Source organism: Microbacterium sp. R86528 (genome assembly GCF_044596335.1).
In the GTDB taxonomy this organism is placed as follows: domain Bacteria; phylum Actinomycetota; class Actinomycetes; order Actinomycetales; family Microbacteriaceae; genus Microbacterium; species Microbacterium marmarense.
The window spans coordinates 1,835,566-1,950,908 of record NZ_CP138996.1 but is presented as its reverse complement, the minus strand read 5'-3'; the positions used below and the strand labels follow the sequence as shown (position 1 = coordinate 1,950,908).

105 protein-coding genes, 3 tRNA genes and 2 pseudogenes (2 of these 110 only partly in view) are annotated in these 115,343 nt (G+C 62.3%); 67 read left to right on the top strand and 43 right to left on the bottom strand.

Translation table 11 applies throughout. From position 1 onward, the window contains the following. On the top strand, positions 1–1,169 hold the 3' portion of the coding sequence (locus SJY18_RS09100; RefSeq protein WP_396667313.1) for a hypothetical protein. Its footprint begins 109 nt before the window's first position; only the last 1,169 of its 1,278 coding nucleotides appear in the window; its start codon lies off the left edge, out of view; the stop codon is at positions 1,167–1,169. Beyond that, positions 1,166–3,262 carry a bifunctional lysylphosphatidylglycerol flippase/synthetase MprF gene (locus SJY18_RS09095; protein WP_396667312.1) on the top strand — a complete coding sequence of 699 codons (2,097 nt, stop codon included), beginning with the start codon at positions 1,166–1,168 and terminating at the stop codon, positions 3,260–3,262. Before SJY18_RS09100 ends, SJY18_RS09095 begins: the two co-directional genes overlap by 4 nt. Here the strand turns inward: SJY18_RS09095 and SJY18_RS09090 are convergent. The 5 genes from SJY18_RS09090 to SJY18_RS09070 are packed head-to-tail and all read right to left on the bottom strand — an operon-like array spanning position 3,239 to position 9,301. Continuing rightward, positions 3,239–5,320, bottom strand: coding sequence for a glycosyltransferase (locus tag SJY18_RS09090; protein WP_396667311.1), 2,082 nt, complete (start codon positions 5,318–5,320; stop codon positions 3,239–3,241). The genes SJY18_RS09095 and SJY18_RS09090 overlap by 24 nt on opposite strands. Then, positions 5,317–5,886 (bottom strand): acyltransferase, encoded by a 570-nt coding sequence (locus SJY18_RS09085; protein ID WP_337336723.1) that lies wholly within the window; start codon positions 5,884–5,886, stop codon positions 5,317–5,319. Before SJY18_RS09085 ends, SJY18_RS09090 begins: the two co-directional genes overlap by 4 nt. After that, positions 5,883–7,229: a wax ester/triacylglycerol synthase domain-containing protein gene (locus SJY18_RS09080; RefSeq protein ID WP_396667310.1), complete on the bottom strand. Its 1,347-nt coding sequence runs from the start codon at positions 7,227–7,229 to the stop codon at positions 5,883–5,885. The genes SJY18_RS09085 and SJY18_RS09080 overlap by 4 nt, the downstream gene beginning before the upstream one ends. Next, positions 7,222–8,145, bottom strand: a complete 924-nt coding sequence (locus tag SJY18_RS09075; RefSeq protein ID WP_337336721.1) for a glycosyltransferase — start codon at positions 8,143–8,145, stop codon at positions 7,222–7,224. Before SJY18_RS09075 ends, SJY18_RS09080 begins: the two co-directional genes overlap by 8 nt. Beyond that, positions 8,129–9,301, bottom strand: coding sequence for a glycosyltransferase family 4 protein (locus tag SJY18_RS09070; protein WP_396667309.1), 1,173 nt, complete (start codon positions 9,299–9,301; stop codon positions 8,129–8,131). The genes SJY18_RS09075 and SJY18_RS09070 overlap by 17 nt, the downstream gene beginning before the upstream one ends. A 241-nt stretch (positions 9,302–9,542) precedes the next feature. Here SJY18_RS09070 and SJY18_RS09065 point away from each other — a divergent pair, with 241 nt between their 5' ends. The 5 genes from SJY18_RS09065 to SJY18_RS09045 are packed head-to-tail and all read left to right on the top strand — an operon-like array spanning position 9,543 to position 15,395. Beyond that, positions 9,543–10,556: a hypothetical protein gene (locus tag SJY18_RS09065; protein WP_396667308.1), complete on the top strand. Its 1,014-nt coding sequence runs from the start codon at positions 9,543–9,545 to the stop codon at positions 10,554–10,556. A gap of 12 nt (positions 10,557–10,568) precedes the next feature. Then, the gene (locus SJY18_RS09060) at positions 10,569–12,131 is read left to right on the top strand and encodes an O-antigen ligase family protein (RefSeq protein WP_396667307.1); all 1,563 of its coding nucleotides are present in this window, start codon (positions 10,569–10,571) and stop codon (positions 12,129–12,131) included. Between the two features lie 38 nt (positions 12,132–12,169). Then, on the top strand, positions 12,170–13,012 hold the full coding sequence (locus tag SJY18_RS09055) for a glycosyltransferase (protein WP_396667306.1): 843 nt from the start codon (positions 12,170–12,172) through the stop codon (positions 13,010–13,012). After that, the gene (locus tag SJY18_RS09050) at positions 13,009–14,505 is read left to right on the top strand and encodes a lipopolysaccharide biosynthesis protein (RefSeq protein WP_396667305.1); all 1,497 of its coding nucleotides are present in this window, start codon (positions 13,009–13,011) and stop codon (positions 14,503–14,505) included. The genes SJY18_RS09055 and SJY18_RS09050 overlap by 4 nt, the downstream gene beginning before the upstream one ends. Further along, on the top strand, positions 14,502–15,395 hold the full coding sequence (locus tag SJY18_RS09045) for a GDSL-type esterase/lipase family protein (RefSeq protein WP_396667304.1): 894 nt from the start codon (positions 14,502–14,504) through the stop codon (positions 15,393–15,395). The genes SJY18_RS09050 and SJY18_RS09045 overlap by 4 nt, the downstream gene beginning before the upstream one ends. Here SJY18_RS09045 and SJY18_RS09040 read toward each other — a convergent pair. The 8 genes and pseudogenes from SJY18_RS09040 to SJY18_RS09005 all read right to left on the bottom strand — a co-directional run bounded on the left by SJY18_RS09040 (position 15,384) and on the right by SJY18_RS09005 (position 23,125). Further along, positions 15,384–16,334, bottom strand: a complete 951-nt coding sequence (locus SJY18_RS09040) for a glycosyltransferase (protein ID WP_396667303.1) — start codon at positions 16,332–16,334, stop codon at positions 15,384–15,386. The two genes, SJY18_RS09045 and SJY18_RS09040, sit on opposite strands and share 12 nt — an antisense overlap. Before the next feature lie 12 nt (positions 16,335–16,346). After that, on the bottom strand, positions 16,347–17,822 hold the full coding sequence (locus SJY18_RS09035) for a sugar transferase (RefSeq protein WP_396667302.1): 1,476 nt from the start codon (positions 17,820–17,822) through the stop codon (positions 16,347–16,349). Positions 17,823–18,009: 187 nt separating this feature from the next. Beyond that, the gene (locus SJY18_RS09030) at positions 18,010–19,194 is read right to left on the bottom strand and encodes a glycosyltransferase (RefSeq protein ID WP_396667301.1); all 1,185 of its coding nucleotides are present in this window, start codon (positions 19,192–19,194) and stop codon (positions 18,010–18,012) included. Beyond that, positions 19,191–19,364 (bottom strand): annotated as a pseudogene (locus SJY18_RS09025) (DapH/DapD/GlmU-related protein); the annotation flags it as partial. The gene SJY18_RS09030 and the pseudogene SJY18_RS09025, both read right to left, overlap by 4 nt. 383 nt (positions 19,365–19,747) lie before the next feature. Then, positions 19,748–20,998: a polysaccharide pyruvyl transferase family protein gene (locus SJY18_RS09020; protein ID WP_396667300.1), complete on the bottom strand. Its 1,251-nt coding sequence runs from the start codon at positions 20,996–20,998 to the stop codon at positions 19,748–19,750. Further along, positions 20,995–22,242 carry a hypothetical protein gene (locus SJY18_RS09015; RefSeq protein ID WP_337336709.1) on the bottom strand — a complete coding sequence of 416 codons (1,248 nt, stop codon included), beginning with the start codon at positions 22,240–22,242 and terminating at the stop codon, positions 20,995–20,997. The genes SJY18_RS09020 and SJY18_RS09015 overlap by 4 nt, the downstream gene beginning before the upstream one ends. Positions 22,243–22,454: 212 nt before the next feature. Then, a complete protein-coding gene (locus tag SJY18_RS09010; RefSeq protein WP_337336708.1) occupies positions 22,455–22,661 on the bottom strand; it encodes a cold-shock protein in 207 nt (68 codons plus the stop codon). Between the two features lie 380 nt (positions 22,662–23,041). Next, positions 23,042–23,125, bottom strand: a tRNA-Leu gene (locus SJY18_RS09005). A gap of 169 nt (positions 23,126–23,294) precedes the next feature. Between SJY18_RS09005 and SJY18_RS09000 the strand changes: the two genes are divergently transcribed. Genes SJY18_RS09000 through pknB form a run of 7 tightly spaced genes read left to right on the top strand, consistent with a single transcriptional unit; the run spans position 23,295 to position 32,107 of the window. Beyond that, entirely contained in the window at positions 23,295–24,038 is a 744-nt protein-coding gene (locus SJY18_RS09000; RefSeq protein ID WP_337336707.1) for a DUF3662 and FHA domain-containing protein, read from the top strand. Continuing rightward, positions 24,035–24,562: an FHA domain-containing protein gene (locus SJY18_RS08995; RefSeq protein WP_396667299.1), complete on the top strand. Its 528-nt coding sequence runs from the start codon at positions 24,035–24,037 to the stop codon at positions 24,560–24,562. Before SJY18_RS09000 ends, SJY18_RS08995 begins: the two co-directional genes overlap by 4 nt. An 18-nt stretch (positions 24,563–24,580) precedes the next feature. Then, a complete protein-coding gene (locus tag SJY18_RS08990) occupies positions 24,581–25,819 on the top strand; it encodes a PP2C family serine/threonine-protein phosphatase (protein ID WP_337336705.1) in 1,239 nt (412 codons plus the stop codon). Next, entirely contained in the window at positions 25,816–27,213 is a 1,398-nt protein-coding gene (locus tag SJY18_RS08985; protein WP_396667298.1) for an FtsW/RodA/SpoVE family cell cycle protein, read from the top strand. The genes SJY18_RS08990 and SJY18_RS08985 overlap by 4 nt, the downstream gene beginning before the upstream one ends. Beyond that, positions 27,214–28,671 carry a peptidoglycan D,D-transpeptidase FtsI family protein gene (locus tag SJY18_RS08980; protein WP_396667297.1) on the top strand — a complete coding sequence of 486 codons (1,458 nt, stop codon included), beginning with the start codon at positions 27,214–27,216 and terminating at the stop codon, positions 28,669–28,671. It begins immediately after the preceding gene. Then, on the top strand, positions 28,668–30,413 hold the full coding sequence (locus tag SJY18_RS08975) for a serine/threonine-protein kinase (protein WP_337336702.1): 1,746 nt from the start codon (positions 28,668–28,670) through the stop codon (positions 30,411–30,413). Before SJY18_RS08980 ends, SJY18_RS08975 begins: the two co-directional genes overlap by 4 nt. Beyond that, positions 30,410–32,107, top strand: coding sequence for a Stk1 family PASTA domain-containing Ser/Thr kinase (gene pknB, locus SJY18_RS08970; protein ID WP_396667296.1), 1,698 nt, complete (start codon positions 30,410–30,412; stop codon positions 32,105–32,107). Before SJY18_RS08975 ends, pknB begins: the two co-directional genes overlap by 4 nt. Here the strand turns inward: pknB and SJY18_RS08965 are convergent. From SJY18_RS08965 to SJY18_RS08955, 3 genes are read right to left on the bottom strand one after another with little or no spacing between them, the layout of a single operon-like run. Then, the gene (locus SJY18_RS08965; protein ID WP_396667295.1) at positions 32,089–32,757 is read right to left on the bottom strand and encodes an anthranilate synthase component II; all 669 of its coding nucleotides are present in this window, start codon (positions 32,755–32,757) and stop codon (positions 32,089–32,091) included. The genes pknB and SJY18_RS08965 overlap by 19 nt on opposite strands. Further along, positions 32,750–32,905 carry a hypothetical protein gene (locus SJY18_RS08960; RefSeq protein WP_396667294.1) on the bottom strand — a complete coding sequence of 52 codons (156 nt, stop codon included), beginning with the start codon at positions 32,903–32,905 and terminating at the stop codon, positions 32,750–32,752. The genes SJY18_RS08965 and SJY18_RS08960 overlap by 8 nt, the downstream gene beginning before the upstream one ends. Continuing rightward, positions 32,905–33,711 carry a class E sortase gene (locus SJY18_RS08955; RefSeq protein WP_396667293.1) on the bottom strand — a complete coding sequence of 269 codons (807 nt, stop codon included), beginning with the start codon at positions 33,709–33,711 and terminating at the stop codon, positions 32,905–32,907. Before SJY18_RS08955 ends, SJY18_RS08960 begins: the two co-directional genes overlap by 1 nt. 54 nt (positions 33,712–33,765) lie before the next feature. Between SJY18_RS08955 and SJY18_RS08950 the strand changes: the two genes are divergently transcribed. Next, a complete protein-coding gene (locus SJY18_RS08950; RefSeq protein ID WP_337336698.1) occupies positions 33,766–34,005 on the top strand; it encodes a cell division protein CrgA in 240 nt (79 codons plus the stop codon). 133 nt (positions 34,006–34,138) lie between these two features. On the opposite strand, the gene SJY18_RS08945 is transcribed toward SJY18_RS08950, so the two are convergent. Further along, on the bottom strand, positions 34,139–34,792 hold the full coding sequence (locus tag SJY18_RS08945) for a rhomboid family intramembrane serine protease (RefSeq protein WP_396667292.1): 654 nt from the start codon (positions 34,790–34,792) through the stop codon (positions 34,139–34,141). A 246-nt stretch (positions 34,793–35,038) separates the two neighbouring features. Beyond that, on the bottom strand, positions 35,039–35,611 hold the full coding sequence (locus SJY18_RS08940; protein WP_337336696.1) for a peptidylprolyl isomerase: 573 nt from the start codon (positions 35,609–35,611) through the stop codon (positions 35,039–35,041). Between the two features lie 95 nt (positions 35,612–35,706). Between SJY18_RS08940 and SJY18_RS08935 the strand changes: the two genes are divergently transcribed. Further along, entirely contained in the window at positions 35,707–36,267 is a 561-nt protein-coding gene (locus SJY18_RS08935) for a DNA helicase (protein WP_337336695.1), read from the top strand. Positions 36,268–36,502: 235 nt separating this feature from the next. On the opposite strand, the gene SJY18_RS08930 is transcribed toward SJY18_RS08935, so the two are convergent. The 10 genes from SJY18_RS08930 to dnaA all read right to left on the bottom strand — a co-directional run bounded on the left by SJY18_RS08930 (position 36,503) and on the right by dnaA (position 47,890). Then, a complete protein-coding gene (locus SJY18_RS08930; protein WP_337336694.1) occupies positions 36,503–37,582 on the bottom strand; it encodes a linear amide C-N hydrolase in 1,080 nt (359 codons plus the stop codon). Positions 37,583–37,890: 308 nt separating this feature from the next. Continuing rightward, a tRNA-Ala gene (locus SJY18_RS08925) sits at positions 37,891–37,963 on the bottom strand. Positions 37,964–37,979: 16 nt separating this feature from the next. Beyond that, positions 37,980–38,053 (bottom strand) — tRNA-Ile (locus tag SJY18_RS08920). An 87-nt stretch (positions 38,054–38,140) separates the two neighbouring features. After that, on the bottom strand, positions 38,141–38,545 hold the full coding sequence (locus tag SJY18_RS08915; protein ID WP_337336693.1) for a DUF3566 domain-containing protein: 405 nt from the start codon (positions 38,543–38,545) through the stop codon (positions 38,141–38,143). After that, positions 38,542–41,100, bottom strand: coding sequence for a DNA gyrase subunit A (gene gyrA / locus SJY18_RS08910; protein ID WP_396667291.1), 2,559 nt, complete (start codon positions 41,098–41,100; stop codon positions 38,542–38,544). The genes SJY18_RS08915 and gyrA overlap by 4 nt, the downstream gene beginning before the upstream one ends. 43 nt (positions 41,101–41,143) lie before the next feature. After that, on the bottom strand, positions 41,144–43,180 hold the full coding sequence (gene gyrB / locus SJY18_RS08905; protein ID WP_396667290.1) for a DNA topoisomerase (ATP-hydrolyzing) subunit B: 2,037 nt from the start codon (positions 43,178–43,180) through the stop codon (positions 41,144–41,146). 124 nt (positions 43,181–43,304) lie between these two features. Next, positions 43,305–43,796 (bottom strand): DUF721 domain-containing protein, encoded by a 492-nt coding sequence (locus SJY18_RS08900; RefSeq protein WP_396667289.1) that lies wholly within the window; start codon positions 43,794–43,796, stop codon positions 43,305–43,307. Next, positions 43,789–44,946, bottom strand: a complete 1,158-nt coding sequence (recF, locus tag SJY18_RS08895; protein ID WP_396667288.1) for a DNA replication/repair protein RecF — start codon at positions 44,944–44,946, stop codon at positions 43,789–43,791. Before recF ends, SJY18_RS08900 begins: the two co-directional genes overlap by 8 nt. A 50-nt stretch (positions 44,947–44,996) precedes the next feature. Then, on the bottom strand, positions 44,997–46,148 hold the full coding sequence (dnaN, locus tag SJY18_RS08890; protein WP_396667287.1) for a DNA polymerase III subunit beta: 1,152 nt from the start codon (positions 46,146–46,148) through the stop codon (positions 44,997–44,999). A gap of 428 nt (positions 46,149–46,576) precedes the next feature. Beyond that, the gene (gene dnaA, locus SJY18_RS08885) at positions 46,577–47,890 is read right to left on the bottom strand and encodes a chromosomal replication initiator protein DnaA (RefSeq protein WP_396668902.1); all 1,314 of its coding nucleotides are present in this window, start codon (positions 47,888–47,890) and stop codon (positions 46,577–46,579) included. Positions 47,891–48,317: 427 nt separating this feature from the next. Between dnaA and rpmH the strand changes: the two genes are divergently transcribed. The 9 genes from rpmH to SJY18_RS08840 all read left to right on the top strand — a co-directional run bounded on the left by rpmH (position 48,318) and on the right by SJY18_RS08840 (position 55,598). Continuing rightward, positions 48,318–48,455 carry a 50S ribosomal protein L34 gene (rpmH, locus tag SJY18_RS08880; protein ID WP_013584598.1) on the top strand — a complete coding sequence of 46 codons (138 nt, stop codon included), beginning with the start codon at positions 48,318–48,320 and terminating at the stop codon, positions 48,453–48,455. An 8-nt stretch (positions 48,456–48,463) separates the two neighbouring features. Continuing rightward, the gene (rnpA, locus tag SJY18_RS08875) at positions 48,464–48,799 is read left to right on the top strand and encodes a ribonuclease P protein component (RefSeq protein ID WP_337336686.1); all 336 of its coding nucleotides are present in this window, start codon (positions 48,464–48,466) and stop codon (positions 48,797–48,799) included. Further along, entirely contained in the window at positions 48,796–49,152 is a 357-nt protein-coding gene (gene yidD, locus SJY18_RS08870) for a membrane protein insertion efficiency factor YidD (RefSeq protein WP_337336685.1), read from the top strand. The genes rnpA and yidD overlap by 4 nt, the downstream gene beginning before the upstream one ends. 8 nt (positions 49,153–49,160) lie before the next feature. Further along, positions 49,161–50,312, top strand: a complete 1,152-nt coding sequence (yidC, locus tag SJY18_RS08865; protein ID WP_337336684.1) for a membrane protein insertase YidC — start codon at positions 49,161–49,163, stop codon at positions 50,310–50,312. 19 nt (positions 50,313–50,331) lie between these two features. Then, positions 50,332–50,841, top strand: a complete 510-nt coding sequence (locus SJY18_RS08860; RefSeq protein WP_337336683.1) for a R3H domain-containing nucleic acid-binding protein — start codon at positions 50,332–50,334, stop codon at positions 50,839–50,841. 30 nt (positions 50,842–50,871) lie between these two features. Then, positions 50,872–51,507 (top strand): 16S rRNA (guanine(527)-N(7))-methyltransferase RsmG, encoded by a 636-nt coding sequence (gene rsmG, locus SJY18_RS08855; RefSeq protein ID WP_396667286.1) that lies wholly within the window; start codon positions 50,872–50,874, stop codon positions 51,505–51,507. A gap of 1,795 nt (positions 51,508–53,302) precedes the next feature. Next, positions 53,303–54,235: a ParA family protein gene (locus SJY18_RS08850; protein WP_396667285.1), complete on the top strand. Its 933-nt coding sequence runs from the start codon at positions 53,303–53,305 to the stop codon at positions 54,233–54,235. Next, positions 54,235–55,221, top strand: coding sequence for a ParB/RepB/Spo0J family partition protein (locus SJY18_RS08845; RefSeq protein ID WP_396667284.1), 987 nt, complete (start codon positions 54,235–54,237; stop codon positions 55,219–55,221). Before SJY18_RS08850 ends, SJY18_RS08845 begins: the two co-directional genes overlap by 1 nt. 29 nt (positions 55,222–55,250) lie before the next feature. Next, positions 55,251–55,598, top strand: a complete 348-nt coding sequence (locus SJY18_RS08840) for a tryptophan synthase subunit alpha (RefSeq protein WP_337336679.1) — start codon at positions 55,251–55,253, stop codon at positions 55,596–55,598. Between the two features lie 79 nt (positions 55,599–55,677). Here SJY18_RS08840 and trxA read toward each other — a convergent pair whose 3' ends face one another. The 4 genes from trxA to SJY18_RS08820 form a co-directional block, all read right to left on the bottom strand. Continuing rightward, positions 55,678–56,001, bottom strand: coding sequence for a thioredoxin (trxA, locus tag SJY18_RS08835; RefSeq protein ID WP_396667283.1), 324 nt, complete (start codon positions 55,999–56,001; stop codon positions 55,678–55,680). Positions 56,002–56,079: 78 nt separating this feature from the next. Beyond that, positions 56,080–57,063 carry a thioredoxin-disulfide reductase gene (gene trxB / locus SJY18_RS08830; protein WP_337336678.1) on the bottom strand — a complete coding sequence of 328 codons (984 nt, stop codon included), beginning with the start codon at positions 57,061–57,063 and terminating at the stop codon, positions 56,080–56,082. 152 nt (positions 57,064–57,215) lie between these two features. Then, on the bottom strand, positions 57,216–58,829 hold the full coding sequence (gene murJ / locus SJY18_RS08825; protein ID WP_396667282.1) for a murein biosynthesis integral membrane protein MurJ: 1,614 nt from the start codon (positions 58,827–58,829) through the stop codon (positions 57,216–57,218). Further along, positions 58,826–61,042: a DUF6049 family protein gene (locus SJY18_RS08820; protein WP_396667281.1), complete on the bottom strand. Its 2,217-nt coding sequence runs from the start codon at positions 61,040–61,042 to the stop codon at positions 58,826–58,828. Before SJY18_RS08820 ends, murJ begins: the two co-directional genes overlap by 4 nt. A 111-nt stretch (positions 61,043–61,153) precedes the next feature. Here SJY18_RS08820 and SJY18_RS08815 point away from each other — a divergent pair, with 111 nt between their 5' ends. From SJY18_RS08815 to SJY18_RS08780, 8 genes are all read left to right on the top strand, one after another. Continuing rightward, a complete protein-coding gene (locus tag SJY18_RS08815) occupies positions 61,154–62,680 on the top strand; it encodes a methyltransferase (protein WP_396667280.1) in 1,527 nt (508 codons plus the stop codon). A gap of 20 nt (positions 62,681–62,700) precedes the next feature. Next, a complete protein-coding gene (locus SJY18_RS08810; protein ID WP_396667279.1) occupies positions 62,701–64,128 on the top strand; it encodes a CCA tRNA nucleotidyltransferase in 1,428 nt (475 codons plus the stop codon). 136 nt (positions 64,129–64,264) lie between these two features. Further along, positions 64,265–67,363: a M14 family zinc carboxypeptidase gene (locus SJY18_RS08805; RefSeq protein WP_396667278.1), complete on the top strand. Its 3,099-nt coding sequence runs from the start codon at positions 64,265–64,267 to the stop codon at positions 67,361–67,363. Between the two features lie 90 nt (positions 67,364–67,453). Next, positions 67,454–68,092, top strand: coding sequence for a hypothetical protein (locus SJY18_RS08800; protein ID WP_396667277.1), 639 nt, complete (start codon positions 67,454–67,456; stop codon positions 68,090–68,092). Between the two features lie 78 nt (positions 68,093–68,170). Further along, positions 68,171–69,523, top strand: coding sequence for a transcriptional regulator (locus SJY18_RS08795; protein WP_396667276.1), 1,353 nt, complete (start codon positions 68,171–68,173; stop codon positions 69,521–69,523). A 102-nt stretch (positions 69,524–69,625) separates the two neighbouring features. Next, a complete protein-coding gene (locus SJY18_RS08790; RefSeq protein WP_396667275.1) occupies positions 69,626–71,176 on the top strand; it encodes an aldehyde dehydrogenase family protein in 1,551 nt (516 codons plus the stop codon). 90 nt (positions 71,177–71,266) lie between these two features. Then, positions 71,267–71,653, top strand: a complete 387-nt coding sequence (locus SJY18_RS08785; protein ID WP_337336669.1) for a DUF779 domain-containing protein — start codon at positions 71,267–71,269, stop codon at positions 71,651–71,653. 107 nt (positions 71,654–71,760) lie between these two features. Then, positions 71,761–72,840 (top strand): mechanosensitive ion channel family protein, encoded by a 1,080-nt coding sequence (locus SJY18_RS08780; protein WP_396667274.1) that lies wholly within the window; start codon positions 71,761–71,763, stop codon positions 72,838–72,840. Positions 72,841–72,856: 16 nt separating this feature from the next. On the opposite strand, the gene SJY18_RS08775 is transcribed toward SJY18_RS08780, so the two are convergent. Beyond that, on the bottom strand, positions 72,857–74,053 hold the full coding sequence (locus SJY18_RS08775) for a hypothetical protein (protein ID WP_396667273.1): 1,197 nt from the start codon (positions 74,051–74,053) through the stop codon (positions 72,857–72,859). Beyond that, complete coding sequence (locus SJY18_RS08770; RefSeq protein WP_396667272.1) at positions 74,050–75,039, bottom strand: hypothetical protein; 990 nt, start codon at positions 75,037–75,039, stop codon at positions 74,050–74,052. The genes SJY18_RS08775 and SJY18_RS08770 overlap by 4 nt, the downstream gene beginning before the upstream one ends. A gap of 220 nt (positions 75,040–75,259) precedes the next feature. Between SJY18_RS08770 and SJY18_RS08765 the strand changes: the two genes are divergently transcribed. The 5 genes from SJY18_RS08765 to rplI all read left to right on the top strand — a co-directional run bounded on the left by SJY18_RS08765 (position 75,260) and on the right by rplI (position 78,265). Then, positions 75,260–76,462, top strand: coding sequence for an acyl-CoA dehydrogenase family protein (locus tag SJY18_RS08765; RefSeq protein ID WP_396667271.1), 1,203 nt, complete (start codon positions 75,260–75,262; stop codon positions 76,460–76,462). Between the two features lie 145 nt (positions 76,463–76,607). Further along, the gene (gene rpsF, locus SJY18_RS08760; protein ID WP_337336664.1) at positions 76,608–76,991 is read left to right on the top strand and encodes a 30S ribosomal protein S6; all 384 of its coding nucleotides are present in this window, start codon (positions 76,608–76,610) and stop codon (positions 76,989–76,991) included. A gap of 5 nt (positions 76,992–76,996) precedes the next feature. Beyond that, positions 76,997–77,515 carry a single-stranded DNA-binding protein gene (locus tag SJY18_RS08755; protein WP_337336663.1) on the top strand — a complete coding sequence of 173 codons (519 nt, stop codon included), beginning with the start codon at positions 76,997–76,999 and terminating at the stop codon, positions 77,513–77,515. 32 nt (positions 77,516–77,547) lie between these two features. Next, positions 77,548–77,802, top strand: a complete 255-nt coding sequence (gene rpsR / locus SJY18_RS08750) for a 30S ribosomal protein S18 (protein WP_337336662.1) — start codon at positions 77,548–77,550, stop codon at positions 77,800–77,802. A gap of 10 nt (positions 77,803–77,812) precedes the next feature. Then, on the top strand, positions 77,813–78,265 hold the full coding sequence (rplI, locus tag SJY18_RS08745; protein ID WP_337336661.1) for a 50S ribosomal protein L9: 453 nt from the start codon (positions 77,813–77,815) through the stop codon (positions 78,263–78,265). Between the two features lie 233 nt (positions 78,266–78,498). On the opposite strand, the gene SJY18_RS08740 is transcribed toward rplI, so the two are convergent. Together SJY18_RS08740 and SJY18_RS08735 are read right to left on the bottom strand one after the other, a co-directional pair. Then, on the bottom strand, positions 78,499–80,283 hold the full coding sequence (locus SJY18_RS08740) for a beta strand repeat-containing protein (protein ID WP_396667270.1): 1,785 nt from the start codon (positions 80,281–80,283) through the stop codon (positions 78,499–78,501). Between the two features lie 98 nt (positions 80,284–80,381). Next, on the bottom strand, positions 80,382–81,521 hold the full coding sequence (locus SJY18_RS08735; protein WP_396667269.1) for a hypothetical protein: 1,140 nt from the start codon (positions 81,519–81,521) through the stop codon (positions 80,382–80,384). A 477-nt stretch (positions 81,522–81,998) separates the two neighbouring features. On the opposite strand from SJY18_RS08735, the gene dnaB reads away from it, so the two are divergent. The 4 genes from dnaB (at position 81,999) to SJY18_RS08715 (ending at position 86,659) form a co-directional block, all read left to right on the top strand. Then, the gene (gene dnaB, locus SJY18_RS08730; protein ID WP_337336658.1) at positions 81,999–83,372 is read left to right on the top strand and encodes a replicative DNA helicase; all 1,374 of its coding nucleotides are present in this window, start codon (positions 81,999–82,001) and stop codon (positions 83,370–83,372) included. A gap of 96 nt (positions 83,373–83,468) precedes the next feature. After that, entirely contained in the window at positions 83,469–83,807 is a 339-nt protein-coding gene (locus SJY18_RS08725) for a TraR/DksA C4-type zinc finger protein (RefSeq protein ID WP_337336657.1), read from the top strand. 143 nt (positions 83,808–83,950) lie between these two features. Beyond that, positions 83,951–85,891, top strand: a complete 1,941-nt coding sequence (locus tag SJY18_RS08720) for a clostripain-related cysteine peptidase (protein ID WP_396667268.1) — start codon at positions 83,951–83,953, stop codon at positions 85,889–85,891. 78 nt (positions 85,892–85,969) lie between these two features. After that, a complete protein-coding gene (locus SJY18_RS08715; RefSeq protein WP_337336655.1) occupies positions 85,970–86,659 on the top strand; it encodes a FadR/GntR family transcriptional regulator in 690 nt (229 codons plus the stop codon). A gap of 72 nt (positions 86,660–86,731) precedes the next feature. Here SJY18_RS08715 and SJY18_RS08710 read toward each other — a convergent pair whose 3' ends face one another. Further along, a complete protein-coding gene (locus SJY18_RS08710; protein ID WP_396667267.1) occupies positions 86,732–88,027 on the bottom strand; it encodes an L-fuconate dehydratase in 1,296 nt (431 codons plus the stop codon). A gap of 210 nt (positions 88,028–88,237) precedes the next feature. Here SJY18_RS08710 and SJY18_RS08705 point away from each other — a divergent pair, with 210 nt between their 5' ends. The 5 genes and pseudogenes from SJY18_RS08705 (at position 88,238) to SJY18_RS08685 (ending at position 91,036) form a co-directional block, all read left to right on the top strand. Beyond that, positions 88,238–88,525, top strand: a complete 288-nt coding sequence (locus SJY18_RS08705; RefSeq protein WP_337337632.1) for a metal-sensitive transcriptional regulator — start codon at positions 88,238–88,240, stop codon at positions 88,523–88,525. 78 nt (positions 88,526–88,603) lie between these two features. Continuing rightward, positions 88,604–88,960, top strand: a pseudogene (locus SJY18_RS08700) (pyridoxamine 5'-phosphate oxidase family protein); the annotation flags it as partial. 177 nt (positions 88,961–89,137) lie between these two features. Beyond that, positions 89,138–89,881 carry an alpha/beta fold hydrolase gene (locus SJY18_RS08695; protein ID WP_396668901.1) on the top strand — a complete coding sequence of 248 codons (744 nt, stop codon included), beginning with the start codon at positions 89,138–89,140 and terminating at the stop codon, positions 89,879–89,881. A 91-nt stretch (positions 89,882–89,972) separates the two neighbouring features. Next, positions 89,973–90,710: an acyl-CoA synthetase gene (locus SJY18_RS08690; protein WP_396667266.1), complete on the top strand. Its 738-nt coding sequence runs from the start codon at positions 89,973–89,975 to the stop codon at positions 90,708–90,710. Continuing rightward, positions 90,707–91,036, top strand: a complete 330-nt coding sequence (locus SJY18_RS08685) for an amino acid transporter (RefSeq protein ID WP_396667265.1) — start codon at positions 90,707–90,709, stop codon at positions 91,034–91,036. The genes SJY18_RS08690 and SJY18_RS08685 overlap by 4 nt, the downstream gene beginning before the upstream one ends. A 10-nt stretch (positions 91,037–91,046) precedes the next feature. Here SJY18_RS08685 and purB read toward each other — a convergent pair whose 3' ends face one another. After that, positions 91,047–92,429, bottom strand: a complete 1,383-nt coding sequence (gene purB, locus SJY18_RS08680) for an adenylosuccinate lyase (RefSeq protein ID WP_396667264.1) — start codon at positions 92,427–92,429, stop codon at positions 91,047–91,049. Positions 92,430–92,467: 38 nt separating this feature from the next. Next, a complete protein-coding gene (locus SJY18_RS08675) occupies positions 92,468–92,974 on the bottom strand; it encodes a low molecular weight protein-tyrosine-phosphatase (protein ID WP_337336650.1) in 507 nt (168 codons plus the stop codon). A gap of 172 nt (positions 92,975–93,146) precedes the next feature. On the opposite strand from SJY18_RS08675, the gene SJY18_RS08670 reads away from it, so the two are divergent. Continuing rightward, complete coding sequence (locus SJY18_RS08670) at positions 93,147–93,434, top strand: hypothetical protein (RefSeq protein ID WP_337336649.1); 288 nt, start codon at positions 93,147–93,149, stop codon at positions 93,432–93,434. Next, the gene (locus SJY18_RS08665; RefSeq protein ID WP_396667263.1) at positions 93,431–94,813 is read left to right on the top strand and encodes a hypothetical protein; all 1,383 of its coding nucleotides are present in this window, start codon (positions 93,431–93,433) and stop codon (positions 94,811–94,813) included. The genes SJY18_RS08670 and SJY18_RS08665 overlap by 4 nt, the downstream gene beginning before the upstream one ends. On the opposite strand, the gene SJY18_RS08660 is transcribed toward SJY18_RS08665, so the two are convergent. Next, positions 94,785–95,177 (bottom strand): phage holin family protein, encoded by a 393-nt coding sequence (locus SJY18_RS08660; RefSeq protein WP_337336647.1) that lies wholly within the window; start codon positions 95,175–95,177, stop codon positions 94,785–94,787. The genes SJY18_RS08665 and SJY18_RS08660 overlap by 29 nt on opposite strands. Positions 95,178–95,221: 44 nt before the next feature. On the opposite strand from SJY18_RS08660, the gene SJY18_RS08655 reads away from it, so the two are divergent. The 11 genes from SJY18_RS08655 to SJY18_RS08605 all read left to right on the top strand — a co-directional run bounded on the left by SJY18_RS08655 (position 95,222) and on the right by SJY18_RS08605 (position 106,343). Then, the gene (locus tag SJY18_RS08655) at positions 95,222–96,328 is read left to right on the top strand and encodes a histidinol-phosphate transaminase (RefSeq protein WP_396667262.1); all 1,107 of its coding nucleotides are present in this window, start codon (positions 95,222–95,224) and stop codon (positions 96,326–96,328) included. 10 nt (positions 96,329–96,338) lie between these two features. After that, positions 96,339–97,502 (top strand): thiamine pyrophosphate-dependent enzyme, encoded by a 1,164-nt coding sequence (locus tag SJY18_RS08650; RefSeq protein ID WP_337336645.1) that lies wholly within the window; start codon positions 96,339–96,341, stop codon positions 97,500–97,502. A gap of 5 nt (positions 97,503–97,507) precedes the next feature. Beyond that, positions 97,508–98,482, top strand: a complete 975-nt coding sequence (locus SJY18_RS08645; protein WP_396668900.1) for an alpha-ketoacid dehydrogenase subunit beta — start codon at positions 97,508–97,510, stop codon at positions 98,480–98,482. 20 nt (positions 98,483–98,502) lie between these two features. Then, positions 98,503–99,885, top strand: coding sequence for a dihydrolipoamide acetyltransferase family protein (locus SJY18_RS08640; RefSeq protein ID WP_396667261.1), 1,383 nt, complete (start codon positions 98,503–98,505; stop codon positions 99,883–99,885). Positions 99,886–99,953: 68 nt separating this feature from the next. Then, positions 99,954–100,961 (top strand): metal ABC transporter solute-binding protein, Zn/Mn family, encoded by a 1,008-nt coding sequence (locus tag SJY18_RS08635; protein WP_396667260.1) that lies wholly within the window; start codon positions 99,954–99,956, stop codon positions 100,959–100,961. Further along, the gene (locus SJY18_RS08630) at positions 100,958–101,779 is read left to right on the top strand and encodes a metal ABC transporter ATP-binding protein (protein WP_337336641.1); all 822 of its coding nucleotides are present in this window, start codon (positions 100,958–100,960) and stop codon (positions 101,777–101,779) included. The genes SJY18_RS08635 and SJY18_RS08630 overlap by 4 nt, the downstream gene beginning before the upstream one ends. After that, positions 101,776–102,645, top strand: a complete 870-nt coding sequence (locus SJY18_RS08625; protein WP_396667259.1) for a metal ABC transporter permease — start codon at positions 101,776–101,778, stop codon at positions 102,643–102,645. Before SJY18_RS08630 ends, SJY18_RS08625 begins: the two co-directional genes overlap by 4 nt. A gap of 50 nt (positions 102,646–102,695) precedes the next feature. Then, positions 102,696–103,106, top strand: coding sequence for a Fur family transcriptional regulator (locus tag SJY18_RS08620; protein ID WP_396667258.1), 411 nt, complete (start codon positions 102,696–102,698; stop codon positions 103,104–103,106). A 28-nt stretch (positions 103,107–103,134) separates the two neighbouring features. After that, the gene (locus SJY18_RS08615) at positions 103,135–104,115 is read left to right on the top strand and encodes a permease (protein ID WP_396668899.1); all 981 of its coding nucleotides are present in this window, start codon (positions 103,135–103,137) and stop codon (positions 104,113–104,115) included. After that, positions 104,108–104,872, top strand: a complete 765-nt coding sequence (locus tag SJY18_RS08610; protein ID WP_396667257.1) for a TIGR03943 family putative permease subunit — start codon at positions 104,108–104,110, stop codon at positions 104,870–104,872. The genes SJY18_RS08615 and SJY18_RS08610 overlap by 8 nt, the downstream gene beginning before the upstream one ends. A 97-nt stretch (positions 104,873–104,969) precedes the next feature. After that, positions 104,970–106,343, top strand: a complete 1,374-nt coding sequence (locus tag SJY18_RS08605; RefSeq protein WP_396667256.1) for a hypothetical protein — start codon at positions 104,970–104,972, stop codon at positions 106,341–106,343. Here SJY18_RS08605 and SJY18_RS08600 read toward each other — a convergent pair. Further along, entirely contained in the window at positions 106,340–107,959 is a 1,620-nt protein-coding gene (locus SJY18_RS08600; protein WP_337336636.1) for an MFS transporter, read from the bottom strand. The genes SJY18_RS08605 and SJY18_RS08600 overlap by 4 nt on opposite strands. A 60-nt stretch (positions 107,960–108,019) precedes the next feature. Between SJY18_RS08600 and SJY18_RS08595 the strand changes: the two genes are divergently transcribed. From SJY18_RS08595 to SJY18_RS08570, 6 genes are all read left to right on the top strand, one after another. Further along, the gene (locus tag SJY18_RS08595; protein ID WP_396667255.1) at positions 108,020–108,700 is read left to right on the top strand and encodes a DNA-3-methyladenine glycosylase; all 681 of its coding nucleotides are present in this window, start codon (positions 108,020–108,022) and stop codon (positions 108,698–108,700) included. 170 nt (positions 108,701–108,870) lie between these two features. Further along, complete coding sequence (gene rpmB, locus SJY18_RS08590; protein ID WP_337336634.1) at positions 108,871–109,107, top strand: 50S ribosomal protein L28; 237 nt, start codon at positions 108,871–108,873, stop codon at positions 109,105–109,107. Next, positions 109,107–109,277, top strand: coding sequence for a 50S ribosomal protein L33 (rpmG, locus tag SJY18_RS08585; RefSeq protein WP_337336633.1), 171 nt, complete (start codon positions 109,107–109,109; stop codon positions 109,275–109,277). Before rpmB ends, rpmG begins: the two co-directional genes overlap by 1 nt. A 3-nt stretch (positions 109,278–109,280) precedes the next feature. Beyond that, positions 109,281–109,586, top strand: a complete 306-nt coding sequence (rpsN, locus tag SJY18_RS08580) for a 30S ribosomal protein S14 (RefSeq protein WP_337336632.1) — start codon at positions 109,281–109,283, stop codon at positions 109,584–109,586. Positions 109,587–109,849: 263 nt separating this feature from the next. Next, positions 109,850–110,137, top strand: coding sequence for an HU family DNA-binding protein (locus SJY18_RS08575; protein WP_056223309.1), 288 nt, complete (start codon positions 109,850–109,852; stop codon positions 110,135–110,137). Positions 110,138–110,206: 69 nt separating this feature from the next. Further along, positions 110,207–112,192 carry a cytochrome c oxidase assembly protein gene (locus SJY18_RS08570; protein ID WP_396667254.1) on the top strand — a complete coding sequence of 662 codons (1,986 nt, stop codon included), beginning with the start codon at positions 110,207–110,209 and terminating at the stop codon, positions 112,190–112,192. Between the two features lie 7 nt (positions 112,193–112,199). On the opposite strand, the gene SJY18_RS08565 is transcribed toward SJY18_RS08570, so the two are convergent. Next, positions 112,200–113,327 (bottom strand): hypothetical protein, encoded by a 1,128-nt coding sequence (locus tag SJY18_RS08565; protein ID WP_396667253.1) that lies wholly within the window; start codon positions 113,325–113,327, stop codon positions 112,200–112,202. An 88-nt stretch (positions 113,328–113,415) separates the two neighbouring features. On the opposite strand from SJY18_RS08565, the gene SJY18_RS08560 reads away from it, so the two are divergent. Then, positions 113,416–114,771: an ATP-dependent RecD-like DNA helicase gene (locus tag SJY18_RS08560; protein WP_396667252.1), complete on the top strand. Its 1,356-nt coding sequence runs from the start codon at positions 113,416–113,418 to the stop codon at positions 114,769–114,771. Here the strand turns inward: SJY18_RS08560 and SJY18_RS08555 are convergent, their stop codons facing one another. Next, on the bottom strand, positions 114,772–115,343 hold the 3' portion of the coding sequence (locus tag SJY18_RS08555; RefSeq protein ID WP_337336628.1) for a biliverdin-producing heme oxygenase. 82 nt of this gene lie beyond the right edge of the window; the window shows 572 of its 654 coding nt (coding positions 83–654); its start codon lies off the right edge, out of view; it ends in the stop codon at positions 114,772–114,774.

The window sequence follows — 115,343 nt, the reverse complement described above, 5'->3', positions numbered from 1 at the left end:
GTCGCTCGCCTCGCGCTCGAGCCGGAGCCGAGCAGGTGCGCTCCCGCGCGGGCATCACACTGGTGCGCCTGGACGATGCCGTCGATGAGCTTGAACTCGAGGTAGCACTCTCTGGTGCGCTCTACGGCGGCCACGCCCCCACGTCGCTGCGACGAGCAAGGCTGAGCGCGCAACGCGTTCGCGATGACGCCTTTGCTCGGTTCGAGGCGATCAGCGCAACGCACGTGCACCCGGCCGAGATCAGACGAGTGGCCAACCGCATCGAGGCGCAGGCGCAGGCCGCACTCGCCACAATCGCGAGCGCCCGTGCTGCGCACGCGGAGTGGATGGCGGCGAACGTGTCAGCGTCCGACCAGATCGCAGCCGCCGAACAGAGACTCCGCGAGCTTCGTGATTCGATGGGCGACCCCGAGGCGCTCGTATCGTCGATGGCGGCGCGCTACGACGCCGAAGAGTGGAAGCCCGCCGCGCGCGCGGCCCACGGCGCCCTTGCCGCCGTCGAAGATGCGGAGCGGCACCTCGCCGCAGCGATCGAACTAGCAGCGGATCCTTCGCGCGCTGCGCTGCCAGAACTCGCCGCAGCAGAGCGTAGCCTTCGCAGCGCACAGGTCGACGCTCGCGCGCTCGAGGAGGCGCACCGGCTCGCGGCGCAGGCCTCGGCTGCGCTCAGCGACGAACTCGCCGCAGCGCGCACCGCAGTGCGCCAAGCGATCGTGATCCGTGAGCATCTCGGCGCCGAAGCGAGCGACCTTTTGGGCAATGAGATTCGAACGTGCGATGCCGAGCTGAACAAGATCGAGGTGGATGCTGCCCGTCGCCCCACCGACGCCGTCAACCAGATCGCGCGAGTACGTGATCGCCTCGATTTGGCCGTGGGCGATGCCAACACTGCGCAGCAGCGCATCCGAGGCGCGCGCACCGCACTGCCCGGCACTCTGGCTGCCGCGCGCATCGCCATCGCGCACGCGGAAGCATCCCTCGGCCATTCCTCCACAAGCGCCGATGCGCGATCGCGCTTGATTGCAGCTCAAGCATCGCTGGCTGACGCTCGCCAAGCGAGCGACCCCGTGGCCGCTCTCGATGCCGCACGGCGAGCGCGATTGCACGCTGAAGATGCCAGCGCCCTGGCCGACTACGACTCCGAGCAGCAACGAAAGAAGATGCCATGACAGGCTCCCCTGCAGTGCCCGACGACGTGGCTCCGCGCCAGCGGCCCGGTTTCGTCGCGTTCGTCGCGCATATTCCGGCGACGATCTCGCTTATCGGCATCATCCTCGCCAGCGGCATCATCTGGGGTGGTCTCTGGTCGCCGTTCGAGCAGAGCCCGACCTTCGACGTCGTCGCCTACGGCCTTCCCGCTCTCGAGGCAGGTCGCTGGTGGACTCCCGTCACCGGCACCTTCTTTGTCGTATTGCCGTGGGTGTACGTTCCGACCATCCTCAGCTTCGCCGGAATGGCCTACCTCGAGTGGCGTCGTGGATGGCGTGTGGCGCTGGCATATTTCACGATCGGCCAGCTCTTCGCTGTACTGGCCTCGTCTCTGCTCTTCTTGGTGCTCGCCCGCCTGCCATGGAACTGGGCGATCACCGAAGCCGCCGCGCTGGATGTAGGAGCCTCGGGCGGAACGATGGCGTGCTTGGCGGCAGCGATCGGCTTGCTGAGACAGCCCTGGCGAGTGCGAGCGTGGCTTGTGCTGCTGGCGTTCGTGGGAATTGCGGTTCTCTACTGGGGCGAGCTCGCCGACGTCGAGCATCTGCTCGCCGTCGTACTCGTGCTCTCGGTAGACCGCTCGCTCAAGGTCCGCCGCACCACGGTGCGCGAACAGCGATTGCTCGCAGTGGTCGGAATCACCTTTCTCGTGGCGCTCGAGATCGTCACGCTGTTGGTGCCCACCGATGGCATGTTCGGACCGACCGAACCCGCCGATGGCGGCTTTGTCGACGTCGCGATCGACCTTCTCGTGCTCATCCTGATCGGGCGCGGACTACTGCGAGGACGCCGCTGGGCCTGGATCATCAGCCTCATTCTTGCGGCCATCAACCTGCTCTCGGGCATCGTCGTGGTGATCTTCATCGTGTTGGTATCGGAGTCTGTCGTCGAAGGCACCCTTGACAGCGAAACCGAACTGGCCGTGGCGAGTTCGGTGCTGTGGACAGCATTTGCCATCTATCTGCTTCGCGTGGGAGGAGCATTCCGTTCCCGACGCAAGTCTTCGCTCGGTGATCAGCCCACGCCGGCGCTGTCGGAAGTGAAAGAGGCTCTCCACTCGCACGGTGGCGGAACGCTCTCGTGGATGAGCACGTGGGACGGCAACGAATACGCTCGCGTCGGCGACAGCATCCTGACCTACCAACGGCGCAACGGTGTCGCCCTGGTTCTCGCTGATCCGATTGGCCCGGCAGGGTCTCGAGCCAAGGCAGTCACTGATTTCATCAGCATGGCTGAGGACGCCGGCCTCGTGCCGTGTTTCTTCAGTTCAGACGAAGAGACCAAGAAGGCGGTGCCCCCAACCTGGCGCAGCATTGTCGTCGCCGATGACACCATCGTCGATCTGGAAGGACTCGCCTTCACGGGAAAGCGCTGGAGCTCAGTGCGCACGTCGCTCAACCGCGCTGGACGCGAGAACATGACCTTTCGCATGACGACGCTTGGTGAAGAGACATGGGGCGTTCGTCAACAGCTGCGGGCGATTTCAGAGATGTGGGTCGGCGACAAGGGTCTTCCCGAGATGGGATTCACCCTCGGCACGCTCGACGAGGCAGCCGATCCGGAGGTGCGCCTCGCTCTTGCGCTTTCACCCGAGGGAGATGTCGACGGATTTCTCTCTTGGTTGCCGGTCTACGGGGCAGATGGACAGGCGCGCGGCTGGACGCTCGACCTGATGCGGCGGCGTGATGGTGGCTTCGCACCGGTGATGGAGTTTCTCATCGGCTCTTCTGCAAAGCTGTTCTCTGAAGAGGGAGCCCAGATCATGTCGCTGTCTGGTGCACCGCTCGCCCATGACTACCCCGCAGACGCCGGCATGATTGCCGCACTGAGCAAAAAGCTCGCTGACGCTCTTGAACCGGTCTACGGCTTTGCATCACTGCACCGCTTCAAGCAGAAGTTCCACCCCCGCTACGAAACGATGTATCTGCTCTTCCGCGATGAAGCCGACCTCACCCGTGTCGGCGGGGCCCTCACGCGTGCGTTCCTGCCCGACGCGACCGTGCGCCAGTTCGCGGGGGCAGGATTCGAGCTACTGCGGGGAGAGAAGGACTGAGCCGGTACCGCTCGCGCGCCACGGCTGTGACAAGCGCCGCCGGTTTCTTTGCCTTGTTGCCCGAAACAGTCGGTACGCATCAAGAGTGTGCTCACCGATAACATCCCACTCCAACGGCGCGAGGTTGGGGCGCGCATCCTGACGAGAGGTCGTCGCCCATTCGATCGCGGCCTTGAGATCTTCGGCGGTGAGTTCACCGTCGAAGAGCTGAACCCATTCCTCGCCGAGTTGAGTTTGCAGCTCACGCATTGCACCAAGGTCGGGCACGAGTACCGGCCGGTCTGCCGACGCGGCGAGAATGGCTGAACCGGAGTTCTGGATGCGACTGTAGGGCAACACCACCAGATCGCTCGCCGCCAACACGACGGGAATATCCTCGTCTGGCACGAACCGCAGATCGAGAACAACGCGCGGGTCGTCGCCCGCGGCCTCGCGGATCTGCTGCTCGAGTTCTATGGGCGACGGCTTGCCTGCAATCAACAGGGTCGCGTCGGAGTCCAGCGAACGGAACACCTCAATCAAATGCGGGATGTTCTTGTATGGGCGAAGTTGACCGATGGCGACTATGACGGGGCCGTCAGCGGGCAGGTTGAGAGACTTCCGCGCTTCGTCGGGCCGCACTGCGAAGTCATACTCGTTCCGATAATGGCCATGTGCAGTCACCGCCGCGGGCACGTCGACGAGCTGCGGATACGCTTGCCGCGCAGCGTCGATCCCTTGCTCTGACAGCGCGATGATGCCGTCAACGTTGCGAATAAGCAGCCCTTGCGCCACTCGGCGAATGTGCGGCGAAGATCGCTCTTCGTGCGACGTGACGTTGTGCACCGTCCACACGAGCACCGTGCCGCGAAGCCGCGCAAAAGCCAACGCTGAATAGAACAACGCCAGCCGAACAATATGCAGACTGCAGCGCGAACCTGACAAGAATGACAACTCGGGCCAGTGCAGATGCACGACATCGGTGCGGTGGGTGACCAGTCGCCAGTATTGGAGATCACGCACGTGCGCGCCGTGAACTTGGATCGAGCGATACAAGCTGCCGTTGTAGGGATTTGCCCCCTCCGTGCGAAATGCGGGTTCGGCCTGCACCCGAAGCTGCCGCGACACCAGACGCGGCTGGCGTCCGAAGAGAGTTCGCTCCGCGCTCGGGTAACCCTTGCGCCACGCCCGGCGGTTCGCCCAGACGTCTCGCCATGTACGTTTTGCGCTTCGAGTGGCCACTTCGAGACCGGCCCGCAAGCCTGCCCCGGCTTGCAGCAAGAGCACTCCAGCGAGCGCTGCTGGTGCAGTCCACACACACCAGAGATACGTCACCTTGCCCGCCATCACCATCGCCATCTTTCGACCGGTCGAGCCCGTCGAGCCGCCGACATCGTGCTGGATCACGGCCTCTGGGACGATGACGGGTCGATACCCCGCGGCGCGGGCTCGAGCCGAAAACTCGGCGTCTTCTCCGTAGAGGAAGAAGCGCTCGTCCATACCGCCGATTCTCTGCCAATCGGCCCGGCCGACCAGAAGCAGGCATCCGGTAACGACGGGGACCTCGCGGACCGTGTCGCGCGCCCATCCCCCCAACGACTCGGGGTCTAGCGCAGCAGACTGCTTGAACGCGGTGCTTGCCCCTGTCGCGAAGCACGCAAGGGACCAGAGCGTGGGAGCGCCCCAACACGACGAAGGATCGAGTGAGCCATCCTCGGTGACCGTGCGCCCACCGTAGATGCCGTACTCCGGGTTGAGTTCTGCAAAAGCGACCAGCGCTTCCAACGAACCTGAAAGAACAGTCGTGTCGGGATTCAACAGCAGCACGTACACCGCATCGGACTCCGCAACTCCGCGATTGACCCCGCGCGCGAATCCTATGTTCTCGCCGACATCGATGATCTTCACGTCAGGACACGCTGCGCCGATCCGTTCGACGCTGCCATCACTGGAGCCGTTGTCCACCAAGATCACTCGAAAGGCAGAATTCGCGCCACGCGGCACCGACTCGATGCACTCGATCGTGCGCTCGCAAGTGTTGTAGTTGACGATGATGACGTCAACTCGTGGAGCGCTCACGGTTCTGTCCGAGAGGTAAGGGAGTCGACGGTCTTGGCTGGCAGCGCATCGGGGCGCCAGCCAAGCACCCGTGCCGGAACTCCACCCGCGATGGCGTTGGCGGGAACGTCCTTGGTCACGACCGCGCCAGCAGCGACGATCGCGTCGTCTCCGACGGTCACTCCGGCCAGAACTACCACGTTCGCGCCCAGCCAGGTGCGTGCACCGATCACAATGTCTTGTTCGAGCTTTTCTTGGTCCATCGGTGCCGTGCCCCTCACGATCGCGTAGTTAGAGGCGGTGAGCGTCACGCGCGGTGCTAGAAGTGCCTTTTCTCCCACAAAGATCTGTCCGCTCGAGTTTCCGGCCCAGAGGGTCGAGTGCTCTCCGATGTGGGTTCCGCTGCCGAGGTGGATTCGCTCAGCATTTCGAAACGACACGTTCGGCGCGAACGAGACGTTGTCGCCGCGATCGAGCTTGCGGACCTGGCTCACGTAGGAGTAGCCGTAGAAGTGCAGAACTCGCAGCCCGTGCAGATATGTGCGCGGGTCAAGCACCGAGGCGATAGCGCGCAGGATTCGGGTCATGCTTGTGAAGTCCTGTCTGCTTGGTTGCCACCCGGCATCACGCTCGTGGCTCCTGCCTCAGCAGAAGCAGGTGCCAATGCGTCGCGAACACGATCTGCCATCGCGTCGACGTCGAGCTCAAGACGCGAAACCACTGTGACAGAGAGCGTGTCGCCGTAGACGGTGCCGAACACCGAGACCTCGCTGCGCGGATCACCTGCCGGAAGAATGACGACGCGATCGACCTTTGCCTCACCAAACCACACCGGCTGCTCTGCCAACGGCATCAGCGTGGCGTAGCCAACCAACCGGCCTGGAGCTATGTCGTCGTCGCTCTCGCCGCGGACGATCTTGCGCACGATCGAGCGCACCGCGGCGACGCGCGTCTTGAGATCGGATTCGGGTTCTGCGTGAGCCCTCACCATCGACACGTGGTTGCGTGCATCGACGCCCGCGTTGCCGCGCCGATGCGACACCGGCACGAGAACATCCACACCGCGGTCGTCATCATCGACGGCGCCCATCGCTGCGGCGACCAGCAAGTCGGTCAACGATCCGCGCAGCTTTGCGGCGCGGCGCACGGTCGACGACACTTCGACGTCGAACAGCGCGAGGTGAGTTCGCGGCAGCATGCGTGCGCGAAGGCCGGTGCGACGGATCCAATACTCCTTGGCGAATCGGGCATTGCGAGCGGCCAGCCGCTTGACGCGCTTGCGCATCGGCTTGCGCCAGTATTCATGCCACACACCGCGTACCGAGTCGCGGGACTTGACCAGTTCACGTGCGGCGTGCACTGGAATGGCAAACGAGCTTGCGGGGGCCCGGCCGAGCGTCAACACTTCGCGCTCTGCGTCAGCGGGCTCCGCCTGCACTGTCGTGAACCGACGGATCACGCTGAAGCCCCACTCGCCGTCGCCGACGGCGTGGTGCATGCGCGACCCGAGCGCAATCTGACCCGTGGTCAACACGGTGAAGCGCACATCCCACAACGGACGATCGTCGGGCAACACTGCCTCACCGAAACCCGCCACCTGAGCGACAGTGGCTGCCGAGAGGTCGATCGGGGTGTCGTCGAAGGTCACATGAGACTCAAGTGCGAAGTTCGCATCTGGTACCCACGCGGGTGTGGTGAGCCCCAGCGGTGAAGACATGAGCTTCAGGTGAAACTCCGGCACACGATCAATCGCGCGTGCCAGCTGCTCAAGAACCTTGGGACGATCGATGCCGCCATCCGCCCTCAGGTATGGCGCGCCGTCCATCACAAGCACCGCTCCGGTATGCATTGCCTCGAACGCGATGCTGGAATTGATGTTCTGCTCATCGAGCGTGCGCATCAAGTCGATCTGTACTGGCGGCTTACTCATCGGAAACTCCGTCTGCTCTCAGAGTCGGCAGCCCATCAGGCGACCATGCGGGCACGAAACGCTCTCCCAGCAGTGGAATCGCACGCGCCTCCCGGATGCCTTCAAACACGCCCGTGATGAGCGCTCGATCTTGCGGCGAGGCACGACCGCCGCGCTTGGCGCGCGCGATCCGCGCCAGTGACCTGCGCAAAAGAGTCCAAAACACGCGCACCCCGAACAGAAAGTCGAGCCGAAGCCACTTTCCGACCAGCGCGCCGAGTCCGAGTCCGTAGCCGTGATGCAAGTGGACATATGCCTCACCCACGCGCGTGTTTGCGTGGGTGACGACACACGCGCCGTCATGCACGATCGTTGCCCCCGCGCGCAGGATTCTTATGAAGATATCGAGGTCCTCGGCGCCGGCCAGTCGCTGTCCGGCCCCCATCACATCGTCAAACCCGCCGAGTCGCAACAGAACCTCACGACGAAACGCCATCACCGCCCCGTGGCCGGCGTCGAGTCCACTGAGTGGCGCGTCGTACCGCCGAGGCCGAGCGTATGGTGTGTCAGCACTCACCGTGTGATCCAGCATCCGCCCGGTCACCGCGGCAACTGATTCGGAGTCGAATCCCGAGAGCAGATGCTCTATCCACCCCGGGGAAGGCAAGCAGTCGTCGTCGGTGAAGACCACAATCGGACGCGCCGCCGTGGTGATGCCGACATTGCGGGCGATGCTCAGTCCTTTTCCTGATCGCGCGTAGTGAGCGTTGCGTTCCAGTGCGACCTGGCGCGTGTCGTCGGTGTCGCTTGCGCTGTCGACCACCAAGACTTCGATCTCTGGCGGTGACGTCGTACTGATCGCGGCGAGCGCGTCGGCGAGCATGTCGGCGCGGTTACGCGAGCAGACGATCACAGTCGTGTCACTGGCCGACGGCATCGGATCTCCCCGCCATCTGAACGGCAACCTGATAGGCCGCCAGCAACTCGATGGCGGCCGCGTCCCACGTCAAGTGCGACGCGTGCTCAAGCGCTGCTTTGCTGAGGCGCGCAAGTACAGCGCGATCGCTGGCAAGCAGATCGAATTGACTGGTGAGCGTTGCCACATCACCCGGCGTGTGGAGCAACCCTTGCACGCCATCTTCGATCACCGCCCCCGCGGCGGTCGAGACAAGCGGAACGCAACCCATCGCCTGGGCTTCATACGTCACGAGAGCGCTGCCTTCTTCGACTGTCGGCAAGACCAGCGCATCGGCCGAAGCGAGAGCGGCTTCGACGTCGTCGCTGAAACCGACAACGCGGACGCTCGGCTGGGCGAGATCACTAGCGATCGCGCGGGAGTACGCGGGAAGCATGCGTCCGATGACCGTGAACGTGCCATCCACGCTGGCGCGCGATGCGCGCCACGCCTGCAGCGCATGGTGAAGCCCTTTTCTGGGCTCTCCGAGACCCACATAGACCACGCGAAGTGGTCTCGGATCCGCTGAACGAACACGCGGCCGTCGCGTTCCCGGGCGGTATCCGTAGCGGTGACGCAACACCCTCTCAGGCGAAAAACCTTCGGCAACGAACGAATCCCGCACGGCTTGTGAAGGGGCGAGGATGGCTGTGGATGCAGCCCATTCAGCGCGCTCCATCCGGAGGTGGCTGGCAGAGGGGGTGTGCGCGGTGGGCTCGGCCACGATGCCGAGCCGGTGCGTCTCAGCACCGACAGTTCGCCATGCTCGCTCGGTGTGTGTATTCGGCGCTTCTCGCACCACCGCGACCCCCGATGCCCGAGCAGCGGCTGCCGTCAGTCCCTCGCCCAGCGGCCACAGGTGCACAACGTCGACCGGGGTGCGCGCCAAGGTGCGGCGAGCCTGCAGGTCGTGCCAGCGAAATGCGCGCTCTCGACCGATTGCACGATGCGGCACACGCAAACGACGAGCCGACAGCGTCGTGGTGACAGATGCCGCGCCAACGATCGGACGCCCGACACTCGCCGCCACCACGTGGACTTCGTGTCCTGCTCTGATCAGTGAGTCCGCCTGATTCCAGGCAGACCAGCCAATCCCCGTCGCGCCGAGCGAGTGCGGGAAAGAAATCAGTATCCGCATCCGCGACCCCCCAAAAGTCGTCAATCCGGGTAAGAGCTAAGGTCGCCTGCACTCAGGCCACGCCCAGTCCCCGCCACCACTTTGCGGCTTCAGACAGTGTAGGGGCAAGCAGTCGATGGCCCTCGCACCGAATCGTCGCGCACCATTAACATCCTGGCAACATGCGAACGACCTTCCGCGCCCACTATGGTCATTGGGTGCCGACTTCGCGTTCAGCGGATTTCGTTCCGAAGAGCGGCGCATGCAATCGATCATTGCCTGCTGGGGTGGGCTGGGGGAGCGAACGATGGATGTACCTAGGTATCTGCAGGTGCTGTGGGAGAGCAAGTGGCTGCTGATTGTGGGAGCCGTGGTCGCAGCGGTCGTGGCATTTTTCGCCGGTTTCACAATCACCGATGGAGAGGTGAAGTCCCGCGCGACTGTTGAGTACTCCGCAGAAACAACGCTCCTGCTCTCTAATCCGACCGCCGATATGTTCCAAGCGGTCATTCCGGGCCAGCAGCTTGTTGAGGGACAAACACAACCTGAACAAGTCGACCTGCCCTCCAAAGCGATTCTGTTCGCATACATTCTCAGCAGCTCGCCGGTGCAGAGCGAAGTAGAGAGCCAGATAGGCGAGTTCTCTGACACCGAGAGCCTTCGCGCGGTGAGGCGCACGACGCAGCCAGGCGGAAGCGAAGCGTTTCCCGGTCAGTATTCACTGCCCCTCATCGGCGTCATCGGTCTAGCCACCTCTGAAGAACGAGCCGAAGAGATCTCGGCGACAGCTGCCAACGTCTTCATCGACGACATGATCACGCAGCAGGATGAGGCCAACATCCCGGATTCTGATCGTGTGGTCGTGAGCGTGCTCGACACCCCCGTCGCAACAGAGCTCGAGGGAAGCAACCCTGCAATCCCCGTAGCCGTCGCATTCTTGGGCGTTTTCCTGCTCTTCGTCGTAGCCGCCTTCATCATTGGCGGCGTGCGATCATCACGCTTGCAGAACAGGGATGCCGACGATGAGGCAACGTCGAACGAGTCGCACGGCGATCACCCCGCGGCGCCCGCCGACACGAACGAGGCCATCGATGACGCGCCAGAAGAGACCATCGATGACGCGCCAGAAGAGACCGTCGATGACGCAGATGAATCTGTCGACAGCGAGGTTCATTCAGGCTCTGTGAAGGGCCGGCGCGCGCGACGGCCGAAGCGCGCCACAACCCACGCACCAACCGCGGAAGATCCGTCGCTCGCCAGCGAACCTGCACCCTAAGGTGCGGGCCGCATGAGCATTTCATTGCCACCGCAGCGGAGTAGTCCCGATATCGAGCGGGATGAATCAGACACGCGCGCGCCGATTCCGGTGCGTCGCCAGATTGTCGCGGCATTGATCGTCGCGGCGATCGGGTTCGCGGCAATCTTGCTGCTGCCCCCGCTGGCGGCGGCCGGAATGCTGGTCTTCGTGTCGATCCTGTACCTCGCCCGGAGGCTGGTCTTCACCTGGGTCGCCGGCCTCACCATGCTCGTCGCGGTCATCATGTTCATACCCGTGCGGCGATACGCAGTTCCGATTCCGCTGCCGTTCGAGCTCGAGCCGTATCGCATCATGCTCGTGTTGCTCGTGCTCGCGTTGGTTGCCGCGCTGTTGCTCGATCGCAATCGGGTCTGGCAACCCGTAGCATTCGGTTGGCCGATTGGCATCTTTGTAGCGTCGCTCGTCATTTCCATCGTGGCCAACGGCACAAGCCTTGTCGAAGACGGCCTCGCCTCATCGGCTGTCGGCGCGCTCATCAACGTGTTGCTGCTGCTTTCGACGTTCTATATCGTGCGTCAGCTGCTCACTACCGAACGCATCGTCACAGGACTGCTGCTCGGACTGGTGTGGAGCGGTGTGGCAGTCGCCGTCATGGCCATGTTCGAGCGCGCCACGAGAGTCAACCTCTTTTGGCGGTTGAACACGATTCTTCCGCTCGAACTGCTCACCGACGAAAGCGAATCATTTCGCGCAGGTGGCTATCGCGCATACGCATCGTCGCAGCATCCCATCGCCCTGTCTGTGATGTTCTGCATGCTGATTCCGCTCGCCATCTACTTGGCGCGCTACGGCAAGCGGCCGATGAACGAGATATCTCGACGAATCGTCTACGGAGCCGCCGTGCTGGTGTTGCTTGGCGGCGTGCTTTCTGCTGTCTCGCGCACCGCCGTGATCGTGCTCGGGGTCATGCTCTTGCTCACGATCGTGCTGCGCCCCAACCTGGGTATCGCGCTCTTACTGCTGGCGGTTCCCGGCCTTCTCGTCGGCCTGGTCGCATTGCCTAAGGTGTTCGACACGCTCGTGCTTTCATTTCTCGATATTGACGGCCTCATTGCTTCCCAGCAGACGTCGCCAGGGTGGGGTGGAGCCGGGCGACTTGCCGACCTCGGGCCGGCGATGGCCGAAGCGCAGATGAGCCCATTCTTCGGAACGGGCATCGGAAGCAGAATCGTCGTCGGTGACGACAGCAATGCATTCATCTTGGACAACCAGGTGCTCGGCACTCTTCTTGAAACCGGTGCGGTGGGGGTGCTCGGCCTTGCTGTATTCACGCTGGCACCGGCGAGCATGCTGCTTCGCTTTGCATTCACCACATCGAAGGACGACACCCGATTCGCTCTCCTGGCGTTCGCGGTCGCAGTGTCGATGAGTGGCTACATCGCCGCCCTGTTCTTCTACGACGCCTTCGGGTTCTATCAAACGTTCTTCATCTGGTGCCTGCTCCTGGCGATCGGAGCATGGCTGCTGACCGCTAGTCCTCCCGCTCTGACCGCACGAAGCGCCGTTTCGCGCAGCCGATCCGTGAACGTATGAGTGCCGACAAGCTGCATTTCTCGCCGACGCGCCCGACGATGAGCATTGTCGTCCCCGCGCACAACGAGGGCGCGCTCGTCGCGAAGACGCTGCGTTCCTTCCTGAACGATGCATACGCGGGAGAGTTCGAAGTGATCGTGGTGGCCAACGGCTGCAGCGATGACACCGCAGCTCAGGCGCGAGCAGTGCCGGGGGTTCGGGTGATCGAGATCGCAACTGCCTCGAAGATCGCGGCGCTCAACGCGGGAGACCTCGTCGCCACGAGCTTTCCACGCGCGTACATCGACAGTGACGTGAGCGTGTCTGTATCGGCGGTGCGCGATCTTCGGCACGCCCTCGCGTCAGAAGATCGTGCCCGCGTTGCATCCCCCCAGATGGTCATCGACTCGACGAAGAGCAGCTGGCCAGTGCGCGCTTACTATCGCGTCTGGGAACAGTCCGACTACCTCACTGACGGCCACATCGGCTCAGGAATCTATGCGGTGAACGCCAGCGGCCGTTCCCGATGGGACGAGTTTCCTGACCTGATTGCAGACGATCGATTCGTTCAGCAGCGATTCACCGCTGAAGAGCGAATCATGCTCGACGACGTCTTCGTCGTGACCGCCTCGCGCAGCATGAGTGCCCACATCCGCCGCGGAGTGCGAATTGAACGCGGCAACCAGCAACTTCCTTCCCATGTGCAGCGTGCGTCGCAGAAACCCGCTGCAAGCCGCTACCTGAGCCTGCTGCGCAAAGTGGGTGCCCGACCCGCACTCTGGCCCAGCCTGCCCGTGTATCTGTTCGGATTCGCCTCGGTGAAGCTGCGCGCGCGACGCGACCGCCAGCGACCAATCACCTGGGCTCGCGATTCGTCGTCGAGGGAAGCCGTGACCCGATGAGCGACAGCTCGACCAACAACCTCAGTCACAAGGCGTCCCGCGGGGCCGCGGTGACGGCGGGCGGACTCTGGCTCAAGACCTTGATCCAGCTTGGGTCGACGATGCTTCTCGCACGCCTGCTTGATCCAGCAGACTTCGGGCTCGTCGCGATGATCATGGCGATCGTCGGAATCGCCGACCTCGTTCGTGATTTCGGGTTGACAGGGGCGATCATTCAGGCACGCGATCTCACGAGCAAGCAGTGGTCGGGCCTGCTGTGGTTTTCGACGTTGTTGGGCGCCGTGCTTATGGTCGCCGTTGCGGCGTCGGCTCCGCTGATCGCAGCTCTCTACGATGAGCAGCAACTGATCGTGCTCACGCTCGCGATCGCGCCGACACTGCTCGCCAACGGCGTGGCCATGCCCATGCAGGCGGCGGTGCAACGACGCATGCAGTTCGGCACGCTTGCACAGATTGATGTGATGGCGATGGCGATCGGCGTGGGGCTGTCGGTGCTTGCCGCACTCGCTGGCTGGGGGGTGTGGTCACTGATCGTTCTCGCTGGCGCCGGCCAGGTGTACCGACTCATCGCTCTCTGGGTCGCGGCCAAGCCCAAGTTCGGGCGCCCGTATGTCGGTCGAGACATCCACCCCTTCGTGAGCACCGGCGGAAGCATCTTCGGCGTTCAACTGCTCAACTATGCGGTGCGCAACCTCGACAACGTCATAATCGGTCAGCAACTCGGCCCGGCCGCGCTCGGGCAGTACACACGCGCCTACGCCCTATTTCTCCTCCCCCAGCAGCAATTGACCGCACCCCTCGGGCGTGTGGCCTTGCCCGTCCTATCTCGACTGCAAGACGATGCCGAGCGATATCGCCGTTATGTGCGTAGTGCGCTCACCGTCATCGGCTACCTGGCACTGCCCACCTACGCCATCGCCGCCGCCGTGGCGGAACCCCTCATGCTGGTGCTGCTTGGTCCAGGGTGGGATGCTGCGGCGACGATATTCGCGCTGCTCGCGATCGCGGGCGTGGCGCAGGCCGTGGGCAACGTTCAAGGGTGGCTGTACATCAGCCTCGGGCGAGCGCACCGGCAACTCGTCTACTACATCGTCACCCGGCCGTTCGTCATCGCGGCATTCTTCGTCGGAATCTGGTGGAACGGAATGGACGGACTGGCGCTGCTCTATGGGCTGGTCACGATGGTGTTGTTGGTGCCCGGATTCGCCGTTGCGATTCATGGGACATTCCTTCGCGGATGGCACGATATCGCGGCGCCGCTCGTGCGCCCAGTCCTGCTGGCGATTCTCATCTTTGGCGTGGCGCACACCACCGCGTCTCTCGTCACCGCCTGGCCGGCAATCTTGCAGATCGTCACCGCAACGCTCGCCGCCGGCGCCGTCGCAGCTGCTGCCGCGGCTGTTCCCGCTGTTCGCCGCGACTACGCGATGATGATTGACTTCGTCAAGCGGGCCCGCAAGCCTCGAACCGCCCCAACCCCGGAGCAACAATGATGAGCTATCCTCGCACCCTCGTCGGCGCCATGACCGGCTTTATGATTCTCGTGCTTTCGGCGTGCTCAACGCCTGAGCCCACGCCTACAGCTGAGCCGGTCGTGACCGAGACCGTAGAGACGCCGAAAGCAGAAGTAGCGGACTCTCTGGCAGTCATCGGCGACTCGATGTCGCTGGCAGTTGCCGCATGCGACACCGCCAAGGCATGCGTAGAGGCCTCGTGGGCGGTCGGCACCGACCCAGAGGTGAATTCGATCGCGGAGCGCCTCTCGGCGGTGACCGGCAAGCAGCCGCAGACGACCGCGGTCGCCCGCATCGGAGCTGGAGTCGCTTACGCCGAACAGGCGGTGCTGTCGATCCGCGCCACGAAGGCCGACATCGTGCTCGTTCTGCTCGGTGCCAACGATGCGTGCGCCGCATCCACCGATGATGTCACCACGCCAGAGGAGTTCGACGCCTCATACAGCGAACTGCTCTCAGGCGTTCACAACGAGCTTCCCGATGCAGAACTGGTCGCATACTCGGTGCCCGACCTGTTGTGGCTGTGGCAGCTTGGCCGCGATGACCCCGAGACGGTCTCACTGTGGGGCCAGAGCCCTTCGTGCCGATCCCTGCTGGCCGACGCCGATTCGGACGAACCCGAAGACGTAGAGCGACGTGACGCAATCGACGCGGTGATTGACGAGTACAACGCATCAATTCAGGAGGCCTGCTCACTTATCGAGCAGTGCACGTTCGACGACTACGCGGTTCACAACGTCGAGTTCACCGCGGAGGATGTGTCGCCGCTCGATCACTTCCATGCGTCGTTGTCAGGGCAGGCAACGTTGGCGGAAGCTGCCTGGCCGGCCGCCGAAGTCGCTCTGGAGAAATGGGACTCACGCCGATAGCTCCATGGGTGAGGGATGGACAGTGCTCACCGCACGGTTTGCCGCATTCAGCAGCGTTCGCGGCGTGATTGATTCAGGTGTGCGCATGAACGCGAGCTTGCGTCTTTGCATCTCGCGAGCGATCTGCACCTGGTGATCGTCGACGTGTTCGCGGTAGCGGGCTAGCCGCGGAACAAGAATCGGGCACTTTCCCTGCTCGAAGGCGGTAAGCGCCGAGCCCGTGCCAGCGTGGGAGATCACCACATCGGCTTCACGCATCGCGACGCAAAGCTCCTCGTGGGGCACCCGGTTTCGTCCCTCGATTCCCCAGCGCGACGTGTCTTGAGGTCCTACCTGCCAGAGCACTTCGTCGACGTCATGGAGCAGCGGAACAAGTGCATCAAACAGCCGGTCGAACCCGTAGCCCTCTTGAGTGCCCACGGTGACGACCGCTCTGCTCACCCGGCTCGACGGCACCGCTGCGGGCGCGCTCGGCACAAACTCATCGAAGATGGAGCCCGCATACGACCAGCGTTTGCTCTGCCAGGCCGGATACTGCGTGTAGGTCTGCACGGCGGGTAGCTGCTGCAGGATTCGGCCAGTCATGCTGGGACCGTCCGCGCGCGCGGCGCTCTCTATGTAATAGGTGCGGGCGCCGCTGCTTGCGGCCATGGGAAGCACCGCGACCGCTGGGCTTGAACCGGTGCTAAATGCCCTGTCATAGGTGTGTGCTTTCATCACCTTTCTGGCCACGGAGTACAGTTTTGCGAGATTGACGAGGTCGCGTGGTGCGACAAAAGGCGCATAGTGCACCTCCCGATCGGCCAGCAACGAAGACGACAAACCATTCTCGAACGTCACCCAGACTTGATCCGCTGGGTCGACTCCCAGTCGACTCGACAGTGTATAGAGCTGCTTGAGATGGCCGCCCCCAGAGCAGACCATAAGTGCTTTCGCCATTTCATTCCCCAATTAGTAGGCGCCATCGTGCTTGAACATTTGAACGAGCGTTCTGCCGATAATCAGCAGATCCCCCGTGAGTGACCAGTTCTCGACGTAGTACAGATCGAGTCGAATGCTCTCGTCCCAACTGAGATCACTGCGGCCACTCACCTGCCAGAGACCCGTGATACCGGGTTTGGATATCAGCCGTCGAGTCTCGTGACCCTCGTACTCCTCTACTTCGCTCGGCAGCGGCGGCCGCGGGCCGACCAAGCTCATCTCGCCGCGAAGCACATTCCATAGCTGAGGCAGCTCATCGAGCGAGTAACGCCGAAGAACTCGCCCCACGGCAGTCACGCGCGGATCATCCTTGACCTTGAAGAGCACGTCGTTGCCCAGGCGCTTGCTCTCAAGGAGTTCTCGTTGCGCTTCGGCATCGACGACCATGGAGCGAAACTTCAGCATGGTGAAGGTCTTGCCGCCTACGCCAATTCGTTGCTGCCGAAACAGCACCGGGCCGTCGTCGCCAGCGCGGATCAGGATCGCGATTATCGCGAGAATAGGGGTGATGAGCAGGAGGCCGCCGAGAGTGGCGACAACATCGAAGAGCCTCTTGACCGAGTGTGCAAAGCCGGAGTACTGGGGCAGCTGCACATGGACCATCGGCAAACCCGCTACCGGACGCAGATGGATTCTCGGGCCGGCCACATCGGTCAGTCGTGAGACCAAGATGAGTTCAGCGCGGGAGTTCTCCATCGCCCACCCGAGCTTGCGGATCTGGTCGCGCCCGCCGGGAAGTTCGCCGGCGATCATCACCGCTCTGATCCGTGAAATGCGTGCGGTTGACACAGCGCTTTCGTACGACACGCGCGGAAGCGAGTCGAGGATCGCTTGGTCGGACGGCGAGGCCCTGTGAAGGGGCGAACTCAGCGAGACCGCCACCGGCCGATAACCTGCCGCGAGATTGCGCCGCAGCTCGACAACCGTGCGGGCAACGTCGTCAGGTGCGCCAACCACCATGACTCCGGTGGCACATCGACCGCTGCGTCGAAGCAGAATCAGCACCCTGCGCCACGCCAGCCGGCCCACAAGGAGCAACACGATCCCCACGGGGAGCGCGACCGCGACGTAGCCGCGAGCGAAGTCGATCTGCGCCACGTAGCAGACCACCGCCACCGAGCCGAACGCGACAAGGGTGCCGTTGATCACGCGGGCGTACTCGGTGAGGCCCTCACCGAACAAGCGCTTGGCGCGACTTCTCACGGCCCACAGCGCGATCAGCCACACCAATCCGATCGCAGCCGCCGCGATCGCGAAATACGCGTCGATTGGTTCACGCCAAGTCGGAATCACCCCGAAGCGCACGGTGCTCGCCAGCGCCAGAGAAGCCATGATCGCCAGTACGTCGCCAATCAGCACGCCCGCGGCGACGCGCTGATACCACCCGGGTGAACGCGGCTGGCGCGGAACCACGTCGAAGTCCGCAGAGACCGTTCTCGGTTCCACGAACTCAGCTTGGTTCAACATGCTCACAGTGCCCCCAGGCACAGCAGTCGGACGAATGGTGCGGCCTGATTGCCAGGCCGCTGGATTCCCAGTTTCACAGCGGATGAAGCGATACTTCTATGCCTTGGCTCTAAAGCAACCCCCCAGGCAACACCAAAGGTAGGGGGCGCGGGTCACATCTGTAAAGTCAGCGCCGAAACACTTCACTTCGATGTAACAATGGCGATCGCATCAACAGATCGAGAATCACGCGATGGCGCGACTCCCAACTGTGTTCGCTCACGAAATCCCGTCGCTCGCCCTCGCTCATGGGCCCGATCTCAAGCGCCCGGTCAATCAGCGGTCCCATTCCCGCGGCAGTGGGTGCCACGAGAACCCGGTCGTTGATTCCGCGCACGGGCGGCAGGTCGATCGATACGACGGGAAGGCCTGCTGCAAGATACTCGTAGATCTTCAGAGGGCTCATTGCCTCGGTGAGCGCTGTACGGCGATGGGCGAGCAGCGACAGCTGGCAATTGCGCAGTGTTGCCACGAGCTCATCGCGACCGACTCCCCCGTGGACATGCACGTTAGCAAGTTCGCGCAGCTGACTGACGTAGTCAGGGTCAGGAGACGGGCCGAGCAAAATGAAGTGCATGTCTGGCCGGCTGTGCGCGAGCGCCGCGACCGCGTCGGTGTCGAGCCGCTGATCAATCGTGCCCGCATAGACCGCTCTTGGTTTTGGAAGCGCTGCCAGCCACTCCGGTTCCGGCGGCAGCGGCGCAAGCCATTCCGCGGGCGAAACACCGTTAGGAACAACCATCGACGGGCCCAACGGCCTGATGCGATCGATGATCTGCTGAGACACCGCGGCAACGGCTACCTCGGACTCTCGTATCTGCCGGTAGGCCATTTGGTATGCCGGCCAGTACTCCTGCCGGCTGGTCGAGCTGAGCCAGTCATCACGCCCGAAGTAGAGCACACTCGATGCCCACGCGAACGGGCAGAAAGCAGCCACGAGAGGGTTTGCTGTCACGATGACGGGAACGCGCAGACCCAGTTGCTCAGAGCGTCGTTTGAGAACGGAATCGTATCGGCGGTATTCACCGACGATCGCGCCGAGCTTCGTAGGATCAGCACGACGCATTCGAGCTGGGGTGATCAGCGCTCCCCGTTTGCTGGCGGCAAATCTCGGGCCGGTCTCTGGCGAGAATCCAGCGCGCAGCACGCTAGGAATAGATCGGTACGGGTTCGCGACCAACAGACCCGCGACCTCGTCCGCATTGAGCAGCGTCTGAAGAATGCGATCCGGCGGGCGCATCATTCCGCGGGCTTCGGCGTCTGCGTACGTCTCGTAAGAGAACGTGAAGACAACGTCACGGCCCGTCGTCATTGCGGTAGCTCCCGGATCACACGCGCAGGCGCGCCGACCGCGATGGTGCGCGGCGGGACATCGCTAGTGACCACGCTGTTCGCACCAATAACGGCACCCGCACCGATCTCGACCCCTGGCATGACGACGACGTTCTGACCGAGCCACGCGCCGCGTCGAATGCGCACGGGTGCGATTCGGGTCAGCGCCTGGTCACGGATGGGAATGGTCGGATCGTCGAAGCCGTGCATGTGGTCGGCAATGTAGACCCCCCGCGCCATGGCTACCGCCTCTTCAATCACCACTTCCTGCACGGCCGCGATTGAGACCTGGTTCATCCGCACGCGGTCTCCGATGTGAATCACGGTGCCGGGCGTATCCAATCGAGGAACCATGAACCACGATGAAGGCCCCACGAGAACGTTGCGGCCGATGGAGACCTTGTGCGGGTTGCCCGCGCGAAATGGCAGCATGATTCGGCTGCCCCGACCAATATGCGCAAAGCCGCCTCTCACGAAGGCTGTGAAGGCGGCGTCACGCACACGCATCACATTCTGAATCAGCTTCATGCCGTTCATGCGGCGGCTCCGTGAGCGCCATCGCTCGAAGTGACTCTCGCGCCCGCGGGCAGCATCCCATCAAAGTTCTTGCTCGCGAGGCTGGTGACGGTCGGGAGCGCGGCCAGGATCGCACCTCGAAGCTCGGGTTCGTTCTCGATGAGCATCGACACCGCCTCTGGCAGGCGCTGTTCCAGTCCCGGTCCGGGTTCGAGGCAGAGCTGCGGGGTGCCCAACAGGTTCATGAGGCCTTCGACCTTCCCTTGCGTGGCCAGTGTGAGAGCGGGCGTGCCGCTCATCGTCGACATCACGGCGAGATGCATGCGGCCTGTGACCGCGATACTCGCTCGCGCACCCAATCCGCGAATCTCGGGCGGGGTGAGAAGAGCACGCAGCGCTCTCACGCCCTCGTCGTTCGAGAACCGCGCCGCGAGCTCATCACAGAAGGGCAGGTCGTCAGCGCCCGGTCGCGACACGTGCGGCACGATCAGCACCTTCATGCCGCTCGAGCGCAGGGTTTGAATCGTCGCGACATAGGGCTCGATGCCGGCTTCGACGAGACCGGAGGCATTGACGAGCGCAAGTCGATCGGAGTCGACAAGAGTCGGCCAGACGCGCGCCAAAACCAGCGAATCGCCGCCCTGCGCAACAAAGACGATATCTGCCGTCTCGGTGACCTCAAGGCCATCGCGACGAGCGCGTTCCGCCGAGAGCGGGTCGCGTACGCATAGCAAGGCGCCAGCGCGGGCAGCTCTTCGCAGCTGATCCAACGCGACCGGGTGAGGTGAAGCGTTCCAGCTGAACCCAAGCACACGGGTGTTCCACCCGAGCTCCGCAAAACGGCGTGCCAGCAGCGCGCGATTCACCGACGCCCGTGGCACGTATGCACCATCCATAATGTCTGCACCGACGATCGAGAACGTCGTCGCGTCCGATGCCGCCGCCGCGAGACGACGCAGGTCTCTGGCCCTTCCCATGGCCGAGCCATACACAAGAGCCGGAAGCTCGATCAACTGCATACGGCCGGCAAAGCGTGGCGCAACTGCGATGTCTCTCGTCGATCGCACCGCGACGATTACGTGACCTTCGACCGTTTCGACGAACGCTTCCACGAGGGCCTGATCACCGATGTTGCCGCGACCAGGTGGCGCGACCAGCACGTGTGCTTCTCCCCCCGGCGCGGGTTGCAGACGCATGAATACGCGGTCCACGAATCGGATCACTCGCGGATGGCGCAGTGGCTTCATGACCCATGCCGGAAGCTTCATTCTTGTTCGCTTCCTCCCCAGATCGACAACAACCGCTCGTCGGTCGGCATTGGTGTCTTGCTCTCCAGCCACGCGGTATCAATTGATGCCAAGGCGAAATCCGTCGTGAACGAACCGTTCTGTACGACCATACGAGACGCATCGGCCGAGATCATAGTGTTTGTCACCGTCGCCCACTCGCCGCGTAGGTTGCCGATCAACGTCGAGTTGCGCGCCGACAGTATTCCGACGCTACCCGCGCCGTTGACCGCGGCCGGCAGCCCGGATGTGAACGCATTCGCTTCGGCAGATAACGGATACCGCTGAAGCATGCGGTCGCCCGCAACGATCAACGTGTGATCGAATACGACATTCCGCGCGTTGCTCGAGGGGATGAATGCTGCGTTCGTCGATGCGAAGATCACAGAGTCTGTGATCGTGATGCCGTCTTGCAGCGGGTTGCCCGAAAGCTGCAGGGTGTCGCAGTGCGACTTGGATCCGTCGGGCTTGTACGAAGGCGCGATGTAGCACCCCACTACGCTGATGCCCTCCACGGCGTTGTCACCAGTGCGAAAGGCCCATGCATCCGACTCGGTGACCTGTGCTTCGGGCGTGACACACTCGACGAGCTCGACCTGCTGGGCAGGCACGTAGTCACCGCCGGTGATGTTGAACGCACGACCCTTCGATCGCGCCCAGGCGAAGTCTTGCACCGAAGTGAGCACCAGGCTATTGGGGAAGGTCCAGAACCCGATGAAAGAGACGCCGATCACGCGGTCAATGCGAATGGAGTCTTCCAAGCTCACACTCGAGATGCCATCACGAGGTGTGACCACCACTCGCGATGATCTTCCGGCCGAACCGATCAGTTGGAGCACTGGAGAACTTGATGATCCCGCTCCGAAACCAGGCAGAACCCCTGGCTTCACCAGCACGCACCCGGTCAGCTCACGCGAACGCTCATCGACGTACTTGATGGCATTTCCAATGGCGGTCCAGTTGCAATCCGCTTCGACCACGACGTCGAAGTCATCTGTGAGCAACGGCGTCCGAGTCGGCCAGTGCGCCCCGGTGGGACCGAATTCCGCGTTGACCAGCGACCCACGAGGCGCGCTGGTTGCCGCCAAACTGGTCGGCGTCGGCGTCGGCGTCGGAACAGCCGTCGGGGTCTGAGCGACCGGCGAAACAGGCGCACATGAAATCAGCGTCACCGGCGCGGCGGCGAACAGCAATGAAAGCGCCGTTCGTCGTGAGATATCACCCAATGTGTGGTCCGTTCTTTTCAATCGGACGTCTTCGGCCCACGCGTGCGGAGTGAGCGCGCGTCATTCAACCGTATGGGCGACGTGCTTCTCCCAGGTTACGGCGAGAATAATTCCCCCGGGTAGTAAAGGTCTCACACCACGCGCACATAAGCCGCCCTCACACCTGTGCGAGAGCGGCTTATGTGGATGAGATATTGAAATCTCAGCGAGAATCAGAGGGGGCGGATGTCTTCCGCCTGGAGGCCCTTCGGGCCCTGCGCGATTTCAAACTCGACGCGCTGGTTCTCTTCGAGCGAGCGGTATCCACTCGCGGTGATCGCTGTGTAGTGGGCGAAGACGTCTGCGCCGCCTTCATCCGGAGCGATGAAGCCGAAGCCCTTCTCCGAGTTGAACCACTTGACGGTACCCTGCGTGCTCATTACTTGCCGTTCTTTGGTGTGCTAGCGCCCCGTGCGCTAATCACTTCCACGCTATATAACTGGGGCGATGATCGCGAGGAAATTACTCGTTGTGACCCAAATGTTGCACAGCCGTACTCCTGGCGTGCGATCAAAGTCCCCAGCCATCGGACGCCCGGGCTGAGCAAACTCGAAGCCCGGACGTCGACGGATCCCCCCGGATAGGCCACGCCATGCGTGACATCCATATGGTATCGATTTATCGACGCCCGAACCAGCAATCCGGGCGAGATCGTGAGCGGCTATGCTGCGCGCATCCGGGCCTTGCCTACGTCAGAACCGACAAAAAAGTCCTGAGTCGCGACTCGTTCGTAAACGATGTCGCGACTCAGGAGAATGTGTGCGCGAGGGGGGACTTGAACCCCCACGCCCTTGCGGGCACTGGCACCTGAAGCCAGCGCGTCTACCTATTCCGCCACCCGCGCATGTTGACAAGGCCAAAAAGAACCTCGAACTCAACTTCCCGAGGATATCACGCCTCCTGCACTAGCCTCGAACTGGTGGGCGTGAGCTCAACTACACAAGAGGGTTCTTCGCCGACTCAGACTCTGCAACTAGCATGTACCAACCGGCACCCCCCGTCCGAGGAGCTCCGTGGGACTACTTGACAGTTTCGAGAAAGGTCTCGAGCGCGCCGTAAACAGCGCATTCGCGAAGACCTTCCGCAGCGGCATTCAGCCCGTCGAAATCGCCTCTGCGCTGCGCAGCGAGCTCGACAAGAAAGCTGCCGTCGTCTCCCGCGACCGCATCCTGGCTCCGAACACCTTTACTGTGCGGCTCTCTCCCGCCGATGACGCGAATATGGCGTCGCTGGGCAACGCCCTCAACGACGAACTGCTCACACTCGTCAACAAGCATGCGACATCACAGGGGTACTCCTTCGCGGGCAGCGTCAGTATCACCCTGACCGGTGATGAGCAGGTATCCACCGGCACGTTGCGGGTGGACTCCTCCACTGCCCAGGGCGGCACAGTGGCATGGCGTGGCGTGGTCGACGTTGAAGGCAAGCGGCATCCGCTGGTCAAGGCCCGAACCGTGATCGGACGCGGCAGCGATGCCGACATCACCATCTCCGACGCTGGCACCAGCCGCAAGCACGTTGAGATTCTGTGGGACGGCGAGCGCGCCATGGTCCGCGATCTCAACTCGACCAACGGCACGATGCTCGACGGCCATAAGATCACCGAAGCTGCGTTGCCGCCCGACTCCACGGTGACAATCGGACGCACGGCGATCGTCTTCCGCGTGGTGGCTCACTCCGCTCCTCCGAAACCCAAGCTCTCTGCCGACGACGCGACTCGCGCCTACAACCTTCGAGATGGTGGTCCCCTGGCATGAGTGAACTCACCCTGCTCCTGCTGCGCATCGGGTTTCTGGTGTTGCTGTGGGCGTTCGTGTTCGCGGTCGTCTACTCGCTTCGAGCGGATCTGTTCGGCGTGAAAGTGCGGCGGATGCCCGATGCCGCACCAGCTGGAGCGGATTCACAAAAGTCCGCACCCTCTAACAAGACGGCTCCCGTGGCGCCGCCTGCGGCCGCGCCGCCCTCGAAAGCGGGCCCAGCCACCACCACCACGGTAGAACGCATCGTCATCACCAGCGGCCCCAAGGCGGGTCTCGAGCTGCCACTGGGTCACGAGCCGCTCACGATCGGGCGTTCCAGCGAATCTGGCCTGGTGATTCGCGACGACTACACGTCGAGCCATCACGCGCGTCTCGTGCTGTGGGGCGAGCAGTGGATGCTGCAGGATCTCGATTCGACGAACGGATCATGGCACAACGGCACTCGCGTAACCACGCCCGTGCCGGTGATCGTGGGCGCTCCGATCAAGGTTGGCGCCACTACTTTCGAGTTGCGAAAGTAACGGGGCGGGCCCACCCATATGGTCTTTCAAGGCTCCAGCACCGCCATCTCGCACACCGGGAAGGTGCGCTCGAACAACCAGGACTCCGGCTACGCCGGCTCTAATCTGTTCGTGGTTGCCGATGGCATGGGCGGACACGCTGGCGGCGATGTGGCATCAAGCCTCGCCGTGTCTCGGCTTCAGCAACTCGACGTGCCCTACGAGTCCACGACGGTGGCCGAACGCGCACTGCAAGACGCTATTACCGAATCAGCAACCGATCTGATCGACACCGTGCATGTGCGCCCCGAGCTGGCCGGCATGGGAACGACGGTGAGCGCACTGCTGATGGTCGACGAATATGCGGTCATCGCGCACATCGGCGACTCGCGCATCTATCTCTTTCGCGATGGCAATCTCACCCAGATCACCACCGACCACACCTTCGTGCAGCGTCTCGTCGACTCTGGGCGCATCACTCCAGAAGAAGCGCGCTATCACCCTCGCCGATCGGTGCTCATGCGTGTGCTCGGCGACATGGATCCCAATCCAGAGCTCGACACCTTCATCATGCCGACTCAGCCAGGCGATCGGTGGCTGCTCTGCTCAGACGGTCTGACCGGTGTTGTCGACGACCCTCATACGAGCAAAACGCTGGCGCTCGGCCTCGCTCCCGGACGCACCGCCGACAGCCTGCTCAAACAGGCCCTCGATGGCGGCGCTCCAGACAACGTGACGATCGTGATTGTCGACGTCGGCGGGCAGCATCCACTGTTCTCAGGCACACCCACCATCGTCGGATCAGCTTCGAACCCGACCGGCATCGAAGTTCCCGCGGCCAAGCCGAGCCGCACCAGTTGGCTGCACCCGAATCGCCAGGCCGCCAATGAACCCACTCACTTCGAGCCCGCGCCGGAGTTTCTCGAAGAGCTCATCGAAGAAGACAAACGCCGCAATCGCCGACGGCGCATCGGCTGGATCGTGGGTGTGATTCTCGTGCTCGGCATGATCGGCACCGCGCTGTGGTTTAGCTACGAATGGACTCAGACTCGGTACTTCGTGGGGGCGGACGAAGACTCCGTGGTGATCTTCCAAGGGGTGCAGCAGAATATCGGTCCGATCTCGTTGTCGACCCCGTACGAAGACACCGAGATTCCGTTGGATTCGCTCTCGGACTTCGCGCTGGCGACTGTTGAGCAGACGATCTCGGCGAGCTCTCTCACAGACGCACGCCGTATCGTCACTTCAATCAGCGAGATCGCGGGAGGAGGCGAATGAGCAACATCACCAAACCTGCCGGCGACGTCTCAACCGACACGGCGGTCATCCGCGCCCTGCGCAAGATGCGCGCACCTCAAACGCAGCGCAACCGCGAACTGGGGCTGTTGATCTTCGTCTTCCTCATCAACGGGGCAGCGGTCGCACTTGTGCAACTGGGCGCCACTGATGCCCTCGACTGGACGTTCCTGATCTACTGCGGCACGCTGACGGCGATCGTGTTGGCTCTGCATATTCTGCTGCGGCTGCGTGCGCGCGACGCCGATCCGTTCGTTGTGCCGATCGCCACACTGCTCACCGGACTCGGCATCGCCGAGATCTACCGCCTCGACATCTATTGGGACCGCCACGGGTGGGATTCCTTCTCCACCCGACAGCTCGTGTGGGCAGGAATCGCCCTCGGCTGTGCGCTCATTGTGGCTTACGCGCTGCGCAACTATCGCGTGCTGTTTCGCTATACGTACATCTTCGGCTTCGTGGGAATTGCACTGCTGCTGCTGCCGTTCATTCCATTCCTGAGCACCAATGCCAACGCCAACGTGTGGATATCAGTCGGCATCTTCTCGTTCCAACCGGGAGAACTGGCAAAGATCGCGCTAGCGATCTTCTTCGCTGGCTATCTCGTGCGCACGCGAGAGAGCCTCACCTCGGTGGGAACGAAATTCCTCGGACTCACCTGGCCGCGTGCCCGCGAGCTCGGCCCCCTGATGGTGGTCTGGCTGATCTCGCTCGCCATCATCGTGTTGCAACGCGACCTTGGTACTGGCGTGCTGATATTCGGCATGTTCGTCGTCATGCTCTACGTCGCGACGGGCAAGACCAGCTGGGTGCTTATGGGCCTCGTTCTTGTGGTCGCGGCAGCACTCGTCGCCACGCAGATTCTGCCCTATGTGCGCAGTCGGTTCGAGAACTGGATCTACGCGTTCGATCCCGCTGTCATTGAAGCGCCGGGCGGCAGTTACCAGCTCGTTCAGGGCATCTTCGGCATGGCCAATGGTGGCCTGCTGGGCACAGGCCTGGGACAAGGCCGCCCGTATCTCACCCCCGTCGCCGAGAGCGACTACATCTTCCCCAGCCTCGGTGAAGAGCTCGGCTTGATCGGAGCGTTCGCGATCCTCTGCCTTTACATCATCTTCACGAGTCGAGGCATTCGTATCGGGCTGGCCGGTCAAGATGACTTCGGCAAGCTCCTCGCAACGGGACTGTCATTCACGATCGGTTTGCAGGTATTCATCATGGTTGGCGGCGTAACGCGAGTGATCCCGTTGACGGGCCTGACCACGCCCTTCCTTGCAGCGGGCGGATCGTCGCTGGTTGCAAACTGGATCATTGTGGCCATCCTGCTGCGCATCTCAGATGCCGTGCGCAGTCGACCCCGGGTGGTGATCGGCTAGATGACAAAAGAACTACGCCGGGTGAGCTTGGTGCTCCTTGCCATGGTGATCGCTCTGTTTGCCTCGACGAGTTGGATTCAGGTCATCGACGCTGATGCACTCGCCGAGAATCCTGACAACAAGCGCGCACTCTACGACTCGTACGAGGTGCAACGAGGCTCGATCATTGCGAGCGGTTCGGCTATCGCGTCATCGGTGAGCACCGACGACGTGTACAGCTGGCAGCGCGTCTACCCCGACGCCGAGATGTGGGCGAGCGTCACAGGCTGGATCAACCCGGTACTCGGGTCTGCCACCGGCATGGAGCAGTCGATGAATCAGGTTCTCAGCGGCACGGCCGGATCTCAGTTCTTCTCGCGCGTCGAGCGCATCTTCACCGGTCAACCGCCGCGCGGGTCGAACGTGGTTCTGACCCTGGATGCCGCAGTGCAACAGGTTGCGTACGAGGCCCTGGGAGACTTGGAAGGCGCCGTGATCGCGTTGAATCCCGAAACTGGCGCCGTGATCGCAATGGTGTCGAGTCCTTCGTTCGACACCAACCTGCTCGCGCTTCACGATGCCGATGCGACGAACGAGTACTACGACTCTCTCGTCGCGGATCCGTCCAATCCCCTGTACAACCGCGCAATTGCTGGTGACCTCAACCCTCCTGGGTTGACCTTCAAGCTCGTGGTCGCGTCGGCGGCACTGTCGTCAGGCGACTACACCCCAGAATCCACGTTGCCCAACCCATCGACGTACACCCTGCCGCAATCCACCAGCGTGGTCTACAACGCAAGTAGGGGCACGTGCGGCGATGGCGACGAAGTGACGATCGCAGACGCCCTTCGCCTCAGTTGCAACATTCCCTTTGCTGAGCTCGCTGTCGAACTCGGCGACGACGTCATTCGCGAAGAGGCGGAGAAATACGGTTTCAACTCTTCGGTCGAGATCCCGCTGGTTTCTACCCCGTCGGTGTATCCCCGAGCACTCGATGACGCCCAAACCGCACTCACCGGCTTCGGTCAAGGTCAGGTGACAGCAACTCCGATTCAAATGGCTATGGTCTCGGCAGGAATCGCCAACGAAGGTGTCGTGATGACGCCCAGGATGCTTTCACGCGTGATCGGCCCCGACCTCACCTCGCAAGAGACATTCGAAAGCACCGAGTTCGCCCAAGCATTGGAAGCTGATGTTGCAGAGGAAATGGTCGCGATGATGGTCGCTAATGTCAGTGATGGTGCTGCGTCGGGTGCAAGAATAGACGGGGTCGAGGTGGGCGGAAAGACGGGAACGTCAGAGAACGGTGCGGATGATCCGTACACTCTGTGGTTCACCGGATTTGCTCCGGCTGATGACCCTCAGGTAGCCGTGGCCGTCGTCATTGAAGATGGTGGCGGGCAGGGACAAACGGGCAGCGGTAACTCCATCGCATCGCCCATCGCGAAGAAGGTCATGGAGGCGGTGCTAAGCAAATGAGACCAACGCAGGGTGTGACCTTCGGTGGCCGCTATGAGCTTGATTCCCGAATCGCGATCGGCGGTATGGGCGAGGTCTGGGAAGCGACTGATCATGTGATCGGCCGCACTGTCGCCATCAAAATTCTTAAAGACGAGTACATGGGCGATCCGGGCTTCCTCGAGCGCTTCCGCGCCGAGGCTCGCCACGCGGCGCTCGTCAACCACGAGGGCATCGCCAGTGTCTTTGACTACGGCGAAGAAGCGGGTAGCGCGTTCTTGGTCATGGAACTTGTTCCTGGCGAAGCGCTGTCGACCATTCTCGAGCGTGAAGGCGCACTGTCGACGGACAAAACGCTCGACATCGTGGCGCAAACGGCGGCAGCGCTGCAGGCTGCCCACGCGGCAGGTCTGGTGCACCGCGACATCAAGCCCGGAAACCTTCTGATCACGCCCGACGGTCGGGTCAAGATCACTGACTTCGGCATTGCGCGAATTGCCGACCAGGTGCCGTTGACGGCCACCGGACAGGTCATGGGCACGGTGCAGTACCTATCACCGGAACAGGCGTCTGGCCATCCCGCGTCTCCGGCGACTGACACCTATTCGTTGGGAATCGTCGCTTACGAGATCCTCGCCGGCCGACGTCCGTTCACGGGCGAATCGCAGGTCGCGATCGCGATGGCGCAGATCAATGAGCAGCCGCCGCCGCTTCCGGCTACGGTCGCGGAACCGGTGCAGAACCTCGTCATGGCGATGATCGCCAAGAAACCCGAGGATCGTCCGGCTTCATCAGCGGCAGTCGCCAACGGCGCTGCGGCCCTGCGACGCGGCGACGTCGCGGCAGCCATCGTGGCCATTCCCGCGATTGCTGGCGGCCTCGATGACTCGACGAAGCTATTGACTGCTTCAGGACAGACCTCGGCGACCACTCAACTGCTGTCTGCAACAGATCTTCCTGTCGATGCCGACGGTGAGCCCGAGAAGAAGAAGCGCAGCCCATGGACCTGGCCGCTCATCGCGCTGATCGTCTTGTTGTTGCTCGTTCTCGGTGGCACGGTATGGGCACTGCTGGCTGGGGGCGGCGACGCCGAACCTACGCCGTCAGCGAGCACGACCACGGCGACACCGACGCCCACTCGGAGTCAGACACCCACACCGACGCCGACGCCGACCTCCGAGACAGTCGATGTGAACGCTCTCGGACTCAACGGCATGAGCTGCGACGATGCCCGAAACACCGCGCTCGAGGCTGGCATCGAGACGGTAACGTGCACCGAAGGCAATGCGGCAACTTCTGAAGATCAGGTCGACACTGTCTACTCCTTCGAACCGCAAGGAAACGTTCCCAAGGAACGCGAACTCGTGTTGACCTACTACGGCCCGATGACGGCTATCGGCGCACCCAGCGCACCCACCATCGAGGTCGGCGGTTCGGCCGCTGGATCCGTAGAAGCCGGCGCCACCGTGCAGGTCAATTGGAGCGCGTTCACGTGCCCATCTGGCACCGGGACCGTGAGCGCCTACAACCTCAAAGCAGTGAACGGCACGTTCTCGACTACCGGTGGCTCAGAAGCATCGTTCTCGCCCACCGATCGCCCGGTTGATCTGGTGGTCGCGGATCAATCCGGTCAATCGCTGTTCGTCACCTACACGGTCTCGTGCACCGGCAACGGCACGAGCCGCGATTCTGATGCATCCAGCCAGGCTCAAGCCACGATTACCGACCCAGCACCAGACCCGACGCCGACACCCACGCCGTGACCGCCGAACCACGTGTGCTGTCAGGTCGCTACCGCATCGATGAAGTCATCGGTCGCGGCGGCATGGCGACGGTGTTCCGCGGCGAAGACCTCACGCTCGGCCGCGAGGTCGCGATCAAGGTGCTCGATCGCGACTTGGCGAACGACAATGCATTTCGCACGCGGTTTCGGCTAGAAGCCCAAGCAGCCTCACGCATGGCGCACCCCACCATCGTGCGTGTCTACGACGCGGGTGAAGATGCTGCGGTCGGTGACGACGGGGTCACCCGCCCGGTTCCGTACATCGTGATGGAGCTCGTCAAGGGCAGGTTGCTCAAGGACATAATCGCGGCCGGGCCGGTGCCCGTCGCTGACACAGTGCGGTTCATCGACGGCATTCTCGAAGCGCTCGAATACTCGCACCGCGCCGGGGTGATCCACCGCGACATCAAGCCCGGCAACGTCATGATCACCGAGGCCGGCGGTGTCAAGGTCATGGACTTCGGCATCGCGCGGGCTGTTTCAGACGGGTCGTCGACCGTTGCTGAAACGACAGCCATCATCGGCACCGCCTCTTATTTCTCTCCCGAGCAGGCCAAAGGCGAACCGGTCGATGCACGCGCTGACGTGTACTCCACCGGCGTGGTGCTATACGAACTGCTCGTTGGTCGACCGCCCTTCCGCGGCGAAACACCGGTTGCTGTTGCCTACCAGCACGTAAGCGAAGCGCCGATCGCTCCTTCCGAGGTGAACGACACGGTGCCGCGCTCTCTCGACGCCGTCGCCCTGCGCGCCCTGGCGAAAGACCCGTATCAGCGCTACCAAGACGCAGCGTCGTTCCGTGACGCCGTCGATGCAACGGTCGATGGTCGATCACCTTCAAAGCGACAGGTCAGCACGCTCACCAGCGAACTCTACGGCCCGAATCCGCGTCATGCGGCCGAGACAGCTCGGTCACTTCGCCAGCTCAGCACCGACACCACGATGACCCGCACTCAGGCAGGTCCCCCGGTCGCATGGATTTGGACGGGCGTCGGAATTCTGGCAGTACTGCTAATTTCGATCGCGTTCTGGGTGTTCTCGATTCGTCCAGACGAAGCTCCTCCAACGTCGGCGAGCACGGTGCCCGACGTCACGGGCATGACGTATGAACGCGCAATTGAGACCTTGGCAGAAGCGGAGCTGCTTGCAGTGCGCATCAACGAAGAAAACGCCCAGGTCGCCGAGGGCAACGTCATCCGCACGGACCCCGAAGCAGACGAGACCCTCGTTCCGGATTCAGAGGTGCGTGTCTACGTCTCCGAGGGCAAAGAGACCGTCACCGTCCCGACGCTCGACGGTCTCGGTCAAGACGCCGCAACCGCTGCGCTTGAGAGTGCGGGGTTGGAGTTGGGAATCGTCACTCAGCGCAACGATCCTTCGTTGCCTGGAGGCACCGTGATCTCGGCTGACCAGCCTGAAGGTGCCGTCGTGCCGATCGGATCTACGGTCAATCTCGAAGTAGCCTCGGGTCGAGTAACCATCACCGACGTAACCGGCTACACCGTCAATGCCGCCACTCGTGATCTTGAAGCACTCGAGCTCGCGGTTCTGACGCAAGAAGACACCTCGTGCCCGTCATCCAACGCGGACCCCGTCGTCGCCTCGCAGTCCTTGGCTCCCGGAGATGTACCGATCCACTCCGAAATCACACTCGTTTACTGCTCTGGCACGTAGCCTGCCCCGCGGTGGGGTCGCAATGCCGCGCCGCGAACCGCAGCATCCGCAAAGCCAATTGACGCGAGCCAGTTGCCCAGTAGCCGATAGCCGCCCTGTGTGAGCACACTCTCAGGGTGAAACTGCACGCCGTGCATGGGCGCAGTCATGTGCGCGATGCCCATGATCACCCCACCCTCGGTGCGACTCGTCACGACTAGTTCGTACGGCAATGATCGGGGGAGGATGGCCAGCGAATGGTACCGCGTTGCGGTGAATGGGTCGGGCAGTCCGGCATAGAGCGGGTCACCATCGTGATGTACGAGCGACGTCATGCCGTGCATGAGTTCCGGTGCACGCTCGACGGTGGCACCGAACGCTTCTGCAATAGCTTGGTGGCCCAGGCAGACACCAAGAAGCGGGATGCTGGCAGTTGCTGCCGCGCGCACGATGGCGATTGACGCTCCCGCATCGAGGGGAGTCCCAGGACCCGGCGAGATGATGATGCCCTGGTACTGCGAGGCCAGATTTTCGGGATCGTCGACAGCGTCTGCTTCAACCAGGTCTGTCGCGACGCCGAGTTCGTTGACGTAGCCGACCAGGGTATGTACGAAGCTGTCGTGATTGTCGACCACGAGAACTGGCGCGATCGGGTCCGAAGCGTCAGCCAACAGTGACTTCTTGCGGAACGATAAACGGACTCACCCACGGAAAGACGTAGAAGAAGAGCCCGTAGACGACCGCTGCCGCCAGTATGAGCAAGAAGAAGACCCGCAACCACCAAGGTCCGGGCAGAACATGCCATAGCGCTGCGTACATCAGACGCCTTCCGTCAACGAAGTGGGTGGGCCCTCGGACCGCGGGGTAAACGACTCGAAGAGTCCGTACCCGACGATTCTCTCTGCCAGCGAATACATGGGGCTGCAGCTTGTCATCGTGATGTAGTTGCCGCCAGCGGGAACGTCCGGTGCTTGCGGCACGGGCAGCAACACTTCCACTTCGCTCGGGGTCACATACTCAAGGGTGCGAAAGCGGTACGTGTACCAGCCTTCTTCCACCTCGACGACGATGGCATCGCCCACGTGCAGATCTGCGATGGCGTTGAAGGGTGCGCCGTAGGTGGTGCGGTGTGCTGCGACAGCGAAGTTGCCTTCTTCGCCGGGCATCGCTGTACCGGGGTAGTGGCCGATGCCGATCGGGTCGAGCGTTGTCTCTCGCGTAACTCCGCCGGCAATCGGCACAACGTAGTCATCGCCAAATCGCGGGACGTACATGTTCGCGAAGATCTCGCCGTCAGCAGGTTCGGAGAGAATGACCGGATCTGCCGTCGCTGGAGCATCGTCGCCATCCTCGCTAGGAGTGGGCGTCGTTGCGGGCGGTTCGTACTCCTGAGCCCATTGTTCTGACAGTTCTTGACCAGCGGCGTTTCGCTCTGCGCCATAGATGATGTCGCCGATCCACAGCTGCCACGCAACGAACAGCAGTGTCACGGCACCGAGAGTGATCAGAATCTCACCCACAACGCCTAAGAAAGTGGCGCGTGGACGCTTCTTGGGCGCACGTCGTGATCGATCACGCAGCCCATCAGCACTGGCATTCGTGTCGAAAAAGGCCGCTTCACTCACAGGGAGATTCTAGAGGGGCAACACTGTGCTCTCCCTGGCAGTTAGACTGTGCCAATGGCAAGATCCGGCAAAGACGACGACTCGTTGATCGAGCGCGCAGAAGGCGAAGCGGCACCCAATCCGGTGTGGTTCAAGCCCATCATGCTCGGGCTGATGCTCCTTGGCCTCGTGTGGGTGCTTTTCTTCTACTTGAGCGGCTCCGCAGGTCCGATCCCTGACATCGGCGCGTGGAACCTCGTGATCGGATTCGGGATCGCCTTCATCGGCTTCTTGATGACGACGCGCTGGCGCTAGCGCCCAGCACTATTAGGCACTGAGCTGCCCGCCTCGGCGGAGCAGCTCTTTTGCGTGTCTGCAAGAAGGTGCCACGGGCGAATTACACGGGTGTGATTCATCCCCAGCTGTGGATGAACCTGTGGATAACTCGCTAGCCGTAGATGAAGGCCGGCACGAAGAGCAGTCCCACAAGTCCGGCTCCCACCGCGATCAGCAACCAGATCTGGGATCTGCGCTGACTCGCCATTCGGGTGCGCGTGAAGATGAATGCCACCAACAGGCCGGTGAGCAGACCACCCACATGCGCTTGCCAAGAGACGTTGTAGCCCGGCAGAAATCCGATCACCAGGTTGATTCCGAGGATGATCGCGATACTCATCACATTCGCGCCGAGATGACGCCCGATGATGAGCAACGCGCCAAAAAGCCCGAAGATCGCGCCAGAGGCTCCCACGACGGGTGTTGCGAATGAGAGCAGTGCGACCGCTACCGAGCCGCCGAGCGTGCTGAGCAGGTAGAGCGTGACAAACCGTGCGCGTCCCAGAATCGGCTCGAGAGTTCTCCCAATCATGAACAACGCCAACATGTTCAGGCCGAGGTGCCAGAGTCCTGAATGCACCAGCGCGACGGTGAAGAGTCGCCAGGGCTCGAACGTTCCTGAGATCTCCGGGTAGAGATAGGGCGCCCAAAACAGCATCGCGGGCTCATAGATGTCAGAACCGAAACCCGGGATCAGTTGAAGCAAAAATGACAGCGCCGTAATGCCGACGATTGCGTATGTGGCACGCGGACGTGAGTCAGCCACGACCGCACGAGACCGAGACCACCGGCGCTGCGCGGTGCGCTGCGCCGGTGTCTGGGCCTTCTGTTGATCACGCAGGCACTCCGGGCACACCACGCCAACGGCCGCAGGCGTTTGGCATTCCGCGCACACCGTCCGCAGGCATCGCTGGCAGAGTACAAAGCTCTGGCGATCCGGATGCCGGTAGCAGAAGTTGTCGCGATTGCGCTGGAACTCGTTCGTGCTCACGTTTTCGCTTATGCGCCGGTATTAGACGGCGACGATGTCGATCGATTCGATGACGACGGGCTCCACTGGACGGTCACCAGCACCAGTTCGTACCTCGCTGATCGCGTCGACGACCGCCTTCGAAGCGTCGTCGGCAACTTCACCGAAGATCGAGTGCTTGCCCTGCAGCCACTCCGGGCCGCGGCCACCCTGGCCAGGAACGGTGATGAAGAACTGTGAACCGTTGGTACCTTCGGCCTGGCCGGTGATGGCGTTGCGGCGAAGTCCAGCGTTTGCCATAGCAAGCTTGTACGGATCCGTGAAGGTCAGTTCGCCGTGGATCTCGTCGTTGAAGTTGTACCCGGGACCGCCGACGCCCTGACCGAGGGGGTCGCCACCCTGGATCATGAAGCCGGGGATGATGCGGTGGAAGATCACGCCGTTGTAGAGCGCTCCTTCACCGGGCTTTCCAGTAGCGGGGTCAGTCCATGAACCGGTTCCATCGGCGAGACCGATGAAGTTCTGGACGGTGCGAGGTGCGTGGTCACCGAAGAGGTTGACAACAATGTCGCCGTGATTGGTGTGGAACGTTGCGACAGCAGTGTGAATCGTCATTGTGCCATTCTCTCAGAGTTCGCGCCAGGCTCTGCCGATACGCTGACCATCTGGCAAGATGGGGAGACAGACATCCCCAAGACAGGGAGGGCATTGTGAGCCTCAGCCGTAAGCGCACGAAGGAACTCAAGAAGCTTCAGTCACAGGCGAACAACCTGTGGGAGTCGCAACAGACGTTGGTGGGTGAAGCCGCCGACATTGCACGCGAAGCAAGTCGCCAGCTCAACCACTATGGTCGCGAGCAGGTCGCACCGCAGGTGCAGGCCGGCTACGCGAAGAGCGTCGACTATTCAAAGCAAATCTTGTCGGATCGCGTTGTTCCGGCCGCCGGCGCCGTCGTGGGCTCCGCGCTTTCGGTGTGGGACGCCGCCAACGACACTCGTTTGCGTCTCGCCGACGGCAAGGGTCTCGGAAAAGTCGACTCGGCGGCATACGCCAAGAAGGCCGACAAGTACTCGAAGGATGCCACGAAGAAGCTCGCTGCAAAGCTGTCGCTTCTGGAGCCCGAGAAGAAGCGGATGGGTGTGGGCGGAACGATCGCCATCATCCTCGGTGTAACCGCCGCACTGGGTGTGCTTTACGCCGCTTGGCAGACGTTGCGCGCCGATGACGAGCTTTGGGTTGCCGACGACCCGCTGCGTGCACCTGACGCCTGAAAGCACGACGCTGGTTGACCCCGTTTCGGTGCTCAACCGTGTATTCGCCGCCGGGCTCTCCCTATTGAGAGAGCCCGGCGGCCTTTTTCTTTGGGACAGCCAGCCGGTTGCTTTGATCTCGCGTCCATCGCTTTGATCGTCTCCCCGACCTGCACCAAGAAGACTGCCCCTCTGCTCATTCCAGAGCAGAGGGGCAGTCGTGTCGTTCTATCGAACCGGCTGTCGCATCCGTTTTCTACTTGGACGAACCGACCAGATCCTGCACGGCGACTTTGATGGCGGCGAAGTCGTCTTGCTTCTTTGCGATGAACTCGAGGGCTTCAACACCGGTCGCGAGAACCTCGTTGGCTGCTTCACCCACATCTGAGAACTTGTGGCTGACGTCTCCGGCAAGCCCGCCTTCCAACATCAATCGGCTCACCAGATCCAGCCTGAGCACCTTGGTGTCTTTGTTGAAGCTCAGCTTGTCGAGGTCGATCCACACCATCCCGGGTCGCGTCGTGGACTCGAAGACGTAACGCTTGTTCGTCAGGTCGAGCACCACCTGCCAGATCGTCTGCGATGCGTCTGGTTTACCCGGCTCCGGGGTGCGGAACGGCTGTGCAGCGTTGCGAATGATGCTGAACATCGCTGCAATCGCATCGACCTGCGTCTTGGGCGGCACCTGGTGCTCGACGTAGAACGAGGCGCGTGCGAACCGATCGCTCGCGAGTGTAGAGCCGGGGAGCGGAGTGTCGCCGCCGAGGCCCGCCACCGTCTTCACAAGCTCAAGCTGCTTGTCGAAGGTGGGGGAGTTGGTCATGACCTTGTAGTCACGGCTGTGATACACCCGCGGCTTGCCATCGGTGTATTCGATGATGGCCGAGTCGCCAGAGGGATCGTTGATAGCGAGGTGCAGCGTAGGTACCAGGTGACCGGTCGGATCAAACAGCTGTGAGATCTCTACCTGCGTGTCGTTCGTCCATGCGACCGCCTCTTCCACGGTCTCGAAATTGTCGAGATAGTACTGCAACCACACTGCCTGACTCAGCTGAGTTGCGGTTGCTTCAGGCTTGCCATAATCAGACTCCGCAAGCCACAGGATGTGTCCTGCAAAACCCTGCTCATTCATGCCGTCTGTGGCGATCAGATCGAATGCCGTCGCGACGATGCTTCCGTACTTCGATGTCCAGGAGAGGTTTCCGTCAACGCCGTCGGTGCGCTCCATGCCACGCGGGTACTTCCAGATGTTGGAGAGCAAATCCATGTGGAAGTCCATGTTCCGACCAACGATGACTGACCCATTGGCATCGGGCCAAACAACTCGCGTGCACATACTCGTTACCTTTCCTTGAGAGGCATCTCAGTCGGCGCCGGTCGTCATACCCGCTCCCTTGCCTCACGCTTTCTATGCATGTTGGCACGGGAGAATCACGCGTCGCGGGCTCGAGGCGAAATCTCACCCCCAGATCACCCGCCGCGGGCAGAGAGCTTCACACTCGAATACCCAGCGCCTCACCCAGCGCCGGGTTGTCGCCCGCAAGAGTCGAAGCTGCCTCGGGCGACGCGCTCGCGGCGCAGATCGCGCAATCAACTCAAAAGAGAAGACGCCGACCCATCGGGTCGGCGTCTTCATGTAATTTGTGGAGCCTAGGAGATTCGAACTCCTGACATCCTGCTTGCAAAGCAGGCGCTCTACCAACTGAGCTAAGGCCCCGTGAGGGGGTACTGCGTGGGGCTACCTGGACTTGAACCAGGGACCTCTTCATTATCAGTGAAGCGCTCTAACCGCCTGAGCTATAGCCCCGTTTTCGTTGCTGTCCTTGCGTCGGCAACCTCCAAGACTTTACCCGATTTGGCATGATTTCTGAAATCGAGTCGTCATTGCAAACCGTCAGTTGGATGTGAACCCGACCAGCAGCCCACCAGTCACCTTGACCGCAAGGTTGTAGATGCCGGCGACAACCGCACCGAGCACGGTGACCACGATCAGATTGAGGATCGCGATGACCGCCGAAAACGCAAGCACCTGCGGCAAGCTGAGGTACTGCTGCAGGGTGAAACTGCCGTCAGAAAGCGTGCCAACCAGCTCGTCAACCTGAGTGATCAAACCAGTCGTCTCGACGACGAAATACACCATGACCATCGATACAACGGTGACGATCGCGATAGCGATCGCTGCCAAGAACGACATCTTCACTGCCGACCAGAAGTCAATGTAGACCAGGCGAAGACGCACTTGTTTGTTGCTCGACTTGGAGCTCGATTTTTTTGCGAGCTTGTCCGCTACTGTGCTCATTCGTCAGTACTTTCTTCGGGGTTCTCGGGAGACGCTTCGTCAGAGGTGGGCTCGGGCTCAACCGCTTCTTGTGCGGCCTCGGCCAAGCTCCGCTCGCCGTTGCGCGCAATCGCGATGATCTTGTCATCGTCGCCCGCACGAGCAAACACAACACCCATGGTGTCGCGACCCTTGGCAGGCACCTCGGCCACGGCAGAGCGTACCACCTTGCCGCTGGCAAGAACCACAAGGACCTCGTCCAGCTCCGAGACGATCAAACCGCCCGCCAGCTCACCTCGATCGTCGTTCAGCTTGGCAACCTTGATGCCAAGTCCGCCACGGCTCTGGGTTCGATACTGATCGACTGCCGTGCGCTTGGCATAGCCGCCCTCTGTCACGACGAAGACGTAGCCCGCGTCGCGCGCGAACGATGCGGAGAGCAAACTGTCACCCTCGCGGAACGACATTCCCTTTACACCCTCGGTGCTTCGGCCCATGGGGCGAAGGGCCTCATCGGTCGCGGTGAATCGCACCGACATGCCATGACGGCTGATGAGGAGAACATCATCGCCTTCGTCCACGAACAGCGCACTCACTACTTCGTCGCCTTCACGCAGACGAATAGCGATCACTCCGCCCTGGCGGTTGGTGTCGTACTCGGTGAGACGGGTCTTCTTCACCAGACCAGCCCGAGTTGCCAACACCAGGTAGGTGGCGACGGAATAGTCGCGGATGTCAAGCACCTGAGCGATTTCTTCGTCTGGCTGGAGTGCCAAAAGGTTCGCAACGTGCTGTCCCTTTGCGTCACGACCGGCTTCTGCAACGTCGTACGCTTTCGTCCGGTAAACGCGGCCCTTGGTGGTGAAGAACAGCAGCCAGTGGTGCGTCGTCGTGACGAAGAAGTGCTCGACGACATCATCGGCGCGCAACTGCGCACCCTTCACACCTCGCCCGCCGCGATGCTGCTGGCGATAGTTGTCGCTGCGCGTGCGCTTGATGTAGCCGTCGCGGGTAACCGTGATGACCATTTCCTCTTCTGGAATGAGGTCTTCGTCGGTCATGTCACCGTCGAAGCCGTGCATGATCTGCGTGCGACGATCGTCGCCGAACTTGTCGACGATCGCAGTCAGCTCATCGCGAATGATGGTGCGCTGGCGGGTCGGATCGGCCAGAATCGCCTTGAAGTCGGCGATCTGAGCTTCAAGCTCGGTCGCCTCATCGATGATCTTCTGACGTTCCAGTGCTGCCAGACGACGCAGCTGCATCGCGAGGATGGCGTCAGCCTGAATGTCGTCGATCTCAAGAAGCACTTTGAGGCCCGCGCGTGCTTCGTCGACGGTCGGTGAACGACGTATCAGCGCAATCACTTCATCAAGCGCATCGAGGGCCTTCAGGTACGCCCGCAGAATATGCATGCGCTCTTCGGCTTTGCGCAGACGGTACGTGGTGCGACGCACGATCACTTCGATCTGGTGGTCAACCCACAGCGAGATGAAACCGTCGATCGGCAGAGTGCGAGGGATTCCATCGACGATCGCGAGCATGTTCGCGCCGAAGTTCTCTTGCAGCTGGGTGTGCTTGTAGAGGTTGTTGAGCACAACCTTCGCAACAGCATCACGCTTGAGCACGACGACGAGGCGTTGTCCGGTTCGGTCGCTGGTCTCGTCGCGGATGTCTGCGATTCCCGTGATCTTGCCGTCGCGCGCGAGGTCGCCGATCTTCACCGCGAGGTTGTCGGGGTTGACCTGGTAGGGCAGTTCGGTGATCACCAAGCAGGTGCGACCCTGCAGTTCTTCAATCGACACGACTGCGCGCATCTTGATCGATCCGCGGCCGGTTCGATAGGCCTCACGAATGCCATTCGTGCCGAGAATCTGCGCACCGGTCGGAAAATCGGGCCCGGGAATGCGCTGCATGAGCGCTTCGAGCAGTTCTTCGCGAGTTGCCTCTGGGTTCTCCAGTGCCCATAGAGCTCCCGAGGCGACTTCGCGCAGATTGTGCGGCGGGATGTTCGTTGCCATACCCACTGCGATTCCCACGGAACCGTTGACGAGCAGGTTCGGGAATCGGGCCGGCAAGACTGACGGCTCTTGGGTCTGGCCGTCGTAGTTGTCTTGAAAGTCGACGGTCTCTTCTTCGATGTCGCGCACCATTTCGAGCGCGAGCTGAGCCATCTTCGTTTCGGTGTATCGAGGCGCAGCTGCGCCCATGTTCCCTGGTGAACCGAAGTTTCCTTGCCCCTGTGCGAGTGGGTAGCGCATCGACCAGGGCTGCACCAGCCGCACCAGTGCGTCATAGATCGCAGTGTCACCGTGTGGGTGATACTGACCCATGACTTCGCCGACGACACGCGCGCACTTCGAGAACGACTTGTCGGGACGGAAGCCCCCGTCATACATGCCGTAGATCACTCGACGATGAACCGGCTTTAGACCATCGCGCACATCAGGCAAGGCGCGGCCGATAATGACGGCCATCGCGTAGTCGAGGTAACTGCGCTGCATTTCGAGCTGCAGGTCGACCTGGTCGATCTTGCCGTGCTCGTGGTAGCTTTCGGGACGCTCTTCGTCAGTCATTTGTCACTTTCGGTGTTCGATTGCCGCGGGGCAGAATCGAGAATCAGATGTCGAGGAAGCGAACGTCTTTTGCGTTGCGCTGGATGAACCCGCGCCGCGACTCGACGTCTTCGCCCATAAGCACGGTGAAGATCTCATCCGCGGCCGCGGCGTCGTCGATCGTCACCTGTTGAAGGGTGCGAGTCGTGTGATCCATCGTGGTTTCCCACAGTTCTTTGGGATTCATCTCACCAAGACCCTTGTAGCGCTGAATGCCGGCATCCTTCGGGATTCGGCGGCCATTGGCGAGCCCATCCTTGAGAAGCGCATCGCGTTCCCGATCTGAATACACGTACTCGTGTGGCGCGTTCGTCCATTTGAGTCGATACAGCGGCGGCATCGCGAGGTAGACGAATCCTGCCTCGATCAATCCGCGCATGTACCGGAACAGCAAAGTCAGCAGCAGGGTCGTGATGTGCTGACCGTCGACATCAGCATCCGCCATCAACACGATCTTGTGATAACGAGCCTTGTCGATATCGAAATCTTCGCCGATGCCGGTGCCGAAGGCCTGAATCATCGCCTGGACTTCTTTGTTCGCGAGCGCCTTATCAAGGCGTGCGCGCTCAACGTTGAGGATCTTTCCTCGCAACGCCAGAATCGCTTGAGTGTGCGGGTCGCGTCCCTGAACGGCGGAACCGCCGGCCGAGTCACCCTCAACCAGAAAGATCTCACTGATCGCTGGGTCTTTGCTCGTGCAGTCCTTCAGCTTGTCGGGCATTGCAGCCGACTCGAATACGCTCTTTCGCCGTGCTGTTTCACGGGCCTTGCGCGCGGCGAGTCTCGCGGTAGCGGCGTCGATCGCTTTTCGAACGACATTCTTGGCTTGGGTGGGATTGCGCTGGAACCAGTCACCGAGCTGATCACCCACCACCTTCTGCACGAAAGCCTTCGCTTCGGTGTTGCCGAGCTTCGTCTTGGTCTGCCCCTCGAACTGCGGTTCAGAGAGCTTCACCGAGATGACGGCCGTGAGACCTTCACGAACATCATCGCCCGAAAGGTTGTCGTCCTTCTCTTTGAGAAGGTTCTGCGCGCGCGCGTACTTGTTGACGAGGGTGGTCAGCGCGGCTCGGAAACCTTCTTCGTGCGTACCACCTTCGTGGGTGTTGATTGTGTTCGCGTATGTGAAGACGTTCTCGGTGTAGCTCGTCGTCCACTGCATGGCGACTTCGAGTGCGATCTTGCGCTCAGTGTCTTCGGTTTCGAAGTCAATGATCTCGTCGTTGACCACTTCAGCGTGGCGCACCTTGTTGAGGTGCTCGACGTAGTCAACGAGTCCTCGCTCATAGAGAAAACTGTCTTCGCGCGGACCCAGCTGTTCTTCGCCGGGTTCGCCGGTTTCGACAAAGAGCTCGACGCGCTCATCGCGCAAGTTGATGCGCAGTCCCTTGTTCAGGAACGCCATCTGCTGAAAGCGCGTGCGCAATGTGTCGTAGTCGAAGTCAACGGTGTCGAAAATCGTCGCATCGGGCCAGAACGTGATGGTGGTTCCGGTCTCGGAACTCTCTTCGGCTCGAGCCAGAGGCGCCTGCGGAAATCCACCATCCCGATATGACTGTCGCCATACGAAGCCCTGACGCTTCACGGCAACTTCGAGACGCGTCGAAAGCGCGTTGACCACCGAGGAGCCAACACCGTGCAGACCTCCCGATACGGCATAGCCGCCGCCGCCGAATTTTCCACCGGCGTGCAGCACCGTCAAAACGACCTCAACGGTCGATTTTCCCTCGGTCTTGTGCATATCGACAGGGATGCCTCGCCCATTGTCGATGACACGCACGGCGCCGTCTTCGAGAATCGTGACATCGATCGTGTCGCAGTACCCAGCGAGCGCCTCGTCGACGGAGTTGTCGACGATCTCTTGCACAAGGTGGTGCAGCCCACGCGCGCCGGTCGAGCCGATGTACATGCCTGGGCGCTTGCGGACCGCTTCGAGCCCCTCTAGCACCTGGATTTCATCGGCCCCGTACTCATTCGGAACTGTCGCTTCTACTGGCGTTTCGGGTTCCGTGGGAACGCTTTCGGGGGTTTCAGACGTCATAAGGGTTCGAGCGCTCCACATCGATAGGCGAGGATGCTGACAGTCTACCAACCAGAGCCCGATCTTTGCGGGTTCTGCGCCCCTGTGACGCGATCAAATTACCTAAGACAACCCAGATGGTGGTTTATCCGTAGGTATCGCGCGGGCCACGCCCTGGAATCGTTCTGTGGCCCCATTTCCAAGAGGGAACGTCGGGTCCGATGAAACGGATGGTCTCGACCCCCGCTTCAGGAAAGCGGCGAACGATCTCCGAGAGGATGTGCGCTCGCATCAGCTGGAGTTGTTTCGCCCAAGCCGTCGAATCAGCCTGAATGGTCAGGGTGGATTCCGAGAACGCGACCGGCCTGGTGCGTTCAGCAGTCTCTGCTCCCGCGACCTCTGCCCAGGCACGAACGACATCTTCACGTGCGAGCTGTGGCTCCCAGCCGGCCTGCCTCGTGAGATCTCCGAGGACGTCCGAGATCCCTTTGGGATCTCTGCCGGCAGAAAACGGAATGTTCTCTTCGTCGACGGCCCGCCGTTTGCGTCGCTTGAATGACCGCGCCGAAGGAGCAAGCCCGCGCAGCCGCAGATATGTGGCTACGGTTTCAGGAATCTCGTCGGCGGTATCAGTCATGGTGGGCGTCTGCTATCTGTCCCGCGTGCACGCGTACGACTCTCGCCCTCAACGCGGTCGGCACGTCTTCTTCAACCGCTGCGGTGACGACAACCTGTTCATACGCACCGGCCAGCGCTGCGAGTCTCGTGCGACGATCGGCGTCAAGTTCGGCAAAAACATCGTCGAGTATGAGCACTGGGTCGCCAAGTTGAGATTCCGCGCGCAACAGCTCGGCCGAAGCAAGTCGCAGCGCCAGAGCAACGGACCATGACTCCCCATGTGAGGCGTAGCCTTTGACCGGGAGTCCTCGCACTCGCAGCAGCAGATCATCTCGGTGAGGTCCCACCAGGGTCACACCGCGGTCCAATTCTGAAGCGCGTTTGTCAGCAAGAGCGTTGCGAAACAGCTCCGCAGTGCGGCCCGGCGCAGCATCCACCGTCGAAAGTCCGCCGTCGTCTTCTGGATCAGCACCCGCAACAGAGAGTGCCCACTCGATCTGGGGTTGATGGTCGGCACCGGCGATGGATGAGTAGGCAGTCGCGAGTGGTCCTGAAAGCTCAACACCGAGTGCGACTCTGGCTTCGATCACCTCTGTGCCAAGGGTGACAAGTTTTTCGTCCCATACGTCGAGCGTCGCCAGCCCCTCACCCCGCACTCCTCGAGACCTCGCGGACTTGAGCAGGGCGTTGCGCTGTTTCAGAACGCGATCATAGTCGGCGAGAACGCCCGCAAGCCTTGGTGAGCGCTGCACGAGCAGCTGATCGGCGAACCTGCGTCGGGAGGATGGATCTCCACGAACGATTTGAAGGTCTTCGGGCGCGAACAGCACAACCTGGGCATATCGTGGCAGCTCGTTCGGCTTCACCGCGGCACCGTTAACGCGGGCTTTGTTCGACCCCTGACGGTTGATTTGCACTTCGAGAAGCACACTTCGCTCCCCATGTGCGAGTCTCGCGCGAACAATCGCGGCATCGGAGCCATCCCTCACCATCGGTGCGTCAGTGGAGACCCGGTGTGAGCCGAGGGTCGCAAAGTATCCGATTGCCTCTGCGAGATTGGTCTTTCCCTGACCGTTTCGTCCCACGAAAACGTTGGGCCCGGGCGCCAAAGCGACATCGGCTGCCGCGTAGTTGCGGAAGTCGACAAGGTTTAGCTGCTCGACAATCACCGGGTCAGACTACCCGGCGCCTTCGACAACGGCGATCGAATCGAGTGAGATCAGCGCAACAGCAGGTTGGGCTGGAGCAGATAGCGGAAGGACTCTTCACCCGACTTGTCGACAGACGTCTGCGGTGTGATGAGCACCGGGCTCAGCTTGTTCGCGTTGTCACTCGAGGTGAAGGTGATGCGAACGAACTCGCTCTTGACTGCGCTGAGGGATTCGAGCAGATACTGCGGGTTGAGACCCAGCGTGACATCTTCGCCGACCAGGTTGGAATCAACGGACTCCGTGGCGCGAGCCTGTTCTGTACCTGATGCATCCATCGACACTGTGTCGGCGGTGAAGGTGAATCTCAGCGGTGCGGAGCGGTCAAGCACGAGTGAGACACGGCGAACAGCTTCGACAAGGTCAGCCGTGTTGATCACAGCGTGGTGCTCGGTCTGCTCGGGAAACAACCGTCGCACCGGCGGAAAGTTGCCCTTGATCAGCAGCGAGGTGACTGTCTTGTTGCCCGATGTGAAAGCGATGATCTCGCGGTCTCCAGAGCCAGAGAAAGCAATCGAGATATTGCCACTGTGCGAGAAGGTCTTGCCCACTTCGGTAAGCGTGCGAGCGGGCACGAGTGCTGTCGTCGCCTCTTCAGCGTCAACAGATCCGCCGTCCCACGGAATGTCGCGAAGCGCAACGCGGTAGCGGTCGGTGGCGACCAAGCTCAGACGGTTGCCCGTCACTTCGAGCTGCACACCGGTGAGCACAGGTGTTACGTCATCTCGAGACGCTGCGAATGCGACCTGTGCGATCGCCATGGCGAATTCATCGGCGGGAACAAGACCCGAATCCCCCGAGACCTCGGGGATGGCCGGGTATTCCTGAACAGGCATCGAAGAAAGCGTGAAGCGCGCGGAGCCGCAGGTCAGAAGGATCCCGCCGTCTTCTTCCACTTCGATCTGAATCGGAGCGTTGGGAAGCCGGCTCGCGATCTCGGAAAGCAGACGCCCGTGAACAAGAATCGTTCCTGGGCTGTCAACCGTCGCATCAATGGTGGTGCGTGCGGATGCTTCGTAGTCAAACGCTGAGAGTGAAAGCCCCTCGTCGGTTGCTTCGATGAGCACGCCAGCCAGGATTGGCTGCGGGTTTCGCTGTGGCAGGAGCTTGACGACGAACGACACTGCTTCGCTGAACACATCGCGATTGACGTGGAACTTCACGAATGCTCCCTCGAGTCCGGGTTGGGGTTCTCATGTTAGTGCCACTCGTGGCTGTGACAAGCGACGAACGTGAGATCGGTTGATCTGACAGCAGGTTTGTCTTTAGGTGATCGAATCCTTTTCCTCATTAGAACTATTTGTCATGGTGTTAACCGCTGTGGAAACTGTGGATAACTCTGTGGATCCCTGCCAGGTCAATGGAACTACACGAGTGTGAGTTGTGGAACCGCTGCGGATTGTGGCCTGAAAGTTGCGCCTTCGGCTTCGCGGCTTTTTTGACTCATCCACAGGCAACACTGTTTGTTGCACAGTGATTCCGCAGAGTTTTGAAGTTATCCACAGGTTTTCCACACTGTGAAGAACCGGAATATAAGGCCGCACTGGAGCGGGTGTCAAGTCAGCAGGCGAATGGATGCTGCGCGCGACGCTCAGCGCCCGTTGCGGCCGAGTTGAGTGGTGATTTCGGAGACCTGGTTGTAGATCGAGCGGCGCTCTTTCATCAATTCGCTGATCTTCTTATAGGCGTACATCACTGTTGTGTGGTCGCGATTGCCGAAGAGCTGACCGATTTTGGGCAGCGACAGGCTGGTGCGCTCCCGACACAGATACATTGCGATCTGGCGAGCCGTGGCGACTGACTGCGAACGACTTGAACCATAGAGGTCATCGACGGTGAGCTTGAAGTACTGTGCGGTCGCGGTGATGATGTCTGTCGGAGAGATGACATTCGCATCGTCCTGATCGATGATGTCGCGCAGCACAGTCTGGGCAAGTGCGATATCGAGCGACGATCGGTTCAGGCTCGCGAAGGCCGATACACGAATGAGCGCTCCTTCGAGTTCACGGATGTTTGATGACACCACGGTGGCGATGTATTCGAGTACCTCGTCAGGAATATGAAGTCGCTCGCTCTGAGCTTTCTTGCGGAGAATCGCGATGCGCGTCTCAAGGTCAGGCGCCTGGACGTCGGTGATGAGACCCCACTCGAACCGGCTGCGCATGCGGTCTTCGAAGCCGGTGAGGTGCTTGGGCGGCACGTCGCTTGTGATGACCACTTGCTTGTCGTGATCGTGCAAGGTGTTGAACGTGTGAAAGAAGGCTTCCTGTGTTTCGGCTCTGCCCTGAAGGAACTGGATATCGTCGATGAGCAGTATGTCGACGTCGCGGTAGCGCGCTTGGAATGCTGATCCGCGGTTGTTGGCAATGGAGTTGATGAAGTCGTTGGTGAACTCTTCGCTCGACACATAGCGAACTCGGATTCCGCTGTACAGACTCATGGCGTAGTCGCCGATTGCGTGCAGCAAGTGCGTTTTACCGAGCCCGGAGTCGCCATAGATGAATAGCGGGTTGTACGCTTTCGCCGGCGCTTCGGCAACGGCGACAGCTGCGGCATGCGCGAAGCGGTTGGATTGCCCGATCACGAAGTTGTCGAACGTGTACTTCGGGTTCAGGCGCGTGTCGTTGCGGGAACCGGTGTGCTGAGTTTCCATGGGCTGTTCCATGGGTGATCGCGGGGCACCGGTGTTCATCTGCTGTGGTGCTGGCTCGTCCTGAATTTGCACTGGCGCCGTGAACCGCGGATCAGCGATCTCGGGGTTCACGACTACCCGAAACGTCGCGGTGGGCGGCTGATCTTTCTGTCCGACTGCCGCCAGCGCCTCCATGATCGGGGCGCGCATGCGTTTGGTGAACTGCGCGGATGTCAGATCGTTGGGCACATCGAGGTACAGAGTTCCCCCCATGACCCCCTGCGGAACAGCAAGGCTGAGAAATCCCTGAAGTTGCGGCGTAATGCGATCGTCGCTGGCGAGCACATCGAGCACTGCTGACCAGACCGGAACATCTGGAATATCGTGCGATGACATGGCCCCCCCGGGTTGTTGATGAGTCCACTCCAACCCGCGGAAAAATCACGGATTGCCTGTGGAAAACTGCCGGAGCAACGCTAGTTCGCTGGAGGTCCGGGAGCAAACTCCACTGTAGGTGCGTCCCGCGTGTCTTTCCAGTATCTTGAAGGGATTGGGCGTAATGCGGTTTCAGTGTTCTCAGTTTGAGTTATCGTCCGACAAGACGTAGCCTTAATCGGTTGACTTACGCCCTTTGTGGGCCGTCCCCATACACGAACGTCCCGGCAGAGCATCCCGGTGACATCTGATCCGGAGGATCTCCATGAGCAAGCGCACCTTCCAGCCCAACAATCGTCGTCGTGCCAAGAAGCACGGTTTCCGTGCTCGTATGCGCACTCGCGCAGGTCGCGGCATCCTCGCAGCGCGTCGCGCCAAGGGCCGTACCGAACTTTCGGCCTGACCCACACGGTGCTGGCGCGGCCTAACCGACTCACCCGCGGGACGGAATACAAGGCCGTTGTCCGCAGGGGTCGTCGTTGTGCCGGTGCGCACACGGTGACTTATGTCACACCAGCAGTTCTCGCGACGCCCACTCGGTTCGGTTTCATCGTAAGCCGCCAAGTGGGCGGTGCTGTTGTACGCAATTCTGTGAGACGTCGACTCAAAGCCGTGTGCGCTGAAGCGCTTCCTTCATTGCAGCCTGGAAACGACATTGTGATCCGTGCCCTTCCCTCAGCAGCGACCGCGACGTTTGCTGACCTTCGCGACGAAGTTTCTCGTTGTTTGAGTAGGCGAGCGGCATGAGTGTTCTGCCGGCATATGCCCTCGGAGATGCGGTGCTTGCACCAGCAGACCTTGCGCGCTCTGTTCCACTTATTCCGCGCAACGCCGCGCTAGCGCTGCTCCATGGATATCGCGCCACGGTGTCTCACACCTATGGCGACGTGTGCAAGTACTACCCATCTTGCTCGGCATATGCCGTCGGGGCTTATCAGCAACATGGCATCTTCAGAGGCTTTACTCTCACTGCAGCGCGACTGGCGCGTTGTCACCCCTGGGCTCAGGGGGGCGTCGACGACGTTCCGGCCCACAAGAACTTCCGGCACGCGCTGACTCCTCACGGATTCGTCGTGCCATCCCCCACCGGAAAGGACTGATCCACCGCATGGATCTCTTGTTGGCCGCTACTTCCACATCCACTGATTCGTCAGGCGGTGGGTTTGACCTTCTCGGAACTATCCTTTGGCCGCTGAAATGGGCCGTCGAGGCAGTGCTTGTTTTCTGGCACTGGTTCTTCACGCTTATCGGGCTACCTGCCGCTGATGGCATTACCTGGGTGCTGTCGATCGTCGGCCTCGTGTTGGTCGTGCGCACCGCTCTCGTTCCGCTCTTCGTGAAGCAGATCAAGAGCCAGCGCAAGATGATGGAAATCGCCCCTGAACTGCGGAAAGTTCAGGAAAAGTATAAAGGCAAGAAGGATCAGCTCTCGCGCGAGGCCATGAGTCGCGAGACCATGGCGCTCTACAAAAAGCACGGCACCACTCCGGTGGCGAGCTGTTTGCCGTTGCTCGTGCAGATGCCCATCTTCTTTGCACTGTTCAGCGTGCTCAACGACGTGACCAAGCACGCTGCTGCGGGCATTGGTGGAGTCGGGTTGCTCAGCGCAGAACTCACGCAAGAGTTCTACAACGCCAAGCTCTTCGGTGTTGCCTCGCTACACGAGACCCTCATTGACGCGGTGAACACCGGCAACGTGCCGGCAATCGCGATCCTTGTGACGCTGGTTGTACTGATGATTGCATCGCAGTTCTTCACGCAGCTTCAGATCATCTCGAAGAACCTTTCGCCCGAGGCCAAGACTGGCCAGGCGTATCAGATGCAGAAGATCATGCTGTACGTGCTGCCGTTCGCGTTCGTATTTTCTGGCGTATTCTTCCCGCTTGGCGTTGTCATCTACTGGTTTGTCTCAAACCTTTGGACCATGGGGCAGCAGTTCCTCGTTATTCGCGAGATGCCGACGCCGGGTTCTGACGCAGCAAAAGCCCGCGAGGAACGACTGGCTCGAAAGGGCAAGGCGCTCGACGCTTCAGGAAAAGTCATTCCGATGGAGAAGTACGAGGCCGAACAACAGCGGCTCTTCGAAGAAGCTGAAGCAGCACGTTTGGCTGCACCCAAGAGACAGCAGCCTGTAAGCAAGCAACGCGCTAAGAAGCAACAGGCAGGCAAGAATCAATTGAACAAGTCACAGGCTGAGGGCAAATCGAACCCACCGAGTGACAAGCCCGCCGGCGACGACGGCAAAAACACGGCGTCCTAACCAACTTTCGAGAGGCATCATGACTACTGAAACCACGGAGTCTGCAACCGCCGAACGCGTTCCGGCAACCGTCGAGCAGCTTGAACAAGAGGGCGACATCGCAGCGGACTTTCTCGAAGGTCTCCTCGACATCGCTGATATCGACGGTGATCTTGACCTCGACGTGCGGTCAGGGCGCGCGTACGTTTCGGTGGAAGCTCCCGAGGACGGCTCTGTGGAATTGATCGCACAGCCCGACACCGTACAAGCGCTGCAAGAGCTCACGCGCATCGCCGTGCAGACCCGCACAGGTCGGTTCTCGCGTTTGATCCTGGATGTGGGTGGCTCTCGGCAAACCCGCGAACGTCAGCTCGCGACTCTCGTCGACCGGGCTATTGCGCGTCTCGATGAGGGCGCATCTCAAGCTTCGCTGCCGGGGATGTCGAGCTACGAGCGCAAACTCGTTCACGACATCGTGGCAGAACGCGGTTTCGTTTCGGAGTCATACGGCGAGGGTGCTGAGCGGCACACCGTCATCCGGCGCGGCTGACCGTCAGGCGATGTTTCACGTGAAACTTTCATGATGTTCGTCGAGGACGAACCGCCCGTCGCGCGCCAAATTTTTGGCGACCGACTGGAACTTGCCCGCCAGTTCACTGCGGCACTCGCAGCGCACGGCGAAGAACGCGGGCTTATCGGCCCGTTGGAGCCGCCACGCCTGTGGAGTCGTCACGTGCTCAACAGTGCAATCATCGCTCCGTTGTTCTCCGCCGGCCGCGTAGGAGACGTGGGTTCGGGAGCGGGCCTTCCCGGCGTTGTGCTTGCCATTGCACGTCCAGACATCGAATGGCTATTGATTGAACCCATGGAGCGTCGTGTCGCTTGGCTGTCTGAGCAGGCACAGGCACTTGGGCTAGATAATGTCGAAGTCGTTCGCGCGCGGGCCGAAGACTGGCAACACGGCGCGACCCTTGATGCCGTCACCGCTCGTGCCGTCAGCGCATTGCGCACTCTGGTGCCACTCACAGCCCCACTCGTGCGCGACGGTGGTGAACTGATCCTCTTGAAGGGCGCGAATGCGTCGAATGAGATCGCAGCCGCCGACAAGGTTCTACGTAAGTTTCGGCTGACTGATGCTCGCGTAGAGGTAGTCGGCGACGGCGTACTTGACGAGCCCTCGCGTGTAATTCGAGCGACTGTTCGCGCCGCTCGATAGCTGCTTGGGGCCGGACCGCGCTGTGCGTGCAGATCGAGAGCGAAGGCTCTAGGCAGCGAGGGTGGTCACAACCCTCTGCAACGACCGCTATCGCCGGCTGCAGAGCCCATCTCTCGTGCGATTAGTCCAGAGCTGGGGGCGGGCAAGCGTCGCGCACATAAGTGTTCGGCGCTGATCACAATCCCGCTGCGCGGCGCGTTTCACGTGAAACATGTCGGATGCACCGTTGTGCGTCTTCCGCTTTGATCCCGATAGCCTAGGTCGTCTCGGCGGTGGAATCCAGGCATGCGTCCAAAACCTGGGTTATCAGCTTGGACGAGCTGTCCTGGGTCTCGCCCGCACTGTGGCCGGAAACGCTGGGTAGTCGCGTGGATGATACCGACAGTACCGCGCGTTTCACGTGAAACATTGCGCCCCAGCTCGTGATGCGACGTCCTTCCACGTCCACATCGATGAACGTATCAAGTGACGTGCATTATGACCCAGCCACGACCCATTCGATAACTGTAATTACTGACCCGTCGCACTCGTAGCGTGGTTGGGCGCGGTGTGGTCCTCGCGACGATGACGCTCACGATAGCGGGCGTTTCACGTGAAACATGATGGCCTGGTCCCCTGCGCAGTCGCGGATCAGTCCTTGCTCGCGCAATGCATCAACCGTGGGAGTTGCGAGCAGTGGGACGGCAGCGCTCCTGCGCAAGTATGAGGTTGCGGGATGACCGCGAGAGCCAATATGCACGCCAGCCACCGCATGGGCACTGAGGAGACAGAACGCACAAAACACAGTCGCCCACTGCCACGGTCCGGAATGAAGCGTCACGAGTGCGCCGTCACAGTGAGCGATCACGAGTGCGCGCTCATGAAGGGCCCCGAATGGAGCGGTCCCGAGTGGGTGGTCGTGAAGGCACGGTCGTGAAGGCACGGTCGTGAAGGCACGGTCGTGAAGGCACGGTCGTGAAGGCACGGTCACGAAGGCACGGTCACGAAGGGGTGGGACCGAGGCGGTGGGAACCGAAGGGGTAGTACCGAGGGGGTAGTACCGGAGGGATCGTCACGAAGGTTGGGTCCGGAAGGGGTGGGGACCGAAGGGGTGGGGACCGGAGGGGCAAGTGCCGGACGGATCGTCACGAAGGGGCGCTCACGAACGGGTGATGACGAGTGCGTGGTCACGAGTGACTGCCGCAACCGGGTGAGCAGCCGTATCGCCGAGAGCGTTTCACGTGAAACGGCAGCACGCGTCGAGTGAGAAGCTGGTGTCTCGCGATACGTAGTTACTTCGAGTTGCACTGCCGACGTGGCGCTTGATCCCCAGGCAGAAGCTGCCCAACTTCCGCGGCGCTCGTGCGATATCAGGAGCAGTGAATAGTGCGGGGCAGCGGTGGGCCGGCTGCGCGAAGTTCGCACGCGGCTATCGGGGGTTCGCGCGCGGCTAGTCCCCGCCACTGCAACGCGTGCATGAGGAGTCTGACCTCGAAGTCGTTCATCAGTGTTGGCTTACAAGCTCGGATTGTTTCACGTGAAACCAAGATGGGGGCTTCGCGGCTGTAGCCCGCCGTCGAAGCCGTGACCGGCTCTCCGTGCCGCGGACATCGACGGCAGTACGGCACCTGACCTTCTAACGTCGCGAAGCTCCTCGAATCCACTCCCGACGTTGAGTGCGCTGCGCGATGCGAGGTGCCAGGGCGCCGCGAGCGTGACAGCATCCGAGTATCTCGGCAACACGCGGGGAGTGGGGGCAGGGGCGACTAGAGTGGAGAGCGTTGTTGCAGGCTCGCAAAAGAGAGAAGTGTTTCACGTGAAACAACCCGACGAGTCGGAGACTACGGAGACCTTTTCGTTAGACGACACCCCGCTCGCCCGTGAAATTGCCGATCTCAGTGCACGCCGCCGGGCTTTGGCCTCGGCGAACGTGGTGCTTTCGGGTAAAGCCCGTGTGCTCACCGTCTCGAACCAAAAGGGGGGCGTGGGCAAGACCACGACTGCGGTGAACACTGCCGCGGCACTCGCATCATTGGGCGCAAGGGTTTTGGTCATCGATCTGGATCCTCAAGGAAACGCATCCACGGCTCTCGGCGTGCCGCACACGGCCGATACTCCGAGTATCTACGACGTGCTCATCGACGAGTTTCCTCTGGCAGACATCATTCAAACCAGCCCAGAAGCAGAGAACCTGTTCTGTGCGCCCAGCACGATTCACCTCGCTGGCGCCGAGATTGAGCTCGTGTCACAGGTGGCTCGGGAGCACCGTTTGCGCACCGCGCTCGATGACTACCTTTCGTCAGCCGTGAACACGATGGACTTTGTTCTCATCGACTGCCCGCCGTCGCTGGGCCTACTCACCATCAACGCCTTCACGGCTGCCAGTGAGTTGCTGATTCCTATTCAGTGCGAGTACTACGCGCTGGAGGGGTTGAGTCAGTTGCTGAGCACTGTGCGTATGATCCAGAAGCACCTCAACCCGCAGTTGGTGCTTTCAACGATTTTGCTGACTATGTACGACGGCCGTACGCGTCTGGCGCAGCAGGTTGCGGAAGAAGTGCGCGAACACTTCGCTAAGCAGGTACTCGATACGGTCATTCCCCGATCTGTGCGTGTCTCAGAGGCCCCGAGTTTCGGCCAGACGGTAATTGCCTATGATGGGCAGTCTGCTGGTGCGATCGCATACCGCGAAGCAGCAGTGGAAATCATTCGACGCGACAGTGCGTCCACGAAGGAAGGACGCGCCTGATGGCAAAGCGCACAGGACTCGGCCGCGGAATCGGTGCCCTGATCCCCACCAGCGAAGCAACCGACGATCGGCCTTCTGACGTATTTTTCCCGCGCGCCAGCAGCGCGGACAAGTCCACTGAGTCGCCCGACACAGTTGAGGCTCCGGCCAGCGAGCACACCGAAGATCTGGTCGTCGTTCCTGGAGCGAGACTGGTGCACATCGATCCGAACCAGATCGTGCCCAACCCGCGTCAGCCGCGAACCAATTTCAAGCCCGATGACCTCGCGGAACTCGTGCACAGTGTGCGCGAGTTCGGAGTGCTGCAGCCTGTGGTGGTGCGCGCCAAAGAAGACGGCACTTATGAGCTCATCATGGGTGAGCGCCGCACGCGAGCATCACGTGAAGCTGGTCTCACGTCGATCCCGGCCATCATCAGAGAAACTGCCGACGAGCACCTTCTGCGTGACGCCCTCCTCGAGAATCTTCATCGTTCGGAACTCAACGCCCTTGAGGAAGCCTCTGCGTATCAGCAGCTGCTCGAAGACTTTGGTATTACCCAGGAAGAGCTTGCCACCCGCATTGGTCGTTCGCGACCCCAGATCAGCAACACGATCCGCCTGCTCAAGCTACCGGTGCCCGTGCAACAGCGGGTTGCCGCGGGGGTTCTCACGCCGGGCCATGCGCGCGCGATCCTGTCGCTGGAAACGCCGGAATCGATGCAGCGCCTGGCCGACAAGATCGTCAACGAAGATCTCTCTGTCCGCGCCGCGGAGGCCGCTGCCAAGGGTTCGGACGGGGCAGCGCCTCGTGCGCCCCGACCCCAAGCAGGTTCACGCCGATCGCATCTCGACGAAGTGGCGGAACGACTGGGGGATCGACTCAACACCCGCGTCAAGATCTCTCTCACTGCTCGCAAAGGCCAGGTCAGCATCGATTTTGCAAGCATCCAAGATCTGAATCGAATTCTCGAAGAGTTGGGTGAGACTGGTTACGGGTCGGCCTGACCGCGGCGCTCGGAGCGTACCCTTGATGAGTGGGAAACGACCAAAACACGCCTAGACGCCGAGCCAGTTTGGAACTGCTCCGTGCTGAAGCAGCCGACGAGCTCTCCGTACTGGTTTCTGAGCGCCTGCGCGGTGGCGAAGATCCGTGGGACTTCATGGAAGACCTCCCCAGCGTTGACGAACTCGTCGTGTTCATTCTGCGAGCCGACAACATCGCCGAGAATGGGGGAGCCCGACCCAACGCGGCGCGTCACTACCGGGTACTGCGCCAGATAGCGATTGACTACCCGCCGTTGACGGAGGCTGTGTGGCGCCTACTGGGCGACGCCAACACTCATCGAGCCTGGGACTCTACAGTGCGCGCAGACATCACGTAGGCAATACCGCTGTTCATACTGAAAGGCCCCAGCACCCGTTTGCTGGCAAACGAGTGCTGGGGCCCAAAAGGCTCAGCGATCAACCGATGTAATCGGCGAGATCCTGCTCGAGAGCGAACTTCGGCTTTGCTCCGATGATGGTCTTCTCGACCTCGCCCTTGTTGAAGACCTTCATCGCTGGGATCGACGTGATCTGGTACTTCATGGCAAGGTCAGGATTCTCATCGACGTTCAGCTTGAGTACCGTGATCTTGTCAGGGTGCTCGCTCTGAATCTCGTCGAGGACGGGAGCGACCATGCGGCAAGGACCGCACCAGACGGCCCAGAAATCGACGAGTACGGGCCCTTCTGCTTGAAGGACGTCTTGTTCCCACGTAGCTGAGGTGGTTGCCTGTGCGGTCATAGTTTCTGTCTCCTTTGTAAGACGACGCTTGCTCGAGGGGAACGCTCGCTCGCTGCGAATTGTTCCGTGCGGTCAGTTTTAGGCTTCGACGCCGGCGAGGTTGTCGATCTGTGAGGCATCCGACTCTGGCGAACCTGCTTCGTTCTTTCCTGCGAGGAAGTGCTCGACGTCGAGAGCAGCCACGGTGCCGCTACCAGCGGCGGTGACTGCTTGCCGGTAGGTCGGGTCGATGACGTCGCCGGCAGCAAACACACCCGATACGGAGGTTCGCGATGAGCGGCCGTCCACCCACACAGTCCCAGCCTCGGTGAGGTCTAGCTTTCCGTGCACGAGGTGCGTACGGGGGTCGTTTCCAATCGCGACGAAGACGCCCTCGACCGGCAGCTCGCGACGCGAACCGTCGACAGTCGACTCAAGCACGAGAGCAGTTACAGCTTCTTCACCAACGACGTCGGCGACCATGCTGTTCCATACGAACTCGATCTTGTCGTTATCGAACGCACGTTGCTGCATGATCTTCGAGGCTCGCAACTCGTCACGACGGTGAACCAGGTAGACCTTCGATGCGAACTTGGTCAGGAATGTGGCCTCTTCGATGGCGGAGTCGCCACCGCCAATGACGGCGATCTCGCGGTCACGGAAGAAGAACCCGTCGCAGGTGGCGCAGTACGAAACACCACGACCTGAAAGACGCTCTTCACCTGCAACGCCGAGCTTGCGGTGCGCTGAGCCGGTGGCGTAAACGATTGCGTCGGCTTCGTACTCCTTGCCGCTGCCCAGTACGACCTTCTTGACCGGGCCGTCGACGTCAAGCGTGACGACATCGTCGAAAAGAACCTCGGCACCGAACCGTTCGGCCTGCTCCTGCATCTTTCCCATGAGCTCGGGACCCTGAATGCCCTGAGGGAACCCAGGGAAGTTCTCGACGTCGGTGGTCGTCATCAGATCTCCACCCGCCTCTACTGAGCTTGCGACGACCAACGGCTCGAGGTTCGCTCGGGCGGCATAGATCGCGGCGGTGTACCCGGCAGGACCGGATCCAATGATGATGACATTACGCACGGGAGAACCTTTCAGAAGTCTTTGGCACGACGCTTCACTCGCGCCACTTGCCACAACACATGCTAGCCGTGGCTCATTCCCACGCGCTGAGAGCCAGTCACTCGAACGGAGCAGGGATGCCTATATGAAGACTTAACTTCATGAACGGCAGATCAACGGCTGGGCAAGAACCGCTTGAGCATCGTCATGGCTGGGCCGAGTTCCGGAGCGCGAAGGATCGCGAGCGCGGGAATGTAGACAACCAGCGCGACCACACACAACACCGCGGAACCGACGGCGCCCATCAGCTGGCTAGAAACCATCCAGCCGTCAACTCCGCCACTCCACTGGTACACGAGCCACGAAACGATCGCTGCGGGCACCGCCGCCAGCGCGAATCGACCAAGCGCCAGCATCCATGATCGAATTCCAATGTCACCGAGGCGTCGGCGCAACAGCCATGTGGCAATGATCACCTGAATCACCGTTGCACACGACTGACCCAGCGCAACCGCCGCAGCAAGCAAAGTGAGGGGGATCACCTCATCGATCGCCAGTTGGCGGGCAACGAGCGCGGCGACAACGACGAGCGATGCTTGGATCACCGTGAAGACGAACGGCGTGCGGGTGTCGTCGTAGGCGTAGAAGGTGCGCTGAATGACGAACAGCACGGCGAGAGGAATGAGACTGATCAGAAAGGCATTGAGCAGCGAACCTGCGTCTACGGCATCTTCACGACTGTTCGTCAGGATGCGTGAGGCGGGAACCGAGGCCACAGCCAGCGCGGCGGTCGCAATCACGATGAACAGTCCCAGGGTGCGGATGCTGCGCTCAATGTCAGCGCGCACCTCGTCGTCACGACCGGCCTTGGCATGTTCGCTGAGCTGGGTGAAGTACGGCGTACCGATCGAGAGCACGATGATCGAATACGGCAGCATGAACAGCAGCCAGGCGTTGCCCGAGGCGAAGTTGGACGGACCGACGCCCGACGCCAGCGACAACACACGTGACTGCATGAGCCCAGCCAGTTGACCCACGATGACCATCAGAAAGGTCCACCCAGCCAGGCGTCCCAGGTGACGCAGACCGATGCCGCGCCAGTGGAAGTCGGGGCGCAGACGAAGACCGGCGCGGCGCCAGAACATCGCGAGAACGACTGACTGCGCAACGACGCTGAGGGTTGCGGTACCCGCGAGAAGGGCAATCATCTGTGGCGTCCAGGCAGCCACCGCGGTCTGATCGCCGCCGAACACCACGATGAACGCCACGAAACCCGCAATAGATACAACGTTGTTGATGATCGGAGCCCAGGTATAAGGCCCGAACACCCTGCGGGCGTTGAGGGTTTCGCCGAGCAGGGCATACATGCCGTAGAACAAGATCTGGGGCAGGCACCAGTAGGCGAAAGCTGTCGCCAGGGCGAGCTGGTCGGGCGCGAACCCCGGGGCGTAGATCTGCACGAGCAGTGGGGCAGCCGCCGTCGCAATGACGGTGACAACGAGCAGCGCCACGGCTCCGAGCGTCATGAGCTTCGATATGAAGCTCTGACCGCCGTCGGCATCGCGCGAGGCACGAACGATCTGTGGCACAATCACGGCGGCGACCAGACCGGTCGCGACAATGGCATAGATGTTGTTGGGCAGCTGGTTCGCCACCCCGAAAGCGTCAGCGGCCTCCGAGACCGAGCCCACAGCAGCAACGAGCACAGCCGAGCGAACGAAACCTGTCAATCGTGAGACGACGGTGCCCGCGCCGATCAGGACACTCGCGCGCCCGATCCCGCTCACTCGTCGTCCTTGCGATCGGGTGCTTCGTCTGATGCCAACTCACTCGCGGCCGCTTCAGGCTCTGGTTGATTGGTTGCCGAAGCCCGGGTGCGTTGCACCGTGCGAATGACACCCACGATCAGCAGCCCCCCGACCACGACGGCGAGGGCACCGATGCCGAATGCTTCCCATTCGGCGCGCACATTGACCTGAACATACTCGGCATCACCGATAGCGACGTTCGTGCGGCTGCGCAGCTGGAGTGTCAGTGTCACCTCGCCATTTGCTACCCGCGCCTGCACGGGAACCTCGATGCGAGTATTGCTCGACGCGGTCGCAACGACAGGCGTGGCGCGTTGCACGTCAAGGCGCAGATCATCGGGAGAGGTGTAAAGCACGAGCTCTACCGGATACGGCAGATCGTTGCGCACCCAGAATCCGAGTCCGGCGCCGGCGCCGAGCAAGTTGATGGTGCTGCTCGGCAACAGGGCGACGGAGTCGAGCGTCGTGTCGGTCTGTTCACGGTGAGCGTCGACTTCTCTGCTCCACCCGCGATTTCCTATCCACGAGACGCTCAGCAGCTGCAGCAGTTCGGCTCGCTCGGGTCCGGTGAGCAACGTGGGGTCTTCAAGAATGCTCGCGAATCGGTTGAGCTCGGTCTCGTCGTCGAGCAGCCTCTTAGCCTCGGATACGCGCTCGGGCTCCTCTTCAGCCTCAACCAATTGCATCCGGCGCTCGCTCGCATCGATCAGGGCGGTGAGGTCGGTTGCGGTGAAGCCGGGAGCTTCAGCTGCAGCCAGGATCGCGGTGCGCAGTGCCACGCTGGATCGATCGGAATCGCGGTCTACGGTGACAAGCAGTGCCGCCCCGCCCGCGTTGGCACCGGCAAGCATCAACTGCGCGGTTGCCGCCGTCAACTCGGCGCTGCGCAGCGCCGAGTTGTCTTGCAACGATGCCGCATGCAACGCAGTTGAGATCTCGGTGTCGTACGCGAGGGCGTCGGCATCGTCGATGCCCACGCGGGCGCCCACTGTTGCCCCCGCGGCACCGGCCGCGGTTTCGTCAGAGCTCAGCAGCGTCACCGAAGCCAAGTCGTCGATCATGACCGCACCAAGGGTTTCGAGGGTGTCGTCGTCGAGCGAATTCGGTGCAGGCCAATAGATACCCGAACTGGCCGCGCCGATGTCGAGCAGGGCCGACAGATCAGGTAGCAAAGGGTCGGTGTCGGTGTCGGTGTCGGTGGTTGGGGTTGGGGTCGGGGTTGCGCTCGGCGTTGCGCTGACGGGCTCTTCACCTTGACTCAAAAAATCCTGCTCTGACATGTATGGCGTCAGCGTTGTGGCCGCTAGCGGTTCAGACAGGCCGGCTTCAATCTGCACGGCGACGTCTGCGTCACCGAACTGCAAGGCGAAGCGTGAGTTCGGCAACGCCAGCAGGTTGTTCAGCCACTCGACGGCAGACTCTGGCGCGGCGGTGCCAAGCACGCGGATCGCGGCAACGATGGCCGGATCGATGGCCAGGATGGCTGGCGTGCCTTCAACAGCTTTCAGCTGGTTGGAGAGCGAGCCATTGGCCGAGGTCAGCTCTGCCAACTCGTTCGAAGTGAGCAGACCCCCGGTGAGCGAGGGTGCGGTGACGGGCACGATCACGCCGATGGCTGTGCCTGCGTCGGCTGAATCGTTCGGGATGATCATCACGCTGGTGGAGCGGACTTCTTCGTCGTCTTCGTATGTCGCCACCAGTGGATAGATGCCACTCGCGAGATCGAGCATCGAGGAATCGTCGGCGTCGACGAGCATTCCCTGCGAGTACTCGCTTTGCGCCTGCACGCTTTCTAGCGTCGTGGTGGCTACGGGCGATGTCTCGAGGTTGGTGCTAGATCCATCGAGCCATGACGTGAGAGAGCGCCGGTCGGTGATCGGCTGGTCGCCGAGCTCAAGGGTCACCTCGACCGGGTCGGTCGGGAGACTGGTCGCATTCTGGAGCGTTACTGAAACGGTGAGGCTGTCGCCCGGGTAGACGATTCCCGAAGCCACTGGCGACAGCGTGAATGCTGTCGTGCCTGGTGGAATCTCGGGAGTGGGCATAGGCGTTGGAGTTGGCTCTGGCGTTGCTGCGACGGCAGGGGCGGCTATCGCGACCGACCCACCCAGAAGCATCGCTACGAACCCCGCGGCGAAGCGTGCACTGAGTGCGCCGCGACGCGCGGGCTTTCCAGATGTGGTGACAGTCATGCTGTGAGGTGTGCTCCTGTGCGATATCCGAACCGCACGATCGACTGCGATTCTACGGTGATGAAGCTTTGAGGCTCCCCAGCCTCACCGGGAGCGCGGTTGAATAGACGGATGCTTCACGAACCCGACCCACTGCTCTGCGAGACCTTCGCGGCCGATCTGAGCGCCGCAGGTTTCACGGCCTCGGCGTTGAAAGACGCCTGGGGAGCCCCCGCCGACGACGCGATTGCTCGCGGGCTGCGTGGTCCCGCCGCTCGTGCGCTCGGCGACCGCGACGATGCCCTCGCTGTGCTAGCCCGGCTGCTTGTGCTGGGCCTTGCGCAACCCGCAGCATCCGTCTCGAAGGCCCTTCCGGGCGTCGGGACTGAGGGACTGGTGCAGCTACGAATCGCAACCCAGCACGCCGCGGTCGTCACACCGGCTGCGGTTGTGCGTCCGCACTCCTATGCCGACGCGATGGGCGCGGGCGAATGGTGGATTGCGAGCGACCTCAACGAGGCCGCCTTGGGTGGCCCGCTACCCGAACAGCACGTGCTGGGTGTCGGCCGAGCATCGCTGACTCTTGCCGCGTTGCAGTTGCCGACGCCGGCGACGCGAGGGCTCGACATTGGCGCAGGGTGCGGAATCCAAGCGCTTCGCGCACGACGCAACGTGGACCACACCATTGCCACCGATGTCTCTGACAGAGCGCTGTGGTTCACGCGCCTCAATGCCCTCATCAACGGTGTCGATGCGATCGAAACCCGGTCGGGGAGTCTTTTCGATCCGGTGGCCGGTGAGGCTTTCGACCGGATCGTGTCGAACCCGCCGTTCGTCATCACACCACGCTCGGCTGAGGTGCCTGCCTATGAGTATCGTGACGGCGGGATGGTCGGCGATGATCTCGTGTCAGCCTTCGTCACCGGAGTTGGCGAGCATCTGGTGCCGGGCGGAGTTGCCCAACTTCTGGGCAACTGGGAGTCCCGAGATGGCGTTGACGGTCTTGATCGAGTTCGCGAGTGGGTGCAATCATCTGCGGTGCCCCTCGATGCCTGGATAGTTGAGCGCGAAAGCGTTGACCCGCTCGCGTACGCGGAACTGTGGGTTCGCGATGGCGGCACACTGCCCGGCACCGCGCGCTTTGCCGATCTGATCGACGCGTGGCTCGACGACTTCGCCAGCCGCAAGGTGAGCGCGGTGGGCTTCGGCTATCTGCTGCTGCGTCGCCCGCTGTCGGGACCGCCCACACTCGCTCGCTATGAGAAGCTGCACCAGGCGCTCGTGGCAGACAGCTTGGGCGTGCACCTAGCCGAAGCCCTTGAAACCCATGACCGACTTCATGAGCTTGATGCCGAGGGTGTCGCCGCATCGGTTTTCACGGTTGCGCCCGACGTCACCGAGGCACGTCACCACCTGCCCGGTGAAGAAGATCCGACGATCATCGAACTTCGGCAGGGTGGTGGCTTTGGCCGATCGCTCAACGTTGACTCTGGCCTCGCCGCGCTCGTGGGTGCGTGTGACGGTGACCTCGCAGCCGGGGTGCTCATCGACGCAATCGCCCAGTTGCTCGAAGTGGATGCTGCCGCATTGCGTGCCGACCTGATTCCGCGAGTGCGGGAGTTGGCGGTTATGGGCTTCTTGAATCTGAACACACCGTAGCGGCTCGGTAGGCTTGACGCATGCTCAATATGGCCGAGGGCGTAGCGCGCCTCGGCGCGCTCGCTGAGTCTCCCGTTGTTTCGACCCTGGCGCGCGCGTTCGATGCCGCCGGTTTCGAGCTCGCGATTGTCGGTGGACCGGTACGTGATGCATTGCTGGATCGGGCGACGAACGACCTCGATTTCACCACGAACGCTCGTCCCGACGACATTCTGCGGATCGTCACCCCGGTCAGCACGACGCAATGGGACATCGGTCGTGCATTCGGCACGATCGGCGCGAAGGTGCTGGGCGAACAAGTAGAGATCACCACCTATCGCGCCGACAGCTACGACGGCGTCACCCGAAAGCCCACCGTTGAGTTTGGCGACGACCTTGACGGCGATCTGGTGCGCCGCGATTTCACCGTCAACGCGATGGCGTTGCGTGTGCCCGCTCAGACATTGATCGACCCCACGGGCGGGGTCGAAGACCTGCTCGGCGAACGCCTTCGCACTCCCACAAAAGCGAGTGTCAGTTTCGGCGATGACCCGTTGCGAATGCTGCGGGCCGCACGCTTCGCCTCGCAGCTAGAGTTCACGGTCGCGCCAGAGACGCTCGAGGCCATGGGCGAGCTGCGCGAGACCCTCAATATAGTGAGCCCCGAACGCATTCAGAGCGAACTCGTGAAGCTCATGCACGCCGATGATCCGGTGCGAGGCATCAGGCTTCTCGTCGACACCGGTCTGATGAATGAGTTCTTGCCCGAGGTGCCGTCGCTGCGACTTGAGGTCGATGAGCATCATCATCACAAAGACGTCTACGAGCACTCGCTGACCGTCTTGCAACAGGCGATCGAGCTGGACCGTACCCGACACCCCGATTCGCCCCCCGACATCCCGCTGCGAATCGCCGCCTTGTTGCACGACATCGGAAAACCGTCGACCCGCAAACTCGAGCCCGGTGGCGGTGTGACCTTTCATCACCACGACATTCGCGGCGCACGGATGGCACAGAAGCGAATGAAGGCATTGCGCTTTGACGCGTCGACGATTGACGCGGTGTCGAAGCTGATCGAGCTGCATCTGCGCTTCTTCGGATACGCGGAGGGTGCCTGGAGCGACTCAGCTGTGCGGCGATATGTGCGCGATGCCGGACCCGAATTGGAACGGCTGCATATTCTCACGCGAGCTGACGTCACTACTCGCAACAAGCGCAAGGCGTCACGCCTGGCGCGTGCATACGACGACATCGAGCGGCGCATTGCAGAGCTTGCTGAAGAAGAAGAGCTCGCCTCAATGCGTCCCGACCTCGATGGCAATCGCATCCAAGAGGTTCTGGGCATAGCTCCGGGTCGCGAAGTGGGCGAAGCGTATCGATTCCTGCTTGAGTTGCGCCTCGACGAGGGTGTGCTCGGCGAGGTTGAGGCGGAACGACGACTGCGCGAGTGGTGGGCTTCTCGCAGCTGACACAAAGCTGAAACATAGGCTCTCTACATTTGGCAACACCCCTGACATTCGTCCGATCTTTGGCGAGTGTTTTCACCGCGGCACGAATCGCGCTCCACCGTCGTGCCGCTTGATTGCTCATTCCTGGAGAAAATTCGTGAAACGCCTCATAGCGAGCGTCAGTTGCGCGGCGGTGGTCGTCACCGGCCTCATCGTTGCTCCTGTCGCGGTCGCCGACATCGAGACCCCTGAACTCGAGATCGTTCGACCGCTGTCGCCTTACATCGACATGCCAACCAGCTACCCCGTGCAACCCACGCTCGATGTCTTCCCTGACCTTGAGACAGATGCATCCATCGACCGCGGAACGATCCCCTATGACGAGATCGCTCCGTTCCTCAACGATCTGATGGCAGCCAGTGACCGCGTTTCCGCGCAGGTGGTTGGCAAGTCCGCTCAGGATCGTGACGTCTATATGGTCACGGTCACGAGCCCAGAGACAGCCGCCGAAACTGCACAGCAGTTGGAGTGGCGTGACACGATCAAGTACGACGCCGAGACCGCGGTCTCCGACGACGCGCTGCAGTCGGGCTACAAGACCCCCATCTGGTTCAACGGAAACATCCACGGCAACGAGTGGGAGGGGACCGATGCGACGCTCAACTACATCGAGGATCTTGCCCTCAGCGAAGATCCCGAGGTTGCCGAGCTCGTTTCAGAGAACCGCCTCTACTTCACCGTGACGAACAACCCCGACGGCCGCGCGCTCGGACAGCGCGCAACGGCCACCGGTTACGACGCCAACCGTGACTTCGTCACCGGCGCGACCGCGGAGTCTGCGATCGTGCGCGACTTGGCGAGCATCATTCAGCCGACGTACTTCATCGACATTCACGGCTACACGAGCGTGCTTCAGATCGAGCCCTGCGGACCGCCCCACGGCGAGAGCTACGAGTACGACCTGTTCCTCCCGCACGCATACTCGACCGCACTCTCTATCGAGCAGGCAGTGGTCGAGGCTGACATCGAGGGCAACACCTACCTCGATGAAGACGGCCGGGTTACGACTGAGAACACCGGCAAGATCAAGATCCCTTACCGCGACACCCGCGAAGGCTGGGACGACTGGCCGCCGATCTTCGCGCCTCAGTACGTTGCTTTCCAGGGTGCAATCACCAACACGGTAGAGCTTCCTCTCAGTCGCGCCAACCCGTCGACCAACCCCATCAACGCCGAGCGCGCCGCAATCAACATCGAAGTTGCTGAGATCGTCATCGACACGGTCGTTGACTATGTCGATGAGCACCACGAGGTTCTTCTCGACAACCAGATCGAGATCTTCCGTCGCGGCGTCGACGGTGAGGCAAGCGTCGAGATCCCCGCAGATATCACTGCGGATGACCTCGCCGAAGGCGTGCCGGCTGAGTGGGTCGAGATCTGGGATGAGACTGATGTCTACACCGCAGACTTCCCGCGTGCATACGTGATCCCCATGGGTGACTCACAGCGCTCGGACTCCGACGCACAGACGCTGGTTCAGCAGTTGCTCGTGAACAACATCGATGTGTCGAAGACCACCGAAGAGTTCACCTTCGAAGGCGTCACCTACCCGGCGGGTTCGTACTACGTTGACATGCACCAGCCGTTGCGTGGTCTCGCGAACGCGTTGCTTGACGAAGGTACTGACATCACCGACCGCATCGGTCGCATGTATGACATCTCCGCGTGGAGCTTGGCATTGCTCTGGGGTGCAGATGTAGACGTACTGGGAACGACGACGGATGCTGCGCCGACGACGGCTCTTGAAGCGGTCACCGACGCAGAACTCACGGGCTCAGTACCCGCTGCCGGCACCTACCTTGCATTCGAGCCGCGTGGCGTCGCTGACTATGTGGCGATCAACGAACTGCTGGAGGAGGGAATCGCGCTGTCTCAGATTCCCGATGGCACCGTGATCGTGGGCAATGATGAGGCCAGCTATGCGGCGGCTGCGTCTGCGGCAGCACTGTTCGGTGTGGACTTCACCGCAAACGACGGACGTGCATTGCGCGATGGCGAGAGCACCGCGTTGAGCAGTGTGCGCATCGGCTACGCGAACAACACCGATGACCGTGACGCGCTGACCAAGCTCGGCTTCGATGACATCGTTCCCGTGACCACGGGCACGATCACCTCGGGCGAGGTCAACCTGACCGAGATCGACCTGCTGTTTGTTGGATCGAACCTGAACTTCAACAGCTCGTCGCAGGCAGACGGTATTGCTGCGGTCGAGGCGTTCATCGCTGCCGGCAAGCCGGTCGTCGGTCTTGAGTCCGCTGGTGCGACATTCGTCAACGCCTTCGGAATCGCATCGGTCTCGTCGGTTAGCGGAGCGAGCGGATCGAACGGAATCGCCACAGTAGACACCGTCGCTGACGGCGTACTGGGCGACTATCCGCAGGACACCGCGTTCGGATATCCGTTCGTCTGGTACACCGAACTCGGCGAGAACACGACTGTCGAGCAGACATATGCAACCGAAGACCCGTTTATCTCAGGTCACTGGTCAGCCGCCACTTCGGGTCGGGCGCAGTCCGATGCAGCCGCCCAGCCCGCTGCCTTCTCGGCAGTCGGCGAGTCTGGAAGCCGCGCCTTCGTGCTCGGTAGCTCGCCGACCTTCCGCAACCACCCGGTCGGCGCGTTCAGCGACGTCGCACGGGCGATCTTCTGGGCAGCAGCCGAGGGCGAGAGCGTGACGCCTCCTGGGGCAGTAATCGAAGAAGACCTCACCGACGAAACGCGCGGCACCGTCAGCATCCCCGACAGCGCGGAGCCCGGCGAGACCATCCCGGTCACGATGGGAGAGGGGAGCGACGGCACTGTTTCGGTGCTGATGTTCTCAGACCCGACCGAACTCGGTGAGTTCGAGGTCGTCGGCGGTGAGTTCGAGGTCATGATCCCCGCGGATGCAGCTCTCGGTGAGCACAAGATCGCCGTTGTCGATGACCAGGGAGCGCTGCTCGGCTGGGACGACCTGAGCGTCGCCACTGCGGTTGTCGAACCGACGCCCACCGCGGAGCCGACAGCCTCGGCCACGGCCTCGGCAACTCCGATTGCCACCGAGACACCAGCCACCGCATCCAGCGGTGACAGTGGTGACCTCGCGGTGACCGGTGGCGGTGACACCTCTCGTCTCGTGTTGGGGGCGATGTCGATCCTGCTGCTCGGTGCCGGAATCGCGATGCTCGCACGAGCACGTACCGCGCGCCAGATCTAGCGCACAGCAGCGAGGGGGTCGCCTCGGCGGCCCCCTCGCTGCCCTAGGCTCACCTGTGCAGCGAGAGCTCCACGCACGACAAGGATGACGATGACCGACGACAACCCCTCACACGAGCGGGATGCTGGTGCCGACGTCGTCACCGGCGATTCTGAAGAAGCCGTTGCTCCGCCACAGCGACGCCGGCTAGCGCTGTTCATCGGCGGGGGTGTTCTGATCGTCGTCGGGTTGGTTCTCGGTATCTGGGCGTTCTTGCCCGGGCCGAGCGAACCTGTTGCTGGCCCAACCCCCAGCGTCACCCCGTCGGAAACACCCATCGCGACGCCGACGACCACCACGAGCGTGGCGCCGGAGTCGACCGCGACTGCGGCTGTGGAAGAAACCGACGAAGGCGCAACTGAATCCGCTCCACCCGCCGAGCCCGACGCCGCAACCGCTGTGATCAACTCCTTCACGGTGTCGCCCGAGACTGCTGTGTGCGCCGACGACCGCGCGAGTACGGTGGCCCTCACGTTCAGCTGGTCAACGAGCGATGCCGAAGTGGCGTGGATCGCCGAAGGAACCAACGATGCCTCAGTGCAGCCGTTCGAGCAGGTTGCGGTCAATTCGTCGAGCTACACCGGGCTCGAGTACGAGTGCTTCGCGCAGGAGCAGCTGTTCACCCTGACGGTGCAGGGAGAGGCCGGCAATACGAGCGTCTCGGTATCGGTCGTTCGCCAGCTCGACTGATCTACTCGATCGACCCAACCGGTGCAGCCGCGCACGCCATAGAATTGGCGCACGCTCCTCAACGTCGACCGGAGTCTGATGTCAACGCCGTGGTCATCCCGTCGTGAGGTTTCACCTGAGACCTCGCGGCTGCTCATCGAGCGCGCGCACGAAGAGTTGGTTGCTGGCAACGCCGCAGATCAGCGGCTGCTGGATGTTCGGCCGATGGTGCGGGACTCGTGGCGGCGTTCGCTCGAGAGCCTCGTCGGCGCCGAGGGCCTGCCTCCGCTCGACGTGCATGCGAACGAGATCGAAGCGTACCGCCGAGCGCACCCGCTCGCTGATGTGATGGAGATGGTGCGCGCACTGCTTCTGCCGGGCGACCCGGCCGAATCTGGCGTCGTCGTCGCTGTCGGCGACGCGGCGGGTCGATTGCTGTGGGTAGAGGGCGACCGTCACATTCGCGCGCTCACCGGCGAGATGGGTTTCGTCGCGGGCGCCAACTGGTCAGAAGAAGCCGTAGGTACCTCGGCACCGGGTACGGCACTCGCGCTCGATCGCTCGGTGCAGATTCATGGCGCCGAGCACTACAACCGGCTCGTGCAGCCATGGTCGTGCACCGCAGCGCCCGTGCATGACCCTGAGACCCGCCGCCTTCTGGGTGTGATCGATGTCACCGGCGGCTCCGAGGCTGCCGCCCCGCAGGCGCAGCTGCTGGTGGATGCGACCGCACGTGCTGTTGAGGGGGAGTTGCTCGTCGCTCGCCTCAGAAAACGCTCGGCAGAGGCGCCAGCAAGAAAGAGATCGCGACGAATGCCCGCCGCTCGCGCCACGCTGCGGGTACTTGGGCGCGACCGCGCGATGCTGGAGGTGTCCAGCGAAGGCACGCAGTCTGAAGGCACGCGGACTGAAGGTACCGAGACGATCTTCGAGATTGGGGCGCGTCACGCGGAATTGCTGTTGATGCTTGCCGTGCATCGCCAGGGACTCTCGGCGGAACGGCTCAGTGAACTCGTCTACGGCGAGGTAGATGCGGGCTCGACGCTTCGCGCTGAAATGGTGCGCATGCGCAAGGTGCTGGAGAGATCAGCACCGGCTCTCGTGCCGCAATCGCGCCCCTACCGGCTGGGGTTCGAGTTAGAAACCGACGCTCATCAGGTGGTGTCGCTGCTTGACCGAGGTGCGCATCGGGTCGCGCTCGCTGCCTATCGAGGCGAAGTGCTGCCCCACTCGACGGCACCGGGCGTCGAGGAGTTTCGCGAAAGCGTGCAAAGCGCTCTGCGTGAAGCACTCATGAGTGAAGCATCCATCGACGTACTGCTGGCGTTCGCCGACACCGAAAGCGGATCAGACGACATCGACCTGCTGCAGCTGTGCCTGACCATGCTTCCGCCTCGTTCACCCCGCCGCGCGGGCCTCGTCACGCGCATCGAGCGACTGGCATCGCGCTAGCCGGCGGGCCCCGACGGGCCGTGCAACTCGATGCAACGTTGCGTCACCTAACGTCGACGCCACGCGACACTGAGGTCGCGCACCCGTCGAAGGAGACCAGCTATGACCATCGTCGAAGAAGGCGTTTCGAGCATCTACGCCGCTCCCAACACTCGCGGAGCGGTCGCCGACTACCGCCCCCGTTACGGCCACTACATCGGCGGCGAGTTCGTTGAGCCGATCAAGGGCGAGTACTTCGAGAACCTTTCACCCGTCAATGGAAAGCCGTTCACCGAAGTTGGCCGCGGCACTGTTGAAGACATCGACCGTGCTGTCGATGTCGCCTGGAAAGCATTCGAGTCGTGGAAGCGCACGACACCGGCTGATCGCGCGAACATTCTCAACAAGATCGCTGATCGCATCGAGGCGAACCTTGAAGCCATCGCGGTCGCAGAGACCTGGGACAACGGCAAGCCCGTTCGAGAGACTCTCGCCGCAGACATCCCCCTCGTTGTCGACCACTTCCGCTACTTCGCGGGCGTGCTGCGTGCGCAAGAAGGCTCACTGAGCCAGATCGACGAAGACACTGTCGCGTATCACTTCAACGAGCCGCTCGGAGTGGTCGGCCAGATCATTCCGTGGAACTTCCCGATTCTGATGGCCACGTGGAAGCTCGCTCCGGCACTCGCGGCAGGAAACTGCGTGGTGCTGAAGCCTGCCGAGCAGACGCCAGCATCCATCCTCTTCGTGTTCGACATCATCGGCGACCTGCTTCCGGCTGGAGTCGTCAACATCGTCAATGGGTTCGGCATCGAGGCGGGCGCTCCGCTCGCGCAGCACAAGCGCATTCGCAAGATCGCGTTCACGGGCGAAACCACGACCGGGCGCCTGATCATGCAATACGCGTCACAGAACCTGATCCCTGTCACTCTCGAACTCGGCGGTAAGAGCGCCAACGTCTTCTTCGACGATGTCGCTCGCAACACCGCTGATGACTACTACGACAAGGCGCTCGAAGGGTTCGCGCTCTTCGCGCTCAACCAGGGTGAAGTGTGCACCTGCCCCTCGCGCGCACTGATTCAGAAGTCGATGTACGACCAGTTCCTGGGTGACGGGCTCGATAGGGTTTCGAAGATCATTCAAGGAAACCCGCTTGATCCGGCCACGATGATCGGTGCGCAGGCATCGAACGACCAGCTCGAAAAGATCATGAGCTACATCGACATCGGCAAGCAAGAAGGAGCCAAGCTGCTCGCCGGTGGTGAGCGGGTCAACCTGGGCGGCGACCTCAGCGAGGGCTATTACTTCGCACCGACCGTCTTCGAAGGTCAGAACAGCATGCGCATCTTCCAGGAAGAGATCTTCGGGCCTGTCGTCTCGGTGACGAGCTTCGACAGCTTCGACGACGGCATCGCGACCGCCAACGACACGCTGTACGGTCTGGGCGCCGGGGTGTGGAGCCGCTCGGGCGACACCGCCTATCGCGCGGGTCGGCAGATCGAAGCCGGGCGCGTGTGGACGAACACTTACCACCAGTACCCCGCGCACGCAGCGTTCGGCGGGTACAAGCAATCAGGCATCGGCCGCGAGAACCATCTGAAGATGCTCGACCACTACCAGCAGACGAAGAATCTGCTCGTGTCGTACTCCGAGGGTGCGATGGGGTTCTTCTAAACCGACCATAGGTGGCATGGCTCCGTTCGAGTGGCGGAGTCGTGCCACCCACAGCTTCGATCGACACCGCCATCGAGCTTGGAGCTTGAGATGACCACGCAACACCGAGTCGAAGTGAGCGATGCGGCAGCATCGCTGCTTCGCGAACTCACCATCAAGCACGGACCGCTCATGTTTCACCAATCGGGTGGATGCTGCGACGGTTCAGCCCCCATGTGCTATCCGGTCGGAATGTTCATCACCGGTCCGAGCGACGTGCACCTTGATGCGCTCGACGTCGGCCTCGACGATCAGATCGACGTCTTCATCTCCGAGGCGCAGTTCGAATATTGGAAGTACACGCATCTGACGATTGACGTTGTGCCCGGCCGAGGCGCCGGTTTCAGTGTCGAGGGGCCCACGGGCAAGCGGTTCATTGTTCGATCCCGGATGCTGAATGAGGCCGAGCTGCGGCACTTCGGCCTCGCTCCGGCCTAAACTGGCGCCGACACCGCACCTTTGGGTTTGCTCCGCATCACAGTGAGAGTTTGCGCTCCCCCCGGGGGGATTGCCTAGCGTGGTGATCTGGCACGAGGGAGGAGCCGGTGGACATCGACTTGATAGACGACGCTGCAGAAGCATCTACATGGACAGACTGGGCGATTCTGCTGGCGATCCTGTTGGGTTTCGTTGTCGCAATCTCGGTAGCGGCAGCCATCACCCTCGCGCTGATCGGACGCCGCAAAACCTGGCCTAGCGAACTCAGCGCACGTGTTCGCTGGCCGTTTCGCACGACGTTGTTTCTGCTTGCTCTGGTCGTGTCGACCGTAGCTCTGCCTATCGATGAGTCGTGGGATGCAGCAATCGTGCACACGATCGTTATCGCGATCATCATCTCAGGCGCGTGGCTGCTCGCACAGATCTTCTTGTTCTTCGTCGATTCGGGCTCTCGCCGTTATCGACTTGAAGACAGCGACACGACTACCGCCCAGAAGATCCGCACGCAGCTGCAGATCATTCGCCGTCTTGTCATCGTGGTGATCATCACGATCGCGCTGGGCGCAATTCTGATGACGTTCGACTCCGTGCGTGCGATCGGCGCCAGTGTGCTGGCTTCGGCCGGAATCGCATCGGTGGTCGCGGGTCTTGCTGCGCAGTCGGTGCTGAGCAACCTCTTCGCCGGTGTGCAGCTCGCGTTCAACGAGGCGATTCGCGTGGGCGACGTTGTCGTGGTTCAGGGCGAGTTCGGCCGAATCAAAGAGATCACCCTCAGCTATGTGGTTCTCGAACTGTGGGACCAGCGCACCCTTGTGCTGCCCTGCACGTACTTCACGACGACCCCGTTCGAGAACTGGACGAAGAACGGCAAGGAGCTACTCGGCACCGTCTACTTCGATCTCGATTGGCGGGTATCGGTCGATGACATGCGGCTAGAGCTTGAGCGTCTGCTCGGCGAGACCGACCTGTGGGACGGCAAGTCGCAGGGCGTGCAGGTCACTGACGCGGTCGGTGGCGTGTTGCAAGTGCGAATCGTCGTGAGCGCGCGCGACTCGGGTGCGCTGTGGGATCTGCGTTGCATGGTGCGAGAAGAGCTCGCAGCGTGGGTGCGCCGCGAGTCTCCCGATGCCATGCCGTTGCGCCGCGTGCACTTCGATGCGCCGGTGGAGGCGCCAGCCGAAGCCTGATCGCTTCGGCGCGGGCCTATTGCAGCAGAAAGAATCCGCCCGCGACCATCTGCACGAACCAGAGCAGCACAAATCCGCCCGCAATAGCGAACACGATCCACGGACCGCGTCGTGTCAGCCGTTTGCCGGGCGCCGCGACCCCCGGGGGCGGGCGAAGCGTGTCGAGGGGCGGGGCGAACGGCACGGCGTCATGGGCGGCGCCGGTGCTCACGTTCGCGGCGCCAGTCGGTGCGGTGGCAGGCAGCGCGGCCGCTGCGGCAGCAGCATCCATTCTCAATCGATCGTCACGCCAGCGCGCCCACTGCGCCAGTTTGTCGAGCAGTGCGCCGACGACCGAGAAGAGCCACGCCCACGTGGCCGCATCGAGGGTCGAGAAGTCACGCTTTGCGTAGAGAAACAGCCAATCGTCGACGATTTCAACGTCGAGAGCGGCGGCATTGTCGATGAAGCGGGCCATGATGTCGGGCGTGAAGAGATACAGCGCATCGCGTTCGTAGCCGCTCGGGCAGTAGAGCGAGAAGTAGCGGTCGAAGTCGCCCTCGAGGCTCAGCCGCTGATCTTTGGCGAAAGACGTGGGCAGGTTTGAACCGAACAGTGCGTTGTTTCCGAGCGCATCGAGCACGATGTGCGGCAACGGCACGTCGAGTTTGACAGCGACATAGCCCCACCGATGTGTGGTGCGGTTCTTGCCCGATCCAGTCGTATAGCGATAGTTCGCGAACTCGACGAAGCGAGGTTGAGCGCCGCGAACGAGATCGCTCGACGCTCGAGCTGAACCCTGGTTGAAGATCATGCCCGGCAGCCCGGGATTGGCCAGTTGGGGTTCATACGTCATCGCGTTCGCGCGAGCGAAACGATCGAGCCGGTACATGCGCACGGCTCCCGCGGGCCCGCGCCGCACGAAGATCACTATGACAACCGTCGCGGCGATGCCGATGAACAAGATCGGCACCAGCAGAGTGATTGTTTCGACAAACGCGGCGAACGGGTCAGTGGATCCGCCCAAGGCGATGAGGGCTCCCCCGAACATCGGAAACAGCATGAAGGCGAACACCACGCCCACCACAACGAACATCACTGTTTGGCTGGATTTCTTGGGCAGCCGATCGCTTGCCCTCAGGTGCTTCTCAAACGTGCGAGCGGCGTTGCCGTCGACGGGCTCAGTCAACGGCGCCGTGTGGAACGGATAGTGCGGTGGTGCGGCAGCGCTCATCGGTTCACCCCGTCAGCATCCCATTGCAAAGAGGCGCCTTCTCGAACGCTGAACGTCTCGAGTCGGGGGTCGTCGCGCAATGCTTGCGCAAGGGAGTGCGGGCCCGCAACGATCGTCGAATCCCAATCGATTTCGCTCACAATCACCCACGATCGGTCGGCGGGCCAGATGATGTTCGGCGACTGGGCACTCGGCTCGAGACCGTGCGCTTCGCTCTCACGATCACGCCACGGAACCGAAAGCACCCAATCTGGGTTAGCGAGCTCTGCCAGCGCGCTGCGAAAAAGCACGAAGTCGCGATTGAGCAGGCTGAACCGCGGTCCGCGTGAGATCTCATCAGACAGCATCCCTGGTTGCCATGAAGTTTTGCGTAGCCAGCCGTTGCGGGTGGCCTCGACAAGAGACGTCCAACGGTGAGCCTTTTTGCTATCGGATGTCTCGTCGTTGATCGTATAGAAACCGCGGGCCGGTCCGTAGCCCACGGCTCCGACCAGCCCGGCCCAGCCCTCCCACAAGCCTACGAACGCGTCATCGGGGGTGGTCGTGTGCGTGGCTGCGAGTGCCGCAACTACGCTGACGAGCGCGGTGTCGAGCTTTCCCACCGGCGGAGCATCGAACCGCCAGCCGTTGGGCGCGTTCACCTGTCCCCACAGGTTCGGATCCGTGTCTGGCACGCGCACGATCGTGCCCCACTGCGCGTTGGCGTGCATGTGGGTGCCAAAAGCCGCCGCGGCGTCGCCCCAGCCGGCCGCAACCGTCTCGATCTCTGGCTGGCGTGCGCTGAACGCCTCCCACGCGTCGCGGTGCTGCTCGTATGGCAGGGCGGGCCAGGTGTCGTCGATGGGCTTCGACTTGCTCGCTCCGTGAAAGATGCGGGTGTACGACTCGAAGCCGCGCGGCACCATGTCGTGCATCGTCGCGGCCCACGGGTCATCGATGCGATCGCGCAGCCAGTCGCCTGCAGAGGTATCGGCCGTCCATTGCATGGCTTCACGCTACCGGCGGGCGCGTGCGCCGTTCGCGATTCAGTCCGGAAGGTGGCCGATGCCGCCAGCAACCGCGGTTTCGAACGGTTTGCCAACGTGCAGACTGAATTACGCACGCGGCACGCGCGGCAACTTGAGTTGCAGCCCGCAGCGAGCGACGCGGTGAGGCAAGATCGAGGTGAGCGCGGCTGCACGGCGCGCCGAGTTCAAGGAGGAGCGCATGCCTACGGTGACCCCGCGAGATCCCGACAACCTTGAAGCGCTGCGCGACGCCTCGGATGTGCTTGGACTTGATGCGCTGCTCAGTGATAACGAGCGCGCCACGCGCGACCGGGTGCGAGCGTTCGTCGACGCCGAGATTCGCCCGCACATCGCCGATTGGTTTGACCGCGCCTACTTTCCCGCCGAGCTCGCCTCCGAGTTCGGCAAGCTCGGAGTGCTGGGCATGCACCTCGACGGCTACGGCTGCCCCGGGCGCTCCGCCGTGGAGTATGGCCTCGCCGCGCTGGAGCTCGAAGCCGGGGATTCGGGGCTGCGCACCTTCGTGTCAGTGCAGGGGTCGCTTGCCATGGGGTCAATTCACCGCTGGGGAAGCGACGAGCAGAAGAACGAATGGCTGCCGCGCATGGCTGCGGGTGAGGTAATCGGCAGTTTCGGTCTCACTGAACCGAGTGCAGGCTCAGACCCGTCGAGCATGAAGACCTTCGCCAGGCGCGACGGCGACGACTGGATTCTCAACGGATCCAAGCGCTGGATCGGCCTCGCGTCGATTGCGCAGCTCGCTGTCGTGTGGGCGCAGACCGACGACGGCGTGCGGGGCTTCATCGTGCCGACCGATGCCCCCGGGTTTCACACCACCGTGCTCGAACCAAAAGGATCGATGCGGGCGTCGATTCAGACCGAGTTGCACTTCGATGAGGTGCGACTGGCATCATCCGCCCTGCTGCCTGAAGCCAAAGGACTGCGCGGGCCGTTCTCAGCCCTCAACGAGGCGCGCTACGGAATCGTTTGGGGTGCGCTCGGCGCAGCGCGCGACAGCTATGAGGCAGCACTTCGCCGCTCGCTGGCTCGCGAGCAGTTCGGTGTGCCAATCGCGTCGTTCCAGCTCACCCAGCAGAAGCTCGTGAACATGGTGGTCGAGCTGCAGAAAGGCGCCTTGCTCGCGTTGCACATCGGTCGCGCGAAGGATGCTGGCACTCTCACCCCTACGCAGATCTCACTGGGCAAGCTCAACAATGTGCGTGAGGCCATCGCGATCGCGCGGGAGGCGCGCACGATTCTCGGCGGCGACGGCGTTTTGCTTGAGCACTCCCCCATCCGCCACGCGGCCAACCTCGAGTCGGTGCGCACCTACGAGGGCACCGACGAGGTGCACACCCTGATTCTCGGTCAGCACCTGACCGGCATCGGCGCGTTTTCGTGACGGATTCGCCCGCTGCGAGGGCATCCAGTAGTATAGGAGGGTTGTCTGGCTGCACCCCTGCGTGCGCAAGCCCCGACACGTGCAACACACCCTCCTGCTTTCGGGAAATGCCCGGAAGCCGTTCTAGTCCGAAGGAGGTGGGTTAGTGACGCACCAGTACGAGCTCATGGTTATTTTGAACCCCGAGATTGACGAGCGACAGGTCGCTCCAAACCTCGACAAGTTCCTCAAGGTCATCACCAATGGTGGCGGCTCAATTGAGAACGTTGACATCTGGGGTCGCCGCCGGTTGGCATACGAGATCCAGAAGAAGAACGAAGGCATTTACGCCGTCGTCAACTTCACCGCTACCAGCGACGTGACGAACGAACTCGATCGTCAGCTGGGCCTCAACGAGCAGGTCATGCGTACCAAGGTGCTTCGCGCCGAGGAAGCTATCGCAATGATCGCGTCAGAGAAGCAGCGCGCCGACGAGAAGGCAGCCCGCAAGGCTGCCCGCCCCGCCAAGGCCGCCAAGCAGGACGCGTAACGCTGATGGCCGGCGAGACGATCATCACCGTCGTGGGAAACCTCACGGCTGATCCCGAACTGCGTTACACGCAGAACGGACTTCCCGTCGCGAACTTCACGATCGCATCGACGCCGCGCAACTTCGACCGTCAGGCGAACGAGTGGAAGGACGGCGAAGCGCTGTTCCTCCGCGCGAGCGTGTGGCGCGAGTTTGCCGAGCACGTCGCGGGCTCGCTGACGAAGGGTTCCCGTGTCATCGCGACCGGTCGCCTGAAGCAGCGCAGCTACGAGACGCGTGAAGGCGAGAAGCGCACGGCAATCGAACTCGAAGTCGACGACATCGGCCCCTCGTTGCGTTACGCGACCGCTCAGGTCACCCGCGCAGCTGGTGGCGGCGGCGGTCAGGGCCGACAGGCTCAGGTTGCCGACGAGCCGTGGTCAACGCCGGGTTCTGCAAATGCTGGCGGCAACGCCAACAGCGGCAGCAGCGGTGCGGATGCATGGAGTGCTCCCGGCGCCTACGGCGACGACACCCCGTTTTGACACAGATTTCAATTTCTCAGTAAGGAAAAAACATGGCTGGAAAGTCAAGCGGCGACCGCCGCAAGCCGCGGAAGGGCGCGAAGAACGCAGCCCCGGCAAAGCCGACCCGCGTTGGCCTCATCGACTACAAAGATGTCGCCACCCTCCGCAAGTTCGTCTCAGAGCGTGGCAAGATCCGCGCTCGTCGTATCACCGGTGTCTCGGTGCAGGAGCAGCGTCTGATCGCCAAGGCGATCAAGAACGCGCGCGAAATGGCGCTCCTGCCTTACGCCGGCGCTGGCCGCTAAGGAGCACCCGATGGCAAAGCTGATTCTCACGAATGAGGTCACCGGGCTTGGTAGCGCCGGTGACGTAGTCGAGGTCAAGAGCGGGTTCGCCCGCAACTACCTCATTCCCCAGGGCTTCGCAGTGGCGTGGACCCGCGGTGGCGAAAAGCAGGTTGCGTCGATTCGCGCCGGCCGTGAAGCCCGTGCGATCCACGACCACGAAGAAGCTGTCGCGCTCAAGGATGCCCTTGAGTCCAACAAGGTCAAGCTGTCGGTCAAGGCTGGCAACGAAGGTCGCCTGTTCGGTTCTGTGAAGACCGGACACGTAGCCGATGCAGTCAAGGCTGCCGGTCTCGGTGACCTCGACAAGCGCAAGATCCAGATCTCGTCGGCGATCAAGGTTGTCGGCGAGCACGAGGCGACGGTGCGTCTTCGCGACGACCTCACCGCTGTGATCACTCTTCAGGTGGTCGCTGCCAAGTAGCAGCGATCCCTCGATCCTCGGATCGAATCGAATGCCGCAGGCCTACGGGTCTGCGGCATTCGTCGTTTAACGTGCCCGCGGTTGCAGACCGGCGGGCACGATAAATCCCGTAGGTGGAACAGTCCAGGCACGGCCTGACCCACCTACGGGAAGTTGTGAGGGAGGGCGGCGGCTTGCGTCGCCCTCCCCCACGTCTTAGGCGGAGTCGCTTGGCATCGGCTCCGCGGTCGGAGTCACGCGGAGCGGCGCCGTGACACGAGTGCCGCCGCGCCGAGCATGACGAGCAGCAGGCTCGTCAGCAGCGCGGGAAGCGCCCCCGTTCCTCCGGTCACGGCGAGCGGAGTGGCAGGGGATGCCGCCACCGCGCCGGTCACCGTGGTGCCGGTGTCGGTGCCGCCGTTGGTTGCGTTGGTTGCGTTGGTTCCGTTGGTTGCGTCAGTTCCGTTGGTTCCGTTGGTTCCGTTGGTTCCATCTGTCCCGTCGGTGCCGTCTGTTCCGTCGGTTCCATCTGTCCCGTCCGTCCCGTCGGTTCCGTCCGTCCCGTCGGTTCCGTCTGTCCCGTCGGTTCCGTCGGTTCCGTCTGTCCCGTCGGTTCCGTCGGTGGCGCCAGGGGTCACCGTGGAGTCGCCGATGATCGAAACGGCGTTGTCGCCGATCGTGACAGGCAGCGCGATCGGTGCGATCACCTGAAGACCGCCGAGGATGCTTCCTGCACCGCTCGTCGTTCCCGCGGTTGACCCGTCCGTCACAGCGTCGCCCATCGCACCGGTGGCGGCGCTGTCTCCGATGACGGAGATCGCGTTGCCGATGACGCTGACGGGTGCGGCGATCGGTGTGATCACCTGGGTTCCGCCGAGCACCGAATTCTCGCCGCTGGTCGAGCCGTCGGCGACGCCGGCCGCAGCATCCGATCGCGAGCCCGACGTGGCTCCGGTGGACTCGCTGTCGCCGATGACCGAGATCGCGTTGCCGACCACGCTGATCGGTGCGACCACGGGTGTGATCACCTGGGTTCCGCCGAGAATCGAGCTCTCGCCGTTGGTAGTGCCGTCAGCCTCAGAACCCGTGCTGCCGGCAGCAGCAGCCGATCCGGAGCCCGACGCGGCACCGGCGGATGTGCTGTCTCCGATGACGGAGATGGCGTTGCCCGTGACGGTCACCGGTGCAGTGACCGGGGCGACGACCTGTGTGCCGCCGAGGATGGAGTCCTCGCCGCTGGTGGTGGCGTCGGTCGCGGAACCCGTGCCGGTAGCAGCAGTCGATCCGGAGCCCGACGTGGCGCCGGAGGATGAACTGTCCCCGATGACCGAGATGCCGTTGCCGGTGACGCTCACCGGTGCAGTGACCGGGGCGACGACCTGTGTGCCGGCGAGGATGGAGTCCTCGCCGCTGGTGGTGGCGTCGGTCGCGGAACCCGTGCCGCTGGCAGCAGCATCCGCTCCGGAGCCCGACGTGGCACCGGTGGATGAGCTGTCCCCGATGACAGAGACGGCGTTGCCCGAAACGGAAATCGGGGCGTCGACCGAGACGATGGCCTGCGTGCCCGAGAGCACGCCGTCTTCGCCTGAGGTCTGCGCTTCGGCCGCCGGAGCTGACGCGGGCTCAGTAGCCGAACCCTCAGCGGGGCCCGATTCGGATGAGCTGTCACCGACGACCGATACCGCGTTGTTCTCGACGGTGACGGGAACGCTGACGCTCACGACGGCCTGCGTGCCCGAGAGCACTCCGTCGAGTCCGTCAGTCACGGCGATGTTCGGCTGGGCTGCCGGCGCGCTGGTCGATTGCGAAGCCGACTCGCTCGCGGGCTCTTCGGCCTGCTGCGAGGTGGAGTCGCCGACGACCGACGCGGCGTTGCCGCTGACGGTCACCGGGAGGGTGACGTCGATGAGGGCTTGCGAGCCCGAGGCGACGCCGTCCTCTCCTGATGTTTCGGCCGCCTGTGCGACCGTGGCGCCGAACAGCGTGATGCCGCCGGCTACCAGCGTGCCCAGCAGGGCACGGGAAATGAAAGTACGCATGATGATGTCTCCTTCAAAGACTGATCGATTGGTGCGTGCGGCGAAGGCACGCGAAAGCCGCTGCGTGTCGCGCGGAGCGAAGCGCGACAGGGGCGTGATCAGTCGGGAGAGACGTCGGTGTTGCCAGCAGGTGCCAGCGGCGCGTGCTCGTCTCCTGGTCCAGCGCGTCGCACCCAGGCACGGTGTGCGACGAAAGGAATCAGGGCGAGAAACGCCCAGGCACCAGGACCCGCACCACCGGGTCCTGCGGAAGAAACCGTCGACGCGCAGAGTCCTGGCGTCGACGGCGAGTCTGCGGGCGCGAGCGCGCCCCGAGCAAGAGAGATGACGGATGCCACGACCTGGCCGGCGGCGGCGCGGAACTGCGCCGCGAGCGCACCATCTGACGCCCACGACAGGGGCGTCACGTCGGCAAAGCGCGCGAGGAGCGTGGTCTCTGCGAGCTCGGAAGTGACTGCGTTCGGGTCGGTGACCGGCGTAGTCGAGAAGTCGCCCGGAACGGAATCAGGCGAAGATGGCGTTGCCGAGACCCCGGGAAGTCCGGGGAGAGGCGGGAGCACCACGCCCGGGCCTGCGGGGGGCTGCGTCGGCAACACGCCGTCGACGGTCGTTTGGGCAGTATCGACGGTGACGGCCCGCGTGCGGTCGACGGTCTGCGTCACGTCGGTGAGAGCGCTGGGAACGTCGGCCACCACGTCGTCCAGCCCGGTGACGACATCGTCGATGCCCAGCTCGGTGACGATCTCTCCGACGATCGGAGTTTGCTTGACCGTCTCGACAACGGGTTCCGTCACCGCCTCGACGACCACTGCCACAGGCTTCGTCGCGGTTTCGACGACCTTGACGGCGGGTTTGGTGGCCTTCTCGACGACGGCCTTCTTGACGACTTCGGCGACCGGCTCGGTGGCCTTCTGCGCCACCGCCTTGACCGGCTCGGCAACCTTCTGCACGGGAGCTTTGACCGGTGCAGGCGCCTTCTTGACGACCTCATCGACGACCTCGGCGACAGTCGTCGTGGCGGCGGTCGCCGCTGTGGTCGCGCTGGAGGCGGCCTTGTCGACCAACCCGGTGACGGCGCCCAGAACGCTGCGTTCGTCGTCTGATCCGTCGGCGGCGTGTGAACCTGCCGAACCGAGTCCGAGAGTGAGGGAGAGCCCCAACCAGGCGAATGCGACACCGGCGCCGATGAGAGCAAATCGGGGCAGATTGCCCAGACGATTTGTAGCTGCAGTGTCCATTTCACCTCCTACGACTGATCACGTCGACGAAATAAAGTCGCATTCATCCGGATGGGTGAACGCTCGAGGGTGCCTGGAACACTCAACCTACTGATCTGCGCACACCGCGTCTAGAGGGAAGTCAAAAATGTGCGCATTTCGCGTGATTCCGCGGGAGTGGATGGCTGCGAAGTTGTGCACAGGGAGCGCTAGCATCCACAACCTTCAAGTCCTGCTTCAACCCACAAGTCATCCACAGGGTGTGGAAATTCAAAAGCCAGATCAAACCGCTTTTCAGTGTCAGAACCCGTGGTTCAGGCTGAATCTATCCACAGATGTTGTGCACAGGCTATGCGGCGTTTCGCGCAGGCTTTCCACATAGTTATCCACAGGCCATGTTGCGTGTGTCGGAACCCGTCCTTAGCGTTGGGGGCGGCCCTCTCGAACGTCGCGCTGAGGGCTGCCCATTACCCGGTCGATGTGGAGGACGCTGCACCTATGTCGATTGCGGACATCTCCGAGGATCGCCTCGGCAAGCCCCGAGACTTTGAGCGCACGCCGCCCCACGACGTTCTCGCAGAACAGAGCACGCTCGGGGGCATGCTGCTCTCGAAAGACGCCGTCGCTGACGTTATCGAGTCCCTGCGCGGCACGGACTTCTACATCCCGAAGCATGAACTGATCTTCGAGGCCGTGTTGACGCTGTATTCGCACGGCGAGCCCACCGACGTGGTCGCCGTCACCGACGAGTTGATCAAGACCGGTGAACTGCAGCGTGCCGGCGGGGCCGACTACCTTCACACCCTTACCTCGATCGTCCCGACAGCGGCCAACGCCGGCTACTACGCGTCGATCGTCTCTGAGCGGGCTCTGTTGCGTCGTCTCGTTGACGCGGGCACTCGTATCGTGCAGTTGGGGTACTCGGGCGAGGGCGAAGCGCTAGACCTCGTCAACAACGCACAGGCCGAGATCTACTCGGTCAACGGTGCTGAAGCGACCGAAGACTACGTACCACTGACGACTGCCGTCGACGCGGCGGTTGAAGAGATCGAAGCCGCTCGCGGTCGCGACGGTCAGATGACCGGCATCCCGACCGGGTTCTCGGGTCTTGACCAGCTCACAAACGGTTTGCACCCCGGCCAGATGATCATCATCGCCGCTCGTCCGGCCATGGGTAAGTCGACGCTTGCACTGGACTTCGCCCGTTCGTCAGCAATCGCAAACAACATGCCCACAATCGTGTTCTCTCTTGAGATGGGCCGTAGCGAGATCGCCATGCGTTTGATGAGTGCCGAGGGATCGATCCCGCTGCAGTCGATGCGCAAGGGCACGCTCGACTCCCGCGATTGGACGACCATCGCGTCGACGCGCGGCCGCATCAACGATGCACCGCTCTACATTGATGACTCCCCCAACATGACGCTGGTTGAGATTCGCGCCAAGTGTCGCCGGCTCAAGCAGCGCGTCGGTCTGAAGATGGTCATCATCGACTACTTGCAGCTGATGACGAGCGGTAAGCGAGTGGAATCCCGCCAGCAAGAGGTGTCTGAGTTCTCGCGTGCACTGAAGCTGCTCGCTAAGGAGCTCGGTGTTCCGGTCGTCGCGCTTTCGCAGTTGAATCGTGGTGCCGAACAGCGCTCTGACAAGAAGCCGGCACTGAGCGACCTTCGCGAGTCGGGCTCGATCGAGCAGGATGCTGACATGGTGGTGTTGCTCCACCGCGAAGCGGCCTACGAAAAAGACAGTCCTCGCGCGGGCGAGGCCGACCTCATCATCGCCAAGCACCGCAACGGACCCACCGACACACTCACCGTGGCGTTCCAAGGCCACTTCTCCCGCTTCACCGACATGGCCCCGGGCGACTTCGGGTAGATGTGCACTCGCACCTTCGCACCCTGATGGCGGCGTTCGCCTCGGGTGTGCCTGAACCCGCTGCTAAGACGGGACCAGTATGAAACTCTTTGCACCATGACCGGACCGTCGGAGCAACTGCGTCGCAACTGGCTCGAGGCCCAGCAGCGCAGAGAGCGGCTGGAGGCAGAGATGCACCTTCTGCGACAAGAGCGCGGCGCCGATGCCGCCGACGATGAGCACGACCCTGACGGTGCGACGCTGTCGGGTGAATGGTCGAGACTCGAAGGTCTGCGCGTCGCGACGGCGGCCGAGCTCGACGACCTGGTTGCTGCAATCGCGCGAGCTGAAGCCGGCACCTACGGCGTGTGCATCGGCTGCGGGCGCAATATTCCGGCGGCGCGGCTTGAGGCCCGTCCTGCGGCTCTGCGCTGTGTCAACTGCGCGGCGAAGTAGGGGTCGCCACACACCGCAACCTGGCGGTCGCCCAGGGCGAGGCAACGACACCGGCGATGCAGAATTTCATGTGATTCGAATGAAACTGACGGATCGGCGGCTTCTCGTCTGCGAGCGGCAGGACGCGCCGACATAATGAGCGAATGGGCAATACAAGACTGCGGTGGTGGACATTGGGGGCGATCTTCGCCGTCGTGCTCGTGGGGCTCGCGGTGCTCATCGCGGTCACCTCATCTGGACCCGACGGCGATGAGGCCACGAGCGACAGCGAGGTGCGCGAGGCTGGCAGTTGGACGCTCATGGTCTACATGATCGCCGACACCGACCTCGAACCGTTCGCGCTCGACGATCTCGCTGAGATGGCGTCAGTCGGCTCGACCGATGACGTGAATATCGTCGCCCTGGTGGATCGCAGCCCCGACTACTCTGACGACCCGGCGGTCGATCTCGCCGATTGGGAAGACACCGTGGCCTTCCGGGTGGAAGAAGACCACCTGCAAATCGTCGATGAGCCCGGCGAGTTGAACATGGGTGATCCTGAAACGCTCGCCGACTTCGTGGCCGACACCGCAATGCAGTTTCCCGCCGATCACTACGGACTCGTTCTTTGGGATCATGGCGCTGGATGGCCGGGAATGGGGCCAGACGAGACCAACGACTTCGATGTCCTCACGCTTCCCGAGATGAATGAGGGCTTGAGCGACGGTCTCGAACGCGCGGGAATCGAGGCTCTGGATTTCGTCGGGTTTGACGCCTGCCTCATGGCCACCTACGAGGTCGCGAGCATCATGTCGTTGCACGCCGAATTCATGCTCGCGTCGCAGGAGCTCGAACCAGGACACGGCTGGAACTACCAAGAGCTGGCTGTGCTCACGGATGGCCCGCAGACGACAACTGCCACTGATCTCGGCACCGCCCTCATTGATGGGTACGCCCTGCAAGCTGACGAATGGGGGACGGGATCAGACATCACGCTCGCCCTCCTCGATCTGTCTGAAGTGACCGAACTTCAAGCTGCCGTTGCCCAGCTCGCAGGTGCCTACGAAGCGGATCCTGACGGGCTCGGGCCCACGATGGCGAGGGCCCAGTCGGGCATTCTCGAGTTTGGTCGCAATCCCGATCCAGAACTTGCTACTGACCAAATAGATCTCGGCAGCTACGTGGAAAACCTCGCTGAGTCTGGGGGCGCTCAGGTTGCCGACGCTGCCGACGCGGTGACGGCGTCACTCGAGGCGATTGTCGTCGCAGAGACGACAGGACCCGCAACCGACTCGGCCTCTGGCCTGTCGATCTACTTTCCTGAAGTTGAACAGTACTTTCTGTCTGACTATCTGACTCTCGAGGACGTGCCAGCCTGGCCAGGCGTGCTGTCAGCGTTCTTCGAGAGTGGCCGCGAGCTCGCCGTGGAGATGAGAGCCAGCTTCGAAGACGACGAAACCGCGACCGACGTCAGCTTCAGCGACGCTGGCGTATCATTCACGGCTTCAATTCCGGCGGCTGCAGCAGCTGCGGTGATCAGCTCGACCGTGTCGGTGGGATACCGCGACGGCGACGACATCGTCTATGTGGCCGAGATGGCTGTGCCCTTGTCGGTTGGCGTCGACCGCGCATCGATGAGCGTTGACTACGACCTCACCTACATGACGCTCAGCGATGGCGAAAGCGAGATCGACGTATATCAGGACGTGACGACTGACCCCGAGACCGGCTATCGAACGATCGACGTTCCGCTCGAGTACGTTTCACCCGACGATGATGTCATTCAAGACGCGCTACTGTCGATCATCGTCGATGACGACGACACGATTCTCGAGGAGGACTTCTATCTTCTTGACGATTCGGGCACCTATGGGGCGTTGGTTCCAGATAGCGATGGCTGGATCTACCCGGTCGCGCTCGTGCTGGTCGACGATGAGCAGTGGGAATATGAACGTACCGATGACGACGGCATCTCGGCAGATCTGCCGGCTATCGAATATGCGCTGAACTATCTTGAGCCTGGCACGACGCTCGTTCTCGACGCCGACGTGCAAGACTACGGACAGCAGGCCGATACGGTGAGCGTCGAGGTGGACATCCCCTGACGGCTAGGCTCTGCGGGCGGTTTTCGCTCGCCTCCTCCTCGCCCCAAAAGAGATCCGATGTCTGGATATCATTGCGGTATGGCTGTCACTGACGAAGCGATTCTTCGGATCAAAGAAATGATCACGTCGGGAGAACTCGGACCCGGCGCCCGACTGCCACCAGAGAAGGAACTCGGGGAGCGCCTGGGCCTCTCACGCAACTCGCTACGCGAAGCGGTGAAAGCGCTCGAGGTGATGCGCGTACTCGACGTCAGGCGCGGCGATGGCACGTACGTCACCAGCCTCGAACCGCGCCTGCTGCTCGAAGCGCTGAGTTTCGTCGTTGATCTTCACGCGGACCACTCACTCGTGGAGATCTTCGGCGTGCGTCGCATCCTGGAGCCTGCGGCGGCATCACTGGCCGCCTTGCACATGACCGATGAGATAGCCGACTCGCTTCAGCTTCAAATAGATGAGACCGATGCTGAGGGCTCTATCGAAGAGCTTGTAAGTCACGATGTGGCGTTTCACCAGGGCATCGTCGATGCATCGGGTAATGAGTACTTGGCGCGGCTTGTGGAGTCGATTTCAGGGGGGACTGTGCGCGCGAGAGTTTGGCGCGGCATCACTCAGCAGGGTGCCGCGAGGCGAACCATCGACGAGCACAGCGCGATTCTCGCAGCACTTCGTCGAGGCGACCCCGAACTTGCCGCGGCGCGCATGCTCACGCACGTCAGCGGTGTTGAGGAATGGTTGCGCGACGCGACGCCCCCGGACGATGTGGCGTAACGCCAGGCTTTGGCTCAGCGGAGATGGCTGAAGCCACCCCCGCTGAGCCCAGCCGCGCTACGCGCTCAAGAGTCACGCACTGGCGGGTTGTCCGCGCCAGGTGAATTCCTCGATCGAGGTCGAGAGCATCTCTGTTCCTGCACCCGGCGTGGTGGGCGCAATGTACTGACCGTCGCGAATCACCGTCGGTGTGATGAAGTGCTCGTGCAGATGATCGACGAACTCAATCATTCGCCCTTCCATCTCACCGCTCACCGCGACGTAGTCGAACATCGAGAGGTGTTGCACTGCCTCGCACAGCCCGACGCCGCCGGCATGGGGGCACACCGGCACCCCGAACTTGGCAGCCAGAAGCAGGTTCGCGATGTTCTCGTTGACCCCACCGACGCGCGCAGCATCAATTTGCATCACCGATAGCGACCCTGCCTGCAACATCTGCTTGAAGACGATGCGATTCTGCACGTGCTCGCCGGTTGCGACGCGAATCGGTGCGATGCCGCGGGCGATCGCAGCGTGCGCCAAGATGTCGTCGGGGCTCGTGGGCTCTTCCACCCATGCCGGCTCGAACTCGGCGAGGGATTGCACCCACTCGATCGCATCTGCGACATCCCAGCGCTGGTTCGCATCGATGGCGATGGGAAAGCCGGCCGGCACCGATGCGCGGGCAACTCTCATGCGACGAATGTCGTCGTCGAGGTCGGCGCCCACTTTGAGCTTGATCTGCCCGAAGCCATCCGCGACGGCTTCTTTGCACAGGCGCGCCAGCTTCTCATCGGAGTACCCGAGCCAGCCGGGCGTCGTCGTGTAGCCGGGGTACCCAGAGTCGAGCAGATTCTGGATACGCTCCTCGCGCCCTGGCTCAGCGGCGCGCAGAATCTGCAACGCTTCGTCCGGCGTGATCGCGTCCGTCAAATAGCGGAAGTCGACGATCGAGACGATTTCTTCGGGCGTGAGCTTCGACAGGTGGAGCCAGAGCGGCTCGCCCGCGCGCTTGGCGCGAAGATCCCAGAGGGCATTGACGACCGCGCCGATCGCCATGTGCATGACGCCCTTTTCGGGGCCCAGCCAGCGCAGCTGTGAATCGTGGTTGAGCAGCGCAGATGCGGCACCCATATCTGAGAGCAGTTCGTCGATGTCTAGCCCGAGAATGTGATCGCGCAGCGCGTTGATCGCGGCAACTTCGACGTCATTGCCGCGTCCGATCGTGAATACGAACGAATGCCCTTCGAGACCGTCGGCCGCGTCGGTTTCGATGACCACGTACGCAGCGGAATAGTCGGGGTCGGGGTTCATCGCGTCGGAGCCATCGAGGCTCAGCGACGTGGGGAACCGGATGTCGTGTGTGACGACGTTGGTGATGACAGCCATGTCTTCCTCTCCACATGCCAATGAGTAAACATCGGATGTATAGGTATCAACCTAACCCAAAAGGAATCATTCCATCAAACCGATTCCCGTTTTCATGGGATCTCTACGGCTCAATGAGCGCAAAGAGGCGCGAATACTCTCTAGGGCCGCCCGAATCTATACCCCTTAGGGTATTTTGGAGAGGTGCTCGACAACCGAGAGGATGCTGAAATGCCCCCAGAGAGCAGTTCCCCCGCCGTGCACGATCCTGACGCGCAGCGCAAGATCGCAAACCGGCTGAAGCGTGCCCAGGGCCAACTGGCCGCAGTTATCGCCGCGGTCGAAAGCGAAGCGCACTGCCGCGATGTTGTGCAACAGCTCTCGGCCGTGTCAAAAGCGATCGATCGTGCTGGGTTCCTTGTGATCTCCACCGCGATGCAAGAGTGTCTTGCTGATACGGATGCCGATTCTGACACCCAGGTGAAGGAGCTCGAGAAGCTCTTTCTGACTCTCGCCTAGGACATTCCCCGGCCCGCAGCCGCTCCCGTGTAATAGCGTCGTGCGAGAGGCGCCAAACAGGCGCGCGGGGAGGAATCGATGGATCTGGATGCTGCGCTCAGCGACGATGGACGCAAGCTGATCGAGGATTATCACCTTGCTACGCTCTCTACCGTCGCGCCCGACGGCAGTTTGCACGTAGTGGCCGTCGGATTCACGGTCGCGGACGGGGTCGTTCGCATCATCACGAGCGATGGCACTCAGAAGGTGCGCAACATCGAACGCGACCCGCGCGCGACGGTCGGGCAGGTCGCAGGGCCCCAATGGCTGAGCATCGCCGGTGATGCCACGATTGAACGGGATCCAGAAGCCGTTGCCCGCGCGGTGGAGCTCTACTCAGCGAGGTATCGCCAACCGCAGCCGAACCCGAAGCGCGTGGTGATTCGCATCGCGCCGAAGAAACTGATGGGCTCACCGACATTGAGGGCTGCTTCACCGCCAAAGACGCCGCCCCCGAGCGCGCCGGCCACGAGCACGCCGCGAGACGAGCGCCGCTCGAAGCCGCGAAGCGCAGTGGCCACTCCGAAGGCGTCGTCGCGTCTGATCACCGAAGTTCCAGACCCGCGATTTGTGATGTCGGGAGACGGAATTCGCATCGCGACGTATAGCTGGGGAGACACCGACGCCAAGACCGTGCTCTGCGTGCACGGCTTCGCGTCGAGCTCACGCGACAACTGGGTAAGCACGGGATGGGTGCGTGACCTCACCCGCGCCGGCTTCCGTGTTCTTGCTGTCGATCAGCGCGGACACGGAGCGAGCGAGAAGCCGCACGAGGCTCGCGTCTACACGATGCCGTCACTCGTCGGTGATCTGCTCACGGTGCTAGACACGTATCTGCTCGACGACGTCTCACTTGTCGGCTATTCGCTTGGCGCGCGCGTTGGCTGGCAGCTTGCCGTCGATGCACCGCAACACGTTTCACGCGCGGTTCTGGGCGGCATTCCAGACGGCAGACCGTTGGCACGCCTGCAGATCGAGCAGGCGCGAGCGTACGCCGAGAACGGAGTTGCGGTGGAGGATCCGGTGACCAAGAACTATGTAACGCTCGCAGAACGCGTGGTCGGCAACGACATCAAGGCATTGATCGCCCTCGCGGAAGGAATGCGTCTCGCCGACAGCGATCCGGATCCCGCGAATCCTCCCACGCAACCGGTGCTGTTTGCCACCGGAACGGAGGACGCAATATTCGAGCGTTCGCGGTTGCTCGCCGATGCCACGCCGCAGGGGATTTTTGCGCCCGTGCCCGATCGTCACCACTTCAACACGCCTGGGTCACGCGACTTTCGCGAGCAGGCGCTGTCTTTCCTCTCCCAATAGCAATTCGCGCTAGGCGGTCGCTCCCAGCGACACGACTTAGACTTGCACCATTCGTCTGCGATTGCAGGCCCGAGATCTCCGCAGGATTCCCTTGACATCACCAGCCCGTATTCCCACGTTCGAAGTGCGGCACGTGCAACTCGCTCGTGCCGCGTTCGCGGCGATTGCGGCGGTGATGATCACCTTCTCCCCCGACCATTCGGCGCTCATCGGCACGACGGTCTTCAGCGGATTTGCTGTGGCCACAGGAATGGTGTTCTTGCTGTCGGTGTGGTTGGTCTATCCGGCCGGAGCACGCTGGCCGTCTGTGCTTTTGGGCATCGCCGCCCTCGTTGCCGGCATGGTCGGAAGCATTGCTCCCGCGCGCACGGCTGTCGGCTATCTTGTGCTCGTCATCACGTGGGCCATCGCCAGCGGACTGATTGAGACGCTCGCGGGGACGCGAGCGTTGCGCAATGCGCGCACACCGGGTGCCGCGCCCACCATTGGTGGCGTCGAGCAGCGCGTTGCGCCCGCTGCGGCGCTCGCTGCGCAGCATCCTGCAGCTAAGAGCGAGGCACGAGACGGAGTAGTGATCGGCACGCTCACGCTGATCTTCGCCACGGCACTGTTGTTCGTGCGCCCGGAGTTTGCGCTCGACTACACGATCGACCAAGCGGGCCAGACATTCACTCTCACCGGCATTGTCGTTGGTGTGGGTGTGTTCGGCGCCTACGCGGCAATCGTGGCCGTGTACCTCGCAATCGCTGGCTTTTCGCCGCGTGCCGCCACGCCAACAACTACCGAAGCGGCGGATTCTGCGCCCGTCGAACAGAAGGACCCCGCGTGACTGACGACAAGCCCACCACCCGTCGCGACCTCATGAAGCCGGTGCAGCTGCTGGGTCTCGCGTTCGCCGCAGCACTGTTCGCGGGAGTCGTCACTCTGGTATCGATGGGCTTCTTTCAAGACCGCCCCGGCAGTGACGCACAGGTCGCAATCGTCACCGCACTCGTGGTGGCGGGTGTTTCATTCATCGCAGTGCTGCTCGTGGTGTCGCTATTGCTGCTCGCCATTGATCCCACCGAGTTCACCAAACCGCTCGAAAAGCCGGTCTTGCTGCCCGATGAAGAATCGACTGACGACGTCGAAGGCGACGCCGATCCGAAGGCGTAGGCGCTCGCCGCTACGAGAGCTCGTCCACGAGTTGTGACGCGAGACCGGCATACGTAGCCGGCGTCAGAACGAGAAGTCGCTCCTTGGCGGCATCGCCAATATCGAGGCCGCGCACAAACTCTGCCAGTTCCACCGCTCCCACACGGCGCCCGCGGGTGAGTTCTTTCAACAGCGCGTAGGGATCTGTGATCTGTGAGCGACCGGCAGCGATCTCGGCGCGCACGACAGTCTGGATCGCTTCGGCGAGAACTTCCCAGTTTGCGTCGAGATCGGCCAACAGCACAGTCTCGGCAAGAGAGATTTCGCGCAGGCCGCGCGCAAGATTGTCGAGAGCCAGCAGGGAATGGCCGAAAGCGACCCCGATGTTGCGCTGCGTCGTCGAATCGGTGAGGTCGCGTTGCATACGAGAGGTCACAAGGGTCTGCGACAGCGTTGCGAGCAGTCCACCTGAAATCTCGAAGTTCGCCTCGGCGTTTTCGAAGCGAATCGGGTTGATCTTGTGCGGCATTGTCGACGAGCCAGTGGCGCCGGCAACCGGAATCTGGGTGAAGAAGCCGACAGAGATGTATGTCCAGATGTCGGTTGCGAGGTTGTGCAGAATGCCACCGGCGTGACGCACGCGATCGTAGAGCTCCACCTGCCAGTCGTGCGACTCGATCTGCGTGGTGAGCACGTTGAATCCCAGGCCCAGGCTTTCAATGAACGAACGAGAGAGCTCGGGCCAGTCCACATCAGGTTCTGCGGCGAGATGTGCAGACCATGTGCCGGTCGCGCCAGAGAACTTCGCGAGGTACTCCCCGCCTTCGATCTGCGCGGCCACCCGCTTGAGACGCCACGCGAACACGGCGATCTCTTTGCCCATCGTCGAGGGGGTCGCGGGCTGACCGTGCGTGCGCGACAACATCGCAGCATCCCGGTGCTCGACAGCGAGCTGCGCGAGCGCCTCGATCACAGCGTGCAACTTAGGCAACCAGACCCGTTGCACCGCACGTTGCACAGTGAGGGCGTAGGCGGTCGAGTTGATGTCTTCGCTGGTGCAGGCGAAGTGCGTCAGCTCGGCGATCGAGTCGAGACCGAGCGTCGACAACCGGTCACGCACCAGATACTCGACAGCCTTCACATCGTGTCGGGTGACCGCTTCTTTGTCGGCGAGCCAGTCGATCTCAGCCTGTCCGAACTCAAGGTAGAGCGCGCGTAGACGGGCTTTATCGTCGTCAGCCAATGGTGCTGTTCCGAACAGCGAGCGGTCGGTGAGGGCTACGAGCCACTCGACCTCTACCTCGACGCGGGCACGGTTGAGGCCGGCCTCTGAAAGGTAGTCAGCGAGACCGGTGACGACGGACTGGTAGCGACCATCGAGCGGGCTGAGGGGCTGAGGGGGGAGAGAGGACACGGTGCTCCCGTCGAAGCGCATTGAGGCGATAGCCGGTATCAGCGCACCGGACGAATCGCAGGTTCGAGTTGCCGGAAGAGAGACCGGCTCGCGCTTTCAATCATACCGAGGACCTCATCGAACAATCCGGGCCCCGCGTAGTACGGGTCAGGCACATCCACCGAGGTAGCAGGGTCGTCGAACGACATCAGCAGCACGATCTTGTCTGCATCTGCGTCGGATCGCGCCCATCCGCGCAAAATGCGCTCGTGGCTTCGGTCGAGCACCACGATCAGGTCGTTGTGCGCGAAATCGGCATGGGTGAACTGCCGCGCCCGGTGGTGGCTGCCATCGAAGCCCGCTCGAGCGAGCGAGTCGAGCGTGCGCTGATCAGCTTGCTCACCGACGTGCCAGTCGCCGGTTCCTGCACTGCTTGATGCCACTCGCGCACCCAAGCCAGCATCGTCAGCGACCTTGCGAAATACCACCTCAGCCATAGGCGATCGGCAGATGTTTCCGGTACAGACGAAGACGACGCGGAAAGGCTCGGCGGCACTCGCGGTCATAGTTTCCATTCTGGCCCTGTTGGCGCGCTTTCATCGAGTCGCGGTCACGATACGACGGGCATTCGGGTGAATCGAGGACTTCGCTCCTCCCCACCGCCAAGGCAGACCGGCCGCGTTCACATCTCGAGCAGGGGTGGATGCTGCCGCGCACGCGGCAACAAAGATAAACGTCATGTTCGTTGAAGCGCCCTGTTCTCCTGCCGCTACCGCCACCGATCAGTTGGCGATTGTGGTGCGGGAGTTGGAGTCGATCATCGCTCCGCTTTGCACCGCGCTTGTGCAAGCACGCGCGCTGGATGCCGCAACGCAGTGGCAGTCCAAGACAGCAACGGCGTTTCACCTGATGGCTGAGGACTGGGCACACGACCTCAGCCGGCTCGGCGTGCTCGCATATGAGGGCGTGGGTGATGTGCGACGCGCGCATGAACATGCCGCCTACGCCGCGTGGGCGTGCGAGTGAGCGGCGAGCTCGACATTCGAGGTGGCGGAGCAGTTGAAGTCGACACTGCCACGCTTCGAGAGACCGCCGCACGTTTCATCGTCGCTTCCGACGAACTCAGCCGAATCTGCGCACGCGTGGGCAGCTTGCAGAACATGCTCTTCGCCCAGCGGCAATACGCGGGGGTGGCATTGTCGACGCTCGCGCTGCTGACGGCGCGATTGACTGATGCCGCCGCGCGTGGCGAGAGGATCGCCGCAGATCTGCGGGCCGCGGCGGCCGTCTACGAGCTGGTTGAGCTGAATGCGCGCCATACGGTGGCGCTCTGGGCGGGCGACGACGGTGCTGTGTCGGCGATCGAGAAACAGCGGGCCGCGTTGATGGCGCAGCATCCCGAAGCGATGGAACGTGCTCGTCTGGCCGAGTTCGAACGTGCCGTGCTCTGGCCCGGCGACCTCGTACGTCAAGCAACCGAGGCAGGCTACGACCTCGGCGGGCTATTCGATACCGCTCGAGGCGCTGACCTGCTTGCGGCCGCGGTAGGCGGCGTAGCCGTGGGCGGCACCGCCATTGGCTTCGCTGCGCTCACCGGTGTTGGCGGGTGGGGTCGAGTGCAAAGTGACGTGACGCTGAACGGATCGGCGCAGCCTGTGCAGGTGGCTGCTTCGAAGCAACCGTCTGCTGCTGCGCCGACGAGCCTCACCAGTGCTGCGGAGCGCATACCCCGCACCGGGGCGAGCCAGGTCAGGGTCGAGAAGTACACGATGGCTGATGGAACTCGACAGTTCGCCGTCTACGTCTCGGGCACGCGCACGATGGCGGTGAGCGCTACGGAGCCGTGGGACTCCCGCTCGAACGTCGAGCTCTACAGTGGATCGCGCTCCGCGTCATACGACGCCACCGAATCCGCGCTGCGTGCTGCGGGTGCACGCCCGGGTGACGTCGTGCACGCGTTCGGTCATTCGCAGGGCGCGATGATCACCAGTCATCTTGCCCTCGAGAGCGAGTACAGCACCCGCACACTCGTGAACTTCGGCTCACCAGTCGAGGCAGATGTGGGCTCATCAACGTTGAGCGTCGGGATTCGACACACCGATGACCCGGTTGCTGCGCTCGCCGGTGGGGGTTTCATGGAGTCGGTGGGCGCCCCTGGCAGCTTCATCGCGGAACGCGAGGCGCATCCTTTGGCTGGCACGGACGACCTGGGCATTCCATCTCACCAGATGACGAGCTACGTCGAAACGGCGACGATGCTTGACGCTTCCGCTGACCCGCGGGTGAATCAGTTGAGCGAGGTCTTTGAGGAGCTCGCACACGCGACCACGGTTGAGGTCACCGAGTTCGCGGCGACGCGGGCCGGTTCCGAGGGCGCTACTGCTTCTCTTGGGGACGAAGAATGATGCCGAAGAACCAGTTGATGAGGGTGATGATGATCGCCGCAACTACGCCCCACCAGAAGTCCTCGACACGCAGACCGAAGTCCCAGAACTCGGTAATCCATGCGCTGAACCAGAGCAAGAATCCGTTGATGAGAAGACCGATGAGACCCAGAGTGAGGATGTAAAGCGGGAACGCCAGCACTTTGATGACGGTGCCGATGATCATGTTGACCAGCGCGAAGATGAACGCCACCAGCAGCAGGGTGAGCACAAGTTGCAGAGTGTCGCCGGGGGCGAAGGGAATCACGCTCACCTGGAGGGCGGGAATAAGGGTCACCACCCAGATAGCGAACGCGTTCACAATGATGCGGATGAAGAAGCTCATAGTGCGGATAGTCTCGCATGCCAGCGGACTCGTAGACTCAGCAGGTGACCGACGCTGCAGATATCCCCGTCCGCGTCCGCCCCGAGATCGCAGCCCTCCCCGCCTACAAACAGGGTCGGCAAGCTAGCGGCGACGCCTTCAAGCTCTCAAGCAACGAGAACCCGTTCGATCCGTTGCCAGGCGTAGCTGAAGCACTGCGCGCCGAAAGCGCCGTCAACCGGTACCCCGATGCCACGGCTAGGCGACTGCGCGAGCGCCTCGCCGCGCGCTTCGGGGTGACCTCTGACGAAGTGCACGTGGCTGCTGGCAGCGTGTCGATTCTGTCGCAGTTGATACTCGCCACCGCCGCAGCGGGAGACGAGGTCATCTACGCGTGGCGTTCGTTCGAGGCGTACCCATGGCTGACGGTGGTTCCCGGTGCGGTCGGCGTGCAGGTGCCGCTTACCGAAGACGCTCGCCACGACCTGCCCGCGATGGCAAGCGCCGTCACTGACCGCACGCGGGCCATCATCGTCTGCACGCCGAACAACCCGACCGGCCCGGCTGTGACGCAGGCAGAGTTCGACGACTTCGCCGCGCAGATCCCGAGTGACGTACTGATCATTCTTGACGAGGCATACGCCGAATTCGTGACAGCGCCAGGCGCGGTCGACGGAACTCTCGTACTTGCACGAGGCACCCATCCAAACGTCGTGATGCTGCGCACCTTCTCCAAGGCATGGGGTTTGGCAGGCCTGCGCATTGGGTACGCGGTCGGTCATTCGAGAATTCTCGATACCGCGCGCAGCACCGGCATTCCGCTCTCGGTCACCGCTCACGCGGAGTCGGCTGCGTTGGCGAGCCTCGACGTCGAGACCGAACTGCGGGCACGTGTTGCGGTGATCGCTGAGCGTCGGGATCGCCTCGCCGCAGGTCTTCGCGAGATAGGTTGGCGCGTACCTGACGCGCAAGGCAACTTCGTCTGGCTGGCCACCGGCGACGAGACGATGGCGGCCGCTGAGGCCTTCGAAGCGGCGGGACTGATCGTTCGCCCCTTCGCCGGTGAAGGCATTCGCATCAGCGTCGGCGAGGAGGAATCTGTAGGCAAGGTCTTACGAATCGCCGAATCCATTGTTGGAGCCCTCCCAGCCGCTCATCGGGGCCGACGGTAGCGTTAGAGCCGTGACGTCTGAAGAATCGTTGACCACTGACGCCCCAGCGATCCCCGAGGCTCCCGGGATCGTGCGTATTCTCGCCGCGGACGGGTCGTTTGCGCCCACGCCAGCGGCAGAGCCATATCTAGACCTCGTCGACTCTTTGAGCGATGCTGAGCTCGAAGGCCTGTATCGCGATATGGCTGAGATTCGCGCGTTCGACGTGCAAGCGACGAATCTGCAGCGACAGGGTCAGCTCGCACTCTGGCCACCGAGCTATGGGCAAGAAGCTGCGCAGGTCGGTTCGGCGCGGGCAGCGCGTGCACAGGACCACCTCTTTCCCTCGTATCGCGAGCATGTAGTAGCGCGCATTCGAGGGGTGGACCCCATTCACATCATTCGCATCATGCGTGGACTCACCCACGGCGGATGGGATCCGACAGACCCGAAGAACGGCAACACGCACATTTACACGATGGTGCTCGGGTCGCAGACGTTGCACGCTACCGGGCTCGCCATGGGCCTCGTATTCGATGACCGCTGCGGTAGCGGCGACGTTGACCGTGATGAAGCTGTCATCGTCTACTACGGTGACGGCGCTTCGAGCCAGGGCGATGTGCACGAGGCTATGGTGTTCGCCGCGAGCTATCAGACGCCCGAGGTGTTCTTTCTGCAGAACAACCAGTGGGCGATCTCAGTGCCCGTCGCCACGCAGTCTCGCTCACCGCTCTACAAGCGCGGTGAGGGATACGGCATGCCCTCGATCCCCATCGACGGAAACGACGTCATCGCAAGTTATGCCGTAACGCGCCGAGCACTCGATGAGGCGCGCTCCGGAGCGGGCCCCCGGGCCATCGAAGCCATGACGTACCGGCTCGGCGCGCACACCACCAGCGATGACCCTACGAAGTACCGCACGGCGGCCGAAGAAGAGTCGTGGCAGCTACGCGACCCCATGGTGCGCATGCGTGCCTTCCTGCGCTCACGCGGCGCGGCCGACGCATTCTTCGATGACGTTGAGGCCGAATGCGCTGCCGTCGCCGATGACATCCGCGTTCGAACAAACGAGCTGGGCGGACTTGAGCAGTCAATGATCTTCGACAGCGTCTACTCGGAAAAACACCCATTGATTGAAGAACAACGCACGTGGCTCGCCGAGTATGAAGCATCCCTAGAAGGAGATGCGTCATGAGCGAGATGACCACCATGCCCCTCAGCCGTGCTCTACACGCCGGGCTGCGCGCGGCCATGTCAGAAGACGATCACGTCATTCTGATGGGCGAAGACATCGGAAAGCTCGGTGGCGTTTTTCGTGTGACGGAGGGGCTTCAGGCGGAGTTCGGAGAGCGTCGCGTGCTTGATACGCCTCTTGCCGAATCGGGCATCGTGGGAACAGCAATCGGTCTTGCCATGGGCGGGTTTCGACCCGTCTGCGAGATTCAGTTCGACGGCTTCGTCTTTCCCGCGTTCGACCAGATCACGTCGCAGCTCGCCAAGCTGACCTATCGCCACGAGGGCGCGATTCAGATGCCGGTCGTCATCCGCATTCCCTACGGCGGCCACATTGGCGCAATCGAGCATCACCAAGAGAGCCCCGAAGCGTACTTCACGCACACGCCGGGTCTGCGGGTCGTTTCACCGTCGACCGCGAACGATGCGTATTGGATGATCCAAGATGCGATTCGCTCGCCTGATCCGGTGATCTTTCTTGAGCCCAAGAGCAAGTACTGGCAGAAGGGTGAGGTCGATCTCACCGCGCGTTCAGTGCCCCTGCACGCCTCTCGCATCGTCAGGCGCGGCACCGATGTGACTCTTGTGGGTCACGGTGCGATGGTGACGACGCTGTTGCAGGCAGCAGCTTTGGCCGAATCTGAGGGCACGAGTTGCGAGGTCGTTGACGTTCGCTCGCTGTCGCCGGTCGACTACGGGCCAATCCTCGAATCCGTCCGAAAGACCGGCCGCATGGTTTATGCCCAAGAGGCGCCCGGTTTCACCTCGGTCGGCAGCGAGATCGCCGCGACGGTGATGGAGCGGGCGTTCTATGCCCTTGAGGCGCCGGTGTTGCGCGTCTCAGCGTTCGACACACCTTTTCCTCCCGCCAAGCTCGAGGGAAAGTTCCTTCCCGATGCTGACCGCATTCTCGAAGCGGTCGACCGCGCGCTGGCCTACTGACACTGTCTGAGGAGACACCGATGAGCACTCCCGCAGAATCGACCTTTGTTCTTCCCGACGTCGGTGAAGGACTTACCGAAGCTGAGATCGTCCAGTGGCGCGTTGCCCCTGGTGACACCGTCGCTGTGAATGATGTGCTGGTCGAGATCGAAACGGCCAAGTCACTCGTCGAACTGCCCTCGCCCTTTGCCGGCACGGTCGGCACACTTCTGGCAGCCGAAGGCGAGACGGTGAGTGTGGGACATGCGATCATCACGATCGTCGCAGTGGTGGATGCCGCTGCGTCACCCGCCACGATCGGTCAGAGCGAGCACGGTGAACCAGCAACGCCCGCAGAAGATGAGGGTGGTGGTGCTGTGCTCGTGGGGTACGGCACCGGGGGACAGGTGAAATCGCGTCGCCGCAAGCCGGTCGCGTCAGCTCAAGAACGGGTTACGTCGTCGGTGGGCGTCGTGGCGAAGCCCCCGATTCGCAAGCTCGCCCGCGACCTCGGCGTGGAGCTTGCTGCGGTGACTCCGACAGGCGCTGCGGGAGAAGTTACTCGTGACGATGTCTTGCGCCACGCGTCACAGGCCAGCGTCTTCCGCAACATCGAGACACCTGAGTGGGGTGACGTGCGCGAGGAGTCGATTCCAGTGTCGCCGCGCCCGGCACCCGCGCGCACGACAGAACCTGAGCGCACCGTTGCCAACGGCGACGAGCGAGAAGAGACGTTTGCCGTGAAGGGTGTTCGCAAAGCTGTGGCGTCAGGCATGGTGCAGTCTGCGTACTCGGCACCTCATGTGAGTGTGTGGACCGACGTCGACGCGTCACGCACGATGGAACTGGTCAAGCGGCTGAAGAGTTCGACGGACTTCGCTGATATCAAAGTCTCGCCGATGCTGATCATGGCTCGTGCCGTGGTGTGGGCGGCGCAGCGCACGCCGATGGTCAATGCCGCCTGGGTTGATGGCGAGAATGGAGCGGCCGAGATCACGGTGCGCCGCTATGTGAACCTCGGCATCGCCGCTGCCACGCCTCGGGGCCTGCTCGTGCCCAACATCAAAGATGCGCAAGACATGTCGATGCGCGAGCTCGCGCGCGCGCTGGAAAAGCTGGTGTTGACGGCACGCGAGGGCAAGACGTCGGTTGCCGATCAGCAGGGCGGCACGATCACGATCACGAACATCGGCGTCTTCGGAATGGACGCGGGCACCCCGATCATCAATCCGGGTGAGGCCGGAATCGTGGCGCTGGGCACAATTCGCCAGAAGCCCTGGGTGGTTGACGGTGAGGTGCGGCCACGCTGGGTTACCACGGTCGCTGGCTCTTTCGATCACCGGGTCATCGATGGTGACGGCATGAGCCGCTTCATCGCCGACGTGGCATCGATCCTCGAAGAGCCGGCTCTGCTGCTCGACTGATCCTGAGCTGACATCAGATCCTCTTTAACGGATTTGATAACCATTATCAATAGAAGTACGATTGCGGCATGAAGACGCCCTCTCGCCCCCTCGTGTTGCTCGGTCTCGGTGCAGCATCCGCTCTCGTCCTTTCTGGTTGCGCGAGCACCACCTCAGACGCAACTTCTGACTCTGAGACAGATGCGATCACCGTGGTCGCGTCGACCAACGTGTATGGGCAGATCGCTGAGGTAGTGGGCGCAGACCTGGTGGAAGTCACCTCGATCGTCACGAATGCTGCTCAAGACCCGCACTCCTTCGAGGCGAGCGCGCGCGATCAGCTGACCGTTGAGCAGGCCGACCTGGTCATCGAAAACGGCGGCGGATACGACTCGTTCATGGATTCCCTTGTTGAGGCCAGCGGCTCTGAGGCGCACGTCATCACGGCGGCAGAGTTCTCGCATTCGTGGCCGACTGAGGAGGGTGAGGAAGATCACTCCGATCACGACCACGACGAGGAAGACGAAGAGCACGCCGATGAAGATGACCACGCTGGTCACGATCACATCGAAGGCTTCAACGAGCACGTCTGGTACGACCCGCACACCATGGCGTACGTCGCCGACGCTATCGCCGAAGAGCTCGGCGAGATCAGCCCAGACGACGCTGAGATCTTTACGGCCAACGCCGAAGCTTTTCACGACGAAATCGAAGGGCTCGAAGAGTCACTAGAAGAAATCGACGCCGCACACGCTGGGGACGAAGCATTCTTGACCGAGCCCGTCGGAGGCTACCTGGTGATCGCGGCCGGGCTTGAAGATGTGACCCCGTCCGAGTTCAGTGAAGCGGTCGAAGAGGGGCAAGATGTCGCCCCGGCAACCCTGCTTGAGGCGCTCTCGATAGTGACCGATGGCGAGCTGAGCGTCATGATCACCAACACGCAGACCGGCGGCGCCGAAACGGCACAAGTTGTCACAGAAGCCGAAAAAGAAGCTATTCCGGTCGTCGCGTTTTCGGAAACGCTCCCGGAGGGCCAGACTTACATCTCGTGGATGCAGGAGAACATCGAGAACCTCGCGGCAGCGCTCGATTCGTGAGCCAGGAGCCAGTTGCGCTCGAAATTCGGGATGCTGCACTCAGGCGTGACGGGCGAGAGCTGTGGGCTGGCCTCAACCTGACGGTTCACGCCGGTGAGATGATCGCTGTGCTCGGGCCGAGCGGTTCGGGCAAGACCACCCTGCTTCGCGCGATCCTCGGTCTCGAAGAGCTGAGTGAAGGCACCGTCACGGTCGCTGGCGAGGTGGTGCGCGGCAAAGGAAACCGAGAGATCGGCTACATTCCGCAGTCTCGACCGTTGCCGCCAGATACTGCGCTTCGCGGACGGGATCTTGTGGCTCTCGGCGTCAGTGGGCATCGATTCGGACTCCCGATTCCGCGTCGCGGCGAGAGGGCCCGCGTTGACACCTTGATCGAGGCTGTGGGTGCCGCCGAGTTCGCCGACCGCCCTGTCGGAATGCTGTCGGGCGGCGAACAGCAGCGGCTGCGCGTCGGCCAGGCCCTTGCCGACGACCCGGGCTTGTTGCTGTGCGACGAACCGCTGACGAGCCTTGACATGGCCAATCAGCAAGCGGTGGTCTCGCTCATCGACAAGCACCGCACCGAGCACAACGCTGCCGTGATGCTCGTGACACACGACATCAATCCGTTGCTGCACCAGGTGGATCGCGTTCTGTATCTCGCCCAGGGACGGTTCACGCTCGGCACTCCAGAAGAAGTTCTCAATTCCACTGTGCTCAGCGCTCTCTACGGGGCACCCGTGTTCGTTCTTCGCGCCGGACACCGCTTGGTCGTCGTGGGCGCACCCGACGCCGAGGACTCACACCACCACCATCACGGTGACGAGGTGCACGAGTGAACTGGGACGCGATCTACGATGCACTCTTTGGCGGGTTGCCCTACTACGGGCAAATTCTCGCGTTGGTTTCCAACTCCGTGTGGGCGGGTGCCGTTCTCGGGCTGATCGGAGGTCTCATCGGGGTCTTCGTGATTCAGCGCGACATGGCATTCGCTGTGCATGGCATCAGCGAGCTCTCATTCGCGGGTGCCGCTGCTGCGCTGCTGATCGGTGCTGATGTCGTCAGCGGTTCGATCGCCGGTTCGCTCGTCGCCGCGGCGATCATCGGCTGGCTGGGCGCCCGCGCGCGCGACCGCAACTCGATCATCGGCGTGCTGATGCCATTCGGCCTCGGTCTCGGAATTTTGTTTCTGGCGCTCTACGACGGTCGCAGCGCGAGCAGTTTCAGCCTGCTCACCGGGCAGATCGTCTCAGTGCAATCGAGTCAGCTCGGCTGGTTGATCGGCATCAGCGCGTTCGTGTTGATCGCTTTGCTGCTGGTGTGGCGACCGCTCAGGTTCGACTCACTCGACCCGCAGTCAGCGGCGGCTCGTGGCGTGCCGACGACCGGCGTATCGCTGTGGTTCATGCTGCTGCTGGGGCTGACGGTGGCCGTCGCGGTTCACATCATCGGTGCGCTGTTGGTGATGGCCCTGCTTGTCACGCCCGCGGCTGCAGCCATGCGTGTGGCATCAGGCTCGCTAAGCGTGCCGCTTCTGTCGGCCGTGTTCGGGTTCGTCTCAGCAGTCGGCGGCATTCTGCTCGCCATCGCTGGCACCCTTCCGGTGAGCCCCTACATCACCACGCTGTCGTTTCTCATCTACGTGGTCTGCCGCATCATCGGGGCTCGACGAGATCGCGTGACGATTGCGAAGATCGCCAAATGACTCGGTATTCGTCCAGCAATGGTTCGGGTACGCGCCGGTAGACTCCGACAATGGCTCAGCGCAACACCTGGCAACGCGAACGCGTGCGCGAAGCACTCGCTGATGCTGGCGGGTTCGTCAGCGCACAGGGGCTTCACGCCACCCTTCGCGACGAGAACACTGGCATCGGACTTGCCACCGTGTATCGCGCGCTTGCCGGGCTTGCCGCCGATGGCGGAGCCGACTCGCTGCAGAGTCCTGACGGCGAAGCGCTGTATCGCGCCTGCGTGTCGAGTGGCCACCATCACCATCTGATCTGCCGCAACTGCGGGCGCACTGTCGAGATTGAAGCGACCGCCGTCGAGCAGTGGGCGCGCACGACCGCCGAGAAGCACGGATTCACCGCGGCCGAGCACATCGTCGACATCTTCGGACTCTGCGCCTCGTGCACCCAGGCGCAAGGCGAGCGTGTCGATCACTGACACCCGACGGGTCGACGCGTCTTCGGGCGTGCGGGGCACCGTCGTTGCGTTGGGCATTGGAGTGCTGGCTGTCGCCGCGCTCTTTGTGATCGACGCATTCGTGCCGACGCTCTTCAGCGACCCACTCTCAACCCGGGCCCAAGACGCTCTGACGCTGTCGATCAGCGTGCTGATCGAGTCGATGCCCTTTGTCGCGCTCGGTGTCGTGCTTTCGATCGTGGTGCAGGTGTGGATTCCCCCGGGCATGATCGAAAGATGGATGCCGCGGCGGGCGTGGGCGCGGCGGGCGGTGCTGTCACTGCTGGGCATGTTCATTCCGGTGTGCGAGTGCGGCAATGTGCCCTTCGCGCGGGGTCTGCTCATGCGAGGTTTCTCGGTGTCGGACACGATGACATTCCTCATCGCCGCGCCGATCGTCAATCCGATCGTCATCATCACGACCCATCAGGCCTTCGGGATGGACGACGGCATTCTGATCGCACGCCTGCTCGGCGGCTTCGCGATCGCCAACCTCATCGGTTGGCTCTACAGTCGGCACCCATCGCCTGATGCGCTCCTGACCGATCGCTTTCGCGACACCTGCGAGATGGTCACGCACGAGACTGGCGGAAAGGGCCGCAAAACACTCGCCCAGTTTGTCGTGGAACTTCGCGCCGTGATGCCGGCTCTTGTGATCGGTTCGGCGCTCGCCGGACTGGTGCAGGTCATCGTGCCACGTGACATGCTGCTCGCAATCGGTTCAAACCCCGCGCTGTCGATCGTCGCCATGATGGCGCTTGCGATGGTGGTGTCGATCTGCTCGAACGTCGACTCATTCTTCGCACTCTCGTTTGCTTCGACATTCACGCCCGGCTCGTTGGTGGCGTTCTTGCTCGTGGGCCCACTGGTTGACGTGAAGATGCTCGCGCTCATGCGCACCACCTTCACGACCCGAACTCTGGCCGGAGTTGTCGTGGTCGTGCTGCTCGCAGCTTTTGCCATCGGAACGGTGGTGAATCTTCTTGCCTAAGCTCGAGGCGCTCAGCACCCGGTGGCTCGGGGTCGGGCTTGCCGCCATTCTTTCCGTCGTGACGCTGAGCCTGGCGTTCACTGACCGGCTCGCGCTCTACATCAACCCCGATTCGACGTGGTTTGCGGTGTCGATGGCGTTCATCGTGCTCATTGGTACGGTCGCCTCTTTTGCGTTGCCGCTTGGTGCTGAGAGCGACCACGGCCATGATCATGGCCACGATGCTGATGAGGGTGCACACTCGCACGCGCCGCACCCGGGGGCAGTTGCCGCAACGGTCGTTGGGGGCGTGGCAGCATCCGGAGTCGTCTTGCTCACGCTCGGACTGGCTCCCGCTTCGCTGTCTGCAGAGATCGCCATCTCTCGCGACGTCGGTGCCGCACCGCTGTTCGCGGGAAGCGACATCGTGACCCTTGCGGCGACCGGCGACACGGACTCGTTCGGTGTCGGCGAGTGGGCGAGTGTGTTCGCAACCGCCACCAACCCCGATGCATTTGATGGGAACGCGGTCGAACTCACCGGGTTCGTGACACCGAGCGAAAGCGGCGATTTCGACATCACCCGGTTGGTGATCACGCACTGCGTCATCGATGCGCAGCCGGCGAGTGTCTCGATCGCGTCAAACGCTGAGATTCCCGAAACCGGGCAATGGGTGACGGTCACCGGAACGGTGCGTTCAACCTCAGACGGGCAGCTTGCGATCGAGCCCACCAGTATCGAAGAGATCGACGAGCCCGAGATTCCCTATGAGTTCTAGTTCGCCACCGCCGCCGCACCGTGCCGAAAGGTCCACGCGCCGCGCTGCGAAGCCCAACCGCCGCGGTGCCTCACGCCAGCGTCGGGGGCGAGCGTTCGTGCGGTCTTTTGCGATCGTGGTCGGCGTACTCGCGCTCATCGGAGTCGCGGGCGCTGCGGCGAATGTCACCCAGGGGCCGCGCGTCACCGACGTGCAGGTGGATCCCGAAGCGGCCGTAGCAGCATCGGGGTCACGGCTCATCGTGACTACCTCGCAGTCGATCGCAGAAGTCGACGCCTCGCAAGTGACGGTCAGCCCCGCGACACCGTTCGCTGTCGACACCTCGGGTCGCAGCGTCGGGGTGCGGTTCACCCTGCCGCTATGGGACGACACCGAGTACACGGTGACGATCAACGATGTGGAGTCACTCGGAGGCGGCCCGACGACGACCGTCACCGAGACGTTCACCACTCCGCCCATCGAGGTGCACCTGTTGCGCAGGGATGCCACCGAAGACACCATCTTTCGCACCGACCTTGATGGTGATGAAGCGATAGCGGTGTTCACCGACCCTCACATCGAAGACTTTCGTGCGACCGCCACGCACCTCGTGATCTCGACGCGCACCGAGGCAGATGAAGCGCGTCTGATCATGACCGATCTGAACGGTGAGAACGCACAGGATCTGCCGTTGCCGGGCGATGGCTACGTGACGAACCTGCAGAGCGCGGATCGCGGTGAAGTGGTCGGGTACACATACTCAGATGCCGAACTCACCGAGACGAGCGGGCGTGAGAGCATGCTGTTCACCGTTTCGCTGGATGATCCGGATGCAGCCCCCGTGCCCATCGAGGTCGAGGGCGCCGATCCGCGCGTCAACGACTGGCGCTTCGTGCCCGACACCGACAGCATTCTACTGCTGACTTTTGACGGAGCGCTGCTGCTCGGCAGCTCGGAAGGGCTCGGCGCCTCGGCAGAGGGTGCCGGTCAAGCCACGAATCTGGGTACGGCGCAGGGGATTGATGGCATTGCGCGAGGGTCTTCGCACGCCATCGTTGAACGCATCGATCAGCGCACCGTCCTCGACCTCACTGACGCAAGCGAGGAACCACTCGTCGCCGCTGACGGAGAATTGCCGCTCGTGACAACGGTCACCCCGCTGCCCGATGACTCGACGGTCCGCTCTGGCGCGGTGCTTGACGGAGACACCCCGACCGGTCGAACCACCGTGGATCTGGTCGCGAACGATGGCGAGACCAGGGCACTCGCCGAGATCGCTGAAACCGACGCGCTCGTGCAGGTGTGCGTATCGCCAAGTGCGCGCTACCTCGCGCTGATCGTCGCCCCCGATGTGATCGACAACGCATACGACACGTATCAGCTGCCGTTGCCTGGCTACCTCGAAACCCGCATTCTCGAGATCGCTGACGGTCAAGAAACCATCGCTGTCACGGGCTCGTCGATCTCTTGGTGCCAGGTGCCGCCGTACTAATCTGCTTCGGACGTATCGCGCTTTTCGGGCACCGCGATCTTCGACGGCAGTCCGCGTGAGAGCAGCAGCGCGAACAGGGTCAGGGCGAAGACAATGAACAACGACTGCTGCAGTGACTCGACTTGTGCGTCGGCGTAGATCTGGGCGACCTCTGACGCTTGTTCGGCGGTGCTGCCCGCGTCTAGCATCGCCTGCTCTGCCTGCTGTTGAGAGATGATAGGCGCGCCTTTGGCGGTGTTCTCCGTTACCTGAGAGATGACGTCTTCAGGCAGAGTCGCGCTTGAGGCGACGGCGGTTCCGAATCCGGACGTCATCATCAAGATGAACACCGACCCCACCACGGCGGTTCCGAACGACGTTCCCAGGTTCTGAAATGTGCCCTGCAAACCGCCGACTTCTGACGTGTCATCTGCGCTGACCGCAGACATATTGACGTTGCCCAGTTGTGAGGCGAGCAGACCGAATCCAGCACCGACGATGAACATTCCTGTCGCGAACTGCCAGCCGGCAAGAGTCGGCTGAACGGCAGCGAAGACGATGAAGATGCCAATGCCGAGCAGAAGCTGTCCGATTCGTCCGATGTTGCGGGCTGAGCGCACGGTCGACATTCGAGACCCGACGATCGAGAGCAAGATCAGCCCGAGCGATAGGGGCAAGATTCGCAAGCCGGTTTCTAGCGCGTTGAATCCAAGAATTGTTTGCAGGTACACCGGCACGACGAAAAAGAGCGCAGCGATTGCAAAGTACTGGGCCAAGAACATCGTGAGCCCGCTGCGCAGTGCGGGGATCTTCAGCATGCTGACTTTGAGCAGCGGCACTCTTCCGCTGGCCTCAAGGCGGTTTTGTCGTCGCACAAAGATCGCCAGCACGACGATCGCAATGACGATCATGTACGCGACCGGCGAGATGCCGAACGGGGCGATGGTGACGTCACCCACCGTCGGTGGGTTCAGCGGCTGCAACCAGCCCCAGGTCTTGCTCTGCAGCACCGCGAACACGAGCAACGCCATGCCCGCGGCTGACAAGAACACGCTTGACACATCGATGCGCATCGCCTTGTTGCCGGGGGTGTCTTTGAGGGTGCCCGACGCCAGCAGCACGAGCACCATCACGATTGCTTCGCCGACGAAAACGTAGCGCCACGACGAGTAGGTGGTCATCAGTCCACCGATCAGCGGCCCAGCTGCCGCTGCGAACCCGGTGATGGCGCCGAGTGCTGAAAAGGCAATAACACGGTCGCGCCCGGCGTAGTTCGTGGCGGCAAGCGCGGCAATCGCAGGGATCACCAGCACCGCGCCCAAGCCTTCGACGAGTGACCAGCCGATGAGCAACACCGGAAGCGTCGGACTCAACGCCGTCGTGATGGACCCGAGTCCGTAGATGATCGAGCCGATGCGAAATGCCGCGCTGCGGCCCCACCGATCACCGAGCTTGCCTCCGGTGAGCATGAACGAGGCCATTGTGAGCGCATAGAGCGTTATGGCTGCCTGCATGCCCGAGATATCGGTGCCGAGGTCGGCGGCTACCGTTGATATCGACACGTTCATGACGGTGCTATCGAGCACCATGACGAACTGCGAAACCCCGAGAATGATCAGCGCGGACCAATGCTTCATACTGGGACACTAGCGACAAGCGCGCGCCGCGTGCCGAAGAATCGTGCGTAGAATCCCCGCATGGACCGGCCCGACTTGCGTGAAGTCACACGCGAGGATCTCGCAGATTTGCCCGTTGCAGTCGCGCCTCGGCTGTTGGGGGCGGTGCTGGTGACCGAGGTGGGCGGTGAAACCGTTGCCGTGCGGTTGACGGAAGTCGAGGCCTATCACGGACAAGGCACCGGCGACGTTCCCGATCCGGGATCGCACGCACGCATGGGCAAGACGGCGCGCAACGCCACCATGTGGGGCGAACCCGGACACATCTACGTGTATCTCAGCCACGGCATCCATTCGTGCGTGAACGTTGTGTGCGCACCCGAGGGCGTCGCTGGTGGAGTGCTGCTACGCGCGGGCGAGGTGGTGGATGGGTTGGATGCTGCCACTCGCCGCCGCATCGCTGCGCGCACCGCGAGGGACCTCGCTCGTGGGCCGGGCAAGCTGGGCCAAGCCGTGGGTCTGCGGCATCCCATTCATGACGGAATCGACGTGATCACTGGTGCTGTTCAACAAGGCGCCTCTGCTCGACTGCTCATTCGGGAGTCACCGTTGACCGCATACGCGTCGGGCCCACGTGTGGGGGTTGCTGGCGTGGCGGGCACGGATGCGTTTCCGTGGCGATTCTGGCTTGCCGGCGATGCGACGGTGTCGCCGTTTCGTTGGGGTCGCGGCGCGGCGGACCTCATGCCAGTGCGCGACTGACAGGGCGACACGCCCGGCGTGCTAGACTGACTCCTTGTCTGCGCGCACTCCAGCACGCAGTTCGCCCCCCACACCACATTCCGGCCAGAAATGGCCCGCTGTTGCGCGGGGTGCAGACAAGGGATCTTGGGTGGCACCGTCCGGTGCCACGGTACTAAGGAGAAATCATTATGGCAGCAGTGTGCCAGGTGACTGGAGCTGTTCCCGGCTTCGGTCACACCATCTCGCACTCGCACCGCCGGACGAAGCGCCGCTTCGACCCGAACGTGCAGAAGAAGACCTATTTCGTTCCGTCGCTTGGTCGCAGCATCAAGCTCAACGTTTCGGCAAAGGGCATCAAAGTCATTGACGCACGCGGCATCGAGTCCGTCGTCAAAGACCTCCTCGCGAAGGGAGTGAAGCTCTAATGGCTAAGAAGTCACAGGAAGTTCGCCCGATTATCAAGATGCGTTCGACCGCTGGCACGGGTTACACCTACGTCACGCGCAAGAACCGTCGCAACAACCCTGACCGCATCACGCTGATGAAGTATGACCCGGTTATCCGCAAGCACGTTGAATTCCGAGAGGAGCGTTGATCCATGGCTAAGAAGAGCAAGATCGCGCGCAACCAGCAGCGTCAGGCCGTCGTTGACCGCTACGCCGCAAAGCGCCTTGAGCTGAAGAAGGCTCTTGTTGACCCCACGTCGACCGACGAGCAGCGCGAAGCCGCACGTCTCGGTCTGCAGAAGCTTCCCCGCAACGCATCGCCGGTTCGTCTGCGTTCGCGCGACGTCATCGACGGTCGTCCCCGCGGTGTCCTCACGAAGTTCGGCATCTCGCGTGTCCGCTTCCGTGACATGGCACACCGTGGCGAGCTGCCCGGCGTGACCAAGTCCAGCTGGTAAGCACCGCTTTCGCCGACAGGCCCGCAGTTCTTTGGAACTGCGGGCCTGTCGCGTTTGTGCGCCCAATTCGAGTCACTTTTGTCACAAAAACCACATCTGAACCACGACACGCCGACCAATAGGGCCAATACCCGCTGAAATCCGCGTGATTACGCGGCAAATTGGCTATAGTCGAGGCGGTCGATCCGACCAGCCGGGAGCGTTCAGCTGCCCGGTCCCAGCAATGAGAGGGCGGCGAATCCGCCCCCTTTGGAGGAACACCCATGGCCGACAAGTCCATCACCAAGACCGAACTCGTCGCGAGCATCGCGAGCGCCACCGGACAGAGCCAGGCTGCCGTATCGGGCGTGCTCGACTCACTGTTCGCCACCGTTTCCGAGGCTGTTGCCAAGGGCAGCAAGGTCTCCATCCCCGGCTGGATCGCGTTCGAGCAGGTTGAGACCTCGGCTCGCACCGGCCGCAACCCCCAGACTGGCGCAGAGATCCAGATCCCTGCAGGCAAGCGCGTCAAGGTGACCGCTGGCTCGAAGCTCAAGGCTGCCGTCAAGTAGTAGCCGACGACGCTTTACCGAAGGGGGATGCCGCGCGAGCGGTGTCCCCCTTCGGCTTAGGCTGGAGGGGTGAATCCCCGCCTTCTGCGGGCCGTCGGGCCTGCGATCCTCATTGTGGTCGCGCTCGTGGCTATGACGATCGCCCTCGCCTACGGTGGCGGAGCAGATCCCCTGACCATCGGCGACCCCGGCCCGTTCGCTCGGTGGGGTCTGCCCACCGCAAAACTTCTGGTCAACCTCTCGGCTGCCGGCATGGCGGGTGTGCTGGTCACTGCGCTCTTCACGCTCAAAGCAGGCGAACGCGAATTTGATCTCGCGCTCGACACCGCATCGATTTCTGCGGCCATCTTCACGGTGTCTGCCGCAGCCACGGGCTTTCTCACGTTCATTGACGCGTTCAACCCCGTGATCAGCGGGGGCCCCGAATTCGGCGCGCAGCTGGGTCGCTATCTGGTCGAGACCGAGGTGGGTCGAACCTGGCTCATCACGACGGTCGCGGGTGCCGCGCTCACGGTGCTGACGTTCGCCGTGCGCTCGTGGACCGCGACACTGTTCGTGGCGGTCCTCGCGCTCGCAAGTTTGGTGCCTATGGGCACGCAGGGTCACTCCGGCGACGATGCTGACCACCACATCGCGATGACCGCGATCATCTTGCACATCATCGGCGCTGCAGTGTGGCTGGGTGGTCTGCTGCTGCTCGTCATCGTGCGGCCTGCCCTGAAGCGGGGTCCCCTTGCCGACGTGGTTTCTCGGTACTCCAGCATCGCCGTTGCGGCCTTCGTCGTGGTCGCGGTGTCGGGGCTGGTGCGCGCGGTCGTCGGGCTCAGAACGTGGGAAGCGTTCTTCTCGCCGTATGGCGCGATTTTGACGGTGAAGGTCATTGCTCTCGTGGCGCTCGGGTTGTTCGGCGCGTGGTATCGCCGCCGCCTTATCGGCAGAATGCGCGAAGACGCGGCATCCCGCGCATTTTGGGTTCTCATTGCGGGGGAGCTCGCGATCATGGGGATTGCCAGTGGTGCCGCAGCAGCCCTGGCCCGCACCGCCCCTCCGCTCGGAGAGCTGCCCGCGTTCGTGCGCACTCCGGCCGAGATCCTCACCTACTCTCCGCTGCCCGATGAGCCGGTGCTCGTCGATTGGCTCGTCGCGTGGAACATCGATTGGATCTGGGTCGCCGCTGCCGGCTTCGGCATGTTCTTCTACCTCGCTGGCGCGTGGCGGTTGCACCGCCGCGGCGATGCCTGGCCACTGCACCGCACTCTCTCGTGGGCGTTCGGGATGTTATTACTGCTGTGGGTAACCAGCGGAATCATCAACGTCTACCAGTCGTATCTGTTCAGCTATCACATGATCGGGCACATGCTGCTGACGATGGCCATTCCGCCGTTGATGGTCGCCGGGGCGCCCGTCACCCTCGCCGCGCGCGCGATTCACAGGCGCGACGATGGCACGAGGGGCGGCAGGGAGTGGATCCTGTGGGGCGTCCACTCGCCCGTGATGCGTGTGCTGACCAACCCGTTCGTGGCGGCTGGGTTGTTCATCGGATCGCTGTGGATCTTCTACTACACCGACCTCTTTCGCTGGGCGCTCTATGATCACCTCGGTCACGAGTGGATGACCGCCCACTTCTTGATCACCGGCTATCTGTTCGTGCTCAGTCTTGCCGGCATCGATCCGGTGCCGTATCGCTTGCCTTACCCCGGGCGGTTGCTGCTGCTGATCGGCATCATGGCTATGCACGCTTTCTTCGGCATCGCCATCATGATGCAACCCGGCCTGATGGTGGCAGAGTGGTTCGGATCGATGGGCCGCACTTGGGGTGAGACTCCGCTCGAAGACCAGATGACCGGCGGCGGTATTGCCTGGTCGATTGGCGAGATCCCGACGTTGATCTTGGCGATCACCGTGGCGATTCAATGGAACCGCACCGACGAACGCACGCAGAAGCGGCGTGACCGTCACGCGGATCGCACGGGCGACGCTGAGCTTGACGCCTATAACGCGAAGCTCGCAGCGCTCGCCGAGCGCGATGAGCGTGAAGCCAAGGCCGAACGCTGATCCGAAGCTATTCGCCCTCAGTGCCGCCGACTGAGATCGTGACGCTTCCATCGGGAAGCACGCGAATCGTGCCGGTCACAAAGAATGGCACGACCTCGCTCGCGGTCGTGATGGAACCGTCAAAGAGCGACTGAATGTCGACGTTCAAGCGCGCGGCCGCAGGTGTCGCCGGGATCTTCCAGTCGGCTCCGTCGGACTCGATAGAGATCGTGGGCTGCGTTTCGATCTGCCACTCAGGAATCGACGCGATTCGGTCTTCGACGACGTAGCCGAAGGGGCACGCGGTCGGTTGAAGCACTTCTTGGCTCGCGCAAGTCGAAAGAAACTCCTCGACGCGCTCCTGCACGACCTCAACGAATTCTTCTGTCGGCTGCGCCTGTACGGTGACGGGCACACTGGTGAACGGACTGTCTGACAACACCGCAACACCCGGGGTTGTGGCAATGGCGGTCTCTACTGACACCGAGTAGAGACCGGGTGAGAAAACGAGCAGGCTGACAGCTTCGGTGGGATCAGCATCCACTCCCTCGGGAGAGACCTGTCTCTTGTCGAGAGCGAAGCCGTTCACGTTGAACGACATCGACCCACCCACGTTGAGGCTCAATACGGCGAGGGGGCTCGACGCGAAGCGCCACGTGGGAGCGATGCCGATGGCACCGTCTTCTTCTACGTCGAACGACGTCGTGCCCGCGTAACCACCCGCGGTGTAGGCGACGTTGACGGTGGTGAAGTGATCGTGCTGCTCTTCTGAGACCACATGAGCGTCGGTGAGGGTGGCAAGCGCGGTGCTGCGCAGCAGGGCATCGTGCGCCGTGGGTGGAAGGCCGGCAGCTTCAAGGTCTGCCGATGCCACAGCGACCCCGGGCACGCTCAGCGCATCGGAGGTGCGGCCCTCTTCGAGCATCGAGAGATACTGCTCTACAAACGCCGTGGGGCTGTAAAACTCTCGTTGAACCGCTCCGTAGGCTGCCGCGACGGCGCCGACGAGTACAACACCGACAACGGCGAGCAGCGACAGATCAATCGCCACACGGCGACGAGAACGGCTGCTCGGGGGCGGCGTGAGGCGGCCAGCTGAATGATCGGGCAGCGAGGAATCACTACCCGGTTTCTCACTCAGCGCATCGACGGCCACGTTCACATTCTAAGAAGGTGCGCCTGAAGATGTGCCGGATGGTCTGGGCATAGTCCTTGTAGTTCGCCGGCGCAGATAGCATGAATCAGTGACCACCCCCGCGCTCTCTGCCGAACAAGAGGCGCTGTTTCGGCTTATCGAAGACACGAACGAGCACGTTTTCGTCACGGGGCGAGCAGGAACGGGCAAGTCAACCCTGCTGCAGCACCTCGCGTGGAACACCAAGAAACAGGTTGCCGTGTGCGCGCCCACGGGCGTTGCCGCGCTGAACGTCGAAGGTCAGACAATCCACTCGCTGTTCCGCCTGCCGGTGGGGCTTATCGCTGGTAGCCAGATCGAACAGTCGGACCCGGCACGAAAGATCATGAACGCCATCGACACCCTGGTGATCGATGAGATCTCGATGGTCAACGCCGACCTCATGGACGCCATCGACCGGTCGCTGCGCCAAGCGCGCGGACGCCGCGGCGAGCCTTTCGGCGGGGTTCAGATCGTGATGTTCGGCGATCCCTATCAACTGGCTCCAGTGCCGCCCCGCGGCGACGAGCTGATGTACATTCGCGACCACTATCGCTCGTTCTGGTTCTTCGACGCCAAGGTATGGGTCGGCGAAAGCGCGGGCGACGGAATCTTGGACGTTGGCCGCCACGGCGCAGAGTTGCACGTGCGTGAACTCGTCGACATTCACCGCCAAGCAGACCCTGCATTCAAAGCCATGCTCAATGCGGTCAGGTACGGGCGCGTGACCGCTGACATCGCTCAGATTCTCAATGACACCGGCGCGCGCACGCCCCCTGACCCGGCCGACGGCGAGCACCCGATCATCACCCTCGCCACGCGCAACGACATCGTCAACAACATCAACCGCCGCCACCTCAATGAGCTGGTGGGCCGCGAGCAGACGGCGGCTGCCGAGATCAGCGGCGACTTCGGCCGGGGTGAGGCGGGCTACCCCGCTGATGCGGAACTGAAGCTCAAGGTCGGTGCGCAGGTGATGTTTCTTCGCAACGACACCGGGTCATATGGCGAGCCGCCGAGATGGGTGAACGGCACGATCGGCACCGTTACTCGCATTGCCGGCGAGACCGTGCGCGTGGATGTCGACGGCGAAGAGTTCGATGTAGAACCAGCTGTCTGGGAACGATTCAGGTACTCGTACAACGCAGCATACAAGTCACTGAGCCGAGACGTAGTCGCCGAGTTCACCCAGTTTCCGTTGCGGCTCGCCTGGGCGGTGACAATTCACAAGTCGCAGGGCAAGACTTACGATCGCGCAATCGTCGACCTGGGCTCGGGAGCTTTCGCGCCAGGGCAGACATACGTGGCGCTCTCGCGGCTCACCTCGCTAGATGGTCTCTACCTGTCGCGTGCGCTGCGCCCCAGCGACATTCGGGTGGACCCAGATGTGCAGCGGTGGATGCAGAACGCGCTGCGCCAGTCTTAGCTAGGCGACCTGCGAAGCCTTCGCATCGGCGAGGTCGTCGAACAGTTCGGTGTTGAAGCGGTAGGCCAGTAGCACCTCGTCGATGACGCGCTCTTGTTCGGCGGCGTCCCAAGGGGCAGCATCCAACTGTTCGCGGTACACGTCTTTGAACGCCTTCGGGTCGGCGATGTCATCGAAGAGGTAAAAGCCGATGCCATTGGTTTCAAAACCGAAGCGACGAGCCATCAGACGCCCGATGAACTGACCACCCGAAAGATCGCCGAGGTAGCGCGTGTAGTGATGGGCAACGAAGCCACCGGCCCACGTTGCGCCAACCTCGTTGATTCGGTCGACGTAGCGTTGCGTAGTGGGAAGAGCGGTGACCTCTTCACGCCAATCAGCACCAATCAAGAACTCAAGATCAGCCTCGAGGGCGGGAAGCCGAGTGAGGTTGTCGGTGATGAAGACGGCCGCCACCGGGTCGTTGCGCATCTGATCTGCGGTGCGCTCGAGGGCTTCATAGATGAACCAGTGCTGCACCACGAGCGCGACATAGTCTTCGCGGGTGCCCTCGCCCTTCATCAGATCGGCCA

Coding starts and splice junctions, on each gene's coding strand:
- SJY18_RS09095 (WP_396667312.1), top strand. CDS start 1,166: ATGACAGGCTCCCCTGCAGTGCCCGACGACGTGGCTCCGCGCCAGCGG.
- SJY18_RS09085 (WP_337336723.1), bottom strand. CDS start 5,886: ATGACCCGAATCCTGCGCGCTATCGCCTCGGTGCTTGACCCGCGCACA.
- SJY18_RS09080 (WP_396667310.1), bottom strand. CDS start 7,229: ATGAGTAAGCCGCCAGTACAGATCGACTTGATGCGCACGCTCGATGAG.
- SJY18_RS09075 (WP_337336721.1), bottom strand. CDS start 8,145: ATGCCGTCGGCCAGTGACACGACTGTGATCGTCTGCTCGCGTAACCGC.
- SJY18_RS09070 (WP_396667309.1), bottom strand. CDS start 9,301: ATGCGGATACTGATTTCTTTCCCGCACTCGCTCGGCGCGACGGGGATT.
- SJY18_RS09065 (WP_396667308.1), top strand. CDS start 9,543: ATGCAATCGATCATTGCCTGCTGGGGTGGGCTGGGGGAGCGAACGATG.
- SJY18_RS09060 (WP_396667307.1), top strand. CDS start 10,569: ATGAGCATTTCATTGCCACCGCAGCGGAGTAGTCCCGATATCGAGCGG.
- SJY18_RS09055 (WP_396667306.1), top strand. CDS start 12,170: ATGAGCATTGTCGTCCCCGCGCACAACGAGGGCGCGCTCGTCGCGAAG.
- SJY18_RS09050 (WP_396667305.1), top strand. CDS start 13,009: ATGAGCGACAGCTCGACCAACAACCTCAGTCACAAGGCGTCCCGCGGG.
- SJY18_RS09045 (WP_396667304.1), top strand. CDS start 14,502: ATGATGAGCTATCCTCGCACCCTCGTCGGCGCCATGACCGGCTTTATG.
- SJY18_RS09040 (WP_396667303.1), bottom strand. CDS start 16,334: ATGGCGAAAGCACTTATGGTCTGCTCTGGGGGCGGCCATCTCAAGCAG.
- SJY18_RS09030 (WP_396667301.1), bottom strand. CDS start 19,194: ATGACGACGGGCCGTGACGTTGTCTTCACGTTCTCTTACGAGACGTAC.
- SJY18_RS09020 (WP_396667300.1), bottom strand. CDS start 20,998: ATGAAGCTTCCGGCATGGGTCATGAAGCCACTGCGCCATCCGCGAGTG.
- SJY18_RS09010 (WP_337336708.1), bottom strand. CDS start 22,661: ATGAGCACGCAGGGTACCGTCAAGTGGTTCAACTCGGAGAAGGGCTTC.
- SJY18_RS08995 (WP_396667299.1), top strand. CDS start 24,035: ATGAGTGAACTCACCCTGCTCCTGCTGCGCATCGGGTTTCTGGTGTTG.
- SJY18_RS08990 (WP_337336705.1), top strand. CDS start 24,581: ATGGTCTTTCAAGGCTCCAGCACCGCCATCTCGCACACCGGGAAGGTG.
- SJY18_RS08985 (WP_396667298.1), top strand. CDS start 25,816: ATGAGCAACATCACCAAACCTGCCGGCGACGTCTCAACCGACACGGCG.
- SJY18_RS08980 (WP_396667297.1), top strand. CDS start 27,214: ATGACAAAAGAACTACGCCGGGTGAGCTTGGTGCTCCTTGCCATGGTG.
- SJY18_RS08975 (WP_337336702.1), top strand. CDS start 28,668: ATGAGACCAACGCAGGGTGTGACCTTCGGTGGCCGCTATGAGCTTGAT.
- SJY18_RS08960 (WP_396667294.1), bottom strand. CDS start 32,905: ATGTACGCAGCGCTATGGCATGTTCTGCCCGGACCTTGGTGGTTGCGG.
- SJY18_RS08950 (WP_337336698.1), top strand. CDS start 33,766: ATGGCAAGATCCGGCAAAGACGACGACTCGTTGATCGAGCGCGCAGAA.
- SJY18_RS08940 (WP_337336696.1), bottom strand. CDS start 35,611: ATGACGATTCACACTGCTGTCGCAACGTTCCACACCAATCACGGCGAC.
- SJY18_RS08930 (WP_337336694.1), bottom strand. CDS start 37,582: ATGTGCACGCGAGTTGTTTGGCCCGATGCCAATGGGTCAGTCATCGTT.
- SJY18_RS08915 (WP_337336693.1), bottom strand. CDS start 38,545: ATGAGCACAGTAGCGGACAAGCTCGCAAAAAAATCGAGCTCCAAGTCG.
- gyrA (WP_396667291.1), bottom strand. CDS start 41,100: ATGACTGACGAAGAGCGTCCCGAAAGCTACCACGAGCACGGCAAGATC.
- gyrB (WP_396667290.1), bottom strand. CDS start 43,180: ATGACGTCTGAAACCCCCGAAAGCGTTCCCACGGAACCCGAAACGCCA.
- SJY18_RS08900 (WP_396667289.1), bottom strand. CDS start 43,796: ATGACTGATACCGCCGACGAGATTCCTGAAACCGTAGCCACATATCTG.
- dnaA (WP_396668902.1), bottom strand. CDS start 47,890: ATGGGGGGAACTCTGTACCTCGATGTGCCCAACGATCTGACATCCGCG.
- rpmH (WP_013584598.1), top strand. CDS start 48,318: ATGAGCAAGCGCACCTTCCAGCCCAACAATCGTCGTCGTGCCAAGAAG.
- yidD (WP_337336685.1), top strand. CDS start 48,796: ATGAGTGTTCTGCCGGCATATGCCCTCGGAGATGCGGTGCTTGCACCA.
- yidC (WP_337336684.1), top strand. CDS start 49,161: ATGGATCTCTTGTTGGCCGCTACTTCCACATCCACTGATTCGTCAGGC.
- SJY18_RS08860 (WP_337336683.1), top strand. CDS start 50,332: ATGACTACTGAAACCACGGAGTCTGCAACCGCCGAACGCGTTCCGGCA.
- rsmG (WP_396667286.1), top strand. CDS start 50,872: ATGATGTTCGTCGAGGACGAACCGCCCGTCGCGCGCCAAATTTTTGGC.
- SJY18_RS08845 (WP_396667284.1), top strand. CDS start 54,235: ATGGCAAAGCGCACAGGACTCGGCCGCGGAATCGGTGCCCTGATCCCC.
- trxA (WP_396667283.1), bottom strand. CDS start 56,001: ATGACCGCACAGGCAACCACCTCAGCTACGTGGGAACAAGACGTCCTT.
- SJY18_RS08820 (WP_396667281.1), bottom strand. CDS start 61,042: ATGACTGTCACCACATCTGGAAAGCCCGCGCGTCGCGGCGCACTCAGT.
- SJY18_RS08815 (WP_396667280.1), top strand. CDS start 61,154: ATGCTTCACGAACCCGACCCACTGCTCTGCGAGACCTTCGCGGCCGAT.
- SJY18_RS08810 (WP_396667279.1), top strand. CDS start 62,701: ATGCTCAATATGGCCGAGGGCGTAGCGCGCCTCGGCGCGCTCGCTGAG.
- SJY18_RS08800 (WP_396667277.1), top strand. CDS start 67,454: ATGACCGACGACAACCCCTCACACGAGCGGGATGCTGGTGCCGACGTC.
- SJY18_RS08795 (WP_396667276.1), top strand. CDS start 68,171: ATGTCAACGCCGTGGTCATCCCGTCGTGAGGTTTCACCTGAGACCTCG.
- SJY18_RS08790 (WP_396667275.1), top strand. CDS start 69,626: ATGACCATCGTCGAAGAAGGCGTTTCGAGCATCTACGCCGCTCCCAAC.
- SJY18_RS08785 (WP_337336669.1), top strand. CDS start 71,267: ATGACCACGCAACACCGAGTCGAAGTGAGCGATGCGGCAGCATCGCTG.
- SJY18_RS08775 (WP_396667273.1), bottom strand. CDS start 74,053: ATGAGCGCTGCCGCACCACCGCACTATCCGTTCCACACGGCGCCGTTG.
- SJY18_RS08770 (WP_396667272.1), bottom strand. CDS start 75,039: ATGCAATGGACGGCCGATACCTCTGCAGGCGACTGGCTGCGCGATCGC.
- SJY18_RS08765 (WP_396667271.1), top strand. CDS start 75,260: ATGCCTACGGTGACCCCGCGAGATCCCGACAACCTTGAAGCGCTGCGC.
- SJY18_RS08755 (WP_337336663.1), top strand. CDS start 76,997: ATGGCCGGCGAGACGATCATCACCGTCGTGGGAAACCTCACGGCTGAT.
- rpsR (WP_337336662.1), top strand. CDS start 77,548: ATGGCTGGAAAGTCAAGCGGCGACCGCCGCAAGCCGCGGAAGGGCGCG.
- rplI (WP_337336661.1), top strand. CDS start 77,813: ATGGCAAAGCTGATTCTCACGAATGAGGTCACCGGGCTTGGTAGCGCC.
- SJY18_RS08740 (WP_396667270.1), bottom strand. CDS start 80,283: ATGCGTACTTTCATTTCCCGTGCCCTGCTGGGCACGCTGGTAGCCGGC.
- SJY18_RS08735 (WP_396667269.1), bottom strand. CDS start 81,521: ATGGACACTGCAGCTACAAATCGTCTGGGCAATCTGCCCCGATTTGCT.
- dnaB (WP_337336658.1), top strand. CDS start 81,999: ATGTCGATTGCGGACATCTCCGAGGATCGCCTCGGCAAGCCCCGAGAC.
- SJY18_RS08725 (WP_337336657.1), top strand. CDS start 83,469: ATGACCGGACCGTCGGAGCAACTGCGTCGCAACTGGCTCGAGGCCCAG.
- SJY18_RS08720 (WP_396667268.1), top strand. CDS start 83,951: ATGGGCAATACAAGACTGCGGTGGTGGACATTGGGGGCGATCTTCGCC.
- SJY18_RS08715 (WP_337336655.1), top strand. CDS start 85,970: ATGGCTGTCACTGACGAAGCGATTCTTCGGATCAAAGAAATGATCACG.
- SJY18_RS08710 (WP_396667267.1), bottom strand. CDS start 88,027: ATGGCTGTCATCACCAACGTCGTCACACACGACATCCGGTTCCCCACG.
- SJY18_RS08705 (WP_337337632.1), top strand. CDS start 88,238: ATGCCCCCAGAGAGCAGTTCCCCCGCCGTGCACGATCCTGACGCGCAG.
- SJY18_RS08695 (WP_396668901.1), top strand. CDS start 89,138: ATGTCGGGAGACGGAATTCGCATCGCGACGTATAGCTGGGGAGACACC.
- SJY18_RS08675 (WP_337336650.1), bottom strand. CDS start 92,974: ATGACCGCGAGTGCCGCCGAGCCTTTCCGCGTCGTCTTCGTCTGTACC.
- SJY18_RS08670 (WP_337336649.1), top strand. CDS start 93,147: ATGTTCGTTGAAGCGCCCTGTTCTCCTGCCGCTACCGCCACCGATCAG.
- SJY18_RS08660 (WP_337336647.1), bottom strand. CDS start 95,177: ATGAGCTTCTTCATCCGCATCATTGTGAACGCGTTCGCTATCTGGGTG.
- SJY18_RS08645 (WP_396668900.1), top strand. CDS start 97,508: ATGACCACCATGCCCCTCAGCCGTGCTCTACACGCCGGGCTGCGCGCG.
- SJY18_RS08640 (WP_396667261.1), top strand. CDS start 98,503: ATGAGCACTCCCGCAGAATCGACCTTTGTTCTTCCCGACGTCGGTGAA.
- SJY18_RS08635 (WP_396667260.1), top strand. CDS start 99,954: ATGAAGACGCCCTCTCGCCCCCTCGTGTTGCTCGGTCTCGGTGCAGCA.
- SJY18_RS08620 (WP_396667258.1), top strand. CDS start 102,696: ATGGCTCAGCGCAACACCTGGCAACGCGAACGCGTGCGCGAAGCACTC.
- SJY18_RS08600 (WP_337336636.1), bottom strand. CDS start 107,959: ATGAAGCATTGGTCCGCGCTGATCATTCTCGGGGTTTCGCAGTTCGTC.
- SJY18_RS08595 (WP_396667255.1), top strand. CDS start 108,020: ATGGACCGGCCCGACTTGCGTGAAGTCACACGCGAGGATCTCGCAGAT.
- rpmB (WP_337336634.1), top strand. CDS start 108,871: ATGGCAGCAGTGTGCCAGGTGACTGGAGCTGTTCCCGGCTTCGGTCAC.
- rpmG (WP_337336633.1), top strand. CDS start 109,107: ATGGCTAAGAAGTCACAGGAAGTTCGCCCGATTATCAAGATGCGTTCG.
- rpsN (WP_337336632.1), top strand. CDS start 109,281: ATGGCTAAGAAGAGCAAGATCGCGCGCAACCAGCAGCGTCAGGCCGTC.
- SJY18_RS08575 (WP_056223309.1), top strand. CDS start 109,850: ATGGCCGACAAGTCCATCACCAAGACCGAACTCGTCGCGAGCATCGCG.